The following is a 113354-nucleotide window of genomic DNA, read 5'->3' on the forward strand; positions in this document are numbered from 1 at the left end:
GCCACGCCTAATGCGACCATTTTTCAAGACATGGCTGACTATTTGCCTATTAATGCCACTGGCCGCCCACGCCACCAATCGTGAGCAACGTCTTCCCAACGTCAACGGCTTCACCCCTAAATCCCATGCTTCGGCTCCTTCGAGCAAAAGCAGCAAGAGCACCACGCTGAGCAGCAAGAGCCGCAGCAAGCTGGTGCCACCGATGGCGAGCAAGGAAAGCAGCAATGTGCTGAGCCGTGCGGTAAACGTCCTCGGTACACCTTATCGTTGGGGCGGCAGCAGCCCAAGTAAAGGCTTCGATTGCAGCGGTCTGGTGAAATATGCGTTCAACGACGCTACGTTCGACCTGCCACGCACCTCCAATGCCATGGCCAGCGGTCACGGCGAGAAAGTCGAGCGCAAGGATCTGAAACCGGGCGATCTGATTTTCTTCAACATCAAGAGCCGTCGGGTCAATCACGTTGCCATCTACCTGGGCAACGACCGCTTCATCCACGCCCCGCGCCGGGGCAAAGCGGTGAGCATCGACACGCTGAACAAGCCGTACTGGGAAAAGCATTACGTCGTCGCCAAGCGCGTATTGCCGAAAGAACAACAGCAACTGCGCGTAGTCCAGCGCTGAGCTGACTGATCCGGAAATCTGCTCAAGCAGTACCGCCACCTTCGCGAGCAGGCTCGCTCCCACAGAAGAATGCATTCCAGCTGAAGGAATGCGGTTTGATGTGGGAGCGAGCCTGCTCGCGAAGGGGCCGGCAGCCACACCAGCGACCCTCAAAAATTATCCGGCGTACGCGCCTTCTCCCGCGCATGCTCGCGGCTGATCAAGCCCTTGGTTACCAGATCCTTCAGGCACATATCGAGTGTCTGCATGCCCAACGACCCACCGGTCTGAATCGCTGAATACATCTGCGCCACCTTGTCCTCGCGAATGAGATTACGGATCGCTGACGTCCCGAGCATGATTTCATGCGCCGCTACCCGCCCGCCGCCGATCTTCTTGATCAACGTCTGCGACACCACAGCCAGCAACGACTCCGACAGCATCGAACGGACCATCGACTTCTCGTCGCCGGGGAACACATCCACCACGCGGTCGATGGTCTTCGCCGCCGAGGTCGTGTGCAGCGTGCCGAACACCAGATGCCCGGTCTCGGCGGCGGTCAGAGCGAGGCGAATGGTTTCCAGATCACGCATCTCGCCAACCAGAATCACGTCCGGATCTTCACGCAGGGCAGAGCGCAGTGCGGTGGCGAAGCTGCGGGTATCGCGATGGACTTCGCGTTGATTGATCAGGCATTTGCGCGATTCGTGGACGAACTCGATGGGATCTTCAATAGTGAGGATGTGGTGATGGCGATGGGTGTTGAGGTAATCGATCATCGCCGCCAGCGTGGTCGATTTGCCGGAGCCGGTCGGCCCGGTGACCAGCACCAGCCCGCGCGGCGCATCGGTGATCTTGCGGAAAACATCGCCCATGGCGAGGTCTTCCATGCTCAGCACTTTCGACGGAATGGTGCGAAACACCGCGCCGGCACCACGATTCTGGTTAAAGGCGTTGACGCGAAAGCGCGCCACGCCAGGTACATCGAAGGAAAAATCCGTTTCCAGATTTTTCTCGAATTCGATGCGCTGGGTGTCGTTCATGAGGTCGTAGATCAGATCGTGCACTTGCTTGTGGTCCAGCGCCGGCAGATTGATCCGTCGCACGTCGCCATCGACGCGAATCATCGGCGGCAGGCCGGCCGACAGGTGCAGGTCGGAAGCGCCCTGTTTGGCGCTGAAGGCCAGCAGTTCAGTGATATCCATAGCGTCCCTCAATTCCAGTAGAATGCCGCGAACCTACAGACCGCTGGCGCCTCTTGATGTCCACGATAGCAGACAACATCCTTCAGGTTAGTTCGCGCATCCAGGCAGCGGCCAAAGCCGCGCACCGCGACGAAAACAGCATCCATTTGCTCGCCGTGAGCAAGACCAAACCCGCCCAGGCCCTGCGCGAAGCCTACGCCGCCGGCCTGCGCGACTTCGGCGAGAACTACTTGCAGGAAGCCTTGGGCAAACAGCTGGAGCTGGCCGACCTGCCATTGATCTGGCACTTCATCGGCCCCATTCAATCGAACAAGACTCGCGCGATTGCCGAGCATTTCGACTGGGTGCACTCCGTGGATCGTCTGAAAATTGCCCAACGCCTGTCCGAACAACGCCCGGCCGAACTGCCGCCACTGAACATCTGCATTCAGGTCAATGTCAGCGGCGAGGCGAGCAAATCCGGTTGCACCCCGGCCGATCTGCCAGCGCTGGCCGAGGCCATCAGCGCGTTGCCACGCTTGAAACTGCGCGGACTGATGGCGATTCCCGAGCCGACCGAGGAGCGCGCTGAACAGGACGCTGCCTTCGCCGCCGTACAGGCATTGCAGGCGAGCCTCGCTCTGCCGCTCGACACACTGTCCATGGGCATGAGCCACGACCTTGAGTCGGCCATCGCCCAAGGCGCCACCTGGGTGCGGATCGGTACCGCGCTGTTTGGCGCCAGAGATTATTCCCAGTCTTGAACGTTTCCAGATAAGGACCACACATGAGCAACACACGTATTGCGTTTATCGGTGCGGGCAACATGGCGGCCAGTCTGATTGGCGGCTTGCGCGCCAAAGGTCTGGAAGCGGCGCAGATCCGCGCCAGCGATCCGGGCGAAGACACCCGCGCCAAGGTCAGCGCCGAACACGGCATCGAAACCTTCGCTGACAACGCCCAGGCCATCGACGGCGTCGATGTCATCGTGCTGGCGGTCAAGCCACAGGCGATGAAAGCCGTGTGCGAGGCGATTCGCCCAAGCCTGAAACCGAATCAACTGGTGGTGTCGATCGCCGCCGGCATTACCTGCGCGAGCATGACCGCGTGGCTCGGCGAACAGCCAATCGTGCGCTGCATGCCGAACACCCCGGCGCTGCTGCGTCAGGGTGTCAGCGGTTTGTACGCGACCAGCGAAGTAACCGCCGAGCAGCGTCAGCAAGCCGAAGAGCTGCTGTCCGCCGTCGGCATCGCCCTGTGGCTGGAAGAAGAACAGCAACTGGACGCGGTCACCGCAGTGTCCGGCTCCGGCCCGGCGTACTTCTTCCTGCTGATCGAAGCCATGACCGCCGCCGGCGTCAAACTTGGCCTGCCAAAAGAGATCGCTGAGCAACTGACCGTGCAGACTGCTCTGGGCGCCGCGCACATGGCGGTGTCCAGCGATGTCGACGCCGCCGAATTGCGTCGCCGCGTGACCTCGCCAAACGGCACCACGGAAGCTGCGATCAAATCATTCCAGGCTGGCGGCTTCGAAGCGCTGGTTGAAACCGCACTCGGCGCCGCCGCGCACCGCTCGGCCGAAATGGCCGAACAACTGGGCAAATAAAGGAGCCTTACATGATCGGATTGAACACCGCAGCGGTTTACGTGCTGCAAACCCTCGGCAGCCTGTACCTGCTGATCGTGCTGCTGCGCTTCGTCCTGCAACTGGTGCGGGCGAACTTCTACAACCCGCTGTGCCAGTTCGTGGTCAAGGCCACTCAGCCGCTGCTCAAGCCTTTGCGCCGGATCATCCCGAGCCTGTTCGGCCTCGACATGTCGTCGCTGGTGCTGGCGATTCTGGTGCAACTGCTGCTGATGGCGCTGACCCTGCTGCTGACCTACGGCACCACCGGCAACCCGCTGCAACTGGTGATCTGGTCGCTGATCGGCGTCACCGCGCTGTTCCTGAAGATCTTCTTCTTCGCCCTGATCATCAGCGTGATCCTGTCGTGGGTTGCACCGGGTAGCCACAATCCGGGCGCCGAATTGGTCAACCAGATCTGTGAGCCGGCGCTGGCACCGTTCCGCCGCTTCCTGCCGAACCTCGGCGGCCTGGACCTGTCGCCGATCTTCGCCTTCCTTGCGCTGAAATTGATCGACATGCTGGTGATCAACAATCTGGCGGCGATGACGATGATGCCGGAGATTCTGCGTTTGCTGATGTGAGGTGAGAGGGATTGGCGCTCGGCTTGATATGGCGTCGTCTGCGCCCCTCACCCCAGCCCTCTCCCAAGGGAGAGGGAGCCGATTTGTGTTGAGCTCAAGATTGGAGTTCGACTCGCAATTATCAGGTCGGCGCAGTTCGACAGAACACCTTGGTCAGTCCCCTCTCCCTCTGGGAGAGGGTTAGGGTGAGGGCTGCTTGCCGCTAACCCCCCCGGTCTTTAGACTTACGCCTCATTTCAACGAGAGCAGGGTCGATGCCAACTGCCTTTCCCGCCGATTCTGTTGGTCTGGTAACGCCGCAAACCGCGCATTTCAGCGAACCGCTGGCGCTGGCCTGTGGCCGTTCGCTGGCCGCTTATGACCTGATTTATGAAACCTACGGCACGCTGAACGCCCAGGCGAGCAACGCCGTGCTGATCTGCCACGCGCTGTCCGGTCATCATCACGCCGCTGGTTATCACAGCGTCGACGACCGCAAGCCCGGTTGGTGGGACAGTTGCATCGGCCCCGGCAAGCCGATCGACACCAACAAGTTCTTCGTCGTCAGCCTGAACAACCTCGGCGGCTGCAACGGCTCCACCGGCCCGAGCAGCGTCAACCCGGAAACCGGCAAGCCGTTCGGCGCCGATTTCCCGGTGCTCACCGTGGAAGACTGGGTGCACAGCCAGGCGCGTCTGGCTGACCTGCTCGGCATCGGCCAGTGGGCAGCGGTGATCGGCGGCAGCCTCGGCGGCATGCAGGCCCTGCAATGGACCATCACCTACCCGGATCGCGTGCGGCATTGCCTGGCGATCGCCTCGGCGCCTAAATTGTCGGCGCAGAACATCGCCTTCAACGAAGTCGCACGCCAAGCGATCCTCACCGATCCGGAATTCCACGGCGGTTCGTTCCAGGAAGCCGGCGTGATCCCCAAGCGCGGGCTGATGCTGGCGCGCATGGTCGGGCACATCACCTATCTGTCCGACGACTCCATGGGTGAGAAATTCGGCCGTGGCCTGAAGAGCGAAAAGCTCAACTACGACTTCCACAGTGTCGAGTTCCAGGTCGAAAGCTACCTGCGTTATCAGGGAGAAGAGTTCTCCGGGCGCTTCGATGCCAACACTTATCTGTTGATGACCAAAGCGCTGGATTACTTCGATCCGGCGGCGAACTTCGACGATGACTTGGCGAAAACCTTCGAAAACGCCACAGCCAAATTCTGCGTGATGTCGTTCACCACCGACTGGCGCTTCTCCCCGGCACGCTCGCGCGAGCTGGTGGATGCGCTAATGGCCGCGCGCAAGGACGTCAGTTATCTGGAAATCGATGCGCCGCAAGGCCACGACGCCTTCCTGATTCCGATCCCGCGTTATTTGCAGGCGTTCGGCAATTACATGAACCGCATTTCGTTGTGAGAAAGCCATGAGAGCTGATCTGGAAATCATCCAGGAATGGATCCCCGCCGGCAGCCGCGTCCTCGACCTGGGTTGCGGTGACGGCGAGCTGCTGACCTGGCTGCGCGATAACAAGAACGTCACCGGTTATGGCCTGGAAAACGACGCCGACAACATCGCCGAGTGCGTGGCCAAGGGCATCAACGTCATCGAGCAGGATCTGGACAAAGGCCTGGGCAATTTTGCCAGCAACAGTTTCGACATTGTCGTCATGACCCAGGCCCTGCAAGCGGTGCATTACCCGGACAAGATCCTCGACGAAATGCTCCGGGTCGGCCGTCAGTGCATCATCACCTTCCCCAACTTCGGCCACTGGCGCTGCCGCTGGTATCTGGCGAGCAAGGGCCGCATGCCGGTCTCGGAATTCCTGCCCTACACCTGGTACAACACGCCGAACATCCACTTCTGCACATTCGAGGATTTCGAAGAACTGTGCCGCGAACGTGATGCGAAGGTCATTGATCGGCTTGCCGTGGATCAACAGCACCGGCACGGGTGGGCCAGTAAGCTATGGCCTAATCTGTTAGGTGAAATCGGTATCTACCGCGTCAGCAGTCCGCAGTTGGCGGATCACCGAGTCGCGGTCTGAGCCTGGGCATTTGAAGGAGCACGAACATGAGTCGTCTAGCGTTGCTGTTACTCACCGCCTGCCTGAGCGCCAGCGCCATGGCGGCGGACGTCATCAAAGGTGAACGCAAGGAAACCTTCGGCGACATCACGGTGCACTACAACACTTTCAACTCGACGTTCCTGCAACCGGACATCGCCAAGGCTGCCGAGCTGATCCGCAGCAAGAATCAGGGCGTGATCAACGTCTCGGTGGTCAAGGACGGCAAACCGGTGATCGCCAGCGTCACCGGCACGATCAAGGACCTGACCAGCAACAGCGTGGCGCTGAAATTCCGCCAGGTCACCGAACAGGGCGCGATCTACTACATCGCCCAGTATCCGGTGCCGCAGCAGGAAACCCGCACCTTTGAAATCAAGGTGCAGAACGGCGACAAGATCAACACCATCAATTTCAACCAAGAACTCTTTCCCGGCGAATGATGAACATCAAGCAGCTCGTACTGGCCAGCCATAACGCCGGCAAACTCAAAGAACTCCAGGCCATGCTCGGCGACTCGGTGCAACTGCGCTCGATTGGCGAATGGAGCAAGGTCGAGCCGGAAGAAACCGGCCTGTCGTTCGTCGAGAACGCGATCCTCAAGGCCCGCAATGCCGCGCGCATTTCCGGGCTGCCGGCACTGGCCGACGACTCCGGACTGGCAGTGGATTTCCTTGGTGGTGCGCCGGGCATCTACTCGGCGCGTTACGCCGACGGCCAGGGCGATGCGGCGAACAACGCCAAACTGATCGATGCGCTGAAGGACGTGCCGCAAGCCGAGCGCGGCGCGCAGTTCGTCTGCGTGCTGGCACTGGTGCGCCACGCCGATGATCCGCTGCCGATCCTCTGCGAAGGCCTGTGGCACGGGCGCATCCTCAACGCAGCCAGCGGCGCACACGGTTTCGGTTACGACCCGCTGTTCTGGGTGCCGGAGCGCGATTGCTCCAGCGCCGAGCTGAGCCCGGCCGACAAGAACCAGATCAGCCACCGCGCCCGTGCAATGGATCTGCTGCGCCAGCGTCTGGGCTTGAAATGACCACTGATTCTTGCGCGTCGTCGCTGATCATCGGCGGCGCCGCGTCCTCGCCTCGGGCACCGCTGCCAACCCTGCCGCCCCTGGCGCTGTACATCCACATTCCGTGGTGTGTACGCAAATGCCCGTATTGCGATTTCAACTCGCACACCGCCAGCCCGGTGCTGCCGGAGCAGGAATACGTCGACGCGCTGCTGGCCGATCTCGACCAGGATCTGCATGCGGTGTATGGCCGTGAGCTGACCTCGATTTTCTTTGGTGGCGGGACGCCAAGCCTGTTCAGCGCCGAAGCCCTCGGGCGGTTGTTGAAGGGTGTCGAGCAGCGCATCCCGTTCGCCGCCGAAATCGAAATTACCCTTGAGGCCAATCCAGGCACCTTCGAGCAAGAGAAGTTTGTTGCCTATCGCAAGCTGGGGATCAATCGGCTGTCGATCGGCATCCAGAGCTTTCAGCAAGAAAAGCTGGAGGCCCTCGGCCGCATTCACAACGGTGACGAAGCCGTGCGTGCGGCGGGCATGGCGCGGCAGGCCGGGTTCGATAACTTCAACCTGGACTTGATTCACGGTTTGCCCGATCAGTCGCTGGACGATGCCTTGAGCGATCTGCGCCAGGCCATTGCGCTGAAGCCGACGCACATTTCCTGGTATCAACTGACGCTGGAGCCCAATACGGTGTTCTGGAACCAGCCGCCAGTGCTGCCGGAAGACGACACCCTGTGGGACATTCAGGAAGCTGGGCAGGCGCTGCTGGCCGAGCACGGTTACGCGCAATACGAAGTCTCGGCGTACGCCCAGGCCGGGCGACCGGCGCGGCACAACCTCAATTACTGGAGTTTCGGCGACTTCATCGGCATCGGCGCCGGCGCCCATGGCAAGCTGAGTCACCCGGACGGGCGCATCGTGCGCACATGGAAAACCCGCCTGCCGAAGGACTATCTGAATCCCGCAAAGAGCTTTCAGGCTGGCGAGAAATCGCTGAGCAATGACGAGATGCCCTTCGAGTTCCTGATGAACGCCCTGCGCCTGACTGCCGGGGTCGAATCGCGCCTGTATCCGGAGCGCACCGGCCTGTCGCTGGACACCCTCGCCGAAGGCCGCCGCGAAGCCGAACAAAGCGGCCTGTTGCAGGTCGAACCGTCACGCCTGGCGGCGACCGAACGCGGCCAGCTGTTTCTCAACGATTTGCTGCAACAATTTCTGAACTGACTTGAGCTCAAAGGGAAAACGCATGGATTTGATACTCGACCTGCTGGCCACCGTCTCCCGCTGGAGCCGCAGCAATCTCTCGGAAATCGCTTTGGCGCTGGTCGGTTGCCTGCTGGTGCTGTTCGGCGCTGACTTCAAAGGCTGGGTCGAGCAACGCCTGGGCAGCATCGCCGGCGCCCTGCGCGTGCCGCTGATGGCCCTGCTCTGCCTGATCGGCAGCGGCGCCGCGCTGATCTACGCCACGCCGTGGGTGATCAAAGGCCTGAGCCAGTTCAACAACTACAGCCTGGCGCCGGTGCTGCTGGTGGTGTTGGTGCTGATCGGCGTCGTAGCCGACCGCCGCTGACCCCGCAAACACCCCAAAACGAAATGTGTGAGCGAGCCTGCTCGCGAAGGCGTCATGACATCCAACATCATCGTTGATTGTCAGACCGCTTTCGCGAGCAGGCTCGCTCCCACAGTTGATTGCAATGAAAGGGAAGTTCATGAGTAAAAAACTACTGGATGAGACGAGCAAATTTCTCAGCTTCGTGTTGCGTCACCAGCCTCAAGCGATTGGTCTTACGCTGGATTCGGATGGCTGGGCAAATATCGACGCACTGATCAGCGGCGCGGCGCGTGATGGCAGACATTTAAGTCGTGAGCTGATTGAAAACGTCGTGACCAGCAGTGACAAGAAGCGTTTTACGATTTCCGCTGATGGCCACTGTATACGCGCTGTTCAAGGCCACTCGACGAAAAGCGTTGATCTGCAATTCGAGCAGAAACAGCCACCGCAAACGCTCTACCACGGAACAGCGACGCGTTTTCTCGACTCGATCCACGAACAAGGCTTGATTCCAGGACAACGCCATCAGGTGCATCTGTCCGATGAGATCGCCACCGCGTCGGCCGTGGGTCAACGCTACGGAACGCCAGTCGTTCTGAAGGTTGCCGCGAAGCAGATGGAAGAACAGGGCTTCAAGTTCTATCAGGCCGAAAATGGCGTCTGGTTGACAGAGCAGGTGCCCGCTCGATTTCTTGCCCCCCTGTAATCTCCTCATACACAAAACAATTGTGGGAGCGAGCCTGCTCGCGAAGGCGTCATGACATCCAACATCATCGTTGATAGTCAGACCGCTTTCGCGAGCAGGCTCGCTCCCACAGTTTTTATTGCGTGATGCTTAAGCGATCTTTTCGAACTTCAGATCCCACACGCCATGGCCAAGGCGTTCGCCACGGCGTTCGAACTTGGTGATCGGGCGTTCGGCCGGGCGCGGGACGCATTTGCCGTCTTCGGCGAGGTTGCGGTAGCCCGGGGCGACGTTCATCACTTCCAGCATGTACTCGGCGTAAGGCTCCCAGTCGGTGGCCATGTGCAGAATGCCACCGACCTTCAACTTGCTGCGCACCAGTTCAGCGAACGAGGCCTGGACGATGCGGCGCTTGTGGTGGCGGCTTTTGTGCCACGGATCCGGGAAAAACAGCATCAGGCGATCGAGGCTGTTGTCGGCGATGCAGCGGTTGAGCACTTCGATCGCGTCGCAATCGTAGACCCGCAGGTTGGTCAGCCCTTGGGTCAACACGCCATTGAGCAGCGCGCCAACACCCGGACGGTGCACTTCAACACCGATGAAATCCTGCTCTGGAGCAGCAGCGGCCATTTCCAGCAGCGAGTGGCCCATGCCGAAACCGATTTCCAGCGAGCGCGGCGCCGAGCGGCCGAACACCTGGTCGTAATCGACCGGCGCATCGGCCAGCGGCAGCACATACAGCGGCGCGCCCTGGTCCAGGCCGCGTTGCTGGCCTTCGGTCATGCGCCCGGCGCGCATCACGAAACTCTTGATGCGGCGGTGTTGGCGCTCGTCGCCTTCGTCCGGCTGGACAGGCGTGTCGTTCGATTCAGTCATCAATGGCTCTTACTTGATCAGACCATCCAGCGGCGAAGAGGCGCTGGCATAGAGTTTTTTCGGCATGCGGCCGGCGAGGTACGCCAGGCGACCGGCGACGATGGCGTGCTGCATGGCTTGCGCCATCATCACCGGTTGCTGGGCGTGGGCGATGGCCGAGTTCATCAGTACGGCGTCGCAACCCAGCTCCATCGCGATGGTCGCGTCGGAAGCGGTACCGACACCGGCATCCACCAGCACCGGGATCTTGGCTTCTTCGAGGATGATCTGCAGGTTGTACGGATTGCAGATGCCCAGACCGGAGCCGATCAGACCGGCCAGCGGCATCACGGCGATGCAACCGATTTCCGCCAGTTGCCGGGCGATGATCGGGTCATCGCTGGTGTAGACCATCACGTCGAAGCCTTCCTTGACCAGGGTTTCGGCGGCCTTGAGGGTTTCGATCACGTTGGGGAACAGGGTCTTCTGATCGGCCAGCACTTCCAGCTTCACCAGGTTGTGGCCGTCGAGCAGCTCACGCGCCAGGCGGCAGGTGCGCACGGCTTCGATGGCGTCGTAGCAACCGGCAGTGTTCGGCAGGAAGGTGTAGCGCTCCGGCGACAGCACCTCAAGCAGGTTCGGCTCGCCTTCGATCTGGCCCAGGTTGGTGCGGCGTACGGCGAAGGTGACGATTTCGGCACCCGAGGCTTCGATGGCCTGGCGGGTTTCTTCCATGTCACGGTACTTGCCGGTACCGACCAGCAAACGCGACTGGTAAGTACGACCGGCCAGCACAAAAGGCTTGTCGCTACGAACGATGCTCATGGGGAATCCTCTTTAAGGGTGAGGGTCTTGCAGAATTCTGTGCCCTTGCGGGCCGGGACAATCAGCCGCCGCCGATGGCGTGGACCACTTCGACGTTGTCGCCGTCGTTCAACGTGGTGTCGGCATGCTGGCTGCGCGGGACGATGTCCAGATTGAGCTCTACGGCCACACGGCGCCCGCTCAGCTCCAGACGGGTGATCAGGCCCGCAACGGTTTCACCGTCGGGCAATTCAAAGGACTCGCCGTTCAACTGAATGCGCATGCACAACGCCGCCATCATTTTTAGGGGCTGGCATTCTAGCCCGATCAATCAGGCTGACCCAAGCCATTCGTCTTGAAACACGTCCGTGTAGGAGCTGCCGAAGGCTGCGATCTTTTGATCTTGAAAAACAAAATCAAAAGATCGCAGCCTTCGGCAGCTCCTACAGGAGGGAGCGTCAGATTCAGGATAGGCGCCAGGCGGCGAGGCCGAGGCAAACCCAACCGATGAGAAACGCGAGGCCACCAAACGGCGTGATGATGCCGAGTTTGCTGATGCCGGTCATGGTCAGCAGATACAGGCTGCCGGAGAACAATACAATGCCGACGGTGAAGGACACGCCGGCCCAAGTGACCAGCCGCCCTTGAGTCTGCGTGGCCAGCAGCGCAACGCCGAACAGCGCGAGTGTGTGCACCAATTGGTAGGTGACGCCGGTGTGGAAAATCGTCAGGTATTCCGGCGTCAGACGGTTTTTCAGGCCGTGGGCGGCGAACGCACCGAGCGCAACACCGGTGAATCCGAAAAAAGCGGCCATCATCAAAAAGCCACGCAGCATGGGGAACTCCAGTCAGACGCCATCGGCAGGGTCTGTATAATGGCCCGCTCCACGGGTTCGGCCAAGCCATCTCTATGCTGCGTTCAATTTTCCGTCGTCTCATGAAGGCTCTACTCTGGTTCGCCGGCGGCAGTGTCTTGCTGGTGCTGGTGTTTCGCTTCGTGCCACCGCCAGGCACGGCGCTGATGGTCGAGCGCAAGGTCGAATCCTGGGTCGACGGCGAGCCGATTGACCTGCAGCGCACCTGGAAACCGTGGGGCGAAATCTCCGATGACCTGAAAGTGGCGGTAATTGCTGGCGAAGACCAGAAATTCCCCGAGCACTGGGGTTTCGATCTGCGCGCAATACAGGCCGCTCTGGCCCACAACGAACTGGGCGGTTCGATTCGCGGCGCCAGCACCTTGAGCCAGCAGGTGTCGAAAAACCTCTTTCTCTGGTCGGGCCGCAGCTATCTGCGCAAAGGCTTGGAAGCGTGGTTTACCGCGCTGATCGAGGTGTTCTGGCCCAAGCAGCGGATTCTTGAGGTGTACCTGAACAGCGTCGAATGGGATGACGGCGTATTTGGCGCTGAAGCGGCGGCCCGCCACCACTTTGGCGTGAGCGCGAAGTCATTGTCGCGCCAGCAGGCGAGTTATCTGGCGGCGGTACTGCCCAATCCACGGGTGTGGAGCGCGAGTCATCCGACCGGTTATGTATCGCGACGGGCCGGGTGGATTCGGCAGCAGATGAGTCAGTTGGGCGGGGACAGTTATTTGCTCGGGCTAAATGATTCGCGACGGGCGCCTTGGGCTGAATAACACCCAAATACCAATGTGGGAGCGAGCTTGCTCGCGAATGCGGTGGATCATTCAGCATTGGCGGTGACTGACACTCCGCTTTCGCGAGCAAGCTCGCTCCCACATGGGTTTTGCGTGAAGCCAGAAATAAAAACGCCCCGATCATCGCTGATCGGGGCGTTTTTTATTGCTGATGCGCCGGTTACGCGGCGATCGACAACTTGAGCTTGTTCATCGCGCTCTTTTCGAGCTGACGGATTCGCTCGGCCGACACGTTGTACTTCTGCGCCAGGTCGTGCAGCGTGGCTTTCTCTTCCGCCAGCCAGCGCTGGTAGAGGATGTCACGGCTGCGCTCGTCCAGCACTTCCAGTGCTTCGTGCAGGTTGGTGTTGGAGTTGTCGCTCCAGTCGGCATCTTCCAGTTGACGCGCCGGGTCGTACCGGTGGTCTTCCAGGTAGTTGGCCGGCGACTGGAAAGCACTGTCGTCGTCGGCTTCGGCAGCCGGGTCGAAGGCCATGTCATGGCCGGTCAGGCGGCTTTCCATCTCGCGGACTTCACGTGGTTCGACGCCAAGGCTTTCCGCCACACGGTGGACTTCCTCGTTGTTCAGCCACGCCAGACGCTTCTTCTGGCTGCGCAGGTTAAAGAACAGCTTGCGCTGGGCCTTGGTGGTCGCGACTTTCACAATGCGCCAGTTGCGCAGGATGAACTCGTGAATTTCCGCCTTGATCCAGTGCACGGCGAACGACACCAGACGCACGCCCATTTCCGGGTTGAAGCGCTTGACGGCCTTCATCAGGCCGACGTTGCCTTCCTGGATCAGGTCAGCCTGAGCCAGACCGTAGCCGGAATAGCTACGGGCAATGTGTACGACAAAACGCAGGTGGGCGAGCACCATCTGCCGAGCCGCCCCCAAATCCTGCTCATAGTAGAGACTCTCGGCCAGTTCACGCTCCTGCTCCGGCGTCAGCAATGGAATGCTGTTGACGGTGTGCACATAGGCTTCCAGGTTCGCACCCGGAACCAGCGCATACGCAGGTTGCAAAGAATTGGTCATACGAAAAAACCTCCCACTCACATACTCGTGCCTCTCGGCACTGCGAAAAATTGACCGGGAACTCAGGTACAAGTTCCCATAAAAACCGCAAGGTCAATCACGCGCAAAAAAGATTCTACTTCGGCGCCAGCTCCCTGAGATGACGTGCGACTGCAATCCATGCACCGATATAACCCAACAGCACCGCGCCAAGCAAGAGCGACAGACCGTCGGCCACTGGCACGCCGGCCAGGGCGAAATCACTGCCGTACAAGCCGGCCAGTCCGACCACCGCATCGTTCAGCCAGTTCAGGCCGAACGCCAATACGCCCCAGGACAACAGCCCTGCACCGAAGCCATACAACGCGCCCATATAAAGGAAAGGGCGGCGCACATAACTGTCAGTGCCGCCGACGAGTTTAATCACTTCTATCTCGGTGCGGCGGTTTTCAATATGAAGACGAATGGTATTGCCTATCACCAAAAGTAATGCAGACACCAACAACACCGTCAGACCGAAGACAAAGCGGTCGCCAAGCTTGAGGATGGCGGCCAGACGCTCGACCCAGACTAGATCAAGTTGCGCCTGTTGTACCTTCGGCAGCTCGGAAAGTTTTTGTCTTAATGCTTCGAGTGTCGGCTTGTCGACTTCGTTCGGTGTCACCAGCACCACACCCGGCAAAGGGTTCTCGGGCAGCTCACGCAGGGCTTCACCCAGGCCGGACTGCTGCTGGAACTCTTCCAGCGCCTGATCGCGGCCGACATATTCGGCATCAGCGACGCCAGGCATGCCTTTGATCTGCTCACGCAGCGCTTCACCCTGCTCCGGGCTGGCGTCGAGTTGCAGGTACAGAGAAATCTGCGCCGCGCGCTGCCAGGAACCGCCAAGACGCTCAACATTGTTCAGCAACAGCGACAACCCCATCGGCAGACTTAACGCCACCGCCATCACCATGCAGGTGAAGAAGCTGCCGATCGGCTGTTTGCCGAGGCGGCGCAGGCTGTCGAGCAGGCTGGCGCGATGGCTTTCGATCCAGGCGCGAAACAGCGTGGCGAAGTCCGGGCCGTCGTCATCGTCGTGCTTTTTCTTTTTCTGCGGTTGCGGATCGGCGGCCTTCGGGGCCACGCGCTCGGAAACCTTGGGACTGCGTGTCGCACTCATACCCCGGCCTCCCCGTCGCCGATCAGGCGGCCGCGTTGCAGGGTCAGCATGCGATGACGCATGCGCGCGATCAGTGCCAGATCGTGACTGGCGATCAGCACGCTGGTGCCTAAACGGTTGATGTCTTCGAACACGCCCATGATCTCCGCCGCCAAACGCGGGTCGAGGTTACCGGTCGGTTCGTCCGCCAGCAGCAAGGCCGGCCGATGGACGATGGCGCGGGCAATGCCGACGCGCTGTTGCTGACCGGTGGACAGGTCGCCCGGGTACAGATCGGATTTGTCCGACAGCGCCACGCGCTCCAGCGCCGAATCGACGCGCTTGGCGATCTCGACCTTGGACAGGCCGAGGATCTGCAGCGGCAAGGCGACGTTGTTGAACACCGTGCGATCAAACAGCAACTGATGATTCTGGAACACTACGCCGATCTGTCGGCGCAGGAACGGAATCTGCGCGTTGCTGATGGTGCTCAGGTCTTGCCCGGCAAGCAGCAGCTTGCCGCTGGTCGGCCGTTCCATCGCCAGCAACAGGCGCAACAGCGTGGATTTACCGGCACCGGAGTGGCCGGTGACAAACAAGAACTCGCCACGACGGACTCGAAAGCTCAGCTCATGCAAGCCGACGTGACCGTTCGGGTAGCGTTTACCGACCTGTTCGAAACGAATCATGAACGCTCCCGCTCGGCAAACAATGCCTGGACAAAGGGTTCGGCTTCAAAGGTGCGCAAATCGTCGATGCCTTCACCGACGCCGATGTAGCGGATCGGCAGGCCGAACTGCTTGGCCAGGGCGAAAATCACCCCGCCCTTGGCGGTGCCGTCGAGTTTGGTCAGGGCCAGGCCGGTCAGTTCGACGGTCTGGTTGAATTGCTTGGCCTGGTTGATCGCGTTCTGCCCGGTGCCAGCGTCGAGCACCAGCAGCACTTCGTGCGGCGCATCGGCGTCGAGCTTGCCAATCACCCGGCGAACCTTTTTCAGCTCTTCCATCAGGTTGTCTTTGGTGTGCAGGCGACCGGCGGTGTCAGCAATCAGCACATCGATGCCACGGGCCTTGGCCGCTTGCACCGCGTCGAAGATCACCGAAGCGGAATCGGCGCCGGTGTGTTGGGCGATCACCGGAATCTTGTTGCGCTCGCCCCAGACCTGCAATTGCTCCACGGCCGCGGCGCGGAAGGTGTCGCCGGCCGCCAGCATGACCTTCTTACCCTCCAATTGCAGCTTCTTCGCCAGCTTGCCGATGGTGGTGGTCTTGCCAGCGCCGTTGACGCCAACCACCAGAATCACGAACGGCTTGTTCTGCGAGGCGATTTTCAGCGGCTGTTCAACCGGCTTGAGCATCGCGGCCAATTCGGCCTGCAAGGATTTGTACAAAGCGTCGGCGTCGGCCAGCTCCTTGCGTGCGACCTTCTGGGTCAGGCGCTGGATGATCTGCGTGGTGGCTTCGACGCCGACGTCGGCGGTGAGCAGACGGGTTTCGAGGTCGTCGAGCAGGTCATCGTCGATGGTCTTGCGCCCGAGGAACAGGCTGGCCATGCCCTCGCCGATGCTGGCGCTGGTCTTCGACAGACCTTGCTTGAGGCGGGCGAAGAAACCGGCTTTGGTTTCTTCGGTGCGCGGGGTTTCGACGGGCGTTTCTAGAGGGACTTCGACCGGCACGATCGGAGCGATAACCGGCGCAGCGGCAAGTGGTGCGGGCTCCGACGGCGGAACAACCGGGGCGGCGGGTTCAGAAATGATCGGCGCTGGCTCGACAACTGGCTCAGGCGCAGGCTGCGCAGCCACTTCGGCAATTGGCGCAGGAATCACTGGCGTCACATGCGGAGCTGCTTCTTCAACCAGCGCGACCGGCTCTTCTGCCACCGGCAAGGTCAGCCACGGCTCGGCGGCGGGCGTCAGCGGCAACTCGGCAGCGGCCGGCGTTTCGGGCTCGGCCTCAACCTCCGGTTGCAGCACCGGTTCGGCGATCGGCAGCACAATCGGCGCCGGCTCTTCTTCTATTACAGGTGCTGGCGCGGGGGCCGGCTCAGGAATCGCGGGCGGCTGTTCGACGACGGGTTCCTGCGGTTTCTTCCGCAGCCATCCGAACAGGCTTTTCTTCTCGCCAGCCGCAGCTGGGCTCTTCTTGTCGTCGTTGGAACCAAACATGGAGGACGGCTATCTCACGGTAGCGACGCGCCAACAGGGCGCCCCGGCAAATAAATATTCGATGCAGAACAGACTGTGTTTCACCCAGCTTGTTCACGCGCAACATTTTGTCGAGGCACCGAAGGCACCTCAAGGATCGTTTTTACGATGATCTAAACCGGCAAAGATCGGCGAAAACGCGGAGTTTAGTGGGAAAAACACAGCATTGCGCCGCTAACCTAATCAGCCTTATCACACCCTCAGGCCTGATAGACGTGGTCGCCGGTAAAACGGATCAGTATCCTAGCACCCTCTCGCCCGCCGACGCTAAGACCAAGCGGGCAGCCCAACAGGTTGAAAAACGAATGAATGCTCTTGCCCGCCGCGCTGCTGGCCTGCTGCTCAGCGCAGTCTGCCTGCCCCTTTCGGCCCTGGCGGCCGACCCGCAACCGACCCATGAATTCACCCTCGACAACGGCCTCAAGGTCGTCGTGCGCGAAGACCATCGCGCACCGGTGGTCGTTTCGCAGATCTGGTACAAGGTCGGCTCCAGCTACGAGACTCCGGGCCAGACCGGTCTGTCCCACGCGCTCGAGCACATGATGTTCAAGGGCAGCGAAAAGGTCGGCCCCGGCGAAGCTTCGCTGATCCTGCGCGACCTCGGCGCCGAAGAAAACGCCTTTACCAGCGACGACTTCACGGCTTATTACCAGGTGCTGGCCCGTGATCGTCTCGGCGTGGCCTTCGAGCTGGAAGCCGACCGCATGGCCAACCTGCGCCTGCCGGCCGACGAGTTCGCCAAGGAAATCGAAGTCATCAAGGAAGAGCGCCGCCTGCGCACCGATGACAAGCCGATGTCCAAGGCCTACGAGCGTTACAAGGCCATGGCCTACCCGGCCAGCGGTTATCACACGCCGACGATCGGCTGGATGGCCGACCTCGACCGTATGAAAGTCGAGGAGCTGCGTCACTGGTACCAATCCTGGTACGCGCCGAACAATGCCACGCTGGTGGTGGTCGGTGACGTCACTCCGGACGAAGTGAAAACCCTCGCCCAGCGCTATTTCGGCCCGGTCGCCAAACGCGACGTGCCACCGGCGAAAAAACCGCTGGAACTGGCCGAGCCCGGCGAACGCCAGATCACCCTGCGCGTGCAGACCCAACTGCCGAGCCTGATGCTTGGCTTCAACGTGCCGAGCATCGCTACCGCTGAAGACAAACGCTCAGTCAACGCCCTGCGCCTGATTTCGGCGCTGCTCGACGGCGGCTACAGCGGGCGCATCCCGGCGCAACTGGAACGCGGCGAAGAACTGGTCTCCGGCGGCTCGTCGGACTATGACGCCTACACCCGTGGCGACAGCCTGTTTACCCTGTCGGCCACGCCGAATACGCAGAAGAAAAAGACCATCGCCCAGGCCGAAGCCGGCTTGTGGAAACTGCTTGAGCAACTGAAAACCACCGCGCCGTCTGCCGAAGAGCTGGAACGCGTCCGCGCTCAAGTCATCGCCGGCCTGGTCTACGAGCGTGACTCGATCACCAGCCAGGCCACCGCGATCGGTCAACTGGAAACGGTCGGCCTGTCGTGGAAGCTGATGGACACCGAACTGGCCGACCTGGAAAGCGTGACTCCGCAAGACATCCAGAACGCCGCGAAAAAGTATTTCACCCGCGAACGTCTCAGCGTCGCCCACGTCCTGCCAATGGAGACGACTCATGAGTGAGCGCAAAACCCCACGCCTGATGCTGCTTGGCCTGATTGCTGTCGCGGTGATCGGCTCGGCAGCGGTTTATTTGTCGCCAAGCGCTGACAGCAAGGCCAGCGAAGCACTGGATAACGCCAAGTCCAGCCAGAAACTGCAATCGCTGGCCGAACTCGACGGCAAGGCTCCGGCCAGCCGCAAGCTTGACGTGCAGACCTGGAACACCGCTGAAGGCGCCAAAGTGCTGTTCGTCGAAGCGCATGAGCTGCCGATGTTCGACATGCGCCTGATCTTCGCCGCTGGCAGCAGCCAGGACGGCAACGTGCCCGGCCTCGCGGTGCTCACCAACGCGATGCTCAACGAAGGCATCGCCGGCAAAGACGTCGGCGCCATCGCCCAGGGTTTTGAAGGCCTCGGCGCCGACTTCGGCAACGGTGCATTCAAGGACATGGCGCTGGCCTCGCTGCGCAGCCTGAGCGCCGCCGAGCAGCGTGAACCGGCGCTGAAGCTGTTTGCCGAAGTGGTTGGCAAACCGAGCTTCCCCGCCGACTCCTTCGCGCGCATCAAGAACCAGCTGCTCGCCGGTTTCGAATACCAGAAACAGAACCCCGGCAAGCTTGCCAGCCTGGAGCTGATGAAGCGTCTGTACGGCGATCACCCGTACGCGCATTCCAGCGATGGCAATGCCCAAAGCGTGCCGAAGATCACCGTCGCGCAATTACGCGAGTTCCATGCCAAGGCCTACGCCGCCGGCAATGCGGTGATTGCGCTGGTTGGTGATTTGTCGCGAGCCGAAGCCGAGGCGATTGCCAATCAGGTTTCCTCGTCCCTGCCGAAAGGCCCGGCGCTGGCGAAGATCGCCGCGCCGCAGGAACCGCAAGCCAGCGTCAACCACATCGAGTTTCCGTCGAAACAGACCAACCTGATGCTCGCGCAACTGGGCATCGATCGCGACGATCCGGATTACGCCGCGCTGTCGCTGGGCAATCAGATCCTCGGCGGCGGTGGTTTCGGTACGCGCCTGATGAGCGAAGTGCGCGAGAAGCGTGGCCTGACCTACGGGGTTTACTCGGCGTTCAGCCCGATGCAGGCCCGTGGCCCGTTCATGATCAATCTGCAGACCCGCGCCGAGATGAGCGAAGGCACCCTGAAACTGGTGCAGGACGTGCTCGCCGACTACCTGAAAAGCGGGCCGACACAAAAAGAACTCGACGACGCCAAGCGCGAACTGGCCGGCAGCTTCCCGCTGTCCACCGCGAGCAACGCCGACATCGTTGGCCAACTCGGCGCGATGGGCTTCTATAATCTGCCGCTGAGCTATCTCGACGATTTCATGCGTCAGTCGCAGAGCCTGACCGTTGAGCAAGTGCGCGATGCGCTGAACAAACACCTGAGCACGGAGAAAATGGTCATCGTCACCGCTGGCCCGACCGTGCCGCAAAAGCCGTTACCGGCCCCATCTGATAAACCTGCCGAGCAACCGCTCGGGGTTCCGGAGCATTAATGGCCACTCGAGCACCGAAAAAACCCGTGCAAAACGTGCACAACGGCGTGAACCAGCTGCGCATCATTGGCGGCCAGTGGCGCAGCCGCAAGCTGAGCTTTCCCGACGCACCGGGCCTGCGCCCGACCCCGGATCGCGTGCGTGAAACCCTGTTCAACTGGCTCGCGCCGTATGTCGAAGGGGCGAAAGTGCTCGACCCGTTCGCCGGCAGCGGCGCGCTGTTTCTCGAAGCGCTGTCCCGTGGCGCGGCCACGGCCCAGGCGCTGGACGCCAGCAACGTTGCGGTTTCCAGCCTGAAAGAGCACCTCGGCACCCTGCGCTGCAGCAACGGCCAGGTGCAAACCGCCGATGCGCTGCGCTACCTGGAAACCCAGACCGCGACGCCGTTCGACCTGGTGTTCCTCGACCCGCCGTTCAACCAGAACCTGTTGCCAGCGGTTTGTACCTTGCTGGAAGAGCGCCAATGGCTGGCGGCCGATTCGTGGATCTACACTGAAAGCGAAACAGCGCCATCGACGCTGGGCCTGCCGGGCAACTGGCGCCTGCATCGTGAACAGAAATCCGGTCGGGTTTTTTACGCGCTGTGGCAGCGCACGGCGGACATCGCCGGCTGACAAGGTCGCAAGCAACCTGCGGCGAGGTGGCAAGCTTCCTCGCCATAAGCCCATCGAGAATCATCGTGCCCCCTTCGCCAGAACGCTTCATCCCCGCCTTCGGCCTCGGCAATCCGCATCTGCAAACCCTGTGGGGGCCGCTGTGGCGCAAGACCGTGCACATCGAGCGCGAACGCGAACGCCTGTGGCTCGAGGACGGCGACTTCCTCGACCTCGACTGGCACGGCCCGCACAGCGCCGAGGCGCCGTTGGTACTGGTGCTGCACGGTTTGACCGGCTCTTCCAATTCGCCCTATGTGGCGGGCATTCAAAAGGCCTTGGCCGAGCAGGGCTGGGCCAGCGTCGCGCTGAACTGGCGCGGTTGTTCCGGCGAGCCGAATCTGTTGCCGCGCAGCTACCACTCCGGCGCCAGCGAAGACCTTGCCGAAGCCATCCAGCACCTGCGCGCCAAACGACCGTTGGCGCCGTTGTACGCGGTCGGCTATTCGCTGGGAGGTAATGTGCTGCTCAAGCATCTGGGTGAAACCGGCAGCAACAGCGGTGTGCTCGGCGCGGTGGCGGTGTCGGTACCGTTCCGTCTCGATCAATGTGCCGATCGTATCGGCCAAGGATTTTCGCGGGTGTATCAGGCGCACTTCATGCGAGAGATGGTCGCCTACATCAGGAACAAGCAGCGTCAGTTCCAGCGTGACGGGCGCGAAGACGGCCTAGCGAAACTGGCCGCGCTCGGCTCGCTGGAAAACATGCGTACGTTTTGGGATTTCGACGGCCGGGTTACGGCGCCGCTGCATGGCTTCAATGATGCCGAGGATTATTACCGCCGCGCCTCGAGCCGCTATTACCTCGGCGAGATCCGCACGCCGACGCTGATTATTCAGGCGGCGGACGATCCGTTTGTATTTCCCCACAGCCTGCCGCAAGCCGACGAGTTGTCAGCCTGCACCCGGTTCGAATTGCAGGCGCGTGGCGGTCATGTCGGTTTTGTCGACGGCTCGGTGCGCCGGCCCGGGTATTACCTGGAGCGGCGCATCCCACAATGGCTGGCCGCACTCGGTCAATGAGCGCCGCATAACCCTTGCAGGAGTGAGCCTGCTCGCGATCGCGGTGTGTCAGTCTGGAAACTCAATGCCTGACAGGACGCCTTCGCGAGCAGGCTCGCTCCCACAGGGATTTGTTTCGGCATCAAAATGTATGGCACAACCTGGTTCATTGTGGGAGCGAGCCTGCTCGCGAAAGCGGTGAGTCAGTTGGCTTTTAACTCACAGACATACCGCTATCGCGAGCAGGCTCACTCCTACAGGAGATCGCTGTGTTTATTCGCCGGTGGCAATGCCGCGCGATGGCTCGTTGATCCATTCGCTCCACGATCCGGCATACAGCGCACCCAGCGGGTAGCCGGCTAGGCACAGTGCAAACAGGTTGTGACACGCCGTCACTCCGGAGCCGCAGTAGGCGACCAGTTCCGACGGTGAGCGATCACCCAGTTTCGCGACAAAGCGCTGCTTGAGCTGCTCGGCCGGCAAAAACCGTCCATCACTGCCGAGGTTGTCGGTGAACGCCGCGCACTGCGCGCCGGGAATGTGTCCGGCGACCGGATCGATCGGTTCCATTTCGCCCTTGAAGCGCGGCAAGGCGCGGGCGTCGAGCAGGGTCAGGGTTGGCTGGCCGAGGCGCTGCTGCAATTGTTCGGCGCTGAGCAACAGGCTCATGTCCGGCTGACCGCTGAAGTTACCCGGCGTCACGCTCGGCGGGTCCAGGCTCAGCGGCAGGCCGGCGGCGTGCCAAGCTTTGAGCCCGCCATCGAGAATGAATACGCCGTCGCGCTTGCCCAGCCATGCCAGCAACCACCACGCCCGCGCCGCGTATGCACCCGGGCCGTCGTCATACAGAACCACATCGCTGTCGTTGCTGATGCCCCAGGCTTGCAGGCGTTCGATCAGCGCCGCCGGCTCGGGCAACGGATGACGCCCGGTCACGCCCTTCTCGACTTTGCCGCTTAGATCCCGTTCCAGATCGGCGAAACTCGCCCCGGCAATGTGCCCTTCGGCGTAGCTGCGCTGGCCGTAATCCGGATCTTCGAGGGCAAAACGACAATCGACAATCACCAGCCCCGGCTGCTCTTTGCGAGCGTCCAGTGCTTGTGGGCTGATCAACTGCGCAATTGACATAACGGGCTCCTGTGGAATTCGGCTGAACGGTTTATTTCACGTCTTCAAGGGCCTGCGCCAGCGGCACGTAGAACTCGTCGAACAGTGCGTTGACTTCATCCCGCGCCTGATCGGTAACAAACCCTGCTTCCAGCACCAGCACCTGATACACGCCACGCTTCACGGCCTGTTCGCTGAGGTGGTTGGAGTTTTCCCGCGTGGTGCACAGAAAACGCACCCACGAGGTCAGGATGATCCACGCGTTGAGGGTCAGCGACTCGATCTGCACGCGATCCATTTTCAGGATGCCGGCGGCGACAAAACCTTCGTAGATTGCGGCCCCCTGGATCACGCAGCGCTGGGAGAAACGCCGATAACGCGCGGCCAGTTCCGCATCGCTGTCGAGCAGATGCTCGAGGTCGCGGTGCAGAAAGCGGTAGCGCCACATGGCCGAAAGCAGTTCCTTGAGATAGAAACGCTTGTCCTCGACGGTCGCCGGGCGGCCCTGAGGCGGACGCAGAAAGCTGTCCACCAGGGCTTCGTACTCACTGAACAACACGGCGATGATCGCCTGCTTGTTGGGGAAGTGGTAGTACAGGTTGCCCGGAGAAATCTCCATGTGCGCGGCGATGTGGTTGGTGCTGACGCTGCGCTCGCCCTGCTGATTGAACAGCTCCAGGCTGTTCTGAACGATGCGCTCGCTGGTTTTTATTCGTGGGGCCATGGCTTGAGCTTTAATTCAGAGTGCGTAGACGGCGCATCTTACGACCTAACCGGAAATGGATAAAACACTGACGTGCGCGGAAGTCGTTTGACTTTCTAGAGCTTAGACTCTAAAAAGTGCCCACTACAATAAAATCCGGAGCCCGCGATGACTGCCGACATTGCCTACCTGCAAACGCTGCAACAGCCTCTTGAAACCCTTGATCGGCAGTTCCAGGCACAACGGGCCGCGTACGCCGCCAACCCGATGCCACCGGCCGCGCAACGTCAGCAATGGCTCAAGGCTTTGCGCGATCTGCTCAGCGCTGAGCGGCAGGCATTGATCGACGCGATCAGCGCCGATTTCAGTCACCGCAGCGCCGACGAAACCCTGCTCGCCGAGCTGATGCCGAGCCTGCACGGCATTCACTACGCCAGCCGTCACCTGAAAAACTGGATGAAGCCCTCGCGGCGCAAGGTTGGCATGGCGTTCCAGCCTGCTTCGGCAAAGGTGGTTTACCAGCCGCTGGGCGTGGTCGGTGTGATCGTGCCGTGGAACTACCCGCTGTATCTGGCCGTAGGGCCGATGGTCGGCGCCCTGGCGGCGGGCAATCGGGTGATGCTCAAGCTCAGCGAATCGACCCCGGCGACCGGGCTGTTGCTCAAAGACCTGCTCGCGCGGATCTTTCCCGAAGACCTGGTTTGCGTGGTGCTGGGTGAGGCGGACGTCGGCGTGGCGTTCTCGCGCCTGCCTTTCGATCATCTGCTGTTCACCGGCTCCACCAGCGTCGGCAAGCACGTTATGCGTGCGGCGGCGGAAAACCTCACGCCAGTCACCTTGGAACTGGGTGGCAAGTCACCGGCCATCGTCTCCACAGACGTACCGCTCAAGGACGCCGCCGAACGCATCGCCTTCGGCAAGACCCTCAACGCCGGGCAGACCTGCGTCGCGCCTGACTATGTGCTGGTGCCGGAAGACCGCGTCGGCGCTTTCGTCGAGGCCTATCGTCAGGCTGTGAAAGGCTTCTACCCGACCCTGGCCGACAACGCCGACTACACCGCAATCATCAACGAACGCCAACTGGCCCGGCTGAACGGATACGTCAGCGACGCGACCAGCAAGGGCGCGCTGCTGATCCCGCTGTTCGAACAAGGCCAGGGCCGACGCATGCCGCACAGCGTGCTGCTCAATGTCAGCGATGAAATGACCGTGATGCAGGACGAAATCTTCGGCCCGTTGCTGCCAATCGTGCCTTACCGCGATCTGGAGCAGGCATTCGCTTACATCAATCAGCGGCCTCGTCCTCTGGCTCTTTACTACTTTGGCTACGACAAACGCGAACAGCATCGCGTACTGCACGAGACCCATTCCGGCGGCGTATGCCTGAACGACACTTTGTTGCATGTCGCTCAGGACGACATGCCCTTCGGTGGCATCGGTCCCTCGGGCATGGGCCATTACCACGGCCACGAAGGTTTCCTGACGTTCAGCAAGGCCAAGGGTGTGCTGATCAAACAGCGCTTCAACGCGGCCCGGCTGATCTACCCGCCCTACGGCACATCGATTCAGAAACTGATTCAGAAACTGTTCATCCGCTAAACGTTCGTCGACGCCGGGTAATAACAACAATGCACCCAAGCCTGACCGAAACACCCGCCCTGTCGCGCCGTGGCCTGCTGAAATTCAGCCTCGGCGCCAGCGCGTTTCTCGCCACCGCAGGCCTTGGCGCCAGCCTCACTGGCTGCTCGTCGAGCGTCAGCGCCAACGGCTTTGTGGTTTTGCGCGACGGCGATCTGCTGTTCCTGCGCGCGCTGATCCCGGTGATGCTCGACGGCGCCGTTGCCGTCGGGGAAATACCCGCAGCGGTCGACGGCACGCTGAAGTCGCTGGACTACAGCCTTGATCACGTGTCGCCGGAAATGCTCAAGCTCACTCGGCAACTGTTCGATGTGCTCGGCATGGCCGTGACCCGTGGCCCGCTCACCGGCATCTGGGGCAGTTGGGAAAACGCCGGCCCTGAAGCGATGCGACATTTCCTCGAACGCTGGGAGAACAGTTCATTGAGCTTGCTGCGCATGGGCCATAGCTCGTTGCAGCAGATGGTGATGATGGCCTGGTACACCCGCGCCGAATCCTGGGCTCACTGCGGTTATCCCGGGCCGCCAAAGGTCTGAAACCGGGGGCGCGGCCTTCGCGAACAGGCTCGCTCCCATATTTGAAATGCATGTCCCTGTGGGAGCGAGCCTGCTCGCGAAGGGGCCAGCCGCCACACACCCGCATCCAGAATAATAAGAGAACCTGACCGATGCCCGTACCCGATCCCTTCCGCGAAGGCCTCGCCCGAGGCTGGAAAACCTACAACGGCGCGCAACTGAGCGACGACCTCACCCTCGAAGCCGACGTGGCGATCATCGGCAGTGGCGCCGGCGGCGGCACCACGGCGGAGATCCTCAGCGCGGCGGGCTACAAAGTCCTGCTGATCGAAGAAGGCCCGCTGAAGACCAGTTCGGATTTCAAACTGCTCGAAGACGAGGCCTACAGCAGCCTCTATCAGGAAGGCATCGGGCGCATGAGCAAGGACGGCGCGATCACGATCCTGCAGGGCCGCGCGGTCGGCGGCACGACGCTGATCAACTGGACCTCGAGCTTCCGCACACCCGAGCCGACCCTCGAACACTGGGCCAGCGAGCACAACGTCAAAGGCCATAGTCCGGCAGAGATGGCGCCGTGGTTCGAAAAAATGGAGCAGCGCCTCGGCGTCGCGCCGTGGATGGTGCCGCCCAATGCCAACAACGATGTGATCCGCAAAGGCTGCGAGCAACTCGGCTACAGCTGGCACGTGATCCCACGCAACGTTCGCGGTTGCTGGAATCTCGGCTATTGCGGCATGGGCTGCCCGAGCAACGCCAAGCAATCGATGATGGTCACGACCATCCCGGCGACGCTTGAAAAGGGCGGCGAGCTGCTGTATCTCGCGCGGGTGGAGAAACTGCTGATCAGTGGCGACAAGGTTACCGGGCTGCATTGCGTGGCGATGGACCAACGCTGCGTCGAGCCGACCGGGCGCAGCATCACCGTCAAGGCGCGACATTACGTGCTGGCCGGCGGCGGCATCAACAGCCCGGCGCTGTTGCTGCGCTCCGACGCACCGGATCCGCATGAGCGCGTGGGCAAGCGCACCTTTCTACATCCGGTGAACATGTCCGCCGCGCGTTTCGCCGAGGTGGTCAATCCGTTCTACGGCGCGCCGCAGTCGATTTATTCCGACCATTTTCAATGGAAGGACGGCACCACCGGGCCGATGGCGTTCAAACTTGAAGTGCCACCGCTGCACCCGGCGCTGGCCGCCACACTGCTCGGCGGTTTCGGCCAAGAGAACGCGCAACACATGGCCGACCTGCCGCACACCCACGCAATGCTGGCGCTGCTGCGCGATGGCTTCCACCCGGACAGCAGCGGTGGCTCGGTGGAGCTGCGCGGTGATGGCTCGCCAGTGCTCGACTATCAGGTTTCGCAGTACGCCTGGGACGGTTTGCGCCGGGCCTTTCACGTCATGGCTGAAATTCAGTTCGCCGGCGGCGCGCAATCGGTGATGCCGATGCACGCCGACGGCCGCTATGTGAAGACACTGGCCGAGGCGCGCTCAATGATCGATGGACTGAGCCTGGAGCTGTACCGCACGCGACTCGGTAGCGCCCATGTGATGGGTGGTTGTGAGATGGGTGAAGATCCGCAAAGCGCGGTCGCTGACAGCCTCGGTCGCCATCATCAACTGCGCAATCTGTCGATTCACGACGGCTCGCTGTTCCCCACCAGCATCGGCGCCAACCCGCAGCTGTCGGTGTATGGCCTGACCGCGCAATTGGCGACAGCCTTGGCTGATCGGCTGAAAAATCCATGAAAAAGCAGAATATTCCTATCGTCTATAGTGCTTTCTTACCCAACAGGCGACTTGGCCGACCGGGAAGGCTGCGATACCATCCGACTCCCCAACGGACTCCCGCCAGGACGACGCGATGAACCGAGTGTTGTACCCAGGTACCTTCGACCCTATTACCAAGGGCCATGGCGATCTGGTCGAACGCGCCTCGCGCCTGTTCGATCACGTGATCATCGCGGTCGCCGCCAGCCCGAAAAAGAACCCGCTGTTCCCGCTGGAACAACGGGTCGAACTGGCTCGCGAGGTCACCAAACACCTGCCGAACGTGGAAGTGGTCGGTTTCTCGACGCTGCTCGCGCATTTCGCCAAAGAGCAGAACGCCAATGTGTTCTTGCGTGGTCTGCGCGCGGTGTCGGACTTCGAATACGAATTCCAGCTGGCCAACATGAACCGCCAACTGGCGCCGGATGTGGAGAGCCTGTTTCTCACGCCGTCGGAGCGTTATTCGTTCATTTCCTCGACGCTGGTGCGGGAGATTGCCGCGCTGGGCGGCGATATCAGCAAGTTCGTCCACCCGGCCGTGGCCGACGCGCTGACCCTGCGCTTCAAGAAATAGGAACTGCCGCAGGCTGCGATCCTTTCGTTTTTGGATCGCAGCCAAAGAGTGCCCTTGATCGCCCCCGCGTGCACTGCGAGCGCCAATGCGGCACAATTGCGCGCATTGATTTATAGCGCCCGGGCCTGCCGCCCCGGCTGGAGTTAGCATGTCCCTGATCATCACCGACGATTGCATCAACTGCGACGTCTGCGAACCCGAGTGCCCGAACGCCGCCATTTCCCAAGGTGAAGAGATCTACGTGATCGACCCGAACCTGTGCACCCAGTGCGTCGGCCACTACGACGAACCGCAGTGCCAGCAGGTCTGCCCGGTGGATTGCATTCCATTGGACGAAGCCCATCCGGAGACTGAAGAACAGTTGATGGAGAAGTACCGCAAGATCACCGGCAAGGCCTGATCACTTCAGCGCCTGTACCGCCCTCTTCGCGAGCAGGCTCGCTCCCACATTTGCAATGCATTCCCCTGTGGGAGCGAGCCTGCTCGCGAATGGGCCATCAGCCACACCACTGAAACCCGATCAGCTCACTCGCGCTGCTCAAACCCCTCCCCTGTACACCCCAGACACCGCACAAACGCCGCTTTCGCCGGGTCAACCACCAGCGCCTGACCGGCATCGCCAACACCGCCGCCCAGTGCGGTAAACGGCAACGACACCACAAACGCTCCCGCACCGATCACCGTGGCCACCACCAGCAAAGGTCGGGCAATCAGCAGGTCGCCAAGCATGGCGTAGGCCGGGGGATTCTGGATGGTGTAACGCGGATCACCGCTGCCGGTTTCCGAGGCCTGAACGGCCAGGCTGGAACACAACAGCAGCGTGACGAAGAAGACTTGCAGGACTTTCATGGCACGATCCTTCGGGCTGCGCAGTAAGACTTCTCACCATAGACCGAAGGATTTTTTCAGGTCTGGCAGCGCGGGCAAAACACGCTGGCGCGCTGGCCCAGCTTCACTTCGCGCAGGCCGGTGCCGCAGACCTTGCAATGCTGACCTCCGCGGCCGTAGACAAACAGTTCCTGCTGGAAATAGCCCGGCTGACCGTCTCCGCCAATGAAATCGCGCAACGTCGTACCGCCACGCTCGATGGCGGCGGCGAGGATGCGTTTGATCTCGATCGCCAGTTTCAAGTAACGCCCGCGAGAAATGCCTCCGGCTTCGCGGCGCGGGTCGATGCCGGCGGCGAACAGCGCTTCGGTCGCGTAGATATTGCCGACCCCGACCACCACTGCGTTGTCCATGATGAACGGCTTGACCGCCATCGAGCGCCCGCGTGACAGTTGGAACAGGCGCTCGCCATCGAACAGATCGGTCAGCGGCTCCGGCCCGAGGCGAATCAGCAACTCGTGATTGAGCGGGTCGTTGCTCCACAGCATCGCGCCGAAGCGTCGCGGATCGGTGTAGCGCAGGGCCAGTCCCGATTCCAGTTCGATATCGACGTGCTCGTGCTTCAACGCCGGCAACCCGGCCTCCACCAGACGCAGATTGCCCGACATGCCCAAATGGCTGATCAGCGTGCCGATCTCGGCGTTGATCAACAGGTATTTGGCGCGCCGCTCGACCAGCACGATGCGCTGCCCGGACAGGCGCACATCGAGGTCTTCGGGGATCGGCCAGCGCAGGCGCCGGTCGCGGACGATGACCCGGCTGACACGCTGGCCTTCCAGGTGCGGGGCGATCCCGCGACGGGTGGTTTCGACTTCCGGCAGTTCAGGCATGGTGTCCTCGGATCAATGCGCGCCGAGGTCGCGAATCGTTTGTTTGAGTGTTTCGAAGTCGTAGTCCGACAGACCGACGTAATCGAGCACCAGCGGGCCCACCGCGCTCCACTCGAAATCCTCGCTCTGGTTGCCCAGCACGCGATAAGAGGCGCAGATGTGCTCGGCCATTTTCAGAATCGCCAGCAAGTTTTTCAGTTGGCTGTTCTTCGACGATTCGTCGCTGAAAATCGCCAGCGCATTGTGGTGATTGGCAATGGCGGCGCTGACATGCTCCGGCAGGCGCCAGGACTTGGCGGTGTAGTAGCCGACCACGGCGTGGTTGGTGTTGAACACACGATTTTCCGTATCGACCACGCGGCATTCCGGGCTGGCGCTGGCGTAGGCCTCTTCCAGCACGGTCATGTAATTGGGGAAACGCTGCAGCATCAATGGCACGCCGCAATCGTGGAACAGGCCCAACGCATAGGCTTCGTCACCGGCCTGGGTGCCGATGCGCTTGGCCAGGGTCAGGCAGGTCATCGCCACATCCTGCGCGGTGTCCCAGAAACGGTTGAGGGTGACGATGGTGTCATCGTTCATCTCGCCCTTGATCGACTGCGCGTTGATCAGGTTGATGATCGAGCGGCTGCCCAACAGGTTCACCGCACGCTGGATCGAGGTGATCTTGTTGCTCAGGCCGTAATACGGCGAGTTGACGATTTTCAGCAGCGCGCCGGACAGGCCGGGATCCTGGGAGATCAGCTTGGCGATCACCTCCAGGTCCGGGTCGGGCATGTACTGCTCCATTTGCAGATCCACCATGATCTGCGGTTGCGCCGGCACACTGATGCCTTGCAGCGATTGTTGAATCTGTTCGGTGGTCAGCTCTTGGGACATAAGTACACACTCCGGGGCAGGCGGCGATTCTAACCGCTGAAACCGCAGGGCGACACACCGATGGGCACATCGCCGGAACTTTCATCTGTGCCCAGGCTTCGGAATCTGTAGGGCGCATCGGACCTCAACGGTTCGCTGCGAAGGCAAAATCTCCACAGACTCAGGAGCTTACCGATGGCAACTTCCCTCAATGGCAAACGCGTCGCTATTTTGGTTACCGATGGTTTCGAACAGGTCGAAATGACCGGCCCCAAGGATGCCTTGGAGCAGGCCGGCGTGCAGGTCGATATCCTCTCGGCCGAGGCCGGCACCGTCAAAGGCTGGAACCATGACAAACCGGCCGACGACTTCCCCGTCACCAACACTTTCCAAGCTGTGAGCGTCGATCAATACGATGCCGTGCTGCTGCCGGGCGGTGTGCAGAATTCCGACACCATCCGTATCGACCAGGATGCTCAGCATCTGGTCAAGACTGCCGCTTCGGCGGGCAAGCCGATTGCCGTGATCTGCCACGGCAGCTGGTTGCTGATCTCGGCGGGACTGGTCAATGGCAAAACCATGACCAGCTACAAAACGGTCAAGGACGATCTGGTCAATGCAGGGGTCAACTGGGTCGACCAGGAAGTGGTCAAGGACGGCAACCTGATCAGCAGCCGCCAGCCGGATGATGTGCCAGCGTTCAGTCAGGCCCTGATCGACGCACTGGCTGCATAAGAGCTGAAATCGCTTTCGCGAGCAGGCTCGCTCCCACAGGTGAATGCATTCCAAGTGTGGGAGCGAGCCTGCTCGCGAAGGGGCCATCCGCTTTTCATCGCAGGCCAGACCGGAGCACGCGTCAACACGCTATACTCCCGCTCTTTTTTCCGGAGCGACGTCATGTCCCTGCCTAGCCTGCGCCTCAAAGCCAACGCCGACCGTCGCCTGCGCAACGGCCACTTGTGGGTCTACAGCAACGAAATCGACGTGGCCGCCACGCCTCTGCACGGCTTCAAGGCCGGCGATCAGGCGGTGCTCGAAGCCGCTGGCGGCAAGCCGTTGGGCATCGTCGCCATGAGCCCGAACAACCTGATCTGCGCGCGTCTGCTGTCTCGCGACATCAAACTGGCACTCGACAAGTCGCTGCTGGTGCATCGCCTGAATGTCGCACTGTCGTTGCGCGAGCGTCTGTTCGACAAGCCGTTCTATCGTCTGGTCTACGGCGACTCCGACCTCTTGCCGGGTCTGGTGGTCGATCGTTTCGGCGACATCCTTGTGGTGCAGATCGCCTCGGCGACCATGGAAGCGCATAAAGACGACGTGATCGCCGCGTTGACCCAGGTGCTCAAGCCAAGCGGCATCCTGTTCAAGAACGACTCCGCCGCCCGCGACGCCGAAGGCCTCAACCGCTACGTCGAAACCGTGTTCGGTCTGGTACCGGAATGGGTCGCGCTGGAAGAAAACGGCGTCAAGTTCGAAGCGCCGGTCATCCAAGGGCAGAAAACCGGCTGGTTCTACGATCACCGCATGAACCGCGCGCGCCTGGCACCTTACGCCAAGGGCAAACGCGTACTTGATCTCTATAGCTACATCGGTGGCTGGGGCGTGCAGGCCGCTGCGTTCGGCGCCAGTGAAGTGTTCTGCGTCGACGCCTCTGCATTCGCCCTCGACGGTGTCGAGCGCAACGCTGCACTGAACGGCTTCGCTGACAAGATGACCTGCATCGAAGGCGACGTCTTCGAAGCGTTGAAGGAACTCAAAGCCAGCGAAGAGCGCTTCGACGTGATCGTTGCCGATCCGCCGGCCTTCATCAAACGCAAGAAAGACATGAAGAACGGCGAAGGCGCCTACCGTCGTCTCAACGAGCAAGCCATGCGCCTGCTGACCAAGGACGGCATTCTGGTCAGTGCTTCGTGCTCCATGCACCTGCCGGAAGACGATCTGCAGAACATCCTGCTGACCAGCGCCCGTCATCTGGACCGCAACATCCAGATGCTCGAGCGTGGCGGTCAGGGCCCGGATCATCCGGTACATCCGGCCATCGCTGAAACCCGCTACATCAAAAGCATCACCTGCCGTCTGCTGCCCAACAGCTGATTGCGCTTGAACACCGGGGAGCCACTGAGCTCCCCGTTTTTTTTGCGCCCTCCCTCCCCCAGTTTTTACACTCGACATGAGTGCCCCGCCCTCTTCCTACAACTTCTTTCTCGCTGCCTTGCAGGAAGTTTCGTCACGCCCGTCAATCATGGAAATTAAACCTACACAATAAGGCGCTTGCAAAAGATCACTCCGACAAAATTACTGGAATATTCCTACTTAATATCCGCTTGCCAATATCCGATTACAAACTAATATGAAGTTGTCGCAACGAAGCGACTCAACTACCAACAAACAAGGAGTTCACATCATGAAAACCATTTATCTCGAAACAGACAAACTCGCCAACCTGGCCTTTCTGGTTGCAGCCACCGGCCGCTAAGTAGCCTGGACGCTGGAGAGTGCCGGCACTCTGGCGTCCATCAGACTTTTCCTGAGTGATCTGAACCCATGCATATCAATCCTTTTCTTTTTATATTGCCGCGCCCGCCCGGACAAGTTGTCTGGAACTACAAGAACCATACTCAACATGAACTTGATCTTGAATACTCCCATCGCCTCGCCAGCCTTATACACAACCCTGATATATTTGACCCCAACAACATAATAGACAGACAACTTCTGAACGCAGGCATTCTAACAACTTCAAAAATAGACAGCCCGGATTGGGGCTGGGATGAACTATCGAAGATCTATCACATCGGCACACAAAATATACCTTGCGCACATACGCCTCGGAATATCCACGAGTGGTCCAGGCAATATCTGGCGCACTGCAGCGAAGTGCTGGCAAAGCCGGAACCTGCGAACACCCCGGCGCCGCGATCAGTGCAGCCCTTGATTACCCTGCCCGTACCGGGCGCCATTAATGATGACAGCCTGACTCAGGCCTTGATGAGGCGCAAAACCTGTCGTTCCTACACCGGTGCCGCGGTGACACTGAACGAGGTCGGCACGCTGCTGTATCTGACCCTCGGCTATCTTCCCCCGCGCGCAGACGCCCACGCCGATCCGGTCGCGCCGGGTCTCGAAGCCCGCCGGAGCTGCCCGTCCGGCGGCGGATTGAACGCCTGTGAGGGATTTGTCCTGGCGCAAAATGTCAGCGGGCTGGAAACCGGCATCTACGCCTACCACCCTGCCGAACATGCTCTGAGTCGGATCAATGCGCTGCCCGATCCGGAACTGGGCCAATTGCTCGGCGGCCAGCACTTCATCAACAACCTGCCGCTGGGCGTGTTCATCACCGCCAGGTTTGACCGTCTCTGGTGGAAGTACGAACATTCGCGCGCCTATCGCATGGCATTCATCGAGGCCGGTCATCTCTCGCAAACCTTTCAACTGGTAGCAACGACGCTGGGGCTGAACACCTGGCTGACCGGCGCATTTGCCGACGCACAGGTTGAAACCCTGCTCGGCATCGCGGGCAGCGCCGAGCAACCGCTGTTCTTTGTCGGTTGCGGCGAAAGCGATGGCCAGGCCATGTGCCAGGAAATGCGTGATCTGCTCAGCGGAGCACAGTCATGATTCCCACGGCGATGGATGAGAGCGAAGCCCCGGTGTCATGGTCGCTGAAATTCACGCTTCCAGACTGGGAGAGCCGTGCGTCGGTACGCAGCAGTACCCATGACTATCGGTTACCAAGTGATGTCGAGCAGCAACTGCAGACCCGCTACTGGTTCCCCCCGGCCTTTGTGCCCTATCTGGCGCATCCGGCCATCCAGGCCAAGGGGCGCGAAACCCTGCACCGCCTCACCGCCAATCATCTGGTGTATTTCCTCGACTACACCACCCTGCTTGAACACCGCATCGTCAACCGCGCGGTGGAAGTCATCGCGCACCGCGAACTGCCCATCTACATACCGTTACCGATGAAGCATGCAGCACTTCAGCTGTATACCGACGAGGGCTACCACGCGCTGTTTTCCAACCAGATTGCCGAGCAGATCGCTGCGTATTACAGCATCACCCGGCGTCCGGTCATTCCGAGACGGATCAGCCGCATGAACGCCTTGATCGCGCGGACACCAGAGAAAAACCGCGCTCTGGCCTGGTTCCTGCTCGGGTTTGTCTCGGAAACCATCATTGCCCGTGAATTGCTGGAAGTGTGCCGCGACACGCTCGTGTCCAGCGTGAACGACATGCTGCGTGATCACCTTGCCGACGAAGCCCGGCACAGCCGGTATTTCGCCGAAGCCTTCCATTACTTCTGGATTGCGATGAACAGTCGTCAGCGCCTGTTCGCCAGCAAGACCCTCGTGGAGATCATTTCCATCTTCTTCGAAGCAGATGAAAGCTGGCTGCAACAAAGCCTGCGTTCGGCCGGTATTGCCGAGATCGACGTGATGGAGATTGTCGGCAGCACGGTAACGGTGCAGGCCAACCGCGCTCGTGCACGCGCTGGCTGCAAACCTACTGTGGAGGCCCTGCACAAGGCCGGCTTCTTTGCATTGCCCCATAACCAGACACTCTTCGCCAAAGCAGGATTGATCGATGGATAAACACAGCCGTGCAACCACCCGCCGACAACAGCGCGGAGCAATCAGCCTGCTGCTGGCGATGATCCTGCTTGGCGTGTTTCCGCTGGATGTGCTGCTGCCTTCCTTTCCGGCATTGGCAGCCCACTTTGGCCGATCGTCAAACGACATCGCGCTGTCGATCAGTCTGTTTGCCGTGGGCATCGCATTTGCTCAGTTATTGATCGGCCCGTTGTCCGATGTGATCGGGCGCAAAGGTCTGCTGCTTGCCGGCATGAGCGTGTCGCTGCTCGGCGCACTGGGCTGCGTGCTGAGCAATGACTACACGCTGTTCCTGATTTTCCGGGTGATGCAGGCGCTGGGATGTGGTTGCTTCGTGCTGTCCCAGGCACTGGTGCAGGATCTGTTCGAAGGCAACGAGCGTGATCGCCTGCGGATCCTGATGGTCACCGCCACGGGCATCTTCATTTCGGTATCACCATTGGCGGGCACGTTTCTGCAGGCCACGCTCGGCTGGCGCGGCAGCTTCTGGGTGTTCATCGCCCTGGCCGCCGTGGTTCTGGTGAAGACGTGGCGGCTGCTCGATAACAGCCGGCCCGTTCAGAATGGGCCACACGTGGGTTTCATAAAGCCCTACAGGTTGGTGCTGAGCAATTTCGAATTCGTCGGCTGCTGGCTGATTTCCGCCTTCGCTTTCGCCTGCCACTTTTCCTTCATTGTCATTTCCCCGCTGATCTTCATGGAGCAGCTGCAGATGGCACCTTACGATTTCGCTTTGATCCTGCTGATCTACGGCGCCGCCTATGTCTTTGGCGGCCTGTTCGCCAGCGTGCTGAATCGGCATATCAATGCGCAACAGCAGATTTTCACCGGGCTGAGTCTGATCCTGCTCTCGGGGCTGGTGATGCTCTATCTGGCGGCCAGTCATGATCTGTCAGCGGCGACTGTGCTGATTCCGATGCTGATCTGCACGGTAGGCACGACCATTTCACGCCCGCCGGCTACCTCACGCGCCATGAGCCTGTTTGCCGAAAACGCCGGCGCATCGGCGTCCGCCGGCAGCACCATCATCTTTATCTGTGGCGGGCTGGTCAGCGCCTTGATCAGCCTTGGCCCGGCCAACCTGCAAGCGACACTGGGTTACGGCTTCGTGGTGTTGAGCGGCGTATCGCTGTTGCTCAACAGCGTGATTGGCCGTCGCGTCAGCAACCTGCGCAGCAATCCGGTGATGCCGGGAGGCGACCACTGATCCTGCCAGTCGTCATCCCGCGTGCCTCTTCAACGGGGGAACAACGCTTTGCGCCATTCCCTCGCGACGCCAGCGGTGTAGAATCGCCTCATTCATCGCCATTCATCCCCGGCGGGTTTATGAGCTCAGGCTGAGACCAGCGGCGATCCCGCAACGTCATCGGCAGCTTCCGGACACACGGCCATTTTTCGGGTGTTTCAGAGGTCAACAGAAGCTCACTCCCCTTTAGTACGTGATTAGCCGCCCGGAGTGCTCCATGCCAGATTACCGCTCGAAAACATCCACCCACGGCCGCAACATGGCCGGCGCCCGCGCACTGTGGCGCGCCACCGGCATGAAAGATGACGACTTCAAGAAGCCGATCATCGCCATTGCCAACTCGTTCACCCAGTTTGTCCCGGGGCATGTGCACCTGAAGGACCTGGGTCAACTGGTCGCCCGCGAAATCGAACGCGCCGGTGGCGTGGCCAAGGAATTCAACACCATTGCTGTCGATGACGGCATCGCCATGGGCCACGACGGCATGCTGTATTCGCTGCCGAGTCGCGAGATCATCGCCGACTCCGTCGAGTACATGGTCAATGCCCACTGCGCCGACGCCATCGTGTGCATTTCCAACTGCGACAAGATCACCCCGGGCATGCTGATGGCCGCGCTGCGCCTGAACATCCCGGTGATTTTCGTTTCCGGTGGTCCGATGGAAGCGGGCAAGACCAAACTCGCTTCCCACGGCCTCGACCTCGTCGACGCCATGGTGATCGCCGCCGACTCCAGCGCTTCTGACGAGAAAGTCGCCGAGTACGAGCGTAGCGCCTGCCCGACCTGCGGTTCGTGCTCCGGCATGTTCACCGCCAACTCGATGAACTGCCTGACTGAAGCACTGGGTCTGGCCTTGCCGGGCAACGGTTCGACTCTGGCCACCCACAGCGACCGCGAACAGCTGTTCCTCCAGGCCGGTCGCACCATCGTCGAGCTGTGCAAGCGTTACTACGGCGAGAACGATGACTCCGTGCTGCCGCGCAACATCGCCAACTTCAAGGCGTTCGAAAACGCGATGATGCTCGACATCGCCATGGGCGGTTCGACCAACACCATCCTGCACTTGCTCGCAGCTGCCCAGGAAGCCGAGATCGATTTCGACCTGCGCGACATCGACCGTCTCTCGCGCAGCGTGCCGCAGCTGTGCAAAGTCGCGCCGAACATCCAGAAGTACCACATGGAAGACGTGCACCGCGCCGGCGGCATTTTCAGCATCCTCGGTTCGCTGGCCCGTGGCGGCCTGCTGCACACCGACCTGCCGACCGTGCACAGTCGCAGCATGGAAGAAGCCATCGCCAAGTGGGACATCACCCAGACCAGCGACGAAGCCGTGCATCACTTCTTCAAGGCAGGTCCGGCGGGCATTCCGACCCAGACCGCGTTCAGCCAGTCGACCCGCTGGGAAACCCTCGACGACGACCGTGAAAACGGCTGCATCCGCAGCTTCGAGCACGCCTATTCGAAAGAAGGCGGCCTCGCCGTGCTGTACGGCAATATCGCGCAGGACGGCTGCGTGGTGAAAACCGCCGGGGTTGATGAGTCGATCCACGTCTTCGAAGGCAACGCGAAGATTTTCGAAAGCCAGGACAGCGCCGTGCGCGGCATCCTCGCTGACGAAGTGAAGGAAGGCGACATCGTCATCATTCGCTACGAAGGTCCGAAAGGCGGCCCTGGCATGCAGGAAATGCTCTACCCGACGTCCTACCTGAAATCCAAAGGTCTGGGCAAAGCCTGCGCGCTGCTCACCGACGGGCGTTTCTCCGGCGGCACTTCCGGCCTGTCGATCGGTCACGCTTCGCCAGAAGCTGCGGCCGGTGGCGCGATCGGTCTGGTGCAGGATGGCGACAAGGTGCTGATCGACATTCCGAACCGCTCGATCAACCTGTTGGTCAGCGACGAAGAACTGGCGGCACGCCGCGCCGAGCAGGACAAGAAAGGCTGGAAACCGGTTGAAGTGCGCCCACGCAAAGTGACCACCGCGCTCAAGGCCTACGCCCTGCTGGCGACCAGTGCCGACAAGGGTGCTGTGCGCAACAAGGCGATGCTCGACGGGCTGTAAGCGTCCAGGTGCAGAAACAAAAATGCCCCGCCAACGTGCGGGGCATTTTTTAATCCGTCTGACACTGATCGTTCCCACGCTCCTGCGTGGGAATGCCTCAAGGGACGCTCCGCGTCCAGTGACGCGGAGCGTCACGGGCTGCATTCCCACGCGGAGCGTGGGAACGATCAAAGATCGCAGCCTTCGGCAGCTCCTACATGCGATCGTGGCTTACTGGATTTCCTCAGGCTTGACTATCACCCAGTTCTTGTCCGCTGTCACCGGCAAGCCTTCCTTGGCCTGCGCCGCTGCGTGTTTGGCCATCATGCCGTTGATTTGCGTCATGTACTTGTCCTTGCGGTTGATCCACAAGTGAATGCCGCCCTTGGCCACATCGACATCGTGGAACAGCATGTAACCGTCGCTCGTCGGGGTATCGCCGCCGACCAGTACCGGTTTTTTCCATTCATCGATGTAGGTCAGGATCGCCGCGTGCTTGCCGGCCATCCAGGTTGCCGGGGTCCACAGGTACGGCGTCAGCTCCAGGCCCAGGTTGGCCTTCTCGTCATATTTGCCGGCAGTGATCTGTTTGCGCGCGGTGGTCAACTCGCCGGTCTTCTGATCCTTGAGCAGCAGTGAAACGCCAATGACGTTCTGCGGTTTGACGTTGTAGCCATACTTGGGATCCGCCGCGACCATACGCACCAGTTCCTCTGAAGCGGCGGTCATCACGTAGACCTCGATGCCGTTCTCCATCAGCTTGTTATACAGCTCCTGCTGGCCAGTGAAGATCCTCGGCGGATTGACGTCGAGTTTCTTCACCACATCGCCTTCGTAATACGTCGCCGGCACCGGCTTGCCCGAAGCCATCAGCTCATCGACGTAGCCCTTGAGCTCCTTGAGGGTGAAGCCGGAGAACACCTGCGCCACCCACGGGTAGCAGACCATGTCGTCGACTTCGCAGAGCCGGTAGTAATAACTGAACAGGCTTTCCTTGTGCTCGGCGGTGTCCTTGAAGGGCATCAGTTTCAGCGAGGGGTCGAGCTTGTCACGGGTAATAAGGCCTTTGTTTTCCATGAACGGCAGCAAGGATTCTTCGAGGTCGTAGCGGTAACTGGTGTTGTCCATGTCGAACACGGCGTAATTACCCTTGTTGGCGTTGGCAGCGATCATCGCGTCCAGCGCCTTCGCCTGATCTGCCGGCCAATGCTTGAGGTCCGTGGCCAATGCATGGCCGGCGAGGCCAGCCGCCAGTGCTACAGCCAAAAACGTGCGTGCAATTTTCATAGCGCTACTCCCCGATGCAAAGAGTTCGACGCTAACAAATCAGTGTGACAACCCTCGCCTGTCAGCGACCGCTTGCGTCCCCTGCGCGTCAGTTGCATTGGCGACAGCGACACGCGCTTATTCCAAAAACGACGGACGCCCTGCCATTTCGGTATTAAATCATTGCAAATCAAGCTGTTAGTCTTTCCGGTTCGCAGCAGCCCCGGACGGCTGTTGGCACAGTCTTTACTGGAGTTCTCATGAATCTACCGTTGATTCTCAACCTGCTGGTGTTCCTCGCCTTGCTCTTCGGTCTGGCGCAAACCCGCCACACCACTTGGAGCCTGGCGAAAAAAGTCCTGCTTGCACTGGTCCTCGGCGTGGCGTTCGGCGTTGCGCTGCACACGATTTACGGTGCCGGCAACCCGGTGCTGAAAGCCTCGATCGGCTGGTTCGATCTGGTCGGCAACGGTTACGTGCAGTTGCTGCAAATGATCGTGATCCCGCTGGTGTTTGCTTCGATCCTCAGCGCCGTGGCACGCCTGCACAACGCTTCGTCGCTGGGCAAAATCAGTTTCCTGACCATCGGCACGCTGCTGTTCACCACCGCCATCGCGGCGTTGATCGGCATCGGCCTGACCAACCTGTTCGGCCTTACCGCTGAAGGTCTGATCGCCGGCACTCAGGAAATGGCGCGCCTGCAAACCATTCAGAACGACTACGCCGGCAAGGTCGCCGACCTCAATGTGCCGCAACTGCTGCTGTCGTTCATTCCGCAGAACCCGTTCGCCGACCTGGCCCGGGCCAAGCCGACCTCGATCATCAGCGTGGTGATTTTTGCCGCGTTCCTTGGGGTTGCTGCACTGCAACTGCTCAAGGACGACGTCGAGAAAGGTCAGAAAGTGATCAACGCCATCGACACCCTGCAAGCCTGGGTGATGCGTCTGGTGCGTCTGGTGATGAAGCTGACCCCGTACGGTGTGCTGGCGCTGATGACCAAAGTGGTCGCCGGTTCCAACCTGCAGGACATCATCAAGCTCGGCAGTTTTGTCGTGGTCTCGTATATCGGCCTGGGCCTGATGTTCGTCGTGCACGGCGTGCTGGTGTCGGCCGCCGGGATCAACCCGCTGCGCTTCTTCCGCAAGATCTGGCCGGTACTGACGTTTGCTTTCACCAGCCGCTCCAGCGCGGCGACCATTCCGCTGAGCATCGAAGCGCAGACCCGTCGTCTGGGTATTCCGTCGTCGGTCGCCAGTTTCGCTGCCTCGTTCGGTGCGACCATCGGCCAGAACGGGTGTGCCGGCCTGTACCCGGCGATGTTGGCGGTGATGGTCGCGCCAACGGTCGGCATCAACCCGCTGGATCCGCTGTGGATCGCGACGCTGGTGGCGATTGTCACGTTGAGTTCGGCCGGCGTGGCCGGAGTTGGCGGCGGCGCAACGTTCGCCGCCCTGATCGTGCTGCCGGCAATGGGCTTGCCGGTGTCACTGGTGGCGTTGCTGATTTCGGTCGAGCCGCTGATCGATATGGGCCGCACCGCGTTGAACGTGAGTGGCTCGATTACCGCAGGGGCGATTACCAGTCAGGTCATGCAGCAGACGGATAAAGCGCTGCTGGATGCCGATGAACACGCAGAGTTGGCCCAGGCTTAAGCTTCTCAGCGACTGAGCGGGCCTCTTCGCGAGCAGGCTCGCTCCCACACTGAAATGCGTTCCCCTGTGGGAGCGAGCCTGCTCGCGAAGCTGTTAGGCTTTCTCCCAAACCTCAAAGCTATATGCAGGATTATCGCCCTCTGCCGGATTCGGTACATTCGACACCAGCTTCCATTCACTCAGATCAAACTCCGGAAACCACGCATCCCCTTCCGGGCTCAGTGCCACGCGGGTCAGGTACAGCCGATCGGCCTGCGCCAGTCCCTGCGCATACAACTGCGCGCCGCCAATCAGCATCAGTTCATCAACGCCCTGGGCTTTCGCCCATTCCTCGGCGCGGGCCACAGCGGCTTCCAGCGACGGATAGACCTCGGCACCTTCGAGTTGCAGATCAGGCTGGCGGCTGACCACGATGTTCAAGCGCCCCGGCAGCGGCCGGCCGAGCGAATCCCAGGTCTTGCGACCCATGATGATCGGCTTGCCGAGCGTGGTCGCCTTGAAGTATTTGAAGTCCCCCGGCAGGTGCCAGGGCATGCTGTTGTCGACGCCGATCACGCGGTTTTCACCGAGGGCTGCGATCAGGCTGAGGGGCAGTGATTTAGTCATGCCAGCGAGGATACCAGAGCCGCGCTTACCCCGATAAGCGCCACAGCGGTTATGCTCAGCGCTCGATTTAGCGACGGGACGCCGCGTGACTGAACTGACTCCACTGCAAAACCTCTGGCTCAGCGAAACCATCCGCCTGCGCGAAGAACACGCGGGGCCGCTGGACGATCTGGAAGCCAATCGTCTGGCCCGCGCCGCTGGCGGCGATCTGCCGAGCCGCATTGCGCGCCGGGCGCTATGGCTGGCCGAGCGTGACGGGCTGACCGCCGCGCTCAAGCACTGGCTGCAAGGCGCGCGTCTGGCGCTGGTGCTGTTGATGATTTTCGCCGTGCTCAGCGGCGCCGGTCTGGCTTTCGCCGCACTTGGGCAGACGCCGGTGAATGTGTTCTGGGCGCTGGGCAGTCTGCTCGGGATCAATCTGATTTTGCTGCTGAGCTGGGCGCTGGGCTTGATTTTCGCTGGCGAACACGGCGCCACCCTTGGGCGCTTGTGGCTGTGGCTCAGCGAAAAATTCGCCCGCGACGCCAAAGCCGCGCAACTGGCGCCGGCCCTGCTGTTGCTGCTGCAGCGCAAGAAACTCAACCGCTGGGCGCTCGGCGCGTTGGTCAATGGTCTGTGGCTGCTGGCGATGCTCAGCGCGCTGATTCTGTTGCTGACGCTGATGGCCACGCGGCGCTACGGCTTTGTCTGGGAAACCACAATCCTCGGTGCCGACACCTTTATCCATGTCACCCAGGCCCTTGGCTATCTGCCGTCGCTGCTCGGCTTCAACGTGCCGACCGAGGAAATGATTCGCGCCAGCGGCGACGGCGCACTGGATATTGAAAGCGCGCGACAGGCCTGGGCGACGTGGCTGGTCGGTGTGCTGGTGCTCTACGGCGTGCTGCCGCGCCTGCTGCTCGCGCTGTTCTGCCTGTGGCGCTGGAACAGCGGCAAAGCCACGCTGCGTCTGGATCTGAATCTGCCCGGCTACGCGCAACTGCGTGAAAGGCTGATGCCGACCAGCGAGCGCCTTGGTGTCAACGACCCGGAGCCGGCGCAACTGCATCGCGTCGAAAGCAACGTCGGCGAGCTCGCCAGTGAAGGCGCGCTGCTGGTGGCGATCGAGTTGGACGAACAGCGCCCATGGCCACCCGCGCTGCCGAAAAACGTCAGCAACGCGGGCATCCTCGACAGTCGCGAATCGCGGCACAAACTGCTCGAACAACTCAGTCGCTTCCCGCCAGCGCGGCTGGCCATCGCCTGTGATCCGCGACGTTCGCCGGATCGCGGCAGCCTCGCATTGATCGCCGAACTCGCGCGCAACGCCGGCGCCACTCGCATCTGGCTGCTGCAAGCGCCGCCTGGCGAAGCGCTGGACGGGCAACGTCTGGGTGACTGGCACGCGGCGCTGCAACAGCTGGAACTGCCATTCGCCGATTGCGCGCCGATGAACTGGCTGGAGAGCGGACATGACTGATGCACGCAAGGCCCCGCTGAAACTCGCGGTGGTCGGCCACACCAACGTCGGCAAGACCTCGCTGCTGCGCACCCTGACCCGCGATGTCGACTTCGGCGAAGTGTCGCACCGGCCGAGCACCACCCGACATGTCGAAGGCGCGCGGTTGTCGGTGGACGGCGAGCCGTTGCTCGATCTGTACGACACGCCGGGGCTGGAAGATGCGATCGCCCTGCTGGATTTTCTCGAACGTCTGGAACGCCCCGGCGAACGCCTCGACGGCCCGGCGCGGCTGGCGCGGTTTCTCGACGGCAGCGAGGCGCGCCAGCGGTTCGAGCAGGAGGCCAAGGTACTGCGGCAGTTGCTCGCCTCCGACGCTGGTCTGTATGTGATCGACGCCCGTGAACCGGTGCTGGCCAAGTATCGCGACGAACTGGAAGTGCTCGCCAGTTGCGGCAAACCGCTGCTGCCGGTGCTGAATTTCGTCAGCAGCGCCAACCATCGCGAACCCGATTGGCGCGAGGCGCTGGCGCGGTTGGGGCTGCATGCGCTGGTACGTTTCGACAGCGTCGCACCGCCCGAAGATGGCGAGCGGCGCTTGTACGAGAGCCTCGCCCTGCTATTGGAAAACGCCCGGCCGCAACTGGAGCGGTTGATCGCCGACCAGCAGGCGCAGCGCCTCACCCGTCAGCAAAGCGCCGCACGCCTGATTGCCGAATTGCTGATCGACTGCGCTGCGTGCCGGCGCAGTGTGGTCAGCGAAGCCGAGCAGGAACAGCAGGCGATCAGCGAGCTGCGCAAAGCCGTACGCCAGCGTGAGCAGAAGTGCGTTGAGGCGTTGCTCAAGCTCTACGCGTTTCGCCCGCAGGACGCGGCGGCCAGTGATTTGCCGTTGCTCGACGGGCGCTGGGGCGATGACCTGTTCAACCCGGAAACCCTGAAGCAACTCGGCGTGCGCGTCGGCGGCGGCATTGCTGCCGGTGCAGCGGCCGGGGCTGGCGTGGATTTGCTGGTCGGCGGGATTACCCTCGGCGCGGCAGCACTGGCCGGCGCGATAGCCGGGGGCGCACTGCAAACCGCGCGCAGTTATGGCAGTCGCCTGCTCGGCAAGATCAAAGGCCAGCGGGAATTGACGGTGGATGACGCCGTGCTGCGCCTGTTGGCGTTGCGCCAGCGCCAGTTGTTGCTGGCGCTCGATCAGCGTGGGCATGCGGCGATGGACAGCATTCAGGTGGCCACGCCTGTGGACAAGACCTGGCGCGAAGGCAAGTTGCCGGAAGCGCTGAACAAGGCGCGCGCGCATCCGCAGTGGTCGTCGCTCAATCCGCAGGCGAAGTTGAATCAGGCGGAAAGGCAGGAGCAGGTTGAGGCGTTGGTTGATCGGGTGCTTGAGCTTTAGATCGCTACCCCCTCACCCCAGCCCTCTCCCGGAGGGAGAGGGGGCCGACTGTGTTGCTCTTGGGTCATACACCGACCTGAGATATCCAGTCGAACTCAGGTTTGAAAAGCACGGAGATCAGCTCCCTCTCCCTCCGGGAGAGGGCTGGGGTGAGGGCTGCAATCACTCAGCCGACAACAATTTCTCAGCCTTGCGCTTTAACACACTCAGATCCACCAGCGGCACTGCAACCTCCTTCGCCAACTCATCCCAGCGCCGCATGCGCAAACTCAGCGCACACAAAGGATCAGCCTCGAACGCATCCGCCTCAGCCGCGCTCATTATCCCGCCCTGATATTCCAGCGTCCGCCGACTCGCCTCACTCAACCGCGCGTAATAGCCCGGCTCGCGCAAGGTCAGATAGCGTTTGGCCTGGACGTGATATTCCACCATTCGCGCCAGCCGCTCGCTGAAACCTGCCTCACGCAGATAATCCGCACCGAGCCGTTCATGGCTGACCACGCCATAACCGCCCATGTTTTGCGCGCCCTCGGCACACAAATGGCCGATGTCATGAAAGAACGCCGCCAGCACCACTTCATCGTCACAGCCTTCAGCCATGGCCAGTTCTGCGGCCTGGGACATGTGCTCGAGCTGCGACACCGGTTCGCCGATGTAATCGCTGGCGCCGAAGCGTTCATACAGACCGAACACCCGGGCGATCACCTGTTCGTGATTCATGCCTCCTCCAGTAACTGCGCGATGTTGCGTTCGGCCAGCGCCGGGCCGACGCTCATGCCGACGCCGGTGTGCATCAGCGCCACGCTCAGGCCCGGTGCCGGGCGCAGGAAAGAAAACGGACCAGGCCCACGAGCACCATAGACGCCCTGCCAGCGTTCGACCACTTGCACCTTGCAGCCCAGCGTCTGCTCGGCGAGTTCGAGCATCCAGTTGTCAATCTGCTCGGCGTTGAACGGTGACGCATCGCTGCCGTAATGATGCGAATCGCCGATGATCAACTCACCGTACGGCGTCGGGCTGATCAGCAAGTGAATGCCGTTGGCGTGCAGGTGCGATTGTTCACGGAGAATCTGCGCCTGCACCGCTGCGGCTTGCGGCAGATCGGCGAAAGCGCCGTAGTGCACGCAGCTCAGGCCGGTGAGCACGGCGTGTTGCAGGTTCAACTCGATGCTTGGTCTGGCCCGCAGCATTTGCAAACGACAGATCTGCGGATTGAGCGCAGCAATCGGCTCGGCCAGCAGGGTCTGATAATCGTGGCCGGAGCAGACGATGATCTGCTTGCCGGTAAAACTGCCAGCGGTGCTGTGCAAATGCCCCGGCTCGACGTCGCGCACCAGCGTGGAAAAGTGAAACTCGACGCCCAGGTCGCGGCGCAAATAATCGATCAGCGCCGGAATCGCTTCGCGCGAGTACAACTGCTGATCATCGACACCGTGCAGCGCGGCGCGGTGATGGCTGAAATGGCCTTCATACAGATCACGCAACGCCGCGCCGCGCAGCAGCTCGACGTTGTAGCCGTGCTCGATCGCGCGGCCGGTGCAGAAGACTTCGAGCAGGTGTTCTTCGGCCTCGCTGCGGGCGAACAGGTAGGAGCCGTTGCGCTTGACCTGCAGGCCGGCAAGTTGCGCCCAGTCGCCCCAGATCTCGCGACTGGCCTTGGCCAGTTCGAGCATGATGCCGGGCGGCTGACCGGTCACCAGCGCCTGGCCGAAGTTGCGCACCGAGGCGCCGAGGGGCGTGGCGGTGCGTTCGAATACCGCGACTTTGAGGCCGCGTTTGGCAGCGGCATAGGCGTGGGACAGACCGAGGATGCCGGCGCCGATGATGAGCAGGTCTTTGGGTTGTGTCATGGAGAGGTGCTCTGAATGAGAAACCGCTTTCGCGAGCAGGCTCGCTCCCATAAGGGACAGCATTGCAACTGTGGGAGCGAGCCTGCTCGCGAAGGGGCCTTGTCAGTCGATAAAGATCTTACTTGGCCGCAACTTTCTCGGACTTGCCGTCATAACGCTTGCGCCACTCGGTGAGGATCTCGTCGCGATTCTTCGAGGCCCAGGCGAAGTCGTTCTTGATCAGACGTTGCTCATAGTCGGCTGGCAATTCGGTCTGCGGCTTGGCGATCCCCGGCTGGGCGAGCACGGCGAAGTTTTCCTTGTACAGATCCATCGCCTCGGCGCTGGCGGAGAAGTCGGCGAGTTTCTTCGCTGCCTCTTCATGCGGTGTGCCTTTGATCACCGCCGTCGCTTCGATCTCCCAGCCCAGACCTTCCTTCGGCAGGATGATATCCAGCGGCGCGCCCTGGCGTTTCAACTGTACCGCCGGATATTCAAAGGAAATCCCGATCGGAAACTCCCCCGCCGCCGCTAGCTTGCACGGCTTGGAACCGGAGTGAACGTATTGGCCGATGTTCTGGTGCAGGCCGTCCATATACGCCCAGCCCTGCTTCTCGCCGAAGGTTTGCAGCCAGGCGCTGACGTCGAGGAAACCAGTGCCGGACGACGCCGGGTTGGGCATGACGATCTTGCCCTTGTACTCAGGCTTGGTCAGGTCCTGCCAACTGACCGGTTTGCTCAGACCCTGCTTCTCAGCCTCGACGGTGTTGAAGCAAATGGTCGCCGCCCAGACGTCCATGCCGACCCAGGCTGGCGGGTTGGCGGCGTCGCGGTAGTTCGCGCCGATCTTGCCGAGATCCTTCGGTGCATAGCTTTGTAGCATGCCTTGCTGGTCGAGAATCGCCAGGCTCGACGCGGCCAGGCCCCACACCGCGTCAGCCTGCGGACGAGCCTTTTCGGCGAGCAGTTTGGCGGTGATGATCCCGGTGGAATCGCGCACCCATTTGATCTCGACGTCCGGGTTGGCCTTCTCAAAGGCCTCCTTGTAGGACTTCAGTTGCTCGGCTTCGAGGGCGGTGTACACCGTCAACTCGGTTTTTGCCGCGAAGGCATTCAGGCTGAAAGTCGCGAGCACAGCAGCGGCCAGGGCCATAGGCTTGAACATGAGCGTTTTCCTGTAGATGAGTTGATCGGGTTTGCAATCAGTGACCGGGCGCGGTTTGCCGCCAGGCCTGGGAGCGGCGCAACAGGCCGCGCGAAGCCCACGCCAGCAGCAGCGACACGCCGGCCGAAGTGAACAGAATCAGGGTCGACATCGCCGCCGCACCGCCGACGTTGCCGGCGTCGTCCATGTTCAGCACCGCCACCGCCGCGAGGATGGTGTCGGGGCTGTAAAGGAAGATCGCAGCGGAAACCGTGGTCATCGCCGAGACGAACAGGTAGCGCACGATGTCCAGCAGCGCCGGCAGGCAGATCGGCACGGTCACGCGCAGGTAATGCCGGTACAGCGGCGCCTTCAGCGACAGCGCGGCGGCTTCGAACTCGGCGTCGAGCTGGCGCAGCGCGGTGGTCGCGGTCATTTGTGCGGTGGTCAGGTAGTGCGCAATGGTGCAGACAATCAGCAGCGTCATCGTCCCGTAGAGCACGTGCAGCGGATTGCCGCTGAGGTTGAAGAAGAAGACGTAACCCAGGCCCAGCACCAGCCCCGGCACCGCCATCGGCACGAAGCTGAGCATGCGCAAAGCCAGGTTCAAGCCGCGCTGAGTGCGGGTTTTCTCCATCAGATAGGCGCCGGTAAAAATCAGCACGCTGCCAATCAGCGCGGTGCCCAGCGCCATTTTCAGACTGTTGCCGTAAGCGAGCCAGCCACCGCCGGCGGTTTCGTTGAACTGATAGTGGTTGAGCGACAGCGACAGGTTGTACGGCCAGAACTTCACCAGCGACGAAAACACCGCCATGCCGAACACCAGCAGCAGCGCGGCGCAAATCAGCAAAACGATCGCCAGATAGCAGCCGTCACGCAGCCTGGACGGCAGCGGCTTGAACACCTGCGCGCGTCCGCTCATCGAGTCACCATGGCGGCGACGCAACCACGCATCGACACCGAAACTGAACAGCGCCGGCAGCAACAGCACCATGCCGATCAACGCGCCGCGACCGAATTGCTGCTGGCCGACCACGGCTTTGTAGGCTTCCAGCGCCAGCACTTGATAGTCGCCACCGACCACCACCGGCACACCAAAATCGGTAATGGTCAGGGTGAACACCAGACAGAACGCGGCGAACACCGCCTGGCGCGTCGCCGGCCAGGTGATGCTGCGAAACGCCTTGGCCGGACTGGCGCCCATGCTCGATGCGGCATCGAAAAGCCGTGCATCGGCCAGCGACAATGCCGAGAGCAAAATCATCAGCGCATGGGGGAAGGTGTAGATCACCTCGCCCAGCACAATGCCCCAGAACCCATAGATATTGTCCGAGAGCAGCCCACGCAGCATGCCCTGGTTGCCGAACAGATAGACCAGCGCAATTCCCGGCAGCATCGACGGCGCCATCAGCGGCAGCAGCGAGATCCCGCGCCAGATGCCTTTGCCCGGAATCAGCGTGCGTTGCAGCGCGTAGGCAAACAGGTAGGCCAGCGGTACGACAATGGCCGCCACGCTGAGGGACACTTTCAGGCTGTTGCCGAGCAGCCAATGGAAATTGGCACTGGTTACCAACTCTTTCGCCGCGAGCCAGCCACCGCCCTGCCCGGCGTCATTGCTGAAACCGCGCCAGAAGATCGCCAGCAACGGCAGCAGCACCGCGAGGCCGAGCAACACCAGCAAGAGGACTTTGCCGCCGAGCACGAACAGGCGATCGCCGATCTCGGCTTTCGAGGACTGTCGCACCTGCTTGTGCGGTAGCGGCAGCGCGAAGTTGCTGTTCATCAGGCGAACACCTGCAAACTGCGCGGCGGCAAGGCGACCATGATCTGCTGGGCGCCGAGGCGCGGCATGGTTTCTGGCGCGAGTTCGGCAAGCAGCGCATGGCCCGGCAATTGATCAAGTTCGAAGCTCATCCGGCAGCGGTTGCCGAGGAAAGTGATTTCGCGAACCTTGGCCGGGAACAGGTTCTCTTCGTGCACCAGCGGGTTGACGTTGATCGCCTCCGGGCGGCAGAACAGTCGACCCGAAGCGCCGTGCGCGCTGCCCTCGGCCAGGCGCAGATTCATCCCGCCGACCTGGGCGTGACTGTCGCTACTGCGCTGAAACGGCAGCCAGTTGCCCTGGCCGACAAACTCGGCCACGAACGGCGTGGCCGGGCGGTTGTAGATTTCCTGCGGGGTGGCGTACTGCTCGACGCGGCCGTTATTCATCACCGCGATGCGATCGGCCATCAACATCGCCTCGTCCTGATTGTGCGTGACCATCAGCGTGGTGATGCCGAGGTTGCGTTGCAGCTGACGCAGCTCGGTGCACAGATGCTCGCGCACCCGCGCGTCGAGGGCCGACATCGGTTCATCGAGCAACAGCAGCGACGGTGCCGGCGCCAATGCGCGAGCGAGTGCTACTCGCTGTTGCTGACCGCCGGATAATTGGCCTGGGTACTTTTTCTCACTGCCAGTGAGGCCGACCAGTTCCAGCATCTGACCGACACGCCGGCGCACTTCGTCGCGCCCGCTGCCGGCGAGGCCGTAGGCAATGTTCGCCTCGACGGTCAGATTGGGAAACAACGCGTAGGACTGAAACAGAATCCCGTAATCCCGCGCTTGCGGGGCAAGATGCGAGACATCGCGATCGCCCAGATACAGCTCGCCGCTGTCCTGCTGCTCCAGCCCGGCAATGCAGCGCAACAATGTGGTCTTGCCACAGCCCGACGGCCCGAGCAGGCACACCAGTTCGCCGGCGGCGACATCGAGGGAGACGTTATCCAGCGCAGTGAACGCACCGAAACGCTTTTGCACGCCGCGCACTTTCATCGGCGCGCCGGGGTTGGTCAGGGCAGTTGCGATGGCAGGATTCATGGACGGACCTCATCAAGCAGATGAGGCCAATCCTAGAGTTGTAATGCGTCCGTCATGTGGCAGCGAGGCAAAAACGGCTGATAGTGGTATTCGGGGATTTTGGTTCAGATTGTGTGTTGCCTGGGCTGACGCCTTCGCGAGCAGGCTCGCTCCCACAGGGGATAGTGTTCACAACCCAAATCCAATGTGGGAGCGAGCCTGCTCGCGAAGAGGCCAGCTCGCACACTGAAGATCTCAGGCCGGGGACATTTCCTGGGCCAAGCCGAGAAACGCCGCCGGCAACCTCGCGCCCTTTCTTTCCTTCAGGCAATACAGATACTCCGGAATCTGCGGCGCATTCTCGATGGTCAGCACGCGCAACTGCGGATCATGCGGCACCTCCTGCCGGGCGATGATGCTGATGCCGATATTGCGCAGCACCGCCTCGCGGATCGACTCGCGGCTGCCGATCTCCAGCAGCGGGCCGAAGCTCACTCCGGCGCTGGCCAGCAACTCTTCGGTCAAGCGCCGCGTGGTCGAACCCGGTTCGCGCATCAACAACGTATGCCCGGCCAGCGCGTTCAGCGTCACATGTTCCTGCGCCGCCAACGGATGATTGCGATGCACCGCCAGCACCAGCGGATCGGTTCCGAGCACCCGGCGAATCAACCGCGTGTCATCAAGCAACTGCGACGATGCCGCGACATCCACGCGGTAATCCTCCAGCGCTTCCAGGACCTGCTGCGAGTTGCCGATTTCCACCGACACTTCCACCTGCGGCAAACGCTCGCGGAAGGTTTTTACCAGATCGAGGATGTAATACGGCGCCGTCGCGGCAATACGCAGCGTGCCCTGCACCTGACCGCTGTTGCGCAGGAAGAACTCGATGTCCGCCTCTTGCTGCAACAGGGTCTTGACCATCGGCAGCAGCCGCGCGCCTTCGTCACTGACGCTTAAACGGCGCCCGCCACGGTAGAACAGTTCCACCGAATACTGACTCTCCAGATTGCGGATCTGCGTGGTCACGGTCGGTTGGCTGAGGCCGAGCTTTTTCGCCGCCAGCGTGATGCTGCCCAGGCGGGCGACCATGTAAAACGCTTTCAGCTCGGCACTCAGCACAACCATCCCTCATTGTTATTTGCGCAACAGGCGCAAACCGTTGAACACGACCAGCAGGCTCACGCCCATATCGGCAAACACCGCCATCCACATGGTGGCGAGCCCGGCGAAGGTTACCGCAAGAAAGATCGCCTTGATCACCAGCGCCAGTGCGATGTTCTGTTTGAGGATGCTCGCGGTGTTGCGCGACAGGCTGATGAATGCGGGGATCTTGCGCAGATCGTCGTCCATCAGGGCGACATCGGCGGTTTCGATCGCCGTGTCGGTGCCGGCAGCGGCCATGGCAAAACCGATCTCGGCGCGGGCCAATGCCGGGGCATCGTTGATGCCGTCGCCGACCATGCCGACCCGGTGGCCCTGCTTGTACAGATCTTCAATGGCTTGCAGCTTGTCGGTCGGCAGTAAGTCGCCGCGCGCCTCGTCGATGCCGACCTGAGCGGCAATCGCCTGGGCGGTGTGGAAGTTGTCGCCGGTCAGCATCAGGGTTTTCACCCCAAGCTCATGCAACTGACGAATCGCTTCGCGGCTGGTTTCCTTGACCGTGTCGGCCACGGCGAACAGTGCCAGTGGGCCTGAGCTGTCGAGCAGCAGCACCACGGATTTGCCCTGCTTTTCCAGCGCGAACAGCTTCTCTTCCAGTTGCAGTGAGCACAGGCCGAGCTCTTCGACCAGACGATGGTTGCCCAAGTGATAAGTCTGGCCGTTGATGTCACCTTTAACACCGCGCCCGCCCAGCGCGGCGAAGTTATCCACAGTTAGCGCGGCGAAGTTTTTATCCACAGCGGCATTGGCAATCGCCAGCGACACCGGGTGATCGGAGCGCCCGGCCAGCGCGGCGGCAATTGCCGGTGCGCTGGCATCGGCCGTCGGGTCGAGTGAGAGGTAATCGGTCTGCACCGGTTTGCCGTGGGTGATCGTGCCGGTCTTGTCCAGCGCCAGATAATCGAGCTTGAAACCGCCCTCCAGGTACACGCCGCCCTTGACCAGAATGCCCTTGCGCGCCGCCGCCGCGAGGCCGCTGACGATGGTCACCGGGGTGGAAATCACCAGTGCGCACGGACAGGCCACCACCAGCAGCACCAGCGCGCGGTAGATCCAGTCGAACCACGCCGCGCCCATGAACAACGGCGGGATGATCGCCACGGCCAAGGCGAAGACGAATACCGCCGGGGTGTAGATTTTCGAGAATTGGTCAACGAAACGCTGCGTCGGTGCCCGCGCGCCCTGGGCCTGTTCGACGGCGTGAATGATTCGCGCCAGGGTCGAGTTGTTCGCCGCAGCGGTCACCGTGTATTCCAGCGAGCCGGCCTGATTGATGGTGCCAGCGAAGACTTTGTCGCCGACGGTTTTTTCCACCGGCAGGCTTTCGCCGGTGATCGGCGCCTGGTCGATGGTCGAGCTGCCGCTGACCACCGCGCCGTCCAGGGCGATGCGCTCGCCGGGTTTTACCCGCACGCGCGCGCCGAGATCGACGCTTTTCACCTCTTGTTCGCGCCAGTTGCCGTCAGCCTGCAAGACCGTCGCCTGCTCCGGCGTCATCTGCATCAAGCCGCTGATTGCGTTGCGCGCTCGGTCCAGCGAGCGTGCTTCGATCAACTCGGCGACGGTGAAGAGGAACATCACCATCGCCGCTTCCGGCCACTGGCCGATGAGGATCGCGCCAGTCACCGCAATGCTCATCAGCGCATTGATGTTGAGGTTGCGGTTCTTCAGGGCGATCCAGCCCTTTTTATAGGTGCCGAGGCCGCCGCTGAGGATCGACACCAGCGCAACAATCGCCACCACCCAGTCGGGGGCAGCGCTGGTGAAGTGGATGACTTCGGCGCCCAGCGCGGTCAGGCCGGACAGCGCCAGTGGCCACCAGTGTTTTTTCACCGCAGCCGGGGCCGGCGCATCGACCCCCGCCTCCAGCGGCTCGGCGTGCATGCCGAGGGATTTGATCGCCTCGGTAATCGGCTCGGTGCCCGGCAGATTATGGGTCACTCCAAGCACGCGGTTGATCAGGTTGAATTCCAGCTGCTGCACGCCGGCCAGTTTGCCGAGCTTGTTCTGGATCAGCGTCTGCTCGGTCGGGCAGTCCATCGCCTCGATGCGGAAGCTGCTCAGGCGCGCGTCGGCGCTGGTCTTTTCGCTCAATTGCACCCGCGCAGGTGCGGCGGCTTTTGACGAGCAGCAGGCATCGCCGCCATGCGCATGTTTATGCACGGGCTGCAATTTATGACTGTGATCGTGACCGTCGCCGGGCTTGTGGGTGTGCAGGGAATCGCTCATTGGTCGCGTCCATGAAGGTGCCTGTTGCCAAGTAAAGACCCTGTAGCCACTATAGGGTCAAGCACCCTGTTGGAGATGGCCGTCATGAAGATCGGCGAACTGGCGAAACTCACCGACTGTGCGGTGGAAACCATCCGCTACTACGAGCGCGAAAACCTCCTGCCGGAACCGGCGCGCAGCGATGGCAACTACCGCGTCTACACCCAGGCCCACGCCGAGCGCCTGACCTTCATCCGCAACTGCCGCACCCTCGACATGACCCTCGAAGAAATCCGCAGCCTCCTCGCCCTGCGCGACAGCCCGCAGGATCAGTGCGAGAGCGTCAATGCGCTGATCGACGAACATATTCAGCACGTGAAGGCGCGAATTGATGGGTTATTGGCGTTGCAGACACAACTGCTCGACCTGCGCCAACGCTGTGGCGAAGGGCCGGAGGCAGATCAATGCGGGATCTTGCAGCGGCTGGAAGTGAGTGGCGGGGTTGTGGCGACCGAAGTTGAGCATTCCCACGTCGGCCGTAGCCACGGCCACTAAGCACACCGCAAAAGCAAATGTGGGAGCGAGCCTGCTCGCGAAAGCGGTGTATCAGTCGACCCAGCTATGACTGACACGCCCTCTTCGCGAGCAGGCTCGCTCCCACAGGTTTATGTACTGCCCGTCAGACCGCCATCGGCGCGGTCATCGGCGGATGGTGCTCATAGCCTTCCAGCGAGAAATCGCTCGGCTCGACCAATTCCAGCCATTCCGGCTGATAAACGCCAGTCTTGGCAAACTCCGGCACGCGATCAGAGATCTTCAGTTTCGGCATGGCGAACGGCTCGCGCTTGAGCTGTTCGTTGAGCATGTCCAGGTGGTTCTCGTAGACGTGCGCATCGCCGATGAAATAGGTGAACCAGCGCGGCGTGTAACCGGTCAGGCGACCGATCAGGCTCAGCAGCGCGGCGCCTTCGGTGAGGTTGAACGGTGTGCCCAGCCCTAGATCGTTGGAGCGGATGTAGAGAGTTAGAGAAATCTCTTTGGTCTCGACGTTCGGGTGGAACTGGTACAGCAGATGGCATGGCGGCAGGGCCATTTCATCGAGCTGGGCGACGTTCCAGCCGTGGAACAGAATGCGCCGGCTGCCCGGATCCTTGATGATCGTGTCGACGCACTGGCGTACCTGATCGATCGCCTTGTACAGCACGACGTAGGCCTGGCCGTCTTCTTCGCCCTGAGCGATCTGCTTGTAGCCGTTGCTCAGGGTCTGTTCGATGGCAGCAGTGTTGCTCAGCGGGATCTGCTTGTACGCCGGCCACTTGCGCCATTGCACGCCGTAGATTTCACCGAGATCGTCGTCGCCCTGACGGAACGGGTTGGCCAGCCATTGCGCGTTTTCGTTGGCGTTCTGGTCCCAGACCTTGCAGCCCAGCGCGCGGAATTCAGCGGCGTTGTTGACGCCACGCAGAAAGCCGCACATCTCGCCGATGGCCGATTTGAAAGCCATTTTGCGCGTGGTGATCGCCGGGAAACCTTCCTGCAGATCGAAACGCAGCATCGCTCCCGGGAAACTGATGGTGTTGATACCGGTGCGGTTGGCCTGCTTGGTGCCGTTCTGAATGACGTGCGAGACCAGTTCGAGATATTGCTTCATGAGTTACCTGTGTCCTTGGAGCCCCGGCGTCTCGCGCCGGGGTTCGTAGTTTAAGCCGTCGGCGCGAGCGGCGCTGCCGGGGCGCGACGATAGGCCAGCCAGATCAGCAACAGCCCGCCGACAATCATCGGCACGCAGAGCACCTGACCCATGGTCAGCCAGTTCCACGCCAGATAGCCCAACTGCGCGTCAGGCACGCGGACGAACTCGACGATGAAACGGAAAATGCCGTAGAACAGCGCGAACATGCCCGAGACCGCCATGGTCGGACGCGGTTTGCGCGAGAAGATCCACAGGATCAGGAACAGCGCCACGCCTTCGAGGGCGAACTGGTACAGCTGCGACGGGTGACGCGGCAACTGCGCCGGATCGCTGAACGGCGGGAACACCATCGCCCATGGCACGTCGGTGGCCTTGCCCCACAACTCAGCGTTGATGAAGTTGCCGATGCGCCCGGCGCCCAGGCCGATCGGCACCATCGGCGCGACGAAGTCCATCAGCTGGAAGAACGACTTGCCATTGCGCTTGCCGAACCACAGGGCCGCGAGCATCACGCCGATGAAGCCACCGTGGAACGACATGCCGCCCTTCCACACTTCGAAAATCAGCGTCGGGTTGGCCAGGTACGCGCTCAGGTCATAGAACAGCACGTAACCCAGACGGCCGCCGACGATCACGCCCATCGATAGCCAGAACACCAGATCGGAGAGTTTCTCCTTGGTCCAGGTCGGGTCGAAGCGGTTGAGCCGGCGCGACGCCAACAGCCACGCGCCGCCGATGCCGATCAGGTACATCAGACCGTACCAGTGGATTTTCAGCGGACCGATGGCCAGGGCCACCGGGTCGATCTGCGGGTAAGGCAGCATTGCGACTCCTTGTTAGAGTTGAAAGCGAAATTCCCGGGCGACGCTGCCACCTCAGGATTAAGCCAGGATTGCCACGCGGTCAGAGCAGAAAGCTCAAACCCACGCAGAACAGCAAAGCGGCGAACAGCCTTTTCAGCAAGCGCGGCGACAACCTGTGTGCCAGACGCGCGCCGAGCCGGGCGAAGACCATGCTGGTCAGGGCGATGCCCAACAATGCCGGCAAATACACAAAACCGAGACTATGGGCCGGCAACAACGGATCGTGCCACCCCAGAACCATGAAACTTGCTGCACTGGCCAGAGCGATCGGCAAGCCACAGGCCGACGAGGTCGCCACCGCCTGCTGCATCGGCACGCTGCGCCAGGTCAGAAACGGCACGGTCAGCGAGCCGCCACCAATGCCGAAAATCGCCGAGGCCCAGCCAATCACCGTACCGGCAGCGGTCAGACCGAGTTTGCCCGGCACCGTTCGGCTGGCCTTGGGTTTGACATCCAGCGCCAGTTGCACGGCGATCACCAGAGCGAACACGCCGATAATCTTTTGCAGGTTCGGTCCGGAGATGGCTTCTGCGGTCAGCGCACCGAAACCGGCGCCGAGCAGAATGCCCACGGTCATCCAGCGAAAAATCGCCCAGCGCACCGCGCCACGGCGGTGATGTTCACGCACGGCGTTGACCGAGGTGAATATGATCGTCGCCAGCGACGTGCCCACCGCCAGGTGCGTAAGAATCGACTGATCGAAGCCCTGCAGGGTGAAGCTGAACACCAGCACCGGGACGATGATGATCCCGCCGCCGACGCCAAACAGCCCGGCGAGCACGCCCGCACAGGCGCCGAGCGCCAGGTAGAGCAGAAATTCCATGACCGTCTCCAGCACGCATCGGCAAAACAGGAGCGGCATGTTAACGGATGCGCAGCCTTCTGCTCCACTGGCGATGGATGCACGGACGCCGGATGCGTAGAGTGGGCAAAAAACACACAAGGACCACCTTATGTGCCTGATCGTTTTCGCCTGGCGCCCGGGCCATGCCCAGCCGCTGATCGTCGCGGCCAACCGCGACGAGTTCTACGCCCGCCCCAGCCTGCCATTGGCGCCGTGGCCCGAGGCGTCGCAGGTGCATGCCGGGCGCGATCTTGAAGCCGGCGGCACTTGGCTGGGGATCGGCGCCAACGGACGCTTCGCCGCACTGACCAATATCCGCGATCCGCAGCAGCCACCGGCGACCAAATCCCGGGGCGAGCTGGTGGCGCGCTTTCTTGCTGGCGATCTGTCGATTGATGATTATTTGAGCGATGTGGTGAATCGTGCCGCCGAATATGCCGGATTCAATCTGCTGCTGGGCAATGCCCATGAGTTGTGGCATTTCAATGCACGGGCGTCGGAGCCGGTGATGTTGCAGCCTGGGGTTTATGGGTTATCCAACGCGGGGCTGGATACGCCGTGGCCGAAACTGCTCAAGGCCAAGGCTGCGTTGAGCGCGGTGCTGGACGATCCGCAGCCTGAGCGCTTGCTGGCCTTGCTGAGCGATGCGCAGACCGCACCCGAGGCGGAGTTGCCGGATACCGGGGTAGGCATGGCGACGGAGTCGTTGCTGTCGAGCGTGTTTATTGCCAGCCAGAGTTATGGCACGCGAGCGAGTACAGCGTTGGTTGTGCAGGCGGACGGAACGCGGCGGATGGTAGAGCGCAGCTTTGGGCCGTATGGCGGGCATCTCGGCGAGGTGGAGATTGTGGTTTAGCGGTGCCTGAACTGGCGCCTTCGCGAGCAGGCTCGCTCCCACATGGGTTCGTGATCGATACGAATCCCTGTGGGAGCGAGCCTGCTCCGGGCGGCGTTCCGGCGAAGAGGGCATCAGCCTTTTAGAGAGCCTTGGTCACCACCGGCGAATTCATCTTCGCCAACCCGAGATTCTTCAGCGCCAGTTGCAGCGAGCTGTGGATAACCTGCGGGTTATCGATCTTCATCAATTCCGCCAGCATCTCCTGCGCCTTGCTCAGGTTCACCTGACGCAACATCCACTTCACCTTCGGCAGGTTGGTGGCGTTCATCGACAGGCTGTCGAAACCCATCGCCATCAACAGCACCGCCGCCGCCGGATCACCAGCCATCTCGCCGCAGATGCTCACCGGCTTGCCTTCGGCATGGGCGTCAGTGACGACGGTTTGCAGAGCTTGCAGCACCGCCGGGTGCAGATAGTCGTAGAGGTCGGCGACGCGCGGGTTGTTGCGGTCTACCGCCAGCAGATACTGGGTCAGGTCGTTGGAGCCAACGGAGAGGAAGTCGACCATCCGCGCCAGTTCCTTCGTCTGGTACACCGCTGCCGGGATTTCGATCATCACGCCGATCGGCGGCATCGGCACGTCGGTGCCTTCGTCGCGCACTTCGCCCCAGGCACGGTGGATCAGGTGCAGGGCCTCTTCGAGTTCGTGAGTGCCGGAGATCATCGGCAGCAGAATCCGCAGGTTGTTCAGGCCTTCGCTGGCCTTGAGCATCGCGCGCGTCTGCACGAGGAAGATTTCCGGGTGGTCGAGGGTGACGCGGATACCGCGCCAGCCGAGGAACGGGTTGTCTTCCTTGATCGGAAAGTACGACAGCGACTTGTCACCACCGATGTCGAGGCTGCGCATGGTCACCGGTTGCGGGTGGAACGCGGCGAGCTGTTCGCGGTAGATCGCCAGCTGTTCCTTCTCGCTCGGGAAGCGCTGGTTGATCATGAACGGCACTTCGGTGCGGTACAGACCGACCCCTTCAGCGCCACGCTTCTGCGCCCGCGCCACATCGGCGAGCAGGCCGGTATTGACCCACAGTGGCATGCGGTGGCCATCGAGGGTCACGCACGGCAGGTCGCGCAGGGTGTCGAGGCCCAGCGCCAGCTGTTTCTCTTCTTCGACGACTTCGGCGAACTGCTTGCGCAGTACTTCGCTGGGGTTGGTGTAGACCTCGCCACGGGTACCGTCGACGATCATTTCGATGCCGTCGACCTTGGCGTACGGCAGATCGACCAGGCCCATCACCGTCGGAATGCCCATGGCTCGGGCGAGAATCGCGACGTGGGAGTTACCCGAACCGAGTACCGAGACCAGACCGACCAGCGTGCCTTCCGGCACCTCGCCGAGCATTGCCGGCGTCAGCTCTTCGCTGACCAGAATGGTTTTTTCCGGGTAGACCAGGTTCTGCTGGCGCTCTTCCTGCAGATAGGCGAGCAGGCGGCGGCCAAGGTCTTTGACGTCCGAGGCGCGCTCGCGCAGGTAGGCGTCGTCCATCAGTTCGAAACGGTTGACGTGCTCAGTGACCACCTGACGCAGCGCGCCCTGAGCCCACTGCCCCGTCTTGATCACGGTGGTGATTTCGCTGCCCAGCGAGGCATCGTCGAGCATCATCAGGTAGACGTCGAACAACGCGCGCTCTTCCGGGCGCAACTGGGTCGCAAGTTTGGCGGACAAGGCGCGCATGTCGGCGCGCACGCCTTCGATGGCAGTCTTGAACAGCGCCAGCTCGGCGTTGATGTCGGTGATGGTCTTGTCCGGCACCACGTCCAGGTCCGCCGGCGGTAGCATGACCACGGCGGTACCGACGGCCGCACCGGGCGAACCCGGCACGCCGACGAACTTGGCTTCCTGAATGCCCTTGCCCTGCCGGCCCAGACCACGGATCGAACCGGTGGCCTCGGCGTGGGCGATTACGCCGGCGAGCTGCGCGCTCATGGTCACGAGGAAGGCTTCTTCACCTTCGTCGAACTGGCGGCGTTCTTTCTGCTGGATGACCAACACGCCGACGACGCGGCGGTGGTGGATGATCGGTGCACCGAGGAACGAAGCGTAACGCTCTTCACCGGTTTCGGCGAAGTAGCGATAGCGCGGGTGAACCGAAGCGTTTTCCAGGTTCAGGGGTTCTTCACGCGTGCCGACCAGACCGACCAGCCCCTCGTTGGGGGCCATGCTGACCTTGCCGATCGAGCGCTTGTTCAAGCCCTCGGTGGCCATCAGGACGAAGCGATTGGTTTCCGGATCAAGCAGGTAGACCGAGCAGACCTGGCTGCCCATGGCCTCTTTGACGCGCAACACAATAATCCCCAACGCCGCCTTGAGATCCTTGGCGGAGTTAACTTCCTGGACGATCTTGCGCAGCGTATTGAGCATGGCTCGGGGTCGAACTCCGTCGTCAGTCGCGCGCTAAAAGGCGCGGGGCAAGCTCTTTGAGAGCGCGTCGATACACCTCGCGCTTGAATGTCACCACCTGGCCCAACGGATACCAATAGCTGACCCAGCGCCAGCCATCGAACTCCGGTTTACCGGTCAGATCCATCCGCACCCGCTGCTCGTTGGAGATCAGGCGCAGGAGAAACCATTTCTGTTTCTGGCCGATGCACAGCGGTTGGCTGTGGGTACGCACCAGGCGTTGCGGCAAACGATAGCGCAACCAGCCTCGGGTACAGGCCAGTATTTCAACATCTTCACGTTCCAGGCCAACTTCTTCGTTCAGCTCGCGGTACAAGGCGTCTTCCGGCGTCTCCTCGGGGTTGATCCCCCCTTGCGGAAACTGCCAGGCGTCCTGATTGATACGGCGAGCCCATAGCACCTGGCCGGCGTCATTCGTCAGAATGATCCCGACATTGGGGCGGAAACCATCGGGGTCGATCACGGCAACAACCTCGCAAACGCATGTCGCCGCATTGTTCCACAAAGCTTGATCAGGCGGCAACGAAGGTTCCTACCTTATGTGCACTCTTGTGAAAAGACCGTATTCTTGTCGCCTTTTTACTGACTTTTCAGCGGGTAACTGCAATGCGCCTGGCTTTATTCGATTTGGACAACACCCTTCTGGGCGGCGACAGCGATCACGCTTGGGGCGATTATCTGTGCGAGCGCGGCTTCCTCGACCCGATCGCCTACAAGGCGCGCAACGACGAGTTCTATCAGGATTACCTGGCCGGCAAGCTCGACAATGCTGCCTACCTGAACTTCTGCCTGGAAATTCTCGGCCGCACCGAAATGGCCGTACTCAATGCCTGGCACAGCGATTACATGCGCGACTGCATCGAGCCGATCGTGCTGCCCAAGGCACTGGAGCTGCTGAAGAAGCACCGCGATGCCGGCGACAAACTGGTGATCATCACCGCCACCAACCGTTTCGTCACCGCGCCGATCGCTGTGCGCCTGGGCGTGGAAACCCTGATTGCCACCGAATGCGAAATGATCGACGGCCGCTACAGCGGGCGCAGCACCGACATTCCGTGTTTCCGTGAAGGCAAGGTCACGCGCCTGAATCGTTGGCTGGAAGAGACCGGGCATTCGCTTGAGGACAGCTATTTCTATAGCGATTCGATGAATGATCTGCCGCTGCTGGAGCAGGTGGCAAATCCGGTAGCGGTGGATCCTGATCCGAATCTGCGGGCCGAAGCCGAGAAGCGTGGCTGGCCGGTGATTTCGTTGCGCGGCTGATATAGCCTGCTCGCGAATGGAGGCGATAAGGTCTCCAGCCTTAAACCGGCTTGGCCCCCATCAACGCCGCTATGGCGACAAATCCGACGCCGCTGACAATCGCCAGGGCCAGATTGAACTTGCGATTGCCCACCCCGCTTGTCCACAGCCGATCCAGCCGGACCAGCAGCCAGACCGCACTGAACGTGGCCACGGCGTAGATCACGCTGGACCCCAGAATCCACAACTGGCCCAATGGCCAGCCAACCAGGTGCACCAGCCACCAGCCGGTGAAAGGCATGCTGAGCATGCCGATCAGCATCAGACACCAGATAAACAGCCACGGACGGCGCATCGTACTGGCCGGGCCTTCGCTGCGATTACGCCAGGTCAGAGCGGCGAGCCCCAGCCCGCTCGCGAGGATGACCACGGTCGCCGCGACGTGAAGGACTTTCAGGGTGGTCAGGGTTTCCATGTCGTTCTCTTCCGTAGATCCATGCCCATCAGCGTAGCCGCTCAGCCAAGAAACAGCTGATAGGCCGGGTTGTCGCTTTCATCCCAATACGGGTAGCCGATTTCCGCCAGTGCCGCCGGCACCAGATGACGTTCGTCATGGGGCACTTGCAGGCCGGCGACCACGCGGCCGTCCGCTGCGCCGTGGTTGCGGTAGTGGAACATCGAGATATTCCAGCGCCCGCCGAGCTTGTTGAGGAAGTTGAACAGCGCGCCCGGGCGCTCCGGGAATTCAAAGCGCAGCACCACTTCATCGACCACCTGCGCCGCGCGGCCGCCGACCATGTGGCGGATGTGCAGCTTGGCCAGTTCGTTGTCGGTCAGGTCGATAACCGGGAAGCCCTGCTCGGTCAGGCTCGCCAGCAAGGCGCTGCGCGGATCGTTGTCCGGGTGGGTCTGCACGCCAACAAAGATGTGTGCTTCGCTGCCGGTGTTGTAGCGATAGTTGAATTCGGTGATCTGGCGCTTGCCGATGGCTTCGCAGAACGCCTTGAAGCTGCCGGCCTTTTCCGGGATGGTCACGGCGATGATCGCCTCGCGACCTTCGCCCAGTTCGGCGCGCTCGGCGACGTGGCGCAGGCGGTCAAAATTGACGTTGGCGCCGGAGTCGATGGCGACGAAAGTCTGGCCGCTGACGCCACGCTGCTCAACATACTTCTTGATCCCGGCCACGCCCAGCGCGCCGGCAGGCTCGGTGATCGAGCGGGTATCGTCGTAGATATCCTTGATTGCTGCGCAGATCTCGTCGGTGCTGACAGTAATCACTTCATCGACGTAATCCTTGCAGATTTCGAAGGTGTACTGGCCGATCTGCGCCACCGCCACGCCGTCGGCGAATATGCCGACAGTCGGCAGAACCACGCGCTCGCCCGCTGCCATCGCGGCTTGCAGGCAGTTGGAATCGTCCGGTTCGACGCCGATCACCTTGATGTCCGGACGCAGGTATTTCACGTAGGCCGCGATCCCGGCGATCAGACCACCACCGCCGACCGGGACGAAAATCGCATCCAGCGGCTGCGGGTGCTGACGCAGGATTTCCATCGCCACGGTGCCCTGCCCGGCAATGGTGTGCGGATCGTCGTACGGGTGGATGTAGACGTAGCCTTTTTCATCGACCAGTTTCAGCGAGTAGGCCAGCGCTTCCGGAAACGAGTCACCGTGCAGCACCACTTTGCCGCCGCGCGAACGCACGCCTTCGACCTTGATTTCCGGGGTGGTCTTGGGCATGACGATGGTGGCTTTGACGCCCAACACTTTCGCCGCCAGGGCCAGCCCCTGCGCATGATTGCCCGCCGACGCGGTGACCACGCCACGAGCGCGCTCTTCGTCGCTCAGTTGCGTCAGCTTGTTGTAGGCGCCGCGAATCTTGAACGAGAACACCGGCTGCAAGTCTTCACGCTTGAGCCAGATGTCGTTGCCCAGCCGCTCGGAGAGCTGGCGAGCGTTCTGCAGCGGGGTTTCTACGGCAACGTCATAAACGCGCGAGGTGAGGATCTTTTTGACGTACTGTTCGAGCATCGGAAAGCATCACTGGCGATTGGGCGGGACCAGCGAGTCTAACCCGCCTTTTGCCGAGGCGACCACACTAAACAGGTGGTTTTAAGGTCTGGAAACCCATTCTTGAGTGAGCACTGTCGTGGCGAGGGGATTTATCCCCGCTGGAGTGCGAAGCGCTCCCCTGCATTTTTTCAGTTACACCAGCGTTCCTGGGTTTACGACGACTGCGTCGCCGAACGGGGATAAATCCCCTCACCACAGCTTGTTTCCCCCTCTACCACCGCGAGGCCTATAATGCCGGCCTTTCTGCCCAACCCTTGCCCGCTTCCGGAGCCCGCATGACCCAGGATCAACTCAAACAGGCCGTGGCCCAGGCCGCTGTCGACTTCATCCTGCCGAAACTCGACGACAAGAGCATCGTCGGCGTCGGCACCGGCTCCACCGCCAACTGCTTCATCGATGCACTGGCCCAGCACAAGGGCGCGTTCGATGGCGCCGTTGCCAGCTCCGAAGCCACCGCCGCGCGCCTCAAGGGCCATGGGATTCCGGTGTATGAGCTGAATACCGTCAGCGATCTGGAGTTCTACGTCGACGGCGCCGATGAAAGCGATGCGCACCTGAACCTGATCAAGGGCGGCGGCGCCGCCCTGACCCGCGAGAAGATTGTCGCCGCCGTGGCCAAGACCTTCATCTGCATCGCCGACGCCAGCAAACTGGTGCCGGTACTCGGCGAGTTCCCGCTGCCGGTGGAAGTGATCCCGATGGCCCGCAGCCACGTTGCCCGCCAACTGGTCAAACTCGGTGGCGACCCGGTCTACCGCGAAGGCGTATTGACCGACAACGGCAACATCATCCTCGACGTGTTCAACCTGCAGATCACCAACCCGGTGGAGCTGGAAGCGCAGATCAATGCCATCGTCGGCGTGGTCACCAACGGCCTGTTCGCCGCGCGCCCGGCGGATCTGTTGTTGCTGGGCACCAGTGAAGGCGTGAAAACCCTGAAGGCTGAGTAACAGACTGCCCACTTGCCTTGGGCTGATAAATAAACCTGTGGGAGCGAGCCTGCTCGCGAAAGCGTCGGGTCAGTCAACATATTCAGAGACTGACCAACCGCCTTCGCGAGCAGGCTCGCTCCCACAGTGTTTTGTGGTGTTGGTCAGTTTTGTGTGGGCTTCTTGAAGACGTAGAACAGATTCGGCTCGCTCACCAGGTACAACGTGCCGTCATCATCCATCGCAATTCCCTCCGCCTGCGGCACGGTTTTCTGCAAACCCTGACGCCCGCCGCTGATCGACATGGTGCTCAAGGGGCGCCCGTCGACATCCAGCTCGATAATCAACCGCGACTCGTCCGACAGTGCCAGCAAGTGCCCGCTGCGTTCGTCGTACTGCAGACTCGACAGATCACGCACGAACATCCCGGCATCGCGCTTGGGGTTGTTGATCACGTGCACCGCGTAGGTCTTGTCCGGTTTGAAGTGCGGAAAACCGTGGACCTCGTAGATCAGCATCGGGTCGCGTTCTTTCGCCACGAACAGCCGCTTGCCCACTGAATCGTAAGCCAGCCCTTCGAAACCCTTGTTGCCGGACATGTGCACGCCGAGGGTCATTTGCTCGGCATCCTCGGCATCGAGAAAAGTGGTGTCGGCCTCGAGGTGGATCTTGATCAGCCGTTGCTGACGCTCGTCGGTGATCACGTAGGTGTCGGCGCTGATGTACTCGACGGCTTCCGGATCGCCAAACCCCACCAGAGCGATGCGCCGCAGAATCTTGCCTTCCAGGGACAATTCGACCAGTTCGGAATTCTTGTTGGTCACGGTGAACAGGCTTTTACGCACCGGATCGTAGGTCAGCGCCGAGACGTCATCGTCGAGCCCGTCGATCGGTCGCGCTTCGATGGTCACCCGATATTGATCCAGGCCGATCGCCTCGCTGCTCACCGGTTCCCACAGCGTGTGCAGGTTGAACCAGGCGCGCTCGAACAGGCGCAGGTATTGGCCGATCGCGATCAACGCGATCAGGACAATCATCAACAGGACGAGAATCAGCGGTTTGGGGCGGGCAAGTCGACGCATTCAGGCAGGCTCGGATTCATGACAGGCCGATGAAATATCACGCCCGTCTGAATTGAAGCTTAATGGCCACTTGCCTCGCACGACAACTGCGCAATTCCGCAATTGCTGTAGGGAAAGTTACCGATGTTTTTCGAATCGGTAGAACAGGTTCGGTTCGCTGACCATGTACAGCGTGCCTTCCTCATCCATGGTCATGCCTTCGGCGCGGGGGATGGTGTCTTTCAGACCGTTGAAATTGCCAAGCAGGGTCATGAAGCTGACTTGCTCGCCGTTCTCGTCCAGTTCCAGCAAAAGGTGCGAATCGGCGGACAACACCAGCAGATGGCCAGTGCGCGGATCGACAGCCAGCGCCGACAGGTTGCGCAGATCCAGCTGATCGCTGGCCAGTTTCTGCTTGGCGCCCTGCAGGGTCTGGCTGCCGTCGCTTTTCCAGGTGAACAGCGCCGGTGGGCGTTCCTCCCCCAGAATAAGTCGCTGGTTGCGCGGATCCCACGTGATGGCCTCAAAAGCCTTGTTCTGATCTTTCGACGGCCCGAGGTCGTATTTGGGGAAATCGGCGATGTTCAGCTCACGAGTCGCGGCATCGACCTTAACGATCGACAACGTATGCTCACGCTCATCGACAATGGCCAGCAAACCGTTTTCCATGACCGTCAAGCCTTCCGGATTGCTCCAGCCCACCAACGGCATCTTGCGCAACACGTCGCCCTGAAGCGTCAGCTCGACCAGGAAGGCATTCTTGCCCATCACCGCAAACAGGGTCCTGGTCTGCGGGTTGTAGGCCAGATCCGAAGCTTCGTCCTTTTCCATGCCCGGCAGCGGCTTGGCATCGATCACCACCTGATAATCCGGCAGCCAGACGCTCTCCTTCTGCTCGGCCTTGCTCTCGAAGCGCTCCAGCACCCATAGCACGCCGCGATCATCCCAATGCATGGCGAACGCCAGCCCATAGGCCGCCGCGATGACCAGCAACAGCCAGACATACCAGCGCAGGACGAAGCGGGATCGGAGGGTGGTTTTTTGCTGAGCTGGAGATGCCATCGAGGGATGCGTTCCGTTAATTCAGGCCAAGGGTAATAGCACAAAGAGGCCGGCTGAGACGCCAGAATCGCGGGAATTATCCAGAGAGGATGTGAAAAAAACGGGAAATGGCGGGATTGGCGTGTGCATTTGCCAGCAGCAACACATTACAGATATGGAATGGCCCTTGTGGCGAGGGGATTCAGCGAAACGTCGCACCGCCCCGTTGGACTGCGCAGCAGGCCCCTCTTTAAGATCAAGAGGGGCCCGCTTCGCGCGCCAACGGGGCGGTGCGACGTTTCGCTAAATCCCCTCACCACAAAGCTCACCCCCCTACAAGGGGTTCTGCGGTTAGCGCACGCTGCTGCTGAAGCTGCTCGCCCCCGGCAGTTCGAGGACGATTTCATCGCCGACGTTCAGCGGGCCGACGCCCACTGGCGTGCCCGTGAGGATCACGTCGCCGGCCTGCAACGAGAAGCAGCCGGCCATGTGCTGGATCATCGGCACGATCGGGTTGAGCATCGCGCTGCTGTTGCCGTCCTGGCGCACTTCGCCGTTGATGGTCAGGCGGATGCCGATGTCGGTCAGGTCAGCGAAGGTGCTGCCGACCACAAACGGCGCGATCACCGCCGCGCCGTCGAACGACTTGGCGATTTCCCACGGCAGGCCCTTGGCTTTCAGTTCAGCCTGCTTGTCGCGCAGGGTCAGGTCCAGCGCCGGGGCGAAGCCGGAGATCGCATCGAGGACTTCTTCACGGCTTGGTTTGGTCGACAGCGGCTTGCCGATCAACACGGCGATTTCCGCTTCGTAGTGCACCGAACCGCGCTCGGTCGGAATGCTGAAGCCGCCTTCCAGCGGCACCACGCAACTGCCCGGCTTGATGAACAGCAGCGGCTCGGTCGGCACCGGGTTGTCCAGTTCCTTGGCGTGCTCGGCGTAATTGCGGCCAATGCACACGACTTTCCCGATCGGGAAGTGAATGCGCGTGCCGTCGACGTACTGGTGCTGATAGCTCATTTACCGACTCCTGCCTTTATTGATTCAACAGAGATTACCGATCAAACCGGGAAAATCTTGCCCGGGTTCATGATGCCGTTCGGGTCGAACACTGCCTTGACCGCTTTCATGTACTCGATTTCGGCCGGCGAGCGGCTGTAGGTCAGGTAATCACGCTTGGTCATACCGACGCCGTGCTCGGCCGAGATCGAGCCGTTGTACTTCTCGACGGTTTCAAACACCCACTTGTTGACGGTGGCGCACTTGGCGAAGAACTCGTCCTTGCTCAGGTTTTCCGGCTTGAGGATGTTCAGGTGCAGATTGCCGTCGCCAATGTGGCCGAACCAGACGATTTCGAAATCCGGGTAGTGCTCGCCAACGATCGCGTCGATTTCGCGCAGGAACGCCGGCACTTTCGAGACGGTAACCGAGATGTCGTTCTTGTACGGCGTCCAGTGGGAAATGGTTTCGGAGATGTACTCGCGCAGCTTCCACAAGTTGTGCAGTTGGGTTTCGCTCTGACTCATCACGCCGTCGAGCACCCAGCCCTGCTCGACGCAGTGTTCGAAGGTTTCCAGCGCGCTGTTGGCCACTTCTTCGGTGGTCGCTTCGAATTCCAGCAGGGCGTAGAACGGGCACTCGGTCTCGAACGGCGCTGGCACGTCGCCGCGGCCCATGACCTTGGCCAGGGCCTTGTCGGAGAAGAATTCGAAAGCGGTCAGGTCGAGCTTGCCCTGGAAGGCGTGCAGCACCGGCATGATCGAATCGAAATCGGCGGTGCCGAGCACCATGGCCGTGAGGTTTTTCGGCGCGCGATCAAGGCGCATGGTCGCTTCGACGACGAAACCGAGCGTACCTTCGGCGCCGATGAACAGCTGACGCAGGTCGTAACCGGTGGCGTTCTTGATCAGGTCCTTGTTCAGTTCGAGCACGTCGCCCTTGCCGGTGACGACCTTCATGCCGGCCACCCAGTTGCGGGTCATGCCGTAGCGAATCACTTTGATCCCGCCGGCATTGGTGCCGATATTGCCGCCAACCTGGCTGGAACCCGCCGAGGCGAAGTCGACCGGATAGTACAGGCCGTTTTCCTCGGCGACGTTTTGCAGATGTTCCGTGACCACGCCCGGCTGGCACACGGCGGTGCGGTCGGTGAGGTTGACGTCGAGAATCTGGTTCATGTAATCGAACGAAACCACCACTTCGCCATTGGCCGCCACCGCAGCGGCGGACAACCCGGTGCGCCCGCCGGACGGCACCAGCGCGACCTTGTGAGTGTTGGCCCAACGCACCACGGCCTGGACTTGCTCGATGGTCTTGGGAAACACGATGGCGCTCGGCGCCGGGGCGAAGTGCTTGGTCCAATCCTTGCCGTAAGTGTTCAGGGAGTCGGCGTCGGTGAGGACTTTGCCAGGCTCAACCAGGGTCTTCAGTTCATCAATCAGCGCAGGATTGGTCATCGACAGAACTCTCGAACAATTCATGGTCATCCTGAGAACGCTTCACGTCGCAGGAATGAGTGTTTAGCGGGGTGGCTATGCTAGCATACCGACCCCGCAGGACAGTGCCCAAGGCCAGATCCGCGGTGACGGCTTTGTTGCCGTGCGGGTCAGCTCCAGGCTGCTCCCTCCCTGCCATTTTTCTCCGGGATACAGGTTTACGCAGATGAGCAAGACTTCTCTCGATAAGAGCAAGATCAAGTTCCTTCTTCTCGAAGGCGTCCACCAATCGGCTGTCGACGTCCTCAAGGCGGCGGGCTACACCAGCATCGAATACCTGACTGGTTCCTTGCCGGAAGCCCAGCTCAAGGAAAAGATCGCTGACGCTCACTTCATCGGCATTCGCTCGCGCACGCAACTGACCGAAGAGATCTTCGATCACGCGAAGAAACTGGTCGCGGTCGGCTGTTTCTGCATCGGCACCAACCAGGTTGACCTCAGTGCGGCCCGCGAGCGCGGTATCGCCGTGTTCAACGCGCCGTACTCCAACACCCGCTCCGTAGCGGAACTGGTACTGGCCGAAGCGATCCTGCTGCTGCGCGGCATCCCTGAGAAAAATGCCTCCTGCCACCGTGGTGGCTGGATCAAGTCCGCCGCCAACTCGTTCGAGATCCGTGGCAAGAAGCTGGGCATCGTCGGCTACGGCTCGATCGGCACGCAGCTGTCGGTGCTGGCTGAAGGCTTGGGCATGCAAGTGTTCTTCTATGACACCGTGACCAAGCTGCCACTGGGCAACGCTACGCAGGTCAACAACCTGCACGAGCTGCTGGGCATGTCCGACATCGTCACCCTGCACGTACCGGAAACCGCCGCCACTCAGTGGATGATCGGCGAGAAGGAAATCCGCGCCATCAAGAAGGGCGGCATCCTGATCAACGCTGCACGGGGCACCGTGGTCGAGCTCGACGCCCTGGCGGACGCGATCAAGGACAAGCACCTGATCGGCGCGGCCATCGACGTGTTCCCGGTGGAGCCCCGCTCCAACGACGAAGAGTTCGAAAGCCCGCTGCGTGGCCTCGACAACGTGATCCTGACCCCGCACATCGGTGGCTCGACCGCCGAAGCGCAAGCCAACATCGGTCTGGAAGTGGCGGAAAAACTGGTCAAGTACAGCGACAACGGTACTTCGGTGTCGTCGGTCAACTTCCCGGAAGTGGCCCTGCCGGCTCACCCTGGCAAGCACCGCCTGCTGCACATCCACGAGAACATCCCGGGTGTGATGAGCGAGATCAACAAGGTCTTCGCCGAAAACGGCATCAACATCTCCGGTCAGTTCCTGCAGACCAACGAGAAGGTTGGCTACGTGGTGATCGACGTCGACGCCGAATACTCGGAGCTTGCGCAAGAGAAGCTGCAACACGTCAACGGTACTATCCGTAGCCGGGTGCTTTTCTAAAAGCAGCTACAAGCCGCAAGTTACAAGCGGCAAGTGAAAGCGCTTTGCCTTTACTTGCCGCTTGCAGCCAGCCACTTGAAGCTGAATAAAAAAGGGAGCCCCGAGAGGCTCCCTTTTTTTATTTCACGTTTACGGTGATTTTTTCCGAAACGATCGATGGGTCGAACGGCATGTGGCCGCTGTCGCCGAGGATCAGTTGCAAGGTGTGTTTGCCCGGGGCCAGTTTGATCGTGGCTTCGGTCTGCGCCTTGCCGAAATGCATGTGGTGGGCGTCAGTCGGGATCGGCGCGCCTTCGGCCGGCAAATCATCGACGTCGATCAGCAGGTGATGGTGGCCAGTGTTCTTGGTGGTGTCACCCGCCGGGGCCAGCGCGATGTTCTTGACGCCGAACTTGACCTTGAATTCCTGCGAGACGGTAGCGCCGTCCTCGGGAGAAACGATGAACACTTCAGCATCCTTCGGCGCCGGTGTCGCCGCACTGGCCAGCACCGAAACACCCATCAGCACACCGGCCAACGCTGCACGTGACAAAAAGCTTTTCATTTTCTTCTCCAGTTTTTCCGTAAAATCCGCACGGCCATGACAACTTCATGACCATTCGTTGTCGAAGGCACTCGACAACCATAGCAAAGCGAGCCTGAATCAGAGCGTCGCGATAATGATTTCAAAGGAGTGACCATGCGCCTGCTGCCTGGCCTGATCTGCCTGCTACCCCTTCTGAGCCCGCTGGCTCACGCCGAACTGATTGATGACGTCAACGACCGTGGCGAGCTGCGCATAGCCCTTGAGGCTAATACACCGCCCTTCAATTACAAGGAAGGCGACACCCTCACGGGGTTCGAGGTCGAGCTTGGGCAACTTCTGGCCCAGGAGCTGGATGTACGCGCCGACTTCATCGTCACCGACGAGGGCGACCTGCTCCAGGGCGTTGAAAGCGGCAAGTACGACGTCGCGCTCAACCACATAGCACTGACACCCGAACTCAAGGATCGTTTCGACTTCAGCGAGCCGTACGGCGAGGTTGATGGGCAATTGTTGGCGAAGAAGGACGAGACGCCGCGGCCGATGGTGCTGGTGCAGGCGTTGACCGAAGCGAAGCCGAAAGCGGCAGCGCCGGTGGAATTGGCGATACCGTTTCAGAAGGGTAATCCGGCGTTTCAGGCCAGCCTCAAGAGCGCGCTGGAACGGATCAAGGCGGATGGGCGGTTGGCGGCGTTGTCCGAGAAGTGGTTGAAACCGTAAGAGTCCCTCACCCTAACCCTCTCCCGGAGGGAGAGGGAACTGATCCGGGGATGCTTTAGAGGTACGCCGACTTGGGATTGCTATACCGAATCCGAAATCGACTGATCATGGCTTTGTCGAATCCCTGGTCGCCAAGGTCTTTCAGGTCGATGGACAGCGCCAGACACCTCGGTCGGCCCCCTCTCCCCCCGGGAGAGGGCTGGGGTGAGGGCAACGATGGCTGATCAGTCCAAAGCCGCCAGAGTCACCGCCGCCTCAGCCAGCTCAAGCTCACTGAAAACCCGAACCCCATGGCGCTTGAGCAACGCCGCCGTCACCCCTTCGCCACTGACTTTAACCCCACTGAAGGAGCCGTCATACGTCAGCAGATTCCCGCAAGACGGACTGTTGGCCTTGAGCACCGCCACCCGAATGCCGTGCTTTTGCACCAGTTTCAGCGCTTGCCGTGCACCCTCGAGAAACTGCGCGCTGACATCCTCGCCATCGGTAGTGATCACAGCAGCAATGCCATCCAGCACCTCACCGCCCTGCCCGCCAGGAATCTCAGCCGCCGCCCGCGGCGTCGGCAATCCACCGGCCACCTCAGGACACAACGGCACCACGCGCCCTTCTTCGATCCACTGCTCAAGCAGATCAAACGGCCCGCTCGCGCCACCGTCATAGCGCACGCGATGGCCCAGCAGGCAGCGACTGACCAGGATCTTTTCCATGTTCAGAACGGCTCGTTGCCACGGCGACGGAACCAGCCAGTCAGCGACAGGCGCTCGCGATGGGCCGGCAACACTTCGTGGGGCACTTCGCCGGAGAGAAACACCACCAGACAGCCGCCGGTCGGCTGTACGTCATGCACGCGTTCCTCGCCCAGGTACATGCGCAACTGGCCACCGTCCTCCGGCAACCAGGCCTCGTTGAGATAGATCACCGCCGAGACCATGCGCCGGTCATCATCGCGAAAGCGATCAACGTGCTTGAGGTAAAACGCGCCGGGCGGGTACAGGGCGAAATGGCATTCGAAATCCTCAAGCCCCAGAAACAAGCCACGATTGAGTGCCTCGCGCAGACTGTCCATCAGGCTCAGGTAACGGTCAGTGGCGTCGGCCTGACCTGGGTCGATCCACTGGATGTGATCGCCGCGAATACCTTCGCGAATCTCCGAAAACGGCCCGCGACCGACCGCTGCCGGCGCCAGCTCACCCTCGGCTTCACGTTTACGGCACTCGGCCGCCAGCGACCGGGTCAGATCGGCGGGCAGGAAGATGTTCTGCTGCGACCAGCCGTTTTCGGCCAGGTCGTCGACAATGCGTAACAGCAGCGGGTGTTCAGAGGATATCGGCATGGCGCGCATAGTATGCCGACGGCGATAAATCCGACAGAGCCACGCAGCGCCTTGCTACGAATTCTCGACAAGTACCGGCACCGCACGGACAATAGTCCGCTGCTGACAGGAGTCCCTATGCGCCGTTTGCTTTTTTCACTGTTGATGTTCTGCGTATTGCCCGCCTGGGCGGACGGCTTTGATCAGTTGTACAAGGTCGCCGGCTGGCCAGAACAACGCGCGCATTTCAACGATGCCCTGAGCGCCGCCCAGCAGCGCTATCAGAACAGCCTGCCGCCTGCGGTATTTCAGGCGCTGGTCAACAACAGCAATCAACGCTTTGCCGCGCAGGCCATGGATCAGCGTGCCGAAGCGCAACTGCGGCAGAAACTCGCCGACCCTAAACCGGCGCTGACCTTCTTCCAGTCACCGCTGGGCAAGAAAATCGTCGCCGCCGAATTACTCGCAACCCGTCGCGATCAACTGGCAAAAAATGCTCAGGGCCTGCCGAAGATGCAGGCCAGCGACAGTCGCTTGCTGATCATCGGCCATCTCGCCCAGGCCCTGCCAGCCCGTGAGGCGGGCGCCGAGGTCAGCCTGGCGATTGCCGGCGTAGCGGCGGACAGCTTGAGTTCGATGATCCCGGGACTGCTCGGCGGTGGACAGGCGCAGGGCATGTTGAACGGTCAGCGCCAGCGGCTGATGGATCAGATCGGCGCCGATCTGAACAACACGTTGCTTTACGTGTATCGCGACTTGTCGGATGAGGAGCTCGAAGAATTTGCGACGTTTGCCGAGTCGACCGAGGGCAAGGCTTACTACCAGGCGGCACTGGCGGCGATTCGGGCGGGGTTGGCGGTCGGCCAGTGATGTTCGTTACCTGAAAGATCGCATTCGCGAGCAGGCTCGCTCCCACAGTTGTAACGCATTCCCCTGTGGGAGCGAGCCTGCTCGCGAAGAGGCCCTCCCAGGCACTACAGATTCCTGCCCCTGATCCGCTTGCTCAAGAATTCGAAATACTCCTCACGCATCTCCGCCGTTTCATTGGCCAGGTGATGCCGTGCCTCGGCCAGAAGCAGAATCTGCGGCCGGTCGAACTTCCATTTCAACACCTGCAAATTGTGCTGCCAGTCGACAGTCATGTCCGCCTGCCCCTGAATGATCAGCGGCCGTCGCGGACTTTTTTTCGCGTGCTCGACGCGGATGATCCAGCGCGACAGCGCGCCCACCCATTTGGTCGGCAGGCGCCTTGGCTGTAACGGATCGGCCTGCAGAAACGGCAGGAAATCCGGATCGTTGGAGTTCTCGCTGAAGCGTCGCGCGACCCCGCGTACAAACGGCCGCAGCAGGTAATAACTCAACTGCGACCAGGCCCACGCCCTCGGCCTTACCAATGGCGCCAGCAGAATCACCTGCCCCTGCGCCGGGCTGTTCTCGCCATGGTTGAGCAGGTGATCGACGACAATCGCGCCACCGGTGCTTTGCCCGCACAAATGCCAAGGCTGCGGCAGCGCGATCGAGTTCGCTTCAGCAAACAGCGCCTGCAACACGTCCTGGTATTCAGAGAAATCACGAATGCTTGCCCGTGGCCCGCTCGACAGACCATGGCCCGGCAAGTCGCAGGCAATCACGGCGAAATCCTGATCCAGCGCCCACTCGATCAGATGCCGGTACAGGCCGATGTGATCGTAGTAACCGTGCAGCAGAAACAACGTCGCCTTGACCTTCTCCGGCCACCAGCAATGGCTGACCAGCTCGTAGCCATCGACCTCGAAACGGCCCATGCCGCGCCAGACATCGCGCTCGGCAAAGTCGGTCTTGTAGAAGCGCTGATAAGCCTTCGCCTCATCCGATAACGGCTGCCACTCGGCCAATGGCTTGAGGCTCGCGCGTAAATGATCGGGGTCGAAAGTATCAGGCATGCGGACATTCCAAAGCGGTAAACGGACTTTATCGGCCTGCGATATTCATCTGTAGAGGCAGACATGGCAAGCTAGCCGGCCTTTCGAGGATCGAAAACCATGCGTTCGCCCTACCGCACCGCACTGTTCGCCAGCCTGCTCGCGCTGATCTGCGCCGGGGTGCTGTGGGCGGCATATGACTGGTTTCAGGGCCGCTACCTTCGCGCGTTCAGCGAACACACCGCCGTGTTTTCCGGCGATCCGCTGCGCCTGCCGGACAACCTCGCCGGGCCGGGCAATATCCGCCTGGTGCACTTCTGGGACCCGGCCTGCCCATGCAACGTCGGGAATCAACAGCACCTGAGCGAGATGGTCGAACAGTTCGGCCCTCGCGGCGTGGAGTTCTTCGCCGTGCAAAAGCCCGGCAGCCACGGCCAGTTACCCGCCACCCTCGCCAGCCTGAAAACCATCATCGTCCTGCCCGGCGCGGAACAGATCCCCGCCAGCCCCGCTGTGGCGATCTGGGATCGCAACGGCAAATTGGCCTACTTCGGCCCGTACAGCGAAGGCTTGACCTGCAACTCGAGCAACAGCTTTATCGAACCGATCCTGCATGCCCTGACGGAAGATCGCCCGGTCAATGCCACGCATACGCTGGCGGTGGGGTGTTATTGCCGGTGGCCGGCGGACGCGAAGTAAGGCATTCCGGACTTTTCAAGGACAGCGCTGCACCGCACAGATGCTCTGTGCTAAATGTTTGCAGCCCGACGGGCGGCCTTCCCGCCTGCACAAGGAGTCACCATGAAGCGTGCGTTGATCGTCGTTGCCTTGCTCATCGTCGTCCTGCTCGGCGCCGCTGGCGGGTATATCTACAGCAAGCAGCCGACGCGCCAGGGCCAGGTCGAGCTGCGCAACCTGCAAGGCTCGGTGACCGTGCGCTATGACGAGCGCGGTGTGCCGCATATCCGCGCCGAGAACGAAACCGACCTCTATCGCGCCCTCGGTTATGTGCACGCGCAGGATCGTCTGTTCCAGATGGAAGCCATGCGCCGCCTCGCCCGGGGCGAGCTGGCCGAAGTGCTCGGGCCGAAACTGCTCGACACCGACAAACTGTTTCGCAGCCTGCGCATCCGCGAGCGTGCGGCCAGTTACGTCGCCAGCCTCGACAAGCAGTCGCCGGCGTGGAAGGGCCTGCAAGCCTATCTGGACGGCATCAACCAATATCAGAGCAGCCACGCCGCGCCGATCGAGTTCGACGTGCTGGGCATCCCCAAGCGGCCGTTCACTGCCGAAGACAGCATCAGCGTCGCCGGTTACATGGCCTACAGCTTTGCCGCCGCGTTTCGCACCGAGCCGCTGCTGACCTACGTACGCGATCAGCTCGGCGCCGATTACCTCAATGTCTTCGATCTGGACTGGCAGGCCAAAGGCGTTCTGGCCACCGATCACGCCAGGCACGCGCCGGCCCTCGCCGCCGGCGACTGGCAGGACCTCACCGCCCTCGCCCGCCTCAGCGAACAGGCGCTGCTCGACAACGGCCTGCCGCAGTTCGAAGGCAGCAACGCCTGGGTGATTGCCGGCAGCCGCAGCCGGAGTGGCAAGCCGTTGCTGGCCGGCGATCCGCATATCCGCTTTTCGGTGCCGTCGGTGTGGTACGAGGCGCAGCTGTCGGCGCCGGGTTTCGAATTGTACGGCCATCATCAGGCACTGGTGCCGTTCGCGTTTCTGGGGCACAACCTCGATTTCGGCTGGAGCCTGACCATGTTCCAGAACGACGATCTCGATCTCATCGCCGAGAAGGTCAACCCGGACAACCCCAATCAGGTCTGGTATCGCGGCCAGTGGACCGAGATGCTCGTCAGCGAACAACAGATCAATGTAAAGGGTCAGGCGCCGGTGACTCTCACCTTGCGCCAGTCCCCGCATGGGCCAATCGTCAACGACGCCCTCGGCAGTGCTGCCGGCAAGACCCCGGTTGCGATGTGGTGGGCCTTCCTCGAAACACCCAACCCAATCCTCGACGGCTTCTACCAGCTCAACCGCGCCGACACCTTGGCCAAGGCCCGCGCGGCAGCGGCCAAGGTGCAGGCGCCGGGTCTGAATCTGGTGTACGCCAACGCCAAAGGCGATATCGCCTGGTGGGCCTCGGCCCTGCTGCCCAAACGTCCGGCCGGGGTGCAACCGGGCTTCATCCTCGACGGCAGCACGCCCGAGGCGGACAAGGACGGCTACTATCCGTTCAGCGCCAACCCGCAGGAAGAGAACCCGGCGCGCGGCTATATCGTCTCGGCCAACTTCCAGCCCGTGTCGCCGACCGGCATGGAGATTCCCGGTTATTACAACCTCGCCGATCGCGGTCAGCAGCTTGACCGTCAGCTCAGCAACAACCGGGTGAAGTGGAGCAACGAGGCCAACCAGCAACTACAACTGGGCACGGCGACCGGTTACGGCCCGCGCCTGTTGGCGCCGCTGTTGCCGGTGTTGCGTGAGGTGGTCAGTGATCCGGCGCAACTGAAACTGGTCGAGCAACTGGCGCAGTGGCCTGGCGACTATCCGCTGAATTCGATCAGCGCGACGGTGTTCAACCAGTTCCTCTACGACCTTGCCGATGCGGCGATGCGCGATGAGTTGGGCAATGACTTCTTCGAAACACTGCTGTCGACGCGGGTGATCGATTCGGCGCTGCCACGCCTGGCGGCCAAGGCGGATTCACCGTGGTGGGACAATCGCAGCACGCCAGCCAAAGAAACCCGCGCCGATGTCGTGCGCACGGCGTGGGCGGCAAGCATGGCGCATCTGAAACTGACCCTCGGCGATAACGTGGCCAGTTGGCAGTGGGGCGCGGCGCACACCCTCACCCACGGCCATCCGCTGGGGCAGCAGAAGCCGCTGGATCGCCTGTTCAACGTCGGCCCGTTCGCAGCGCCGGGCAGCCACGAAGTGCCGAACAACCTCTCGGCGAAGATCGGCCCGGCGCCATGGCCGGTGACCTATGGACCGTCGACGCGACGTCTGGTGGATTTCGCCGATCCGGTGCATGGCCTGACGATCAACCCGGTCGGCCAGAGTGGCGTGCCTTTGGACACTCACTATGACGACCAGGCCGAGGCGTATGTGGAGGGGATTTATGTGCAGGCGCATTTCAGTGAGGAAGAGGTGCTGGCGAATACGCGCAGTACGTTGAAGCTGTTGCCTGCGCGCAAGCCCTGAAGAGCCCCTCACCCTAGCCCTCTCCCAGAGGGAGAGGGGACCGATTGGGGGATATTCATGAGAAACGCCGACGTGAAAGATTGGCGCCGAATCCATAATCGATAAGGTCTTTCAGGTCGATGTAACACGCCAGACACTGCAGTCGGCTCCCTCTCCCTCTGGGAGAGGGCTGGGGTGAGGGCTTTCGAGCTCAAGCCCGGATCAAACATTCAGCGCAAAATTCAGCCGAAACTGCTGCGGCGTCACGCCTAATCTGCGGTTGAACACACTGCGCATATGCTGCGCATCACGAAACCCGCACTGATAGGCCACGGTCTTCAGCGGCGCCGTGGTGCTTTCCAGCATGACCCGCGCCGCATCCACCCGCGCCCGTTCGACAAACTCCGCCGGGGTCACTTTCGCTTCCCGCGCAAACACCCGGGAGAAATTGCGCGCACTCATGTTCGCCGCATTGGCCAGATCGGCGATCGTCAGATCGCCAGTGAGATTGGCCTGCACATACAACTGCACCAACGCCACCGCTGACGTCGGCTCGGCATGCGGCGTGAGGAACGGGCTGAACTGTGATTGCCCGCCCGAGCGCTGGGTGAACACCACCAGCCGTTTCGCCACACTCAGCGCCACCTCGGCACCGTGGTCGCGCGCCAGCAGGTACAGCGACAGATCGATGCCCGCCGTAACTCCGGCCGAGGTGTAGAGCGTGCCGTCCTCGACATACAGGCGATCCGCCTCGACCCGCGTGGTCGGGCACAAATGCGCCAACGCCCCGGCATCGTTCCAGTGCGTGGTGACAGTGCGCCCCTCGAGCAAACCGGCGCGGGCGAGCATGAACGCGCCATTGCAGATCGAGCCGAAACGCCGGGCGCGGCCACAGGCATCGCGCAGCCAGGCGTCGAACGTCGGGCCGAAATCCATGAATGGCAATTGCGGGCCGCCGGCGACCAGCAACAGGTCGGGGCTATCCGTTGCTTCGCTGAAGTGGCAGTGAGCGTTCAGGCTCATTCCGTTGGAACAGGCCATCGGCCCGTGCTCGACGCCGATCACTTGCAAGCGATAGTGATCTTGCGGCGCAAGAAAGCGGTTGGCTTCGGCGAACACGTCCATGGGGCCGCTGACGTCCAGTGACTGCACGCCGGGGAACACCACAATGGCGACGGATTTGTTCATGGCTCAAACGTCCTCAATACCTGTGACAAACACACAAACCTGTGGGAGCGAGCCTGCTCGCGAAGAGGCCATCACCCGCAACATAGCTGTCGAATGACACACTGCCTTCGCGAGCAGGCTCGCTCCCACATGGGCCGTGCCGGGCTTGTTGATCGAGCCACCCTTGCCGGTCCCACACCCGACAAGTGAGCTTGGCACGATTTGCAGGCGGATTGGCAAGGATCGCAGCCATGACTCGATTGTTCGCTTGGCGCGCGGGGAACAGACTTTTCCCAGCAGCGCCACGACGGCGTTTTCGACGAGGAAACCGTTATGACCAGCACCATCGCCGGCATCAAGATCCCTGACAGCGCCCTCGCCCGGGCCACCACCGAGTACATTCGCGACATCGAATCCGACCTGCTTTATCACCACTCGCGCCGGGTGTTTCTGTTCGGCGCCTTGAGCGGCGAGCGCCAGCAATTGGCCTATAACCCGGAGCTGCTGTACGTCGGCGCAATGTTCCACGACCTTGGTCTGGTCGCAGGCCATCGCAGCGATGACGAGCGCTTCGAAGTGGACGGCGCAAATGCCGCCGCAGCCTTTCTCAAGCCGTACGGGCTGAGCGACGACGACATCGAGCAAGTCTGGCTGTCGATCGCGTTGCACACCACGCCGGGCGTGCCCAGGCATCTGCGCCCGACCGTAGCACTGGTGACCGCCGGGGTGGAGATGGATGTGCTGGGCATCGATTACGCGGCGTTCAGCAGCGTGCAGCGCGAAGCCGTGGTGCATGCGCATCCGCGTGGGGAGGGTTTCAAGGAATGCATCATCTGCGCGTTCGCCGATGGCTTGCGCCATCGCCCGCAGACGACGTTTGGCAATGTGAAGACTGATGTGCTGGTGGATCAGGAGCCGGGGTTCAAACCGATGAATTTCGTCGAGGTCATCCGCCAGTCTCCCTGGATTGCTTAAAACCAGATTTGGAACTGGGCCCTGTGGCGAGGGGATTTATCCCCGCTGGGTTGCGAAGCGACCCTCAAAAAAAAAGGCCTGCTGCGCAGTCCATCGGGGATAAATCCCCTCACCACAAAAGCCCGCTCCCACATTTTGATTTGGGTTGGCCTCGGGAATGAAACCAACCCGCCGGCTCACACAGTCTGTGGCGCAGGCGCGCGACGTGCGTCCGGTTGCTTCCACGAATCAGCCGCGCTTTCTTCGATGGCTTGCTGGATGGCTTTCTTGCGGGCTTCTTCGGCGCGGCGGCTGAAGAACCAGACGAGGAAGGTCACCAGCGACACCGCCAGCAGAATCAGGCTGGCCACGGCGTTGATTTCCGGTTTCACACCCAGGCGCACGGCCGAGAACACTTCCATCGGCAGCGTCGTCGAACCCGGGCCGGACACGAAGCTCGCCAGCACCAGGTCATCCAGCGACAGCGCGAACGACATCATCCCGCCCGCCGCCAGCGACGGCGCGATCATCGGGATGGTGATCAGGAAGAACACCTTCCACGGCCGCGCGCCCAGGTCCATCGCCGCCTCTTCGATCGACAGGTCCAGCTCACGCAAGCGCGCCGACACCACCACCGCCACATACGCCGCGCAGAACGTGGTGTGGGCGATCCAGATGGTGACGATGCCGCGCTCCTGCGGCCAGCCGATCATCTGCGCCATGGCCACGAACAGCAGCAACAGCGACAGACCGGTGATCACTTCCGGCATCACCAGTGGCGCAGTCACCAGGCCGCCAAACAGCGTGCGGCCCTTGAAGTGGGTGATGCGCGTCAGCACGAACGCGGCCAGGGTACCCAGTGCCACCGCAGCAACCGCGGTGTAGCAGGCGATTTCCAGCGAGCGCAGCACCGAGCCCATCAGTTGCGAGTTGTCGAGCAGGCCGACGTACCACTTGATCGACCAGCCGCCCCACACCGTCACCAGTTTCGAGGCGTTGAACGAGTAGATCACCAGGATCAGCATCGGCAGATAGATAAAAATCAGCCCCAGTACCAGCATCAGGCTGGAGAAACGGAAGCGCTTCATTCTTTACCCTCCATTTCCTTGGCCTGACTGCGGTTGAACAGAATGATCGGCACAATCAGGATCGCCAGCATCACCACCGCCAGCGCGGACGCCACCGGCCAGTCACGGTTGTTGAAGAATTCTTGCCAGAGCACCTTACCGATCATCAGGGTTTCCGGACCGCCAAGCAGCTCCGGAATCACGAACTCGCCGACCACCGGAATGAACACCAGCATGCAGCCGGCAATGATGCCGTTCTTGGACAGCGGAATGGTGATTTTCCAGAAGCTGTTGAAGGTGCTCGAACCCAGGTCCGACGCGGCTTCCAGCAGGCTCTGGTCATGTTTGACCAGGTTGGCATACAGCGGCAGGATCATGAACGGCAGGTACGAATAGACCACGCCGATGTACACGGCGAGGTTGGTGTTGAGAATCTGCAGCGGCTCGTCGATCAGGCCCATGCTCATCAGGAAGCCGTTGAGCAGGCCGTTGTTGCTGAGGATGCCCATCCACGCGTAGACGCGGATCAGGATCGCCGTCCAGGTCGGCATCATGATCAGCAGCACCAGCACCGTTTGCAGCTCTTTGCGCGCGCTGGCGATGGCGTAGGCCATCGGGTAACCGATCAGCAGGCAGAGCACGGTGCTGATAAAAGCCATTTTCAGCGAGCCAAGATAGGCCGCGATGTACAGCTCGTCGTCACCAAGTAACGCGTAGTTGCCCAGGTTCAGCAGCACTTGCAGCCTCTGCTCGGCGTAGGTGTAGATCTCGGTGTAAGGCGGGATCGCCACGTCGGCTTCGGCGAAGCTGATCTTCAGGACGATGAAGAACGGCAGCATGAAGAACAGGAACAGCCAGATGAACGGCACCCCGATGACCATCTGCCGGCCATTGGGGATGATTCGGTTTATACGGCGTTTGAATTTGCGCATGTTCATGAGCGAAGCACCACGCCGCTATCGTCTTCCCACCACACGTAGACCTGATCGCCCCAGGTCGGACGCGCGCCGCGACGTTCGGCGTTGGCGACGAACGACTGCACCAGTTTGCCGCTCGGCAATTCGACGTAGAACACCGAGTGTCCGCCCAGATAAGCGATGTCGTGGACCTTGCCGCTCGACCAGTTGTACTCGCAGGTCGGCATGTCGGCGGTGACCAGCAGCTTCTCCGGACGAATCGCGTAGGTGACCGACTTGTCCTGCACCGAGGTGCTGATGCCGTGGCCGACGTAGATCTGCCGGTCGAGGTCCTTGCAGGTGATGGTCGCGTGGCCTTCGGCGTCGTCGATCACTTCGCCTTCGAAGATGTTGACGTTGCCGATGAATTCGCAGACCAGACGGCTGGTCGGGGTTTCGTAGATGTCGATCGGACTGCCGATTTGCGCGATCCAACCGAGGTGCATGATCGCGATGCGCTCGGCCATGGTCATGGCCTCTTCCTGGTCGTGGGTCACCATCACGCAGGTCACACCGACGCGCTCGATGATTTCCACCAGTTCCAGTTGCATCTGCGAACGCAGTTTCTTGTCCAGTGCGCCCATCGGTTCGTCGAGCAGCAACAGCTTCGGGCGCTTGGCCAGCGAACGGGCCAGGGCCACACGCTGGCGCTGACCGCCGGACAGTTGATGCGGCTTGCGCTTGGCGTACTGGCTCATCTGCACCAGCTTGAGCATCTCGGCCACGCGGGCGTCGATTTCAGCCTTGGGAATCTTGTCCTGCTGCAGGCCGAAGGCAATGTTCTGCGCCACGGTCATGTGCGGGAACAGTGCGTAGGACTGAAACATCATGTTGATCGGACGGTCGTACGGCGGCATGTCGGTGATGTCGACGCCGTCGAGGAAAATCCGCCCTTCCGTGGGCCGTTCGAAGCCTGCAAGCATCCGTAGCAAGGTGGATTTGCCCGATCCCGAACCGCCGAGCAGAGCAAAAATTTCGCCCTTCTTGATTTCCAGGGACACGTCGTCCACGGCAATCGTCTCGTCGAACTTCTTCGTGACCCGGTCGATTTTGACCAGCACCTGTTTTGGTGTCTGGTCGCCCTCGAGGGCTTTCTTGTAGGCGCCGGAGGCAACTGCCATTTACGAAACTCCCAACAGAAGCAGCAGTTCGCCCCGCAAGACGAACCCTGGATAGTTTGTGCGTTATTTGCCCGACTTGACCTTGGTCCAGCTGCGGGTCATCAAACGCTGAATATTGGCTGGCAACTCGGTCGACACGTAGGTCTTGTCGAGGACTGCTTGCGGTGGGTAAACCGCTTCATCGGTGCGAATGGATTGTTCCATCAGCTTGTCCGAACCCGGATTGGGGTTGGCGTAACCGACGTAATCACTGACCTGGGCGATCACCTCAGGTTTCAGCAAATAATTGATGAAGGCGTGGGCCTCTTTGACGTTGGACGAATCCTTGGGGATCGCCAGCATGTCGAACCACAGCGCACCGCCCTCTTTCGGAATCGAATAGGCGATGTTGACGCCCTTCTTGGCTTCCTCGGCACGGTTCTTCGCTTGGAAGATGTCGCCGGAGAAACCGATGGCCACGCAGATGTCGCCGTTGGCCAGATCGCCGATGTACTTCGAGGAATGGAAATAGGTCACGTAGGGACGCACCGCGAGCAGCTTGGCGGTGGCCTTTTCGTAGTCCTTGGTGTTGGTGCTGTTGGCGTTCAGGCCCAGGTAATTGAGCATGGTCGGCATCATTTCATCAGCCGAATCGAGGAACGCGACACCGCAGCTGTGCAGCTTCTTGATGTTTTCCGGCTCGAACAGCACGGCCCAGGAATCGATCTTGTCGATACCGAGCACGGCTTTGACTTTGTCGACGTTGTAGCCAATGCCGTTGGTGCCCCACAGATACGGCACGGCGTAGAGGTTGCCGGGATCGTTCTGCTCCAGGCGCTTGAGCAGCACCGGGTCGAGGTTGGAATAATTCGGCAGTTGCGCCTTGTCGAGCTTCTGGAACGCGCCCGCCTTGATCTGCTTGCCGAGGAAGTGGTTCGACGGCACGACCACGTCGTAACCGGTACGCCCGGCGAGCAGCTTGCCTTCCAGGGTTTCGTTGGAGTCGAAAACGTCGTAGACCGGTTTGATCCCGGTCTCTTTCTCGAAGTCGGCCAGGGTCGATTCGCCGATGTAATCGGACCAGTTATAAATATGCACCGTACCGGCGGCCTGGGCTCCGACAGCGATTGTCAGGCCGGCAGCGGCCAGCAGGGCTTTGCGCAAAGAAGAAAATACAGGCAAGTGGAGGTCCTCTAAATGGATTGGGCCCAAGTTGCCCCGCGCTGCATGACAGCCATGGCTGCCCGACAACAAAACCGGCGCGCAACTTACCCTCGAAAAACCGATCCAGCAAAACTTTCTGTCATTTAATTATCCGCTGGCCGCCGTCGCGACGACGACGGCCAGCGGTTGTGGCGACAAACCGGCTTATTTGCCCGATTTGATCTTGGTCCAGCTGCGGGTGATCAGACGCAGTGTGGCGGCGTCCAGATCGCTGATCGCATAGAGCTGTTTCTTCACTTCAGCCGAAGGATAGATGCTCGGGTCGCTGGTGATGTCCTTGTCCACCATAGGCGTCGCCGCCTTGTTGCCGTTCGGGAAACGCACGGCGTTGGTGATGCCGGCCATCACTTGCGGCTCCATCAGGTAGTTCATGAACTTGTAGGCGGCTTCGACGTTTTCGGCATCCTTGGGAATGGCGACCATGTCGTAGAAAGTACCGGCGCCTTCTTTCGGAATGGTGTAGGCCAGCTTGACCTTGTCACCGGCTTCCTGAGCGCGGGTCTTGGATTGCTCCAGGTCACCCGAGTAACCGACGGCGACGCAGATGTTGCCGTTGGCCAGGTCGGAGATGTACTTGGAAGAGTGGAAGTAGGCGACCGAAGGACGGATCTTCAGGAACAGGTCTTCGGCGGCTTTCAGGTCAGCCTTGTCCTTGCTGTTGGTCGGCTTGCCCAGATAGTGCAATGCCGCCGGAATCATTTCGGTCGGCGCATCGAGGAAGCTCACGCCGCAGCTTTTGAGTTTCTCGATGTTTTCCGGCTTGAACACCACGTCCCACGAATCGATCTTGTCGATACCCAGCGCAGCCTTGACCTTGGCCGGGTTGTAGCCGATGCCGATCGAGCCCCACATGTACGGGAAGGCGTGCTTGTTGCCCTGGTCGCTGGCATCGCCAACGGCCTTGAGCAGGTCTTCGTCGAGGTTTTTCCAGTTCGGCAGCTTGGACTTGTCCAGCTCCTGGTAAACCCCGGCCTTGATCTGCTTGGCGAGGAAATTGTTGGAAGGCACCACGATATCGTAACCGGACTTGCCGGCCAGCAGCTTGGCTTCCAGGGTTTCGTTACTGTCGAAGACGTCGTAGACGACTTTGATCCCGGTGGCTTTTTCGAAGTTGGCCACGGTGTCCGGCGCGATGTAGTCGGACCAGTTGTAGACGTGCAGTACTTTGTCGTCCGCGTGCACCGCACCCGCCATCATGCCCGCCATGGACAGCGCGAGCAGAGTCTTGCCAGCTAGCTTTTTACCTAATGCCTTCATGCGTCATGCTCCAAATTTTTCTTTTTTGAACCACTTTGTTCAGCGGCCGAACCCGGACAACTGGAACCGCGGCTAGTCTGGCAAGATCCGAGGCGGTCTTTCAACAAAAGACCAGCCTTTCTGACAGCTTTGAGCGAGTGCGCCGCAGCTCCCCCGCCCAAAGCCTAGCACCTAGGCCTGTAGCGCACCGAGGGTCAGGTCCAGACACTTGCGTGCTTTTGTAACCAGCTCATCGATCTCGGCTTTGCTGATCACCAGCGGCGGCGCGATGATCATGGTGTCGCCCACCGCGCGCATGATCAGGCCGTTGTCGAAGCAGAACTGCCGGCAGATCATGCCCACGCCCTTGCCTTCGTAACGCTTGCGCGTGGCCTTGTCCTGCACCAGCTCGATCGCCCCCAGCAGACCGACGCCGCGAACTTCACCCACCAACGGGTGATCGTTCAGCTCGCGCAGACGTTTCTGCAAATACGGTGCCGTTTCGTTGTGGGCGTTCTCGATAATTTTTTCGTCGCGCAGGATGCGGATGTTTTCCAGGCCCACCGCGGCTGCCACCGGGTGGCCGGAGTAAGTGAAGCCGTGGTTGAAATCGCCGCCTTCATTGAGCACGGCCACCACCGAATCACGCACGATCAACCCGCCCATCGGGATGTAGCCGGAGGTCAGACCTTTGGCGATGGTCATCATGTGCGGCTTGAGGTCGTAGAAATCGCTACCGAACCACTCACCGGTACGGCCGAAGCCGCAGATCACTTCGTCGGCAACAAAGAGGATGTCGTACTTGGCGAGGATTTCCTTGATGCGCGGCCAGTAGGTATCGGGCGGGATGATCACGCCGCCGGCACCCTGGATCGGCTCGGCAATAAAGGCACCGACGTTGTCGACGCCGACTTCGAGAATCTTTTCTTCGAGCTGATTCGCCGCCCAGATGCCGAACTCTTCCGGCGACATGTCACCGCCTTCGGCGAACCAGTACGGCTGCGCGATGTGGACGATGCCCGGAATCGGCAGGTCGCCCTGCTCGTGCATATAGGTCATGCCGCCGAGGCTCGCGCCGGCCACGGTAGAACCGTGATAACCGTTCTTGCGGCTGATGATGACTTTCTTGTTCGGCTGGCCTTTGATCGCCCAGTAATGACGGACCATGCGCAGCATGGTGTCGTTGCCTTCGGAGCCGGAACCGGTGAAGAACACGTGGTTCATGCCTTCCGGCGCCACGTCGGCAATCGCCTTGGCCAGTTCCAGCGCCGGCGGGTGTGCGGTCTGGAAGAACAGGTTGTAGTAAGGCAGTTCGCGCATCTGTTTCGCGGCGGCATCGGCCAGCTCATCGCGACCGTAACCGATCGCCACGCACCAGAGGCCGGCCATGCCGTCGAGGATCTTGTTGCCTTCGCTGTCCCACAGATAAACGCCCTTGGCGTTGGTGATGATCCGCGGGCCCTTTTCTTTCAGTTGCTTGAAGTCGCTGAACGGGGCCAGGTGGTGATCGCTGCTCAGCGCTTGCCACTCACGGGTTTGCGGGTTGTTGCTGGTCATGCCAATTCTCCTTGTTATCGGTGAAGGCGCGACGGCTGGCCGCCGCGCCCGGCGCATCAGACGGCGAAGAGCAGGTACTCACGCTCCCAGGAACTGATCACGCGCTTGAAGTTTTCATGCTCGGCCCGCTTGACCGCGACGTAGCCGGTGATGAAGGTTTTGCCGAGGTACTTCTCGATGGTCGCGCTGTTTTCCATACGCTCCAGCGCGTCTTCGATGGTCAGCGGCAGGCGCAGGTTGCGGCGCTCGTAACCACGGCCGACCACTGGCGCGCTCGGGTTCAGGCCCTCGACCATGCCGATGTAACCGCAGAGCAGGCTCGCGGCGATCGCCAGGTACGGGTTGGCGTCGGCGCCCGGCAGACGGTTTTCCACGCGGCGGTTCTGCGGGCCGGCATCCGGTACGCGCAGGCCGACGGTACGGTTCTCTTCGCCCCACTCGACGTTCACCGGTGCCGATGTGTCCGGGAGGAAGCGGCGGAACGAGTTGACGTTCGGCGCGAACAGCGGCAACAGCTCGGGGATCAGCTTCTGCAACCCACCGATGTGGTGCAGGAACAACTGGCTCATGGTCCCGTCTTCGTTGGAGAAGACGTTCTTGCCGGTCTGAATGTCGATGATGCTCTGGTGCAGGTGCATGGCGCTGCCAGGCTCGCCGGTCATCGGCTTGGCCATGAACGTCGCCGCCACGTCGTGCTTGAGCGCGGCTTCGCGCATGGTGCGCTTGAACACCAGAATCTGATCGGCCAGCGACAGGGCGTCACCGTGACGGAAGTTGATTTCCATCTGCGCTGTGCCGTCTTCGTGGATCAGCGTGTCGAGGTCCAACTCCTGCAATTCGCACCAGTCGTAGACATCTTCGAACAGCGGGTCGAATTCGTTCGCCGCTTCAATGGAGAACGACTGCCGGCCGATTTCCGGACGGCCCGAGCGGCCGATCGGCGGCTGCAACGGATAGTCGGGGTCGTCGCTGCGCTTGGTCAGGTAGAACTCCATTTCCGGCGCCACGATCGGCTGCCAGCCCTTGTCGGCATACAGCTTCAAGACTTTCTTGAGGACGTTGCGTGGCGACAGCTCGATCGGGTTGCCTTGCTTGTCGTAGGTGTCGTGGATCACCTGCGCGGTCGGCTCGATGGCCCACGGCACCAGGTACACGGCGTTCTGGTCGGGGCGGCAGATCATGTCGATGTCGGCCGGGTCGAGCAGTTCGTAATAGATGTCGTCTTCGACGTAGTCGCCGGTCACGGTCTGCAGCAGCACGCTCTCCGGCAGACGCATGCCTTTCTCGGCGATGAACTTGTTGGTCGGCGAAATCTTGCCCCGGGTAATGCCGGTCAAGTCGCCGATCATGCATTCGACTTCTGTGATCTTGCGGTCTTTCAACCAATCGGTGAGCTGGTCGAGGTTGTTACTCATAAATGCCTCTGGGCTGAGTCTCCTGACGCGATGTCAGGCAATTTTGACGCTTGCGGCGTCGCGTTAAAGGGGGCTTGCTCGCGCAGTGCCGGCTTACGCCTGGCACCGCGCATAGACAATGAAAGAGGAGCTTACCTGCCCTTGACGCTGGCGTTGCATTTCCCGTGCACTTTGCAAACGTGCAGAATCACAAGCATGACGCTGAGTGCGGCACGGGCTTTGAGAGGGAAAGAGTTCTATAGTGAAAGGAGACGCCATAAAGCGGATGCTGTGCCCGACGTCCAGAATATCGGACGCTGCCGTTTTGCCGGATGTTGACGAGCGTGTCGTCGACAGGCTGCGCGCCTTGCTGGCTGCGCTACGGACGGATTGATCGCCACTGATGTGATGAGCATCCAGACCGGACTGTTGCGAGCAGTCGGTGATGCCGATTAACGGCAGGCGAGACATGAAGCACCCCGGTATTATTGCTGTTATGGGTTTGACCGGAGCTTAGCCTTGTTCATTTTTTTACACAACACCCCCGTAAAAAATACAACACGGCCTGCTCAAGCCCGCAGCTGAGCAACGTTCAAGGTTGGAAAAATTGCCCCAAAGTGCCCCATAAATGCCCTCAAAGCGCTTTTTCGGGGCAAAAAAGGCCTCGCTTGACTTCGGCAGGCCGTTCGGGTTGACTGAAACCAGAAAAGATCAATGATTGATATTTTTAACAACAAAGGTGTTGCATCATGTCGGTACCCCCGCGTGCCGTTCAGCTTAACGAAGCGAACGCGTTCCTTAAGGAACATCCTGAGGTTCTGTACGTTGACCTTCTGATTGCGGATATGAATGGTGTGGTGCGCGGCAAGCGCATCGAACGCACCAGCCTCCACAAGGTTTACGAGAAAGGCATCAACCTGCCGGCCTCTCTATTTGCTCTGGATATCAACGGCTCCACGGTGGAAAGCACCGGTCTGGGCCTGGACATCGGCGACGCCGATCGCATCTGCTATCCGATCCCCGATACCCTGTGCAACGAGCCATGGCAGAAGCGCCCGACCGCGCAGCTGTTGATGACCATGCACGAACTCGAAGGCGATCCGTTCTTCGCCGACCCCCGTGAAGTGCTGCGCCAGGTGGTGACCAAGTTCGACGAGCTCGGCCTGACCATCTGCGCCGCCTTCGAACTCGAGTTCTACCTGATCGACCAGGAAAACGTGAACGGCCGTCCGCAGCCGCCACGCTCGCCGATCTCCGGCAAACGCCCGCACTCGACGCAGGTCTACCTGATCGACGACCTCGACGAATACGTCGATTGCCTCCAGGACATTCTGGAAGGTGCCAAAGAGCAAGGCATCCCGGCCGACGCGATCGTCAAGGAAAGTGCCCCGGCGCAGTTCGAAGTGAACCTGCACCACGTCGCCGACCCGATCAAGGCCTGCGACTACGCCGTCCTGCTCAAGCGTCTGATCAAGAACATCGCCTACGACCATGAAATGGACACCACCTTCATGGCCAAGCCGTATCCGGGCCAGGCGGGCAATGGTCTGCACGTACACATTTCGATTCTGGACAAAGCCGGCAAAAACATTTTTGCCAGCGAGGATCCCGAGCAGAACGCCGCGCTGCGTCACGCGATCGGCGGTGTGCTCGAGACCCTGCCGGCGCAGATGGCTTTCCTCTGCCCGAACGTCAACTCCTACCGTCGCTTCGGCGCGCAGTTCTACGTACCGAACTCGCCGTGCTGGGGCCTGGACAACCGCACCGTGGCGATTCGCGTACCAACCGGTTCTGCCGATGCGGTACGTATCGAGCACCGTGTGGCCGGTGCTGACGCCAACCCGTACCTGCTGATGGCTTCGGTACTGGCCGGCGTGCACCACGGCCTGGTCAACCAGATCGAACCGGGCGCGCCTGTCGAAGGCAACAGCTACGAGCAGAACGAACAGAGCCTGCCGAACAACTTGCGCGATGCCCTGCGCGAGCTGGACGACAGCGAGGTGATGGCCAAGTACATCGATCCGAAGTACATCGATATCTTCGTCGCCTGCAAGGAAAGCGAGCTGGAGGAGTTCGAACACTCCATCTCCGACCTTGAGTACAACTGGTATCTGCATACCGTTTAAACGGTTTGCAGCTTCAAAAAACGCCGTTGGCTGATTCAGCCAGCGGCGTTTTTTTATGGCCGAACATAAAACCTGTGGCGAGGGGATTTAGCGAAACGTCGCACCGCCCCGTTCGGTTGCGAAGCAGCCCCAAATCCATCCCACTCGGTGTGTCAGGATACCCGGCTCTCAGGGTTTACGACTGCTGCGCAGCCGGACGGGGCGGTGCGACGTTTCGCTAAATCCCTTCGCCACAGGGTACTGGCAGACAACACCTGAACCGCCTCGTACAATGCCCGCTGCCCCGCAGGAGACTTTCATGACGCGACCCGCCACCGTCCGCAAACCCCGTGCCCGCAGTCAGGCGCGGATCGATTCGATCCTCGATGCCGCGCGCACGCTGCTGGCGGCCGAGGGCGTGGCCAGTCTGTCGATCTACAGCGTCGCCGAGCGCGCGCAGATTCCGCCCTCCTCCGTGTATCACTTCTTCGCCAGCGTCCCGGCGCTGCTTGAAGCCCTGACCGCTGATGTCCACGCAGCCTTCCGCGCCTGCCTGCAAGCGCCGATCGATCATGACGCGTTACGCGACTGGCGAGATCTGTCGCGACTGGTCGAACAACGCATGCTGGAGATCTACGACGAAGACGCCGCCGCACGGCAATTGATCCTGGCGCAACACGGCCTGACCGAAGTGACCCAGGCCGACCGCCAGCACGATCTGGAACTGGGCGACCTGATGCACAAGCTGTTCGACCAGCATTTCGAATTGCCGAGGCTGCCGGACGATGTCGATGTGTTTGCCCTGGCGATGGAGCTCGGCGATCGCGTGTATGCGCGATCGGTGCAGCAGCACGGGCAGATCACCCCGCGCATGGCCGAGGAAGGGATGCGCGTGTTTGATGCCTATATCGGGTTGTACCTTCCGCCATATTTACCCAAAAGAAATCTCTAGCGCATGCACCGGCCCTTTCGCGAGCAGGCTCGCTCCCACATTTGAAATGCGTTCCCCTGTGGGAGCGAGCCTGCTCGCGAAAGCCGCGCCGCCGAATCCGCGGCAGGCACAAAAAACCCCGCAGGGCTCACACCCTCCGAGGTTGTTTTTTGTTCACCGGCTCACAACTTGGCGATCGACACCTCGGTGGATTTCACAAAGGCGATCACCTCACTGCCGACCACCAGCTCCAGCTCTTTCACAGAGCGGGTAGTGATCACCGAAGTGACGATGCCCGAAGCGGTCTGCACGTCGATTTCCGACAGCACGTCGCCGAGGACGATTTCCTTGATCGAGCCTTTGAACTGGTTGCGCACGTTGATGGCTTTGATAGTCATGGCATTGATTCCTGTCGTTGATAAAGGTGTTATTGCGCCCAGCGCAATTGCGTAGGCAGGGGTGAAACGGGTTCCGGCGCCGGCGGTTCGCCGGGCAGGGACAGAACACGGTTGAGCACTTCGGTTTCCAGTGCGGCGAGGCGATGCGAGCCACGCACCCTGGGGCGCGGCAGTTCGACGTGCAGGTCGAGGCCGACTTCGCCGCCCTCGATCAGAATCACCCGATCAGCGATCGCCACCGCTTCACTAACGTCATGGGTCACCAGCAGCACGGTAAAACCGTGTTGCTGCCACAGCCGTTCGATCAGTTGCTGCATCTCGATGCGGGTCAGGGCATCCAGTGCGCCGAGCGGTTCGTCGAGCAGCAGCAGACGCGGCTGGTGAATCAGCGCCCGGGCCAGCGCGACGCGCTGCTTTTGGCCACCGGACAATGCTGCCGGCCACTCATTGGCGCGATCAGCCAGCCCCACGGCTTCCAGTGCATCCAGCGCTTGCTGGCGCCAGTTGCCCTTGAGGCCAAGGCCAACGTTGTCGATGATCTTTTTCCACGGCAGCAGTCGCGCTTCCTGAAACATCAGCCGCGTATCGTCGCGCGCCTGGCTGAGCGGCGCGGAGCCGGCCAGCAGCTCGCCGCCAGTGGGTTGATCGAGGCCGGCGAGCAAGCGCAAGAACGTGCTCTTGCCACAACCGCTGCGCCCGACCACGGCGACAAACTGCCCCGCCGGAATGTGCAGATCGATGTCGCGCAGCACCTGGCGCGCGCCGAAGGTTTTCTGCAGGTTGCGCACCGCCAGCGGAATCCCGCGCAACAGGCGTGGAGGTTGTTGAGCGGTCATGCCGCACCTCCCTTGGCAACCTGATAGGCCGGGTGCCAGCGCAGCCACACACGTTCAAGTCCACGGGCGGCGAGGTCGGCGAGTTTGCCGAGCACCGCGTAAAGCAGGATCGCCAGCACCACCACGTCGGTCTGCAAGAACTCTCGAGCGTTCATCGCCAGATAGCCGATGCCGGAGCTGGCCGAGATGGTTTCAGCGACGATCAGCGTCAGCCACATGAAGCCCAAAGCGAAGCGCACGCCGACCAGAATCGACGGCAACGCACCCGGCAGAATCACCTGCCAGAACAGGCTGAAACCGCTCAGACCATAACTGCGCGCCATCTCCACCAGCGCCGGGTCGACGTTGCGGATGCCGTGATACGTGTTCAGGTAAATCGGAAACAAGGTGCCCAGCGCCACAAGGAAAATCTTCGCTGATTCGTCAATGCCGAACCACAGGATCACCAGCGGAATCAGCGCCAGATGCGGCACGTTGCGGATCATCTGTACCGAGCTGTCGAGCAGGCGCTCGCCCCATTTTGACAGGCCGGTGATGAAACCCAGCACCAGACCAATGCTGCCGCCGATGGTAAAACCGAGTGCCGCGCGCCAGCCGCTGATCGCCAGGTGCGTCCAGATCTCGCCGCTGCGTACCAGACTGACGCCGGCCTCGATCACCGCCACCGGTGCCGGCAGAATCCGTGTCGACAACCAGCCCGCCGACACCGACAGCTGCCACACCGCCAGCAGCAACACCGGCAACGCCCAAGGCGCGAGGCTGTGGATAAATTTGTTCATGGCCGCGCCTCAGCTCTGCGATGCGGCTTTGGGCAGGATGTCGTTAGCGACCATCTCGCCGAACGGGCTGACATAACCGGCGCTCTTCGGCAGTTCCGGGCGTTCAACGTCGAGGTGCGGGAACAGCAGCTCGGCCACCCGATACGATTCTTCGAGGTGTGGATAACCGGAGAAGATGAAGGTATCGATGCCCAGATCGGCGTATTCCTTGACCCGCGCCGCCACGGTCGGGCCATCGCCGACCAGCGCCGTGCCGGCACCGCCGCGCACCAGCCCGACGCCGGCCCACAGGTTCGGGCTGACTTCCAGATTGTCGCGGCTACCGCCGTGCAGCGCGGCCATGCGTTGCTGGCCGACCGAATCGAAACGCGCCAACGAAGCCTGGGCACGCTGGATGGTGTCGTCGTCCAGATGCGAGATCAGCCGGTCCGCCGCCTGCCAGGCTTCGGCGTTGGTTTCACGGACGATCACATGCAGGCGAATGCCGAAGCGCACGGTGCGGCCGAGCCTGGCGGCTTTGGCGCGCACTTGTGCGATCTTCTCGGCCACCGCTGCCGGCGGCTCGCCCCAGGTCAGCACCATCTCCACCTGCTCGGCGGCCAGATCCTGCGCCGCTTCCGAGGAGCCACCGAAATACAGCGGCGGACGCGGTTGCTGGATCGGCGGATAGAGCAGCTTGGCGCCCTTCACGCTAATGTGCTCGCCGTCGTAATCGACGGTTTCGCCTTCCAGCACGCGGCGCCAGATGCGGGTGAATTCCACCGAGGCCTGATAGCGTTCTTCATGGTTGAGGAACAGACCGTCACCGGCCAGTTCTTCCGGGTCGCCACCGGTGACCAGATTGAACAATGCACGCCCGCCGGACAAACGATCCAGCGTGGCTGCCTGCCGCGCGGCGACCGTCGGGGAGATGATCCCGGGGCGCAGGGCAACGAGGAATTTCAGACGCTGGGTCACTGGAATCAGCGAGGCCGCCACCAGCCATGAGTCTTCGCAGGAACGCCCGGTCGGAATCAGCACCCCGCCAAAACCCAGGCGATCCGCCGCTTGCGCGACCTGTTGCAGGTAACCGTGATCAACCGCGCGGGCGCCTTCGGCGGTGCCAAGGTAATGGCCGTCGCCGTGGGTCGGCAGGAACCAGAAGATATTGAGGCTCATGGAGTGGTCTCCTTGTGGATTCGAATTACTGGGCTTGGGAGCTTTGGGCCACAGCGGCCGGCGGGGTCCAGATCACATCCTTGATGCTCAACGGCTTGGGAATCAGCTTGAGCTGGAAGAACGTGTCGGCGATTTTCTGTTGCGCGGCGACCACTTCCGGGGTCAGGAACAGCGCGCCGTAGCCCTGGCGTTTCACCGAGGTCAGGGTGATGTCCGCCGGCAGGCCAAGCAGTGGCGCGACCTGTTGCGTCACGTCTTCGGGATTGGCTTTCGACCATTCGCCAACCGCGCGCACTTCTTCGACGAGGGTTTTGATCACCTCAGGATTTTTCTGCGCATACGGTTTGGTCGCCAGATAGAACTGGTGGTTGTCGACGATGCCTTTACCGTCACGCAGGGTGTGCGCTTGCAGTTGTTTCTCGGCAGCGGCCTGGTACGGATCCCAGATGACCCAGGCGTCGACACTGCCACGTTCGAACGCAGCGCGGGCATCGGCCGGTGGCAGGAACACGGTCTGAATATCGCTGTACTTGAGGCCGGCGTCTTCCAGCGCGCGCACCAGCAGGTAGTGCACGTTGGAGCCTTTGTTCAGGGCGACTTTCTTGCCTTTGAGATCGGCCACCGATTTGATCGGCGAGTCCTTCGGCACGAGGATCGCTTCGCTGTTCGGCGCTGGCGGTTCATAGGCGACGTAGAGCAGATCCGCGCCAGCGGCCTGGGCGAAAACCGGCGGGGTTTCGCCGGTCACGCCGAAATCGATCGAGCCGACGTTGAGGCCTTCGAGCAGCTGCGGGCCGCCGGGAAACTCAGTCCATTGCACGTCGACGCCTTGCGCGGCGAGGCGTTTTTCCAGCGTGCCCTTGGCTTTGAGCAGCACCAGTGTGCCGTACTTCTGATAACCGATCCGCAATGTCTCGGCTTGAGCTTGGGTGATGGCGCCGAAGGTGACAGCCGCAGCAAACAGAGCGACCAGACCACGACGCAAAAATACAGTGCGCATAGCGCTCTCCTTTTTGCTGTTGGGTTTTGGCTGCACCTGCTTGCCCGTTGGCGGGCGAGTAAGGCCAGTACTTCAAATTTCGATGGGACTTAAATGCTCCAGCGAGCACTCAACAAACGTTCGTTCAACAGGCCCGGCTCCAGCGGTTTCGGCCGGCGCGCCATGGCGCCGATGAACTGGTCCAGGGCCTCGTGCAAGCGTTGCTCCAGGGCCGGCGCCAGTTGCGCGGCGGCACTGCCTTCGCCGTAAGCGATCTGGCTGTCCTCGGCGAAAATGCCCTGAAGCATTTCCTGGGCCTTGAGTGCCGACAGCACAGGCTTGAGCGCGTAATCGACTACCAGCATGTGGGCAATGCTGCCGCCGGTAGCCATCGGCAAGACAATCTTGTGATTCAAGGCACGCTCGGGGAGCAGATCCAGCAGGGTCTTCAGCGCTCCGGAAAACGAGGCCTTGTACACCGGCGTGGCGATCAGCAGGCCATCGGCGTTTGCGATCTGTTGCAGCAGGTCGAGGACCTTCGGGCTGTCGAAGCGCGCGTGGAGCAGATCCTCGGCCGGGAAGTCCCGCACCTGATAACTCACCACTTCCACCCCTTGCTGTTGCAACCAGCGTTGCGAGCGCTCCAGCAGCACCCCGGAACGGGAGCGCAGGCTGGGGCTGCCACCGAGTGAGACGACCAGCATTGCAGATTCCTTTAAGCGTTACAGGCGATTCGCAGGCTGCGATCTCGCTTCAATGGCAGTGACCTTACCAGCTGATTTATATATCCATAAATCATATTTATTCATTTGGTTATGCGTTTAAGAAATATGAAGAAAAGCAGAATCTAGGCGAAAAAAAAGGCCGTCGAAACGGCCGAAATTCCCCTGCGTTGTGATTCTGGATTCTCAAGTGCCTGGGCTGACGCCTTCGCGAGCAGGCTCGCTCCCACAGGGGAATGCATTGCAAATGTGGGAGCGAGCCTGCTCGCGAAAGCGGCGGTGACTACACCGCAAATCTTATTTATTCGGCTGCGGCGTCAGGCGCAGGTACGGCTTCACCGCGCGATAGCCTTTCGGGAAGCGCTGCTTGATCTCGTCCTCATCCTTGAGCGACGGCACGATCACCACCTCTTCACCGTCCTGCCAGTTGGCCGGGGTGGCCACCTTGTAATTGTCGGTGAGCTGCAGCGAGTCGATCACCCGCAGGATCTCGTGGAAATTGCGCCCGGTGCTCGCCGGGTAGGTAATGGTCAGGCGGATCTTCTTGTTCGGATCGATGACGAACAGTGAACGTACGGTCAGGGTGTCATTGGCATTCGGGTGGATCAGGTCGTAGAGATCGGAGACCTTGCGATCGGCATCGGCCAGGATCGGGAAATTGACGATGGTGTTCTGGGTTTCGTTGATGTCTTCGATCCACTTGTGATGCGAGTCCACCGGGTCGACCGACAGCGCGATGGCTTTGACGCCGCGTTTGCTGAACTCATCCTTGAGCTTGGCGGTGAAGCCCAGCTCGGTGGTGCACACCGGGGTGAAGTCCGCCGGGTGGGAGAACAGCACGCCCCAGGTATCGCCCAGCCATTCGTGAAAACGAATCTTGCCGGCGCTGGAGTCTTGTTCGAAATCGGGGGCGATGTCGCCGAGTCTGAGGCTCATGGTGCTGCTCCTGATGAGGGATGGGAGACAACAACTGTAGCTTGTGATCGGTCAGCGTGAAAAAGAATAAATAACTAGATATTTAGATGATTAGAGAATATTAAAGATCTGTTCATTGGACACCGGCCGGCATCGCGACGAACATCGGTTGCAAGGTTCGAGAAGGCCTTGAGTTGCAGCAAAGAGGGAAATCGAGAAGGGCTTACGGGGGTGAGCCTGACTCGAAAACGCAAAAGCCCCGTCCGGCGCGATGCCGGACGGGGCTTTTTTTGCTTCAGTTGCTCGAGCGCTATTACAACAGCGGGATCGAGTAGCTGAGGATCAGGCGGTTTTCGTCCTGGTCGCGTTGACCGGCGATGTCGGTGCGCCAGGTAGCGTTTTTCCACATCACGCCAACGTTTTTCAACGGGCCTTCCGGAACAACGTACGCCACGGTCAAATCACGTTCCCACTCGGAAGCGCCATTCGAGGTCTGGACGCCACGAGCGTAGGTATCAACGTTGTCACCACGCAGATAAACCATGCCAGCGGTCAGGCCAGGCACGCCAACCTTGGCGAAGTCGTAGGAGTAGCGTGCTTGCCAAGTGCGCTCGCCGGCACGGTTGAACTTCTGGATCTGCATGTCCGTGATGGTGTAGTTAGACGAGCCGTCACCCTGGTTCAGCCAAGGGAAGTCGCTGCTGCCATTACTCACCTGATAGCCGCCACCAAAGGTGTGACCGGCAACGGTGTAAAGGAACAAGCCGCTGTACAGGTTGTTGTCGACCTTGCCTTTGCCGTTACCCAGCGTACTGTTGCCGTACGCACCGTTGCTGAAGTAGTCCGAATCGTTGCCATTGCGGCCGTCATCGGAGCTGTTGAAGTACCGGAAGTCGGACTTCAACACACCTGGGCCAATCGACCAGTTATGCACCAGACCCAGGAAGTGTTGCTTGTAGAAGTTTTCCAGGTTGCCGTAGTAGTACTGGGCCGTCAGATCCTTGGTGATTTTGTAGTCACCACCCGCGTAGATGAACTTGTTGCTGTTTGTGGTGCGCGCAGTTGCGCCACCGATCGACAGCTGCTCATTGTTGCTGGAGTTACGACCTTTCACGTGTTCGATCTGGCCACCGACCAGAGTCAGGTCCTTGATCTCGCCGGAAGTGATCTGGCCACCCTGCCAGGTTTGTGGCAGCAGACGACCGTCGTTGGTGACGATGACCGGGTTCTTCGGCTGCAAGGTACCCAGCTTCAGTTCGGTCTGGGAAATCTTGGCTTTCGCCGTCAGACCCAGGCTGGAGAAGTTATCAACCGCCTGACCGTTGGATTCGCTTGGGAAAACAGTGCCGCCGTAGGCACTGCCAGGGGTGCCATCACCGTTAACGTTGCCGTTGGTGCCGCCGCCCGAATCCAGACGTACGCCCAGCAGGCCGATGGCATCGATACCGAAGCCGACAGTGCCTTGGGTGTAACCGGAAATGAAACGCAGATCGAAGCCTTGGCCCCATTCTTCGTTGCGACTTGGTTCGGCAGTGCCGTTACGGTTATCAGTGTTGATGTAGAAGTTGCGCAGACCCAGAGTAGCCTTGCTGTCTTCGATGAAACCGGCGGCGCTTGCCTGCTGCGCCATAACCCCAACGGCCACAGCCAGGGCCAAGGTGGACTTGTTCATGTATCGCTCCTCTCGTTCTAATTCTTGTGTTCCTGGTTCGGGGTCGATTTGCCCTGAATCCTAAGATGCGCGATTAGCGCCAGACCGTGACTGCCAAGTCAATCGTAACCTTGTGTGTCTACGACCATCGTCTAATCGCCAGTGATTGGGTCCCTGCAGCGTAAAGACTTCCTGATAATCCCAAAAAGAATTTATTCATTCTTTTTCATACCATTCGGGTATATGGCCCATTAATGGCCCTTTGCGCCGGGAAACAGCGTATCGGCGCCTAAGCTCATTCCTAAATGGTATTTGTTGACCTTTTTTTAGATCGATTAGCTTTGCCGTGCTCCCAACACGGCAAATCCCATCGAAAAGGCGACGCATCATGGCGAAACGCGCACTATCAAGTCAATTTGTTACAGTTTGTGTGTCGGCACTGTTTTCTTTTTCCGCACATGCCGCCGGTCTGACGGTCGGCTACCAGACCGGGATCGATCCGAGCAAAGTGCCGCAGGCCGATGGTGTCTATGAAAAAACCATCGGCGAGAAGATCGACTGGCGTCGTTTCAACAGCGGCCCGGAAGTCGTCACTGCCATTGCTTCTGGCGACGTGCAGATCGGCAACCTTGGCTCAAGCCCACTGGCAGCAGCTGCTTCACGCAATCTGCCGATCGTGGCGTTTATCGTTTCGGCGCAGATTAATGCCGCCGAAGCCTTGGTGGTGCGCAACGGCAGCGGCATCGACAAACCGCAGGACCTGATCGGTAAAACCATCGCCACGCCGTTCGTGTCGACCTCGCACTACAGTCTGCTTGGGGCGCTGAAGCACTGGGGCCTGAATGCTTCGCAAGTCAAAGTGGTCAACCTGCAACCGGCGGAAATCGCCGCCGCGTGGAAGCGTGGCGACATTGACGGGGCGTTTGTCTGGTCACCGGCGCTGGGTGAGATCCGCAAGACCGGCAAGACCCTGACCGACGCAGCACAAGTCGGCCAATGGGGTGCACCGACTTTCGAAGTCTGGGTGGCGCGCAAGGACTTTGCCGAGAAGCATCCCGAGGTCGTGGCCAAGTTTGCCAAGGTCACCCTGGAGTCGTTCGCTGATTACGCCGCACACAAAGACAGCTGGACGGCCGATTCGGTGCCTGTGCAGAAAATCGCCAAATTGACCGGTGCCAACGCAGCAGATGTGCCGGAACTGCTGGCCGGTTCGGCGTTCCCGGATGCCAAGGCGCAGCAAACCACGGCGCTGCTGGACGGCGGCACCGCCAAGGCCATTGCCGAAACGGCGAAATTCCTCAAGGAACAGGGCAAGGTCGAGACGGTGCTGGCGGATTATTCGCCGTACGTCAGCGCCAAGTTCATCTCTGACTGAATGCAGAACCCTGTGGTGAGGGGATTTTATCCCCGCTGGGTCGCGTAGCGACCACCTATGTTTTCACTTGGAAACGCAAGGGGACTGCTGCGCAGTCCAGCGGGGATGAATCCCCTCGCCACAGACCTCGCTGTTGTTCAGAGGGTCTTTTCGAAGATCTTCGAATTACGCTGATAGTTGTAAAGCGACGCCCGCGCCGCTGGCAGACGTTCGACGCTGCTTGGCTCGAACCCGCGCTCGCGGAACCAATGCGCAGTGCGCGTAGTGAGTACGAACAGGGTTTTCAAACCCTGCGCCCGCGCGCGGGTTTCGATGCGTTCGAGCAATTCGTCGCCGCGTCCGCCGTGGCGATACTCGGGATTCACCGCCAGACACGCCAGTTCACCAGCATCGGAATCGGCAATCTGATACAGCGCCGCACAGGCGATGATCATGCCTTCGCGCTCGACCACGCTGAACTGCTCGATCTCGCGCTCCAGCACTTCTCGCGAGCGGCGCACCAGAATGCCCTGCTCTTCCAGCGGACTGATCAGGTCGAGCAAACCGCCGACGTCTTCAATCGCCGCTTCGCGCACCATTTCGAACTGCTCCTGCGCCACCAGCGTACCGCCACCGTCGCGGGTGAACAGCTCCGTCAGCAGCGCGCCATCTTCGGCGTAACTGACGATATGGCTGCGCGCCACGCCGCCACGGCAGGCTTCGGCGGCGGCATCGAGCAACTCCGCTTGATAGTTGCTCATGCCGAGGCGCTGCAAATGGGCCGGCACTTGTTGCGGGCGCAGTTCACGTACCAGTTTGCCGTTCTCGTCGATCAGGCCGAGCTCGGCGCCGAACAACAGCAGCTTGTCCGCGCCCAGATCAATCGCGGCGCGGGTGGCGACATCTTCGCAGGCGAGGTTGAAGATTTCGCCGGTCGGCGAATAGCCCAGCGGCGACAGCAATACGATCGAGCGTTCATCGAGCAGGCGATTGATGCCCTTGCGGTCGACCCGACGCACTTCGCCGGTGTGGTGATAGTCGACACCTTCGAGCACGCCGATCGGCCGCGCGGTGACGAGGTTGCCGCTGGCCACGCGCAGGCGTGAACCCTGCATCGGCGACGAGGCCATGTCCATCGACAGCCGTGCTTCGATGGCGATGCGCAACTGGCCGACCGCATCGATCACACACTCCAGCGTCGCGGCATCGGTGATGCGCATGCCGTGATGGTAATGCGGGGTCAGGCCACGGGCGGCGAGGCGGGTTTCGATCTGCGGGCGCGAGCCGTGCACCAGCACCAGACGCACGCCCAGACTGTGCAGCAAGACCAGGTCGTGGACGATGTTGCCGAAATTCGGATGCTCGACGCCGTCGCCGGGCAGCATGACGACGAAGGTGCAATCGCGGTGAGCATTGATGTAAGGGGACGCGTGGCGAAGCCAATTGACGTATTCGGGCATGAACCTGGGCCTGTAATAAAGAGCAGCCGAAAAAAGGGGCGAAACGAAAAACGCACAGCGGGCTGATGGTTATCGTCGGAACAGGCTTGGCGACACGCGCGCTCTCCTCATGAATACGGGTTGGGGTACAGGCAATTTACCGGGTTGATGCAAGACATTTAACCCTGTGGCAGCGAGCCTGCTCGCGAAAGCAGTGGATCAGGTTCATCAATGGCGACTGACAAAACGCTTTCGCGAGCAGGCTCGCTCCCACACAGGGCCATCATCGTTCGTCTGTCGTCAGGCAGTAATGTTCAATCAACTGCCGAATCAGATGCACGGTAGGCTGCAAACGTGACATTTCAAGGTACTCGCCGGGTTGATGCGCGCAGGCAATGTCGCCGGGGCCGAGGACGATGGTTTCGCAGCCGAGGCGCTGAAGATAAGGCGCTTCGGTGCCGAACGCTACTGCTTCGGCGCGATGGCCGGTGAGCTTTTCGGCGATGCGCACCAGTTCGGCATCCTCGGACTGTTCGAACGGCGGCACTTCCGGGAACAGCGGCTTGTAGTCGATCTTCACCTTATGCCGCTCGGCCACCGGGTTGAGCTTGCGCAGGATTTCCGTGCGCAGCAGGTTCGGGTCCATGCCCGGCAGCGGCCGCAGGTCGAATTCCAGCGAACACTGGCCGCAGATGCGATTGGGGTTGTCGCCACCATGGATGCAGCCGAAGTTCATCGTTGGTTGCGGCACGCTGAACTGTGGATTGCTGAATTCGCGCTGCCACAGCAGGCGCAGGCCGCGCAGTTCGCCGATGGCATCGTGCATCGCTTCAAGGGCGCTGTGGCCCAGACGCGGATCAGACGAGTGGCCACTCTGCCCGAGGATGTCGATGCGCTCCATCATGATGCCTTTGTGCATGCGGATCGGCTTGAGACCGGTCGGCTCGCCGATCACCGCCGCGCGGCCCAACGGTTGCCCGGCCTCGGCCAGCGCGCGGGCGCCGGACATCGAGCTTTCTTCGTCGCAGGTGGCGAGGATCAGCAGCGGTTGCTTGAACGGCTGATCGAGCAGCGGCCGTACGGCTTCGATGATCAGCGCAAAAAAGCCCTTCATGTCGCAGCTGCCCAGCCCGACCCAGCGGCCATCAACCTCCGTGAGCTTCAGCGGGTCGGTCTGCCACAAAGCGTCGTCGTACGGCACGGTGTCGCTGTGCCCGGCCAGCACCAGGCCGCCGGGGCCGCTGCCGAAACTCGCGAGCAGATTGAATTTGCCGGGGCTGACCTGCTGGATATCGCAGCTGAAACCCAGGTCACCGAGCCAGCCCGCCAGCAGATCGATGACGGCGCGGTTGGACTGGTCCAGGTTCGGTTGGGTACAGCTGACCGATGGCGCGGCAATCAGCGCGGCGAACTGGTCTTGCATGGACGGCAATGGCATCACTGACTCCAGGTCCCGGATTGAGGCCCACTATAGAACCATCCGGCGCGCGGAATAAACCGCCGCAGGGCGCAGGAAGTTTGACTCCTGTACACTGCACGGCCTTGGCAGCCACACATTCCCCCGGCTGCGCTCCCGATTCTGGATGTTCCGGCCATGCAAAAAGAAACTGAAATCAAACTCCGCGTCAGCCGCGAAACCCTCGCTGCCCTGCGCGAGCACCCGCTGCTGAAGAAACGCAACAAAAGTGGCTGGGAACGCCGTGAGTTGATGAACCAGTACTTCGACACCCCCGAGCGCGACCTCGCCCAAGCCAAAGTCGCACTGCGCCTGCGCAAGGACGGTGACGAAGTGATTCAGACCCTCAAGACCCGTGGCCAAAGCGTCGCCGGCCTGTCCGAGCGTAACGAGTACGACTGGAAACTGGCGAAAGCCAAACTCGACGTAAAAAAACTCGACGGCGAATGCTGGCCTGAGGCACTGGCCGAGCTGGACAAGAAAACGCTCAAACCGATCTTCACCACCGATTTCGTCCGCGAGCGCGCCGAAATCGCCTGGGGCCGTGGCAAGACCAAAGTGGTCATCGAAGCCGCGCTGGACCTCGGTCACGTGGTGGTTGGCAAGCAGAAGGAAGAAATCTGCGAGCTGGAACTGGAGCTGCGCGAAGGCGAGCCTGCCGCGTTGCTGGAACTGGCTGCCGAACTGGCCGAAACCCTGGCGCTGATGCCGTGCGATATCAGCAAGGCCGAGCGCGGTTATCGTCTGCACGACGCCAACAGCTACTCGCTGAGCCTGCCAGCGCCGCAGCTGACCAGCGAAACCCGTCTCGACGACGCCTTCGCCGCGTTGAGCTGGCATTTGCTCGGCAGCAGCCAGCGTCTGGCCGAACAATATCGCTTCAACGGCCACTGGCGCCTGTTGCAGGACTGGGTCGAGAACCTCGCGGAAATGCGCGCCCTGCTCAGCAGCCTCGGCCAGGCGGCGCCGCGTCAGTCGACCCACGATTTGCGCGTGGCCCTCGATGCCTTGCTGGAAGACTGGCGCCCACTGGTGCAGGTCGGCATCGAAGACGAAGACGTGCGCAAAGCCGCGCCGGAGCAGTTCCTCGAAGAGCTGGAAGACCCGCGCTGGGGCCAGTTCTCGCTGAACGCTTCGCGCTGGCTGTTGGCCCGCACCTGGACTGCCGACCGCAACACCCGTGGCAACCGTCAGGGTGACGCGCAACTGCACAGCTGGTTGCCGCGTCTGCTGGGCGAAGAAGCCACTGCTCTGCAGCTGCAACGCTATCAGCAGCAGCCGGAAGACCTTGCCGAGCAACTGCCACGTATCGAGCGCATTCAGGTCTGGTTGCACCATGCGCGCAACGTGCTGGACATCCCGGAAATGGATCGCCTGTACGGTGAACTGAACAAACTGGCGCAACTGGCCAACGAGCCGACCATCACCGACGAACTGCTCGATGCGCGCAAGCATCAGGCGATTGCGGTGTACCAGAACCGCGCCTGGAAAATCCTGCTGCGCAGCTAAACACCTTCCCACCTGATCGTTCCCACCCTCTGCGTGGGAACGCCTCAATGGACGCTCTGCGTCCGCTTGGGACGCAGAGCGTCCCGGGCTGCATTCCTTTGCTGCGCGTGGGAACGATCAAGCGGGGACTGCTGCGCAGCCCAGCGGGGATAAATCCCCTCGCCACAAAGGCCATCCGCACTAGACCGGCAGGCTGGTGGTGGACTTGATCTCCGACAGCGCCACGATCGAATTCACTTCCTGTATCCCCGGCACCAGCGACAGCTTCTCGAAGAAGAACCGCTCGTACGCCTCGATGTCCGCCGCGACTATGCGCAACATGAAATCCACCGCGCCCATCAGCACATAACACTCCAGCACTTCCGGAAAGCCGCGAATCGCCTCGGTGAATTCGGTGAAGTTCGAGCGGCCGTGGGCGTTGAGTTTGATCTCGGCAAAAATCTGCGTGTTCAGGCCGATCTTCTTGCGATCCAGCAAGGTCACCTGGCCGCGAATGATGCCCTCCTCCTTCATCCGCTGAATCCGCCGCCAGCACGGCGATTGCGACAGGCCGACCTGCTCGGCGATCTGCGCGCTCGACAGCGAAGCGTCTTCCTGGAGCAAGGCGAGGATCTTGCGGTCGTAGGCGTCCAGCTCGCTGTGCATAAAAAATCCTCAAAGTTCAGCTTTAACGAATCAACTCTTTCGATAAATCCGTTCAGACGCCGATCATAGCCAAGAAATACCCCGCACCGCATGTAAAAATTTCTCCACTGATCTGGAGATTCACCATGCCGCACCTTGAAGCCGTAAACAGCCCCGCCACCCGCGCCGATGTCTGGAACGTCAATAACGCCCACTGCCTGGCGCAGTACCGGATCCTCGCCGAGGCGGAGCCGGATCTGCTGGTGCGGGTGCTGAATCTGTTCGCTTTGCAGTTTCTGACCCCGGAGCAGGTCAAGGTCCAGCGCCAGGACGATCTGCTGTCGATCGATCTGCTCATAAGCGGCCTGAGCTGGCATCGCGCGCAAGTGATCGCGGAGAAACTGCGCAACCTGATCAGCGTTTGCGCGGTGGACCTGCACAACGCCGACGCGGGGTGGCAGGCGCCCGCCCAGGCTGCCGGCTGACAAATCCGGCAACGGCTTCGTCGGGTAGTGGCCCAACGGTCAGCAGGGCCGCGACTATCCTTTTGCGCATGACGCTTAAAAAGGAAAGCCGCATGTCCGTTCAATTTGTCACTCAGGACCGCTGGCTGGACCTCAACGATGTGTTGCGTGAACTGGTCGCCCAGGGCTTCATCTGCCAGGACGCGGCGGAACAGGCGCTCAATGCCCGCCGTCGCCATGCTGCTCACGGGCAGATGCATCCGCTGGAGTTCATCGCCAGCCAGCAACTCGACGACCTCAGCCGTCCGGGCAAACATCTGGATCTGGAAAGCCTGACCCTGTGGCTGGCGCAACAGGCCGGTCAGCCGTATTTGCGCATTGATCCGCTGAAAATCAATGTCGCGGCGATCACGCCGCTGATGTCCTATGCCTTCGCGCAACGGCACAAAATTCTCGCCGTCGCCGTGGACCGCGACTCGGTCACCGTGGCCAGCGCTCAGCCCTACGTCAGCGGTTGGGAAGCTGACCTGACCCACGTATTGAAGCTGCCGATCAAACGGGTCGTGGCCAACCCGGTGGATATCCAGCGCTTCAGCGTCGAGTTTTTCCGGCTGGCCAAATCGGTCAGCGGTGCCAGCAATGCCGACGCCCAGAGCGGCAATCTCGGCAACTTCGAACAACTGCTCAACCTCGGCGCCAGCGACCAGGAGCCGGACGCCAACGACGCGCACATCGTCAACATCGTCGACTGGCTGTTCCAGTACGCCTTCCAGCAGCGCGCCAGTGATATCCACATCGAACCGCGCCGCGAGCACGGCACCGTGCGCTTTCGCATCGACGGCGTGCTGCACAACGTCTATCAATTCCCGCCGCAGGTGACCATGGCGATCGTCAGCCGCCTGAAAAGCCTTGGCCGCATGAACGTCGCGGAAAAGCGCAAACCCCAGGATGGCCGGGTCAAGACCAAGACCCCGGACGGCGGCGAAGTGGAGTTGCGGCTGTCGACTTTGCCGACAGCGTTCGGCGAAAAAATGGTCATGCGGATTTTCGACCCGGAAGTGCTGCTGAAGAATTTCGACCAGTTGGGTTTCAGCGCCGACGACCTGCGCCGCTGGCAGGACATGACCCGCCAGCCCAACGGCATCATTCTGGTCACCGGGCCGACCGGTTCGGGCAAGACCACGACCCTGTACACCACGCTGAAAAAACTGGCGACGCCGGAGGTCAACCTCTGCACCATCGAAGACCCGATCGAAATGGTCGAGCCGGCCTTCAACCAGATGCAGGTGCAGCACAACATCGAACTGACCTTCGCCGCCGGGGTGCGCGCGCTGATGCGGCAGGACCCGGATATCATCATGATCGGCGAGATCCGCGATCTGGAAACTGCGGAAATGGCGATTCAGGCCGCGCTCACCGGGCACTTGGTCCTGTCCACCCTGCACACCAACGACGCGCCAAGCGCCATCAGCCGTTTGCTCGAACTGGGCGTGCCGCATTACCTGATCAAAGCCACCGTGCTCGGGGTCATGGCCCAGCGTCTGGTGCGCACCTTGTGCCCGCACTGCAAGGCGCCGCTGACGCTCGAAGATGAAGACTGGCAAACCCTGACCCGGCCCTGGCAGGCGCCGCTGCCGAGCAATGCGCAACGGGCGATCGGTTGCCTGGAATGCCGCGACACCGGCTATCGCGGCCGCGCCGGCGTGTACGAAATCATGCAGCTGAGCGACAGCCTCAAAGCGCTGATCACCCCGGATACCGACCTCACCGCGATCCGCCGCCAGGCCTTCAAGGAAGGCATGCGCAGCCTGCGCCTGTCCGGTGCGCAGAAAGTTGCGGCGGGGCTGACCACGGTGGAGGAAGTGTTGCGGGTGACACCGCAAAGTGAGTTGAAATAATTCAGCACGGAACTGGATCGGGGATCGGCTATCCAACGCCGTAGTCAATCCCAGGAGTCACCTCATCATGCGTCTCAAACTCGCTGTCGCCACCTTGGCCCTGCTGTCGCTTCCCGTTGGTTCGGCCATGGCGGACAGCTTTTGGCGTAACGTCATCTCCTCCGGTGCCACCACCGGCTCGACCTACCTGACCTTCAAGGATCACAAGCTGATCGTCGCCGCCCAGGACGACGCCGGCAGCTTCGTCGCCAGCGACGGCGGCATCCGTGGCCCGTACCTGGAAGCAGCGATGCAGAAAGTCCGCGCCGACAACCCTGGCCTGCAGGCTTCGGACATGGAACTGGCGAACGCGATCCTGGCGAAGAACGCCGTGGCTTCCGAGTAACAAAAATGCCGCTCAAACGAGCGGCATTTTTTTGCCCGGATTACCGCCTCACCACCCTGCCTTGTGGGAGCGCGCCTGCTCGCGAAAGCGGTGAGCCAGTCACCGCAAATGCCGGCTGGACGATTGCTTTCGCGAGCAGGCTCGCTCCCACAGGGACGGTGGTGGATTTAGAGATCAGCGGTAATCATCCACCGGCACACACGCGCAATACAGATTGCGATCGCCGTAGACGTTATCCACCCGATTCACCGCCGGCCAATATTTGTGCAAGCGTGTGTGCGCATCCGGGGTGATGGCCTGTTCGACACTGTAGGGTCGCTCCCAGACTCCAGTGACATCGGCCAAGGTATGCGGCGCGCGTTTGAGCGGGTTGTCTTCGCCCGGCCAGTTGCCCTTCTGCACTTCATTGATCTCGGCGCGAATGCTCAGCATCGCCGCGATGAAGCGGTCGAGCTCTGCCTTGGACTCGCTCTCGGTCGGCTCGACCATCAACGTACCCGGTACCGGAAAGGACATGGTCGGCGCGTGGAAGCCGTAATCCATCAGCCGCTTGGCGACGTCTTCCTCGCTGATGCCGGTCTGCGCCTTCAGCGGGCGCAGATCAAGAATGCATTCATGCGCCACACGACCATTGCGCCCGGTGTAGAGCACCGGGAACGCGCCGGATAAATGCTGCGCCAGATAATTCGCCGCCAGAATCGCCACCTCGCTGGCGTCCGCCAGTTGCGGGCCCATCATGGCGATGTACATCCAACTGATCGGCAAAATGCTCGCACTGCCCCACGGCGCTGCGCTGACTGCGCCGTTCTGCGCCAGCGGCCCGTCAATCGGCACCACCGGATGGTTGGCGACGAACGGCGCCAGATGCGCACGAACGCCGATCGGGCCCATGCCCGGCCCGCCGCCGCCATGGGGAATGCAGAAGGTCTTGTGCAGGTTCATGTGCGACACGTCGGCGCCAATGTCCGCTGGTCTGGCCAGGCCGACCTGCGCATTGAGATTGGCGCCATCCATATACACCTGGCCGCCATGCTGGTGAATCACTGCGCAGATGTCGCTGATGCCTTCCTCGTAAACCCCGTGGGTCGACGGATAGGTCGCCATCAGGCACGACAACTTATTCCCGGCCTCGGCGGCTTTCAGCTGCAAATCATCCAGATCGACATTGCCCGCCTCATCGCATTCGACAATCACCACACGCATCCCGGCCATCTGCGCCGAGGCAGGATTGGTGCCGTGGGCCGATGACGGAATCAGGCAGATATCCCGCGCGCCCTCCCCCCGGCTCTCGTGATATTTACGGATCGCCAGGAGCCCGGCGTATTCGCCCTGGGCGCCAGAGTTGGGCTGCATGCAGATCGCATCGAAACCGGTAATCGCACAGAGCCAACGCTCAAGCTCTTCGATCATCAGCGTGTAACCGACAGCCTGCTCCCTCGGCACAAACGGATGCAGATGGGCGAACTGCGGCCAGGTGATCGGGATCATCTCGCTGGTGGCGTTGAGTTTCATCGTGCACGAGCCCAGCGGGATCATCGATTGGTTGAGCGCCAGATCCTTGTTTTCCAGCTGTTTGAGGTAACGCAGCATCTCGGTTTCGCTGTGGTGAGCGTTGAACACCGGATGTTGCAGGTACGGCGTACTGCGCTGGAGTTCGTCGGGAATTCCCGAGGCGATGTCCTGCGCATCAAGCGCATCCACGCTCAGGCCGTGATCGGCGCCGAGCAGCACATCGAACAGCTTCGCCACGGTGTGTTCATCACAGGTCTCGTCCAGACTCAGACCGACGCGGCCGCGCCCAAGAATGCGCAGGTTGATCTGCGCTGCCTGAGCACTTTCGATGATCGCCGTTTGCGCGCCGCCGACCTCCAGCGTCAGCGTGTCGAAGAACTGCCTGTTGAGCCGTTTGATGCCGTTGCGCTCGAGTCCCGCCGCGAGGATGCAGGTCAGGCGATGCACGCGCTGGGCGATACGCTTCAAACCCTCGGGGCCGTGATACACCGCATAACAACTGGCGATATTGGCCAGCAGCACCTGCGCGGTGCAGATGTTCGAATTGGCTTTCTCGCGGCGGATGTGTTGCTCGCGGGTTTGCAGGGCCATGCGCAGCGCGACGTTGCCGCGAGCATCTTTCGACACACCGATGATCCGCCCCGGAATCGCCCGTTTGTATTCCTCGCGGCTGGCGAAGAACGCCGCGTGCGGGCCGCCATAACCCATCGGCACACCGAAACGCTGGGACGAACCGAACACCACATCGGCACCCAACTCACCCGGCGGCGTCAGCACCAGCAGGCTGAGCAAATCGGTGGCGACGCAGGCCAGGGCCTGTTGTGCGTGCAGGTGGTTGATCAAGGGTTTGAGATCGCGGATTTCGCCGTGGGTGTCGGGGTATTGCAGCAGCGCGCCGAACACCTCGTGCTGCGCCAGGTTATCCACCGCGTCGACGATCAGCTCGAAGCCGAAACCTTCGGCGCGGGTCTGTACCACGGAGAGAGTTTGCGGATGGCAATTTTCATCCACAAAAAACAGATTGCTCTTCGACTTCGCCACGCGCTTGGCCAAAGCCATGGCTTCGGCCGCTGCGGTAGCCTCATCGAGCAGCGAGGCGTTGGCCAGTTCCAGGCCGGTGAGGTCGATGGTCAGTTGCTGAAAATTGAGCAACGCTTCGAGCCGGCCCTGGGCGATCTCTGGTTGATATGGGGTGTACGCGGTGTACCAACCGGGATTTTCCAGCACGTTGCGCAAGATGACGGTCGGCGTGACAGTGCCGTGATAGCCCATGCCGATCAGGCTGGTGAACAGCTGATTCTGCTCGGCATAACCGCGCAGTTTCGCCAGTGCAGCCTGTTCGTCGAGAGCCGGCGGCAGATCCAGCGCGCGATTGAAGCGAATCCCCGGCGGCACGGTCTGCTCGATCAGCTCGGCGCGACTGCCCAGGCCGAGGCTGTCGAGCATCGCCTGCTGCTCGGCGGCATCCGGGCCGAGGTGGCGGCGCAGAAAGGCTTCGGGATCGCGTAACTGGCTCAGGGACGGCGACTGGGACATGACGGGCTCTCCTGGCTGGCGCTTGGCGTCAATCGACACGGTCAAACCAGCATAGCAGGCGAATTTTCAAGATCACGCCGCCCCTGTGGGAGCGAGCCTGCTCGCGAAAGCGGTGTTTCAGTCACATTGGCATTGACTGATATGGCGCTTTCGCGAGCAGGCTCGCTCCCACAAAGGGATATTCGTCGCCCATAAAAAAACCCCGACGAATCGGGGCTTTGGGTCGCGCCGGCAAGTTACTCGCCGATGGCAGCCTTGTAAGCCGCAGCATCCAGCAGCTTGTCCAGCTCGGCCTTGTCGCTTGGCTTGAGCTTGAAGATCCACGCGCCGTACGGGTCGGAGTTCAGCAGTTCGGGCGAGCCGCTCAGGTCTTCGTTGATCGCGATGACCTCACCGCTGACCGGGGCGTAGATGTCGGAGGCGGCTTTCACCGACTCGACCACGCCGGATTGGTCACCGGCGGCGAACACCTTGCCGACTTCGGTCAGCTCGACGAACACCACGTCGCCCAGCGCTTCCTGCGCGTGATCGCTGATGCCCACGGTGACGGTGCCGTCAGCTTCCAGACGCGCCCATTCATGACTTTCGGCAAATCGCAGTTCGGCAGGGATATCGCTCATCTTCGGTTCCTCGGAAATTGGTCAGCGGTCATGCCCGCCAGAAAAGGTTAGATCAAGGTTTTGCCATGGCGCACGAAGGTCGGTTTGACCACTCGCACCGGATACCACTTGCCACGGATTTCCACTTCGGCGCGGTCGGCGGTTGCCATCGGAACACGCGCCAGGGCAATCGATTTGCTCAGCGTAGGAGAGAAACTACCACTGGTGATCTCCCCTTCGCCAACATCGGCGATGCGAACCACCTGGTGAGCACGCAAAACCCCGCGTTCTTCCAGTACCAGACCGACCAGTTTGTGCGCCACACCGGCGGCTTTTTCCGCCTCCAGCGCCGCGCGGCCGATGAACTGCCGCGAGGCCGGCTCCCAGGCGATGCTCCAGGCCATGTTCGAGGCCAGCGGTGAAACGTCCTGATGAATGTCCTGACCGTACAGGTTCATCCCAGCCTCGACCCGCAAGGTGTCGCGAGCACCGAGACCGATCGGCGAAATACCCGCACCGACCAGATCGTTGAAGAAACCCGGCGCCTGATTCGCGGGCAGGCAGATTTCCAGGCCATCCTCGCCGGTGTAACCGGTACGCGCGATGAACCAGTCGCCGTCGATGGCGCCTTCGAAAGGTTTGAGTTGCTGGATCAGCGTGGCGCGGGACTGGGTGACCAGTTCGGCAATCTTGTGCCGGGCCTGCGGGCCTTGGATGGCGAGCATCGCCAGTTCGGCGCGCTCGTGCAGTTGCACCTCGTAAGCGCCGAGCTGGGCGTTCATCCAGGCCAGATCCTGATCGCGGGTCGAGGCGTTGAACAC

At 61.2% G+C, this 113354-nt stretch carries 108 protein-coding genes (1 of these 108 running past the window's edge); 47 read left to right on the forward strand and 61 right to left on the reverse strand.

The genetic code is table 11. The features are described from left to right. Positions 1–10 precede the first annotated feature (10 nt). Positions 11–622: a C40 family peptidase gene (locus tag HU724_RS26525; RefSeq protein WP_186569313.1), complete on the forward strand. Its 612-nt coding sequence runs from the start codon at positions 11–13 to the stop codon at positions 620–622. A 149-nt stretch (positions 623–771) separates the two neighbouring features. Here the strand turns inward: HU724_RS26525 and HU724_RS26530 are convergent, their stop codons facing one another. Beyond that, complete coding sequence (locus HU724_RS26530; RefSeq protein ID WP_186569314.1) at positions 772–1806, reverse strand: type IV pilus twitching motility protein PilT; 1035 nt, start codon at positions 1804–1806, stop codon at positions 772–774. 56 nt (positions 1807–1862) lie between these two features. Here HU724_RS26530 and HU724_RS26535 point away from each other — a divergent pair, with 56 nt between their 5' ends. The 10 genes from HU724_RS26535 to HU724_RS26580 all read left to right on the forward strand — a co-directional run bounded on the left by HU724_RS26535 (position 1863) and on the right by HU724_RS26580 (position 9305). Next, positions 1863–2549, forward strand: a complete 687-nt coding sequence (locus tag HU724_RS26535) for a YggS family pyridoxal phosphate-dependent enzyme (protein ID WP_016772731.1) — start codon at positions 1863–1865, stop codon at positions 2547–2549. A gap of 23 nt (positions 2550–2572) precedes the next feature. Then, positions 2573–3391: a pyrroline-5-carboxylate reductase gene (gene proC / locus HU724_RS26540; RefSeq protein WP_041476815.1), complete on the forward strand. Its 819-nt coding sequence runs from the start codon at positions 2573–2575 to the stop codon at positions 3389–3391. An 11-nt stretch (positions 3392–3402) separates the two neighbouring features. Then, positions 3403–3993, forward strand: a complete 591-nt coding sequence (locus tag HU724_RS26545) for a YggT family protein (protein WP_016772729.1) — start codon at positions 3403–3405, stop codon at positions 3991–3993. Between the two features lie 254 nt (positions 3994–4247). Then, a complete protein-coding gene (gene metX, locus HU724_RS26550; protein WP_064364749.1) occupies positions 4248–5387 on the forward strand; it encodes a homoserine O-succinyltransferase MetX in 1140 nt (379 codons plus the stop codon). Positions 5388–5394: 7 nt separating this feature from the next. Next, complete coding sequence (gene metW, locus HU724_RS26555; RefSeq protein ID WP_024014659.1) at positions 5395–6015, forward strand: methionine biosynthesis protein MetW; 621 nt, start codon at positions 5395–5397, stop codon at positions 6013–6015. A 26-nt stretch (positions 6016–6041) separates the two neighbouring features. After that, on the forward strand, positions 6042–6476 hold the full coding sequence (locus tag HU724_RS26560) for a DUF4426 domain-containing protein (RefSeq protein ID WP_016772726.1): 435 nt from the start codon (positions 6042–6044) through the stop codon (positions 6474–6476). Then, positions 6473–7069, forward strand: coding sequence for an RdgB/HAM1 family non-canonical purine NTP pyrophosphatase (rdgB, locus tag HU724_RS26565; protein ID WP_186569315.1), 597 nt, complete (start codon positions 6473–6475; stop codon positions 7067–7069). The genes HU724_RS26560 and rdgB overlap by 4 nt, the downstream gene beginning before the upstream one ends. Further along, positions 7066–8271 carry a radical SAM family heme chaperone HemW gene (hemW, locus tag HU724_RS26570; protein WP_225927647.1) on the forward strand — a complete coding sequence of 402 codons (1206 nt, stop codon included), beginning with the start codon at positions 7066–7068 and terminating at the stop codon, positions 8269–8271. Before rdgB ends, hemW begins: the two co-directional genes overlap by 4 nt. A 22-nt stretch (positions 8272–8293) precedes the next feature. Beyond that, positions 8294–8617 (forward strand): DUF3392 domain-containing protein, encoded by a 324-nt coding sequence (locus HU724_RS26575; RefSeq protein ID WP_008083808.1) that lies wholly within the window; start codon positions 8294–8296, stop codon positions 8615–8617. A gap of 139 nt (positions 8618–8756) precedes the next feature. Then, positions 8757–9305 carry an RNA 2'-phosphotransferase gene (locus HU724_RS26580; RefSeq protein ID WP_123441738.1) on the forward strand — a complete coding sequence of 183 codons (549 nt, stop codon included), beginning with the start codon at positions 8757–8759 and terminating at the stop codon, positions 9303–9305. 129 nt (positions 9306–9434) lie between these two features. Here the strand turns inward: HU724_RS26580 and trmB are convergent, their stop codons facing one another. The 4 genes from trmB to HU724_RS26600 all read right to left on the reverse strand — a co-directional run bounded on the left by trmB (position 9435) and on the right by HU724_RS26600 (position 11779). After that, a complete protein-coding gene (trmB, locus tag HU724_RS26585) occupies positions 9435–10160 on the reverse strand; it encodes a tRNA (guanosine(46)-N7)-methyltransferase TrmB (RefSeq protein WP_024014663.1) in 726 nt (241 codons plus the stop codon). 9 nt (positions 10161–10169) lie between these two features. Next, on the reverse strand, positions 10170–10964 hold the full coding sequence (locus tag HU724_RS26590; protein ID WP_110644432.1) for a thiazole synthase: 795 nt from the start codon (positions 10962–10964) through the stop codon (positions 10170–10172). Positions 10965–11025: 61 nt separating this feature from the next. Continuing rightward, positions 11026–11226: a sulfur carrier protein ThiS gene (gene thiS, locus HU724_RS26595; protein WP_186569316.1), complete on the reverse strand. Its 201-nt coding sequence runs from the start codon at positions 11224–11226 to the stop codon at positions 11026–11028. Between the two features lie 181 nt (positions 11227–11407). Beyond that, positions 11408–11779, reverse strand: a complete 372-nt coding sequence (locus tag HU724_RS26600) for a DUF423 domain-containing protein (RefSeq protein ID WP_186569317.1) — start codon at positions 11777–11779, stop codon at positions 11408–11410. A gap of 74 nt (positions 11780–11853) precedes the next feature. Here HU724_RS26600 and mtgA point away from each other — a divergent pair, with 74 nt between their 5' ends. Continuing rightward, complete coding sequence (gene mtgA, locus HU724_RS26605) at positions 11854–12576, forward strand: monofunctional biosynthetic peptidoglycan transglycosylase (RefSeq protein WP_186569318.1); 723 nt, start codon at positions 11854–11856, stop codon at positions 12574–12576. Between the two features lie 181 nt (positions 12577–12757). Here the strand turns inward: mtgA and rpoH are convergent, their stop codons facing one another. The 4 genes from rpoH to ftsY form a co-directional block, all read right to left on the reverse strand. Continuing rightward, positions 12758–13612 carry an RNA polymerase sigma factor RpoH gene (gene rpoH / locus HU724_RS26610; RefSeq protein WP_016772717.1) on the reverse strand — a complete coding sequence of 285 codons (855 nt, stop codon included), beginning with the start codon at positions 13610–13612 and terminating at the stop codon, positions 12758–12760. A 115-nt stretch (positions 13613–13727) separates the two neighbouring features. Next, on the reverse strand, positions 13728–14753 hold the full coding sequence (gene ftsX, locus HU724_RS26615) for a permease-like cell division protein FtsX (protein WP_073471030.1): 1026 nt from the start codon (positions 14751–14753) through the stop codon (positions 13728–13730). Next, on the reverse strand, positions 14750–15421 hold the full coding sequence (ftsE, locus tag HU724_RS26620) for a cell division ATP-binding protein FtsE (RefSeq protein ID WP_016772715.1): 672 nt from the start codon (positions 15419–15421) through the stop codon (positions 14750–14752). Before ftsE ends, ftsX begins: the two co-directional genes overlap by 4 nt. Beyond that, entirely contained in the window at positions 15418–16896 is a 1479-nt protein-coding gene (gene ftsY, locus HU724_RS26625) for a signal recognition particle-docking protein FtsY (RefSeq protein WP_186569319.1), read from the reverse strand. The genes ftsE and ftsY overlap by 4 nt, the downstream gene beginning before the upstream one ends. Positions 16897–17240: 344 nt before the next feature. Between ftsY and HU724_RS26630 the strand changes: the two genes are divergently transcribed. From HU724_RS26630 to HU724_RS26645, 4 genes are all read left to right on the forward strand, one after another. Next, positions 17241–18596: a M16 family metallopeptidase gene (locus tag HU724_RS26630; protein WP_123441741.1), complete on the forward strand. Its 1356-nt coding sequence runs from the start codon at positions 17241–17243 to the stop codon at positions 18594–18596. Then, positions 18589–20079: a M16 family metallopeptidase gene (locus HU724_RS26635; protein ID WP_186569320.1), complete on the forward strand. Its 1491-nt coding sequence runs from the start codon at positions 18589–18591 to the stop codon at positions 20077–20079. The genes HU724_RS26630 and HU724_RS26635 overlap by 8 nt, the downstream gene beginning before the upstream one ends. Continuing rightward, positions 20079–20693, forward strand: coding sequence for a 16S rRNA (guanine(966)-N(2))-methyltransferase RsmD (rsmD, locus tag HU724_RS26640; RefSeq protein WP_016772711.1), 615 nt, complete (start codon positions 20079–20081; stop codon positions 20691–20693). The genes HU724_RS26635 and rsmD overlap by 1 nt, the downstream gene beginning before the upstream one ends. Before the next feature lie 65 nt (positions 20694–20758). Next, positions 20759–21754, forward strand: a complete 996-nt coding sequence (locus HU724_RS26645; protein WP_186569321.1) for a hydrolase — start codon at positions 20759–20761, stop codon at positions 21752–21754. Between the two features lie 252 nt (positions 21755–22006). Here the strand turns inward: HU724_RS26645 and HU724_RS26650 are convergent, their stop codons facing one another. Next, positions 22007–22861: a sulfurtransferase gene (locus tag HU724_RS26650; RefSeq protein WP_186569322.1), complete on the reverse strand. Its 855-nt coding sequence runs from the start codon at positions 22859–22861 to the stop codon at positions 22007–22009. Between the two features lie 31 nt (positions 22862–22892). Further along, entirely contained in the window at positions 22893–23564 is a 672-nt protein-coding gene (locus HU724_RS26655) for a TetR/AcrR family transcriptional regulator (protein ID WP_016772708.1), read from the reverse strand. A gap of 147 nt (positions 23565–23711) precedes the next feature. Here HU724_RS26655 and HU724_RS26660 point away from each other — a divergent pair, with 147 nt between their 5' ends. The 5 genes from HU724_RS26660 (at position 23712) to HU724_RS26680 (ending at position 28439) form a co-directional block, all read left to right on the forward strand. Next, positions 23712–25142, forward strand: a complete 1431-nt coding sequence (locus HU724_RS26660) for a coniferyl aldehyde dehydrogenase (RefSeq protein WP_186569323.1) — start codon at positions 23712–23714, stop codon at positions 25140–25142. A gap of 29 nt (positions 25143–25171) precedes the next feature. Further along, positions 25172–25717 carry a twin-arginine translocation pathway signal protein gene (locus HU724_RS26665; RefSeq protein ID WP_186569324.1) on the forward strand — a complete coding sequence of 182 codons (546 nt, stop codon included), beginning with the start codon at positions 25172–25174 and terminating at the stop codon, positions 25715–25717. A 131-nt stretch (positions 25718–25848) separates the two neighbouring features. Next, on the forward strand, positions 25849–27444 hold the full coding sequence (locus HU724_RS26670) for a GMC family oxidoreductase (RefSeq protein WP_186569325.1): 1596 nt from the start codon (positions 25849–25851) through the stop codon (positions 27442–27444). Between the two features lie 115 nt (positions 27445–27559). Further along, complete coding sequence (coaD, locus tag HU724_RS26675) at positions 27560–28039, forward strand: pantetheine-phosphate adenylyltransferase (protein WP_003229157.1); 480 nt, start codon at positions 27560–27562, stop codon at positions 28037–28039. Positions 28040–28187: 148 nt separating this feature from the next. After that, positions 28188–28439, forward strand: coding sequence for a YfhL family 4Fe-4S dicluster ferredoxin (locus HU724_RS26680; RefSeq protein ID WP_003195146.1), 252 nt, complete (start codon positions 28188–28190; stop codon positions 28437–28439). 125 nt (positions 28440–28564) lie between these two features. On the opposite strand, the gene HU724_RS26685 is transcribed toward HU724_RS26680, so the two are convergent. Genes HU724_RS26685 through HU724_RS26695 form a run of 3 tightly spaced genes read right to left on the reverse strand, consistent with a single transcriptional unit; the run spans position 28565 to position 30582 of the window. Further along, the gene (locus tag HU724_RS26685) at positions 28565–28888 is read right to left on the reverse strand and encodes a multidrug transporter (protein WP_076564452.1); all 324 of its coding nucleotides are present in this window, start codon (positions 28886–28888) and stop codon (positions 28565–28567) included. 56 nt (positions 28889–28944) lie between these two features. Then, entirely contained in the window at positions 28945–29757 is an 813-nt protein-coding gene (gene mutM / locus HU724_RS26690) for a bifunctional DNA-formamidopyrimidine glycosylase/DNA-(apurinic or apyrimidinic site) lyase (protein WP_016772703.1), read from the reverse strand. A gap of 12 nt (positions 29758–29769) precedes the next feature. Further along, a complete protein-coding gene (locus HU724_RS26695) occupies positions 29770–30582 on the reverse strand; it encodes an HDOD domain-containing protein (RefSeq protein ID WP_160769650.1) in 813 nt (270 codons plus the stop codon). 228 nt (positions 30583–30810) lie between these two features. Between HU724_RS26695 and HU724_RS26700 the strand changes: the two genes are divergently transcribed. The 6 genes from HU724_RS26700 to ilvD all read left to right on the forward strand — a co-directional run bounded on the left by HU724_RS26700 (position 30811) and on the right by ilvD (position 38530). Continuing rightward, positions 30811–31350 (forward strand): type 1 glutamine amidotransferase domain-containing protein, encoded by a 540-nt coding sequence (locus HU724_RS26700; protein ID WP_071172203.1) that lies wholly within the window; start codon positions 30811–30813, stop codon positions 31348–31350. 162 nt (positions 31351–31512) lie between these two features. Continuing rightward, positions 31513–32709 (forward strand): class I SAM-dependent rRNA methyltransferase, encoded by a 1197-nt coding sequence (locus HU724_RS26705; RefSeq protein WP_016772700.1) that lies wholly within the window; start codon positions 31513–31515, stop codon positions 32707–32709. Positions 32710–33159: 450 nt separating this feature from the next. Beyond that, entirely contained in the window at positions 33160–34233 is a 1074-nt protein-coding gene (locus HU724_RS26710) for a SagB family peptide dehydrogenase (RefSeq protein WP_186569326.1), read from the forward strand. Continuing rightward, on the forward strand, positions 34230–35207 hold the full coding sequence (locus HU724_RS26715; RefSeq protein WP_133335876.1) for a diiron oxygenase: 978 nt from the start codon (positions 34230–34232) through the stop codon (positions 35205–35207). The genes HU724_RS26710 and HU724_RS26715 overlap by 4 nt, the downstream gene beginning before the upstream one ends. Beyond that, positions 35200–36432, forward strand: a complete 1233-nt coding sequence (locus tag HU724_RS26720; protein WP_186569327.1) for an MFS transporter — start codon at positions 35200–35202, stop codon at positions 36430–36432. Before HU724_RS26715 ends, HU724_RS26720 begins: the two co-directional genes overlap by 8 nt. A 256-nt stretch (positions 36433–36688) precedes the next feature. After that, on the forward strand, positions 36689–38530 hold the full coding sequence (ilvD, locus tag HU724_RS26725) for a dihydroxy-acid dehydratase (RefSeq protein WP_024014684.1): 1842 nt from the start codon (positions 36689–36691) through the stop codon (positions 38528–38530). Between the two features lie 210 nt (positions 38531–38740). On the opposite strand, the gene HU724_RS26730 is transcribed toward ilvD, so the two are convergent. Beyond that, complete coding sequence (locus HU724_RS26730) at positions 38741–39796, reverse strand: HAD family hydrolase (protein WP_186569328.1); 1056 nt, start codon at positions 39794–39796, stop codon at positions 38741–38743. Between the two features lie 239 nt (positions 39797–40035). Between HU724_RS26730 and HU724_RS26735 the strand changes: the two genes are divergently transcribed. Continuing rightward, positions 40036–41427 (forward strand): L-cystine transporter, encoded by a 1392-nt coding sequence (locus HU724_RS26735; protein WP_186569329.1) that lies wholly within the window; start codon positions 40036–40038, stop codon positions 41425–41427. Between the two features lie 93 nt (positions 41428–41520). Here HU724_RS26735 and HU724_RS26740 read toward each other — a convergent pair whose 3' ends face one another. Further along, on the reverse strand, positions 41521–42033 hold the full coding sequence (locus HU724_RS26740; protein ID WP_186569330.1) for a dihydrofolate reductase: 513 nt from the start codon (positions 42031–42033) through the stop codon (positions 41521–41523). 85 nt (positions 42034–42118) lie between these two features. Here HU724_RS26740 and HU724_RS26745 point away from each other — a divergent pair, with 85 nt between their 5' ends. After that, a complete protein-coding gene (locus HU724_RS26745) occupies positions 42119–43492 on the forward strand; it encodes a DUF2868 domain-containing protein (protein WP_186569331.1) in 1374 nt (457 codons plus the stop codon). Then, a complete protein-coding gene (locus HU724_RS26750) occupies positions 43485–44870 on the forward strand; it encodes a GTPase/DUF3482 domain-containing protein (protein ID WP_186569332.1) in 1386 nt (461 codons plus the stop codon). Before HU724_RS26745 ends, HU724_RS26750 begins: the two co-directional genes overlap by 8 nt. A 162-nt stretch (positions 44871–45032) precedes the next feature. On the opposite strand, the gene HU724_RS26755 is transcribed toward HU724_RS26750, so the two are convergent. The 7 genes from HU724_RS26755 to HU724_RS26785 all read right to left on the reverse strand — a co-directional run bounded on the left by HU724_RS26755 (position 45033) and on the right by HU724_RS26785 (position 54071). Next, positions 45033–45590 carry a phosphonate degradation HD-domain oxygenase gene (locus HU724_RS26755; protein WP_186569333.1) on the reverse strand — a complete coding sequence of 186 codons (558 nt, stop codon included), beginning with the start codon at positions 45588–45590 and terminating at the stop codon, positions 45033–45035. Further along, complete coding sequence (locus HU724_RS26760) at positions 45587–46720, reverse strand: TIGR03364 family FAD-dependent oxidoreductase (protein WP_186569334.1); 1134 nt, start codon at positions 46718–46720, stop codon at positions 45587–45589. Before HU724_RS26760 ends, HU724_RS26755 begins: the two co-directional genes overlap by 4 nt. A 118-nt stretch (positions 46721–46838) precedes the next feature. Continuing rightward, the gene (locus HU724_RS26765) at positions 46839–47864 is read right to left on the reverse strand and encodes a putative 2-aminoethylphosphonate ABC transporter substrate-binding protein (RefSeq protein WP_034153698.1); all 1026 of its coding nucleotides are present in this window, start codon (positions 47862–47864) and stop codon (positions 46839–46841) included. Between the two features lie 37 nt (positions 47865–47901). Then, on the reverse strand, positions 47902–49626 hold the full coding sequence (locus HU724_RS26770) for a putative 2-aminoethylphosphonate ABC transporter permease subunit (protein WP_186569335.1): 1725 nt from the start codon (positions 49624–49626) through the stop codon (positions 47902–47904). Further along, on the reverse strand, positions 49626–50702 hold the full coding sequence (locus HU724_RS26775) for a putative 2-aminoethylphosphonate ABC transporter ATP-binding protein (protein WP_186569336.1): 1077 nt from the start codon (positions 50700–50702) through the stop codon (positions 49626–49628). Before HU724_RS26775 ends, HU724_RS26770 begins: the two co-directional genes overlap by 1 nt. Before the next feature lie 234 nt (positions 50703–50936). After that, positions 50937–51800 (reverse strand): LysR family transcriptional regulator, encoded by an 864-nt coding sequence (locus tag HU724_RS26780; RefSeq protein ID WP_122698648.1) that lies wholly within the window; start codon positions 51798–51800, stop codon positions 50937–50939. 15 nt (positions 51801–51815) lie between these two features. Beyond that, positions 51816–54071 carry a heavy metal translocating P-type ATPase gene (locus HU724_RS26785; protein ID WP_186569337.1) on the reverse strand — a complete coding sequence of 752 codons (2256 nt, stop codon included), beginning with the start codon at positions 54069–54071 and terminating at the stop codon, positions 51816–51818. Between the two features lie 84 nt (positions 54072–54155). On the opposite strand from HU724_RS26785, the gene cadR reads away from it, so the two are divergent. Continuing rightward, entirely contained in the window at positions 54156–54605 is a 450-nt protein-coding gene (cadR, locus tag HU724_RS26790) for a Cd(II)/Pb(II)-responsive transcriptional regulator (RefSeq protein ID WP_016772685.1), read from the forward strand. A 124-nt stretch (positions 54606–54729) separates the two neighbouring features. Here the strand turns inward: cadR and HU724_RS26795 are convergent, their stop codons facing one another. From HU724_RS26795 to HU724_RS26805, 3 genes are all read right to left on the reverse strand, one after another. Beyond that, positions 54730–55701 (reverse strand): thymidylate synthase, encoded by a 972-nt coding sequence (locus HU724_RS26795; RefSeq protein WP_076564469.1) that lies wholly within the window; start codon positions 55699–55701, stop codon positions 54730–54732. Between the two features lie 50 nt (positions 55702–55751). Then, the gene (gene lgt / locus HU724_RS26800; protein ID WP_016772683.1) at positions 55752–56567 is read right to left on the reverse strand and encodes a prolipoprotein diacylglyceryl transferase; all 816 of its coding nucleotides are present in this window, start codon (positions 56565–56567) and stop codon (positions 55752–55754) included. 79 nt (positions 56568–56646) lie between these two features. Continuing rightward, complete coding sequence (locus tag HU724_RS26805) at positions 56647–57429, reverse strand: sulfite exporter TauE/SafE family protein (RefSeq protein ID WP_186569338.1); 783 nt, start codon at positions 57427–57429, stop codon at positions 56647–56649. 130 nt (positions 57430–57559) lie between these two features. On the opposite strand from HU724_RS26805, the gene HU724_RS26810 reads away from it, so the two are divergent. Further along, complete coding sequence (locus HU724_RS26810) at positions 57560–58306, forward strand: NRDE family protein (protein ID WP_186569339.1); 747 nt, start codon at positions 57560–57562, stop codon at positions 58304–58306. Between the two features lie 121 nt (positions 58307–58427). Here HU724_RS26810 and ptsP read toward each other — a convergent pair whose 3' ends face one another. Then, the gene (gene ptsP / locus HU724_RS26815) at positions 58428–60707 is read right to left on the reverse strand and encodes a phosphoenolpyruvate--protein phosphotransferase (protein WP_024014698.1); all 2280 of its coding nucleotides are present in this window, start codon (positions 60705–60707) and stop codon (positions 58428–58430) included. Positions 60708–60729: 22 nt separating this feature from the next. Beyond that, the gene (locus HU724_RS26820) at positions 60730–61209 is read right to left on the reverse strand and encodes an RNA pyrophosphohydrolase (protein WP_003229203.1); all 480 of its coding nucleotides are present in this window, start codon (positions 61207–61209) and stop codon (positions 60730–60732) included. Between the two features lie 143 nt (positions 61210–61352). On the opposite strand from HU724_RS26820, the gene HU724_RS26825 reads away from it, so the two are divergent. Continuing rightward, positions 61353–62009, forward strand: a complete 657-nt coding sequence (locus HU724_RS26825; RefSeq protein WP_186569340.1) for a histidinol-phosphatase — start codon at positions 61353–61355, stop codon at positions 62007–62009. A gap of 40 nt (positions 62010–62049) precedes the next feature. Here HU724_RS26825 and HU724_RS26830 read toward each other — a convergent pair whose 3' ends face one another. Further along, a complete protein-coding gene (locus HU724_RS26830; RefSeq protein ID WP_076564472.1) occupies positions 62050–62463 on the reverse strand; it encodes a DUF2269 family protein in 414 nt (137 codons plus the stop codon). A gap of 41 nt (positions 62464–62504) precedes the next feature. Then, positions 62505–64019 (reverse strand): threonine ammonia-lyase, biosynthetic, encoded by a 1515-nt coding sequence (gene ilvA / locus HU724_RS26835; RefSeq protein ID WP_071172186.1) that lies wholly within the window; start codon positions 64017–64019, stop codon positions 62505–62507. Between the two features lie 317 nt (positions 64020–64336). Here ilvA and rpiA point away from each other — a divergent pair, with 317 nt between their 5' ends. Further along, positions 64337–65011 carry a ribose-5-phosphate isomerase RpiA gene (gene rpiA, locus HU724_RS26840; protein ID WP_007913886.1) on the forward strand — a complete coding sequence of 225 codons (675 nt, stop codon included), beginning with the start codon at positions 64337–64339 and terminating at the stop codon, positions 65009–65011. A 143-nt stretch (positions 65012–65154) separates the two neighbouring features. On the opposite strand, the gene HU724_RS26845 is transcribed toward rpiA, so the two are convergent. The 4 genes from HU724_RS26845 to HU724_RS26860 all read right to left on the reverse strand — a co-directional run bounded on the left by HU724_RS26845 (position 65155) and on the right by HU724_RS26860 (position 69545). Beyond that, entirely contained in the window at positions 65155–66072 is a 918-nt protein-coding gene (locus HU724_RS26845; RefSeq protein ID WP_186569341.1) for an SdiA-regulated domain-containing protein, read from the reverse strand. A 117-nt stretch (positions 66073–66189) separates the two neighbouring features. After that, on the reverse strand, positions 66190–67113 hold the full coding sequence (locus HU724_RS26850; RefSeq protein ID WP_186569342.1) for an SdiA-regulated domain-containing protein: 924 nt from the start codon (positions 67111–67113) through the stop codon (positions 66190–66192). Between the two features lie 330 nt (positions 67114–67443). Continuing rightward, the gene (locus HU724_RS26855) at positions 67444–68109 is read right to left on the reverse strand and encodes a fumarylacetoacetate hydrolase family protein (RefSeq protein WP_024014705.1); all 666 of its coding nucleotides are present in this window, start codon (positions 68107–68109) and stop codon (positions 67444–67446) included. Positions 68110–68150: 41 nt separating this feature from the next. Further along, positions 68151–69545: a D-2-hydroxyglutarate dehydrogenase gene (locus tag HU724_RS26860; RefSeq protein WP_129997863.1), complete on the reverse strand. Its 1395-nt coding sequence runs from the start codon at positions 69543–69545 to the stop codon at positions 68151–68153. A 205-nt stretch (positions 69546–69750) separates the two neighbouring features. Here HU724_RS26860 and serA point away from each other — a divergent pair, with 205 nt between their 5' ends. After that, positions 69751–70980 carry a phosphoglycerate dehydrogenase gene (gene serA / locus HU724_RS26865; RefSeq protein ID WP_024014707.1) on the forward strand — a complete coding sequence of 410 codons (1230 nt, stop codon included), beginning with the start codon at positions 69751–69753 and terminating at the stop codon, positions 70978–70980. A 118-nt stretch (positions 70981–71098) separates the two neighbouring features. Here the strand turns inward: serA and HU724_RS26870 are convergent, their stop codons facing one another. Beyond that, a complete protein-coding gene (locus HU724_RS26870) occupies positions 71099–71524 on the reverse strand; it encodes a DUF4399 domain-containing protein (protein ID WP_024014708.1) in 426 nt (141 codons plus the stop codon). Positions 71525–71659: 135 nt separating this feature from the next. Between HU724_RS26870 and HU724_RS26875 the strand changes: the two genes are divergently transcribed. Then, positions 71660–72223, forward strand: coding sequence for a transporter substrate-binding domain-containing protein (locus tag HU724_RS26875; RefSeq protein ID WP_125925409.1), 564 nt, complete (start codon positions 71660–71662; stop codon positions 72221–72223). Positions 72224–72447: 224 nt separating this feature from the next. Here HU724_RS26875 and HU724_RS26880 read toward each other — a convergent pair whose 3' ends face one another. Then, a complete protein-coding gene (locus tag HU724_RS26880; protein WP_186569343.1) occupies positions 72448–72933 on the reverse strand; it encodes a 2-thiouracil desulfurase family protein in 486 nt (161 codons plus the stop codon). A gap of 2 nt (positions 72934–72935) precedes the next feature. Continuing rightward, positions 72936–73568: a 2OG-Fe(II) oxygenase gene (locus HU724_RS26885; protein WP_186569344.1), complete on the reverse strand. Its 633-nt coding sequence runs from the start codon at positions 73566–73568 to the stop codon at positions 72936–72938. A 108-nt stretch (positions 73569–73676) separates the two neighbouring features. Between HU724_RS26885 and HU724_RS26890 the strand changes: the two genes are divergently transcribed. Further along, positions 73677–74408: a DUF2059 domain-containing protein gene (locus HU724_RS26890; RefSeq protein WP_123441772.1), complete on the forward strand. Its 732-nt coding sequence runs from the start codon at positions 73677–73679 to the stop codon at positions 74406–74408. A gap of 104 nt (positions 74409–74512) precedes the next feature. Here the strand turns inward: HU724_RS26890 and bipL are convergent, their stop codons facing one another. Next, positions 74513–75460: a phospholipase BipL gene (gene bipL, locus HU724_RS26895; protein WP_186569345.1), complete on the reverse strand. Its 948-nt coding sequence runs from the start codon at positions 75458–75460 to the stop codon at positions 74513–74515. Between the two features lie 99 nt (positions 75461–75559). Here bipL and HU724_RS26900 point away from each other — a divergent pair, with 99 nt between their 5' ends. Both HU724_RS26900 and HU724_RS26905 read left to right on the forward strand, forming a co-directional pair. Beyond that, the gene (locus tag HU724_RS26900) at positions 75560–76138 is read left to right on the forward strand and encodes a DUF6436 domain-containing protein (RefSeq protein WP_186569346.1); all 579 of its coding nucleotides are present in this window, start codon (positions 75560–75562) and stop codon (positions 76136–76138) included. A gap of 102 nt (positions 76139–76240) precedes the next feature. After that, positions 76241–78649, forward strand: coding sequence for a penicillin acylase family protein (locus tag HU724_RS26905; RefSeq protein WP_186569347.1), 2409 nt, complete (start codon positions 76241–76243; stop codon positions 78647–78649). A 201-nt stretch (positions 78650–78850) separates the two neighbouring features. On the opposite strand, the gene HU724_RS26910 is transcribed toward HU724_RS26905, so the two are convergent. Next, a complete protein-coding gene (locus HU724_RS26910) occupies positions 78851–79816 on the reverse strand; it encodes a GlxA family transcriptional regulator (protein ID WP_186569348.1) in 966 nt (321 codons plus the stop codon). 312 nt (positions 79817–80128) lie between these two features. On the opposite strand from HU724_RS26910, the gene HU724_RS26915 reads away from it, so the two are divergent. Further along, positions 80129–80770, forward strand: a complete 642-nt coding sequence (locus HU724_RS26915) for an HD domain-containing protein (RefSeq protein WP_186569349.1) — start codon at positions 80129–80131, stop codon at positions 80768–80770. A 176-nt stretch (positions 80771–80946) separates the two neighbouring features. On the opposite strand, the gene HU724_RS26920 is transcribed toward HU724_RS26915, so the two are convergent. From HU724_RS26920 to HU724_RS28090, 8 genes are all read right to left on the reverse strand, one after another. After that, entirely contained in the window at positions 80947–81837 is an 891-nt protein-coding gene (locus tag HU724_RS26920) for an ABC transporter permease subunit (RefSeq protein ID WP_122748323.1), read from the reverse strand. Continuing rightward, complete coding sequence (locus HU724_RS26925) at positions 81834–82715, reverse strand: ABC transporter permease subunit (RefSeq protein ID WP_217847196.1); 882 nt, start codon at positions 82713–82715, stop codon at positions 81834–81836. Before HU724_RS26925 ends, HU724_RS26920 begins: the two co-directional genes overlap by 4 nt. A 35-nt stretch (positions 82716–82750) precedes the next feature. Continuing rightward, positions 82751–83893 carry an ABC transporter ATP-binding protein gene (locus tag HU724_RS26930; RefSeq protein WP_016772662.1) on the reverse strand — a complete coding sequence of 381 codons (1143 nt, stop codon included), beginning with the start codon at positions 83891–83893 and terminating at the stop codon, positions 82751–82753. Positions 83894–83956: 63 nt separating this feature from the next. Next, positions 83957–85054 carry a polyamine ABC transporter substrate-binding protein gene (locus HU724_RS26935; RefSeq protein ID WP_038860901.1) on the reverse strand — a complete coding sequence of 366 codons (1098 nt, stop codon included), beginning with the start codon at positions 85052–85054 and terminating at the stop codon, positions 83957–83959. A gap of 186 nt (positions 85055–85240) precedes the next feature. Beyond that, positions 85241–86353, reverse strand: coding sequence for a polyamine ABC transporter substrate-binding protein (locus HU724_RS26940; protein ID WP_016772660.1), 1113 nt, complete (start codon positions 86351–86353; stop codon positions 85241–85243). A gap of 171 nt (positions 86354–86524) precedes the next feature. Beyond that, positions 86525–87889 (reverse strand): aspartate aminotransferase family protein, encoded by a 1365-nt coding sequence (locus HU724_RS26945; protein ID WP_016772659.1) that lies wholly within the window; start codon positions 87887–87889, stop codon positions 86525–86527. A 56-nt stretch (positions 87890–87945) separates the two neighbouring features. After that, a complete protein-coding gene (locus tag HU724_RS26950; protein WP_016772658.1) occupies positions 87946–89304 on the reverse strand; it encodes a glutamine synthetase family protein in 1359 nt (452 codons plus the stop codon). A 93-nt stretch (positions 89305–89397) separates the two neighbouring features. Beyond that, complete coding sequence (locus HU724_RS28090; RefSeq protein WP_186569739.1) at positions 89398–89754, reverse strand: glutamine amidotransferase; 357 nt, start codon at positions 89752–89754, stop codon at positions 89398–89400. A gap of 278 nt (positions 89755–90032) precedes the next feature. Here HU724_RS28090 and HU724_RS26960 point away from each other — a divergent pair, with 278 nt between their 5' ends. After that, complete coding sequence (locus tag HU724_RS26960; RefSeq protein WP_039757469.1) at positions 90033–91409, forward strand: glutamine synthetase family protein; 1377 nt, start codon at positions 90033–90035, stop codon at positions 91407–91409. A 298-nt stretch (positions 91410–91707) separates the two neighbouring features. Further along, the gene (locus HU724_RS26965; protein ID WP_041476873.1) at positions 91708–92340 is read left to right on the forward strand and encodes a TetR/AcrR family transcriptional regulator; all 633 of its coding nucleotides are present in this window, start codon (positions 91708–91710) and stop codon (positions 92338–92340) included. Between the two features lie 161 nt (positions 92341–92501). Here the strand turns inward: HU724_RS26965 and HU724_RS26970 are convergent, their stop codons facing one another. The 8 genes from HU724_RS26970 to HU724_RS27005 form a co-directional block, all read right to left on the reverse strand. Then, complete coding sequence (locus tag HU724_RS26970) at positions 92502–92717, reverse strand: TOBE domain-containing protein (RefSeq protein ID WP_003229256.1); 216 nt, start codon at positions 92715–92717, stop codon at positions 92502–92504. A 29-nt stretch (positions 92718–92746) separates the two neighbouring features. Next, entirely contained in the window at positions 92747–93553 is an 807-nt protein-coding gene (ssuB, locus tag HU724_RS26975; RefSeq protein WP_186569740.1) for an aliphatic sulfonates ABC transporter ATP-binding protein, read from the reverse strand. Beyond that, a complete protein-coding gene (ssuC, locus tag HU724_RS26980; RefSeq protein WP_027610511.1) occupies positions 93550–94332 on the reverse strand; it encodes an aliphatic sulfonate ABC transporter permease SsuC in 783 nt (260 codons plus the stop codon). Before ssuC ends, ssuB begins: the two co-directional genes overlap by 4 nt. Positions 94333–94341: 9 nt before the next feature. Then, positions 94342–95490, reverse strand: a complete 1149-nt coding sequence (gene ssuD, locus HU724_RS26985) for an FMNH2-dependent alkanesulfonate monooxygenase (RefSeq protein ID WP_133335804.1) — start codon at positions 95488–95490, stop codon at positions 94342–94344. A 25-nt stretch (positions 95491–95515) separates the two neighbouring features. After that, positions 95516–96490, reverse strand: a complete 975-nt coding sequence (locus tag HU724_RS26990) for a sulfonate ABC transporter substrate-binding protein (RefSeq protein ID WP_041476876.1) — start codon at positions 96488–96490, stop codon at positions 95516–95518. An 89-nt stretch (positions 96491–96579) separates the two neighbouring features. Beyond that, positions 96580–97173 carry an NADPH-dependent FMN reductase gene (gene ssuE, locus HU724_RS26995; RefSeq protein ID WP_041476877.1) on the reverse strand — a complete coding sequence of 198 codons (594 nt, stop codon included), beginning with the start codon at positions 97171–97173 and terminating at the stop codon, positions 96580–96582. A gap of 315 nt (positions 97174–97488) precedes the next feature. Continuing rightward, positions 97489–98127, reverse strand: coding sequence for a peroxiredoxin (locus HU724_RS27000; protein WP_186569741.1), 639 nt, complete (start codon positions 98125–98127; stop codon positions 97489–97491). Between the two features lie 292 nt (positions 98128–98419). Further along, the gene (locus HU724_RS27005) at positions 98420–99778 is read right to left on the reverse strand and encodes an OprD family porin (RefSeq protein WP_186569742.1); all 1359 of its coding nucleotides are present in this window, start codon (positions 99776–99778) and stop codon (positions 98420–98422) included. A gap of 364 nt (positions 99779–100142) precedes the next feature. Here HU724_RS27005 and tauA point away from each other — a divergent pair, with 364 nt between their 5' ends. Further along, positions 100143–101132 (forward strand): taurine ABC transporter substrate-binding protein, encoded by a 990-nt coding sequence (tauA, locus tag HU724_RS27010; RefSeq protein WP_186569761.1) that lies wholly within the window; start codon positions 100143–100145, stop codon positions 101130–101132. Positions 101133–101269: 137 nt separating this feature from the next. On the opposite strand, the gene argA is transcribed toward tauA, so the two are convergent. Continuing rightward, entirely contained in the window at positions 101270–102571 is a 1302-nt protein-coding gene (gene argA / locus HU724_RS27015) for an amino-acid N-acetyltransferase (protein WP_186569743.1), read from the reverse strand. A gap of 262 nt (positions 102572–102833) precedes the next feature. Then, positions 102834–103988, reverse strand: a complete 1155-nt coding sequence (argE, locus tag HU724_RS27020) for an acetylornithine deacetylase (protein ID WP_186569744.1) — start codon at positions 103986–103988, stop codon at positions 102834–102836. Positions 103989–104144: 156 nt separating this feature from the next. Here argE and HU724_RS27025 point away from each other — a divergent pair, with 156 nt between their 5' ends. Then, positions 104145–105515, forward strand: a complete 1371-nt coding sequence (locus HU724_RS27025) for a CYTH domain-containing protein (protein WP_110599916.1) — start codon at positions 104145–104147, stop codon at positions 105513–105515. A 180-nt stretch (positions 105516–105695) separates the two neighbouring features. Here HU724_RS27025 and HU724_RS27030 read toward each other — a convergent pair whose 3' ends face one another. Beyond that, a complete protein-coding gene (locus HU724_RS27030; protein WP_024014730.1) occupies positions 105696–106160 on the reverse strand; it encodes an Lrp/AsnC family transcriptional regulator in 465 nt (154 codons plus the stop codon). A gap of 125 nt (positions 106161–106285) precedes the next feature. Between HU724_RS27030 and HU724_RS27035 the strand changes: the two genes are divergently transcribed. The 3 genes from HU724_RS27035 (at position 106286) to HU724_RS27045 (ending at position 108886) form a co-directional block, all read left to right on the forward strand. Next, on the forward strand, positions 106286–106624 hold the full coding sequence (locus tag HU724_RS27035) for an ACT-like domain-containing protein (RefSeq protein WP_186569745.1): 339 nt from the start codon (positions 106286–106288) through the stop codon (positions 106622–106624). 92 nt (positions 106625–106716) lie between these two features. Then, positions 106717–108501 carry a type IV pilus assembly ATPase TfpB gene (tfpB, locus tag HU724_RS27040; RefSeq protein ID WP_122506176.1) on the forward strand — a complete coding sequence of 595 codons (1785 nt, stop codon included), beginning with the start codon at positions 106717–106719 and terminating at the stop codon, positions 108499–108501. 64 nt (positions 108502–108565) lie between these two features. Then, positions 108566–108886, forward strand: coding sequence for a DUF2388 domain-containing protein (locus tag HU724_RS27045; protein WP_172667868.1), 321 nt, complete (start codon positions 108566–108568; stop codon positions 108884–108886). 174 nt (positions 108887–109060) lie between these two features. Here HU724_RS27045 and gcvP read toward each other — a convergent pair whose 3' ends face one another. From gcvP to gcvT, 3 genes are all read right to left on the reverse strand, one after another. Further along, entirely contained in the window at positions 109061–111934 is a 2874-nt protein-coding gene (gene gcvP / locus HU724_RS27050) for an aminomethyl-transferring glycine dehydrogenase (protein ID WP_186569746.1), read from the reverse strand. Positions 111935–112170: 236 nt separating this feature from the next. Continuing rightward, on the reverse strand, positions 112171–112554 hold the full coding sequence (gene gcvH, locus HU724_RS27055) for a glycine cleavage system protein GcvH (protein WP_125916753.1): 384 nt from the start codon (positions 112552–112554) through the stop codon (positions 112171–112173). Between the two features lie 47 nt (positions 112555–112601). Further along, a protein-coding gene (gcvT, locus tag HU724_RS27060) for a glycine cleavage system aminomethyltransferase GcvT (protein WP_186569747.1) crosses the window boundary here: on the reverse strand, positions 112602–113354 show its 3' portion. 330 nt of this gene lie beyond the right edge of the window; only the last 753 of its 1083 coding nucleotides appear in the window; its start codon lies off the right edge, out of view; its stop codon occupies positions 112602–112604.

The sequence above is a fragment of the Pseudomonas iranensis genome (genome assembly GCF_014268585.2).
Taxonomy (GTDB): Bacteria; Pseudomonadota; Gammaproteobacteria; order Pseudomonadales; family Pseudomonadaceae; genus Aquipseudomonas; species Aquipseudomonas iranensis.

Coding starts and splice junctions, on each gene's coding strand:
- HU724_RS26525 (WP_186569313.1), top strand. CDS start 11: ATGCGACCATTTTTCAAGACATGGCTGACTATTTGCCTATTAATGCCA.
- HU724_RS26530 (WP_186569314.1), bottom strand. CDS start 1,806: ATGGATATCACTGAACTGCTGGCCTTCAGCGCCAAACAGGGCGCTTCC.
- HU724_RS26535 (WP_016772731.1), top strand. CDS start 1,863: ATGTCCACGATAGCAGACAACATCCTTCAGGTTAGTTCGCGCATCCAG.
- proC (WP_041476815.1), top strand. CDS start 2,573: ATGAGCAACACACGTATTGCGTTTATCGGTGCGGGCAACATGGCGGCC.
- HU724_RS26545 (WP_016772729.1), top strand. CDS start 3,403: ATGATCGGATTGAACACCGCAGCGGTTTACGTGCTGCAAACCCTCGGC.
- metX (WP_064364749.1), top strand. CDS start 4,248: ATGCCAACTGCCTTTCCCGCCGATTCTGTTGGTCTGGTAACGCCGCAA.
- metW (WP_024014659.1), top strand. CDS start 5,395: ATGAGAGCTGATCTGGAAATCATCCAGGAATGGATCCCCGCCGGCAGC.
- HU724_RS26560 (WP_016772726.1), top strand. CDS start 6,042: ATGAGTCGTCTAGCGTTGCTGTTACTCACCGCCTGCCTGAGCGCCAGC.
- rdgB (WP_186569315.1), top strand. CDS start 6,473: ATGATGAACATCAAGCAGCTCGTACTGGCCAGCCATAACGCCGGCAAA.
- hemW (WP_225927647.1), top strand. CDS start 7,066: ATGACCACTGATTCTTGCGCGTCGTCGCTGATCATCGGCGGCGCCGCG.
- HU724_RS26575 (WP_008083808.1), top strand. CDS start 8,294: ATGGATTTGATACTCGACCTGCTGGCCACCGTCTCCCGCTGGAGCCGC.
- HU724_RS26580 (WP_123441738.1), top strand. CDS start 8,757: ATGAGTAAAAAACTACTGGATGAGACGAGCAAATTTCTCAGCTTCGTG.
- trmB (WP_024014663.1), bottom strand. CDS start 10,160: ATGACTGAATCGAACGACACGCCTGTCCAGCCGGACGAAGGCGACGAG.
- HU724_RS26590 (WP_110644432.1), bottom strand. CDS start 10,964: ATGAGCATCGTTCGTAGCGACAAGCCTTTTGTGCTGGCCGGTCGTACT.
- thiS (WP_186569316.1), bottom strand. CDS start 11,226: ATGCGCATTCAGTTGAACGGCGAGTCCTTTGAATTGCCCGACGGTGAA.
- HU724_RS26600 (WP_186569317.1), bottom strand. CDS start 11,779: ATGCTGCGTGGCTTTTTGATGATGGCCGCTTTTTTCGGATTCACCGGT.
- mtgA (WP_186569318.1), top strand. CDS start 11,854: ATGCTGCGTTCAATTTTCCGTCGTCTCATGAAGGCTCTACTCTGGTTC.
- rpoH (WP_016772717.1), bottom strand. CDS start 13,612: ATGACCAATTCTTTGCAACCTGCGTATGCGCTGGTTCCGGGTGCGAAC.
- ftsX (WP_073471030.1), bottom strand. CDS start 14,753: ATGAGTGCGACACGCAGTCCCAAGGTTTCCGAGCGCGTGGCCCCGAAG.
- ftsE (WP_016772715.1), bottom strand. CDS start 15,421: ATGATTCGTTTCGAACAGGTCGGTAAACGCTACCCGAACGGTCACGTC.
- ftsY (WP_186569319.1), bottom strand. CDS start 16,896: ATGTTTGGTTCCAACGACGACAAGAAGAGCCCAGCTGCGGCTGGCGAG.
- HU724_RS26630 (WP_123441741.1), top strand. CDS start 17,241: ATGAATGCTCTTGCCCGCCGCGCTGCTGGCCTGCTGCTCAGCGCAGTC.
- HU724_RS26635 (WP_186569320.1), top strand. CDS start 18,589: ATGAGTGAGCGCAAAACCCCACGCCTGATGCTGCTTGGCCTGATTGCT.
- rsmD (WP_016772711.1), top strand. CDS start 20,079: ATGGCCACTCGAGCACCGAAAAAACCCGTGCAAAACGTGCACAACGGC.
- HU724_RS26650 (WP_186569322.1), bottom strand. CDS start 22,861: ATGTCAATTGCGCAGTTGATCAGCCCACAAGCACTGGACGCTCGCAAA.
- HU724_RS26655 (WP_016772708.1), bottom strand. CDS start 23,564: ATGGCCCCACGAATAAAAACCAGCGAGCGCATCGTTCAGAACAGCCTG.
- HU724_RS26660 (WP_186569323.1), top strand. CDS start 23,712: ATGACTGCCGACATTGCCTACCTGCAAACGCTGCAACAGCCTCTTGAA.
- HU724_RS26665 (WP_186569324.1), top strand. CDS start 25,172: ATGCACCCAAGCCTGACCGAAACACCCGCCCTGTCGCGCCGTGGCCTG.
- HU724_RS26670 (WP_186569325.1), top strand. CDS start 25,849: ATGCCCGTACCCGATCCCTTCCGCGAAGGCCTCGCCCGAGGCTGGAAA.
- coaD (WP_003229157.1), top strand. CDS start 27,560: ATGAACCGAGTGTTGTACCCAGGTACCTTCGACCCTATTACCAAGGGC.
- HU724_RS26680 (WP_003195146.1), top strand. CDS start 28,188: ATGTCCCTGATCATCACCGACGATTGCATCAACTGCGACGTCTGCGAA.
- HU724_RS26685 (WP_076564452.1), bottom strand. CDS start 28,888: ATGAAAGTCCTGCAAGTCTTCTTCGTCACGCTGCTGTTGTGTTCCAGC.
- mutM (WP_016772703.1), bottom strand. CDS start 29,757: ATGCCTGAACTGCCGGAAGTCGAAACCACCCGTCGCGGGATCGCCCCG.
- HU724_RS26700 (WP_071172203.1), top strand. CDS start 30,811: ATGGCAACTTCCCTCAATGGCAAACGCGTCGCTATTTTGGTTACCGAT.
- HU724_RS26705 (WP_016772700.1), top strand. CDS start 31,513: ATGTCCCTGCCTAGCCTGCGCCTCAAAGCCAACGCCGACCGTCGCCTG.
- HU724_RS26710 (WP_186569326.1), top strand. CDS start 33,160: ATGCATATCAATCCTTTTCTTTTTATATTGCCGCGCCCGCCCGGACAA.
- HU724_RS26715 (WP_133335876.1), top strand. CDS start 34,230: ATGATTCCCACGGCGATGGATGAGAGCGAAGCCCCGGTGTCATGGTCG.
- HU724_RS26720 (WP_186569327.1), top strand. CDS start 35,200: ATGGATAAACACAGCCGTGCAACCACCCGCCGACAACAGCGCGGAGCA.
- ilvD (WP_024014684.1), top strand. CDS start 36,689: ATGCCAGATTACCGCTCGAAAACATCCACCCACGGCCGCAACATGGCC.
- HU724_RS26730 (WP_186569328.1), bottom strand. CDS start 39,796: ATGAAAATTGCACGCACGTTTTTGGCTGTAGCACTGGCGGCTGGCCTC.
- HU724_RS26735 (WP_186569329.1), top strand. CDS start 40,036: ATGAATCTACCGTTGATTCTCAACCTGCTGGTGTTCCTCGCCTTGCTC.
- HU724_RS26740 (WP_186569330.1), bottom strand. CDS start 42,033: ATGACTAAATCACTGCCCCTCAGCCTGATCGCAGCCCTCGGTGAAAAC.
- HU724_RS26750 (WP_186569332.1), top strand. CDS start 43,485: ATGACTGATGCACGCAAGGCCCCGCTGAAACTCGCGGTGGTCGGCCAC.
- HU724_RS26755 (WP_186569333.1), bottom strand. CDS start 45,590: ATGAATCACGAACAGGTGATCGCCCGGGTGTTCGGTCTGTATGAACGC.
- HU724_RS26760 (WP_186569334.1), bottom strand. CDS start 46,720: ATGACACAACCCAAAGACCTGCTCATCATCGGCGCCGGCATCCTCGGT.
- HU724_RS26765 (WP_034153698.1), bottom strand. CDS start 47,864: ATGTTCAAGCCTATGGCCCTGGCCGCTGCTGTGCTCGCGACTTTCAGC.
- HU724_RS26770 (WP_186569335.1), bottom strand. CDS start 49,626: ATGAACAGCAACTTCGCGCTGCCGCTACCGCACAAGCAGGTGCGACAG.
- HU724_RS26775 (WP_186569336.1), bottom strand. CDS start 50,702: ATGAATCCTGCCATCGCAACTGCCCTGACCAACCCCGGCGCGCCGATG.
- HU724_RS26785 (WP_186569337.1), bottom strand. CDS start 54,071: ATGAGCGATTCCCTGCACACCCACAAGCCCGGCGACGGTCACGATCAC.
- cadR (WP_016772685.1), top strand. CDS start 54,156: ATGAAGATCGGCGAACTGGCGAAACTCACCGACTGTGCGGTGGAAACC.
- HU724_RS26795 (WP_076564469.1), bottom strand. CDS start 55,701: ATGAAGCAATATCTCGAACTGGTCTCGCACGTCATTCAGAACGGCACC.
- lgt (WP_016772683.1), bottom strand. CDS start 56,567: ATGCTGCCTTACCCGCAGATCGACCCGGTGGCCCTGGCCATCGGTCCG.
- HU724_RS26805 (WP_186569338.1), bottom strand. CDS start 57,429: ATGGAATTTCTGCTCTACCTGGCGCTCGGCGCCTGTGCGGGCGTGCTC.
- HU724_RS26810 (WP_186569339.1), top strand. CDS start 57,560: ATGTGCCTGATCGTTTTCGCCTGGCGCCCGGGCCATGCCCAGCCGCTG.
- ptsP (WP_024014698.1), bottom strand. CDS start 60,707: ATGCTCAATACGCTGCGCAAGATCGTCCAGGAAGTTAACTCCGCCAAG.
- HU724_RS26825 (WP_186569340.1), top strand. CDS start 61,353: ATGCGCCTGGCTTTATTCGATTTGGACAACACCCTTCTGGGCGGCGAC.
- HU724_RS26830 (WP_076564472.1), bottom strand. CDS start 62,463: ATGGAAACCCTGACCACCCTGAAAGTCCTTCACGTCGCGGCGACCGTG.
- ilvA (WP_071172186.1), bottom strand. CDS start 64,019: ATGCTCGAACAGTACGTCAAAAAGATCCTCACCTCGCGCGTTTATGAC.
- rpiA (WP_007913886.1), top strand. CDS start 64,337: ATGACCCAGGATCAACTCAAACAGGCCGTGGCCCAGGCCGCTGTCGAC.
- HU724_RS26845 (WP_186569341.1), bottom strand. CDS start 66,072: ATGCGTCGACTTGCCCGCCCCAAACCGCTGATTCTCGTCCTGTTGATG.
- HU724_RS26850 (WP_186569342.1), bottom strand. CDS start 67,113: ATGGCATCTCCAGCTCAGCAAAAAACCACCCTCCGATCCCGCTTCGTC.
- HU724_RS26855 (WP_024014705.1), bottom strand. CDS start 68,109: ATGAGCTATCAGCACCAGTACGTCGACGGCACGCGCATTCACTTCCCG.
- HU724_RS26860 (WP_129997863.1), bottom strand. CDS start 69,545: ATGACCAATCCTGCGCTGATTGATGAACTGAAGACCCTGGTTGAGCCT.
- serA (WP_024014707.1), top strand. CDS start 69,751: ATGAGCAAGACTTCTCTCGATAAGAGCAAGATCAAGTTCCTTCTTCTC.
- HU724_RS26870 (WP_024014708.1), bottom strand. CDS start 71,524: ATGAAAAGCTTTTTGTCACGTGCAGCGTTGGCCGGTGTGCTGATGGGT.
- HU724_RS26875 (WP_125925409.1), top strand. CDS start 71,660: ATGCGCCTGCTGCCTGGCCTGATCTGCCTGCTACCCCTTCTGAGCCCG.
- HU724_RS26880 (WP_186569343.1), bottom strand. CDS start 72,933: ATGGAAAAGATCCTGGTCAGTCGCTGCCTGCTGGGCCATCGCGTGCGC.
- HU724_RS26885 (WP_186569344.1), bottom strand. CDS start 73,568: ATGCGCGCCATGCCGATATCCTCTGAACACCCGCTGCTGTTACGCATT.
- HU724_RS26890 (WP_123441772.1), top strand. CDS start 73,677: ATGCGCCGTTTGCTTTTTTCACTGTTGATGTTCTGCGTATTGCCCGCC.
- bipL (WP_186569345.1), bottom strand. CDS start 75,460: ATGCCTGATACTTTCGACCCCGATCATTTACGCGCGAGCCTCAAGCCA.
- HU724_RS26900 (WP_186569346.1), top strand. CDS start 75,560: ATGCGTTCGCCCTACCGCACCGCACTGTTCGCCAGCCTGCTCGCGCTG.
- HU724_RS26905 (WP_186569347.1), top strand. CDS start 76,241: ATGAAGCGTGCGTTGATCGTCGTTGCCTTGCTCATCGTCGTCCTGCTC.
- HU724_RS26910 (WP_186569348.1), bottom strand. CDS start 79,816: ATGAACAAATCCGTCGCCATTGTGGTGTTCCCCGGCGTGCAGTCACTG.
- HU724_RS26915 (WP_186569349.1), top strand. CDS start 80,129: ATGACCAGCACCATCGCCGGCATCAAGATCCCTGACAGCGCCCTCGCC.
- HU724_RS26920 (WP_122748323.1), bottom strand. CDS start 81,837: ATGAAGCGCTTCCGTTTCTCCAGCCTGATGCTGGTACTGGGGCTGATT.
- HU724_RS26930 (WP_016772662.1), bottom strand. CDS start 83,893: ATGGCAGTTGCCTCCGGCGCCTACAAGAAAGCCCTCGAGGGCGACCAG.
- HU724_RS26940 (WP_016772660.1), bottom strand. CDS start 86,353: ATGAAGGCATTAGGTAAAAAGCTAGCTGGCAAGACTCTGCTCGCGCTG.
- HU724_RS26945 (WP_016772659.1), bottom strand. CDS start 87,889: ATGACCAGCAACAACCCGCAAACCCGTGAGTGGCAAGCGCTGAGCAGC.
- HU724_RS26950 (WP_016772658.1), bottom strand. CDS start 89,304: ATGAGTAACAACCTCGACCAGCTCACCGATTGGTTGAAAGACCGCAAG.
- HU724_RS28090 (WP_186569739.1), bottom strand. CDS start 89,754: ATGTCTCGCCTGCCGTTAATCGGCATCACCGACTGCTCGCAACAGTCC.
- HU724_RS26960 (WP_039757469.1), top strand. CDS start 90,033: ATGTCGGTACCCCCGCGTGCCGTTCAGCTTAACGAAGCGAACGCGTTC.
- HU724_RS26965 (WP_041476873.1), top strand. CDS start 91,708: ATGACGCGACCCGCCACCGTCCGCAAACCCCGTGCCCGCAGTCAGGCG.
- HU724_RS26970 (WP_003229256.1), bottom strand. CDS start 92,717: ATGACTATCAAAGCCATCAACGTGCGCAACCAGTTCAAAGGCTCGATC.
- ssuB (WP_186569740.1), bottom strand. CDS start 93,553: ATGACCGCTCAACAACCTCCACGCCTGTTGCGCGGGATTCCGCTGGCG.
- ssuC (WP_027610511.1), bottom strand. CDS start 94,332: ATGAACAAATTTATCCACAGCCTCGCGCCTTGGGCGTTGCCGGTGTTG.
- ssuD (WP_133335804.1), bottom strand. CDS start 95,490: ATGAGCCTCAATATCTTCTGGTTCCTGCCGACCCACGGCGACGGCCAT.
- HU724_RS26990 (WP_041476876.1), bottom strand. CDS start 96,490: ATGCGCACTGTATTTTTGCGTCGTGGTCTGGTCGCTCTGTTTGCTGCG.
- ssuE (WP_041476877.1), bottom strand. CDS start 97,173: ATGCTGGTCGTCTCACTCGGTGGCAGCCCCAGCCTGCGCTCCCGTTCC.
- HU724_RS27000 (WP_186569741.1), bottom strand. CDS start 98,127: ATGAGCCTCAGACTCGGCGACATCGCCCCCGATTTCGAACAAGACTCC.
- HU724_RS27005 (WP_186569742.1), bottom strand. CDS start 99,778: ATGAACAAGTCCACCTTGGCCCTGGCTGTGGCCGTTGGGGTTATGGCG.
- argA (WP_186569743.1), bottom strand. CDS start 102,571: ATGCCCGAATACGTCAATTGGCTTCGCCACGCGTCCCCTTACATCAAT.
- argE (WP_186569744.1), bottom strand. CDS start 103,988: ATGCCATTGCCGTCCATGCAAGACCAGTTCGCCGCGCTGATTGCCGCG.
- HU724_RS27025 (WP_110599916.1), top strand. CDS start 104,145: ATGCAAAAAGAAACTGAAATCAAACTCCGCGTCAGCCGCGAAACCCTC.
- HU724_RS27030 (WP_024014730.1), bottom strand. CDS start 106,160: ATGCACAGCGAGCTGGACGCCTACGACCGCAAGATCCTCGCCTTGCTC.
- HU724_RS27035 (WP_186569745.1), top strand. CDS start 106,286: ATGCCGCACCTTGAAGCCGTAAACAGCCCCGCCACCCGCGCCGATGTC.
- tfpB (WP_122506176.1), top strand. CDS start 106,717: ATGTCCGTTCAATTTGTCACTCAGGACCGCTGGCTGGACCTCAACGAT.
- gcvP (WP_186569746.1), bottom strand. CDS start 111,934: ATGTCCCAGTCGCCGTCCCTGAGCCAGTTACGCGATCCCGAAGCCTTT.
- gcvH (WP_125916753.1), bottom strand. CDS start 112,554: ATGAGCGATATCCCTGCCGAACTGCGATTTGCCGAAAGTCATGAATGG.